Raw genomic sequence first — 115,343 nt, forward strand, 5'->3', positions numbered from 1 at the left:
GATTGCCGGAAATGTTCGAGACCGTGCGCATCGAGCGCGCCGATGCGGCCCTCGTGACAGCCGACATGCGCGACGTTTCCGGCATTGCCGTTTCGGGCAAGCTGCCGGTGCCGCTGATGGATGCATTCCCCAGCCTCGAGATCGTTGCGAATTTCGGCGTCGGCTACGACGGCGTCGATGTCTCGCGTGCAGCAGCCCGAGGGATTGTCGTCACCAATACGCCTGATGTCCTGACCGAGGAAGTCGCCGACACGGCCATCGGCCTCCTCCTCAACACGCTGCGCCTCCTGCCGCAGGCCGAGCAATGGCTGCGCCAGGGCCGCTGGGTGCGCGAGGGGGCCTTCCCGCTATCCCCGCTTTCGCTCCGCGGCCGTACGGTCGGGCTGTTCGGCCTCGGCCGGATCGGCCTCGCGATCGCACGGCGGCTCGAAGCCTTCGGCGTCTCGATCGCCTACCACACGCGCACGCCGCGCGAAGGCCTCGGCTTCACCTATCATCCGACCCTCGTGGGTATGGCCGAGGCCGTCGACACGCTCGTCGTCATCGTGCCCGGAACAGCGAGCACGCTGAAAGCGGTCAATGCCGATGTCCTTTCGGCGCTCGGCCCGAAGGGCGTGCTGATCAATGTGGGTCGCGGCTCGACGGTGGACGAGGCGGCGCTCGTCACCGCACTTCAGAACGGCACCATTGCCGGCGCCGGCCTCGACGTCTTCGAGAACGAGCCCAATGTTCCCGAGGCGCTGCTCTCGTTTCCGAACGTCTCTCTGCTGCCGCACGTGGCGTCGGCCTCGGTCGTCACCCGCAACGCCATGTCCGATCTCGTCGTCGACAACCTGAAGGCATGGTTCTCGACCGGTGAAGCTTTGACACCGGTGGCCGAGACGCCGTTCCGGCGTAGAGCGATCCAAAACTAACGGGCCTTGCTCTCACGATAGGCGCGTGCGGCATCGCCGAAGGCCTTGAACAGGGCGGCCGACGGGGCGTCGGTCCGAACCCAGTATTCGGGATGCCACTGCACGCCGACGGCGAAGGCCTTGGCGCCGATGACCGAGACCGCCTCGATGGTCCCGTCGTCGGCCACGGCTTCGACCGCAAGGCGCGGAGCGGCGGCGCCGATCGCCTGGCGATGCAGCGAATTGACCCTTACGCGGCCGGTGCCGAGGACCGGGGCCAGACAGCTTCCTTCCTTCACGACCACATCCTGGCGAATGCCATAGGCGACATCGAGATCCGGAACCTCCGGCTTGCGGTGGTCCCAGATGCCGGGCTGCTCCTGGATCTCGCTCGCAAGCGTGCCGCCAAGCGCGACATTGAGCTCCTGTATGCCGCGGCAGATCGCGAACAGGGGGACGCCGCGGTCGAGTGCGCGGCGGATCAGCGGCAGGCTGGTCGCATCGCGGCCCGGGTCGAAAGGCCCGTCCGCTTCGCTCGCCTCGCTGCCATAGAGCGAAGGGTGGACGTTGGAGCGGGCGCCGCTGGCGAGCACGCCGTCGACGCGGTCGAGAATCTCGTCCACATCGTTCCCGGCCTCCAGAGCGGGAACGAGAAACACCATCAGCCCGGCGCCCTCGACCGCCGCGCGGACATATTGGTGGGCGGCAACATGCCAGACATTGCCGTCGAATTCGCGGAAATCGCAGGGGATGGCAACGACAGGTTTCGACATCGTCAGACTCCGGTTATTATCCGCAAAAGCCTTGCCGCCAGAACCCTCAAAAAGTCAACTGGGGGAGAGCTCGGACACCGTCGCCAGTCGGCGACTGTAACGTCGCGCATAGCACGGGGACACATATCCGAAACGCTGATACCGACAGGGGCCAATATCTGCCGGGGCAATCTTTCGTTAAGTCCTCGACCCTAACAATCCGGCAAACCGGAGCTTAGGTTCATGACCCGCAATGAACGGGGCGCTCTTCCGGCAGACATCTATCTGTCGTTCGTAAGCTCGCTCTACCAGAATCGAGGGACGTTGGTGATCGGCATGCTATCGCATGTCGTGACCTTCCTGCTTGTCTTTCTGAAGACCTCCGACACGCTCTATCTCGGCTGCACCGTCGCGATCGTCGTCCTGTGGATCGTGCGCAATCTCGACATGATGCGCTTCGACCAGCTGGATCTGTCCGGGGCGGACTACGCGGCCATCAGAATGTGGGAGAACCGCTACATCGTCGGCGGCGTCGCCGTTACGCTGACCTGCGGCATCGCCTGCGGATATGCGATAGCGGTCACCCGGGACGTGTTTTCCCAGGTTGCATGCGTGTCGGTGACGCTTGCCTCGATGATCTCACTGGTGGGCCGCAACTACGGTTCCGAGCGGGCGGTACTGCTTCTGTCGTCTTCGGCCTGCCTGCCGATGATGATCGGCGCCCTGTCGCTGGGCGATCCCTTCATGGCCGTCCTCGCGGTTCTGATCGTGCCCTTCATCCTGACGACCTGGATGATGGCGAATAATGTGCGCGGCTATCTTTTCGAAAAAATCCTCGCAGCCCGGGACGAGAACGTCCTTGCGGCACTGGAAACGAAGACGATCGCGGGGCAGTTCGACGCGGCACTCAACAACATGACTCACGGTCTTTTCATGCTGGACGACCGGCATCGCATCGTGGTGGCGAACGAGCGTGCCTGCGAACTTCTACACCTAGGCGACAAGGCGCAACTCAAAGGTTGGCTGCTCGGTGATGCCCTCGAGCGCGGGAGCGATGCGCTGGCGCTCGACCCGGAAAGAAGCGACAGCATAGCGCGGCAGCTGGACCTGCTGATCGAGGGAAAGCGTTCGCGCGCGCTCGTCACCATATCGGAGGAGCTCCTTCTCGAATTCTCGGCGAACCGCCGCGAGAACGGCGAAATCGTTCTTATCTTCGAAGACGTGACGGCGCGCGTTCAGGCAGAAAGGCAGGTTCTGCAGATGGTGCGCTTCGACACGCTCACCGGTCTGCCGAGCCGGGACTATTTCGCCGAGCTCACCCACAATGCGGTTGCGGCCGGCACGGCGCATGATCGCGACATCGGCCTCCTGCTCGTAGACATCGCCGAATTCAAGCACGTCAATGACACGAGAGGCCACGTCGTCGGCGACAAGCTTCTTCAGGCCATTGCCGATCGTCTCAAGGGTCTCGCAGGCAGTGAGGCGATCGCCGCCCGGCTGATGGGCGACGAGTTCGTCGTGTTCTTTCATAACAGGGTGGGCCGTTCCGGTCTGGAGGAACGGATTCGCGCCGTCCATGCGAAGCTGCACGGCACCTATATGGCCGACGGTTTCACCTTCAACATGGCGATGAATGCCGGGTTCGTCATTGTGAGGAAGAGCGAATTCCGGTTAGAGGAACTACAGATCAAGGCCGATCTGGCGCTATCCGAGGCCAAGGCCCGAAACAACGGCGGCTGCACCGCCTTCGAGGCCGAGATGGAAGGGCGCTACCTCGACCGCCAGAAGCTCAAGAGCGACCTGCGCGAAGCGATTGGGAGAGGCGATCTCAGCCTTGCCTACCAGCCGATGTTCACGCCGGATGGATCGCGTGTCGTAAGCTGCGAAGCGCTGGCGCGCTGGACTCATCCGGAGCGCGGCCCAGTCCCGCCCGACATTTTCATCCAGCTTGCCGAAGAGATGGGGCTTGTCACGGACATAACGCGCTTCGTTGTGCGGCATGCCTGCCGCGATTGTCTGACTTGGCCGGCCGAGGTGGCGGTTTCGGTCAATCTCTCAGTTCTCGACCTTCACGGGGACGAGATCGTCGCGATCGTGGCGGAAGCACTTGCAGAGAGCGGCCTCAACCCCGCCCGCTTGCATCTCGAAGTCACCGAAAGCTGCCTGATGGACGAGCCCGTCAAGGTCCAGGCCGTGCTTCGGGAGCTGCGCGAGCGCGGCATGGCGATCGCGATAGACGATTTCGGAACCGGTTATTCGAGCCTCAGCTACCTCGATGCGCTTCCGGTCAGCATCATCAAGGTCGACCGGTCCTTCGTGCGCGACATCCATGTGAATTCCCGGCGCTTCAAACTCCTGCTCGGCACGGTCAATCTTGCCCGCGCCCTGGAGCTCAAGGCGGTCGTCGAGGGGGTCGAGACGGCCGAACAGCTGCAGCTCATAAACGAGTACAATTGCGCCGATCTGATCCAGGGCTTTGTCTTCGCGGCCCCGATGCCCGCCTCTGCCGTGGCCGTCCTGTGCGGGCATGGCATGCCGGAACCGGTTGCCGAGCGGACCGCCTGACGCCTTTCGGCGCAATGTCGCCCCTGCGCCGGCCGCACTATCGATTATGCCGCAGGGCTCGCGGGGCGGTTTTCGTTGCGAAGGGGCGGCGCATTGTGTATGCGGAGCTAAAGGAACCGATTGCGCCTCGCGGGCAAGCGGTCATGGGTGGATAAGACAAGGCCGCCATCGGCGGTGCCGCAGAATTTTGGAGAATTGGACGATGGCAGAGCATCATTCGGGACCGGTCGAAACGGGCGCTCCGATGGACTATTCCGAGCATGAGAAGACATATGATTTCTTCATCAGCGCCACGAAATACGGCACTCTGTTTTGCGTCGCGCTGCTGATTGCGATGGCTGCTGCTTTCTTCACGACGATGGGCTTTTTCAGCTCGCTCGTTCTTTTCATTCTCATCAACGTTGCCGGTTACTTCTTTCTTCGCTGACCGGCGTCGCTGATCCGTCCCGCCGAAGATGGGGAGGGGGTCCCCATCTTTGTCGCGGGCCGATCGAGTTTTTCCCGCACCCACGTGGGAGTATCGTCTCGGCGGCGGATGTTTCCGCCCCGCAGGAGGAGTTCTGTCGCTACGACGATGCGCCCAGGGTGCACTAAGGTCGCTGTAGCGCATTGAGGTGCCGCATGGTTCTCTCCCGAAATCGGCTCGATTCGGGGACCGTGTGAGTGAAGAGGCGGCGTGCAATGCTGTCGCCTGGAGGACAACGTCCGCAACCCGGCCAGCCGGGGCGGACCGGGGAGGGGGATTTGTGAGCGAGATCGTCTTTATCGCCAAGGAATCGGATCCGAACGAGGGACGCGTTGCCGGTTCCGTCGAAAGCGTGAAAAAACTGAAGTCGCTTGGCTTCGACGTGGTTGTCGAAGCGGGTGCCGGCCTCGGTTCACGCATACCCGATCAGGAATACGAGAAGGCCGGTGCGCGTGTCGGTACGGCGGCGGATGCGAAAACCGCCGACGTGATCCTCAAGGTCCGTCGGCCGAGTGCGCACGAGATTTCCGGCTACCGGTCCGGCGCTGTCGTCATCGCCATCATGGACCCCTACGGTAACGAGGAAGCGATATCGGCCATGGCCGGCGCGGGCCTCACAACCTTCGCCATGGAGCTGATGCCGCGCATCACCCGCGCCCAATCCATGGACGTGCTTTCCAGCCAGGCAAACCTTGCCGGTTATCAGGCGGTGATCGACGCCGCTTACGAATATGACCGCGCGCTGCCGATGATGATGACCGCTGCCGGCACCGTGCCGGCGGCCAAGATCTTCGTCATGGGCGCGGGCGTTGCCGGCCTGCAGGCGATCGCTACCGCCCGCCGCCTGGGCGCGGTCGTCTCGGCGACGGACGTTCGCCCCGCCGCAAAGGAGCAGGTAGCCTCTCTCGGCGCCAAGTTCATCGCCGTGGAGGACGAGGAGTTCAAGGCGGCCGAGACCGCCGGCGGCTATGCCAAGGAAATGTCTCGGGAGTATCAGGCCAAGCAGGCGGCGCTCGTCGCCGAGCACATTGCCAAGCAGGACATCGTCATCACCACGGCGCTGATCCCCGGCCGCCCGGCGCCGCGGCTCGTGACCCGCGAAATGCTCGATTCCATGAAGCCCGGATCGGTCGTCGTCGACCTCGCGGTCGAGCGCGGCGGCAATATCGAGGGGGCCGAAGCCGGCAAGGTGACGGAGGTCGGGGGCGTCAGGATCGTCGGCCATCTGAACGTGGCGGGCCGCATCGCCGCTTCCGCCTCGCTGCTCTACGCCAAGAACCTCGTGACCTTCCTGGAGACGATGGTCTCGAAGGAGACGAAGGCGCTGGCATTGAACATGGAGGACGAGCTCGTCAAGGCCACGGCGCTGACCCATGGCGGGGCAGTCGTGCACCCGGCCTTCGGCGGTGCCATGAGGGGGGAGAAGTAAGATGGCAAACGAACTTCTGGACAAGGCACTGACCGATCTCGAGCGGGCGGTCGAGGCGGTGAAGACCGCCGCCGAATACGTGCCCGATGCGGCCGGAGCGGTGGCGCATGGCGCGACCGGCGGCGCGATCGATCCCTTCGTCTTCCGCCTCGCGATCTTCGTGCTGGCCATCTTCGTCGGCTACTACGTCGTCTGGTCGGTGACGCCGGCGCTGCATACGCCCCTGATGGCGGTGACCAATGCGATCTCGTCGGTGATCGTCGTCGGCGCCTTGCTCGCGGTCGGGATCTCCGCCTCGGGGCTTGCCACCGGCTTCGGCTTCGTCGCACTGGTACTTGCTTCGGTGAACATCTTCGGCGGTTTCCTGGTCACCCAGCGCATGCTCGCCATGTACAAGAAAAAAGAAAAGTGAGGCGGCCCGATGAACGCTAATTTCGCTGCCTTCCTCTATCTCGTCTCGGGCGTGCTCTTCATCATGGCGCTGCGCGGCCTGTCGCATCCGACCACCAGCCGCAAGGGCAATACCTACGGCATGGTCGGCATGGGCATCGCGATCGTTACGACGCTGTTCCTGGCGCAGCCGTCGATCGGCGGGTTTCTCCTGATCGTCGCCGGTCTCGCGGTCGGCGGCGGTGCCGGCGCCTATATCGCAAAGCGCATCCCGATGACGGCGATGCCGCAGCTCGTGGCCGGCTTCCACTCGCTCGTCGGTCTCGCCGCCGTTCTGGTGGCGGCCGCCGCACTCTATGCCCCGTCCTCCTTCGGCATCGGCGAGGTCGGCTCGATCCCCGCGCAGGCGCTGGTCGAAATGGCGCTCGGCGTGGCAATCGGCGCCATCACCTTCACGGGCTCGATCATCGCCTTCCTGAAGCTGGACGGCCGCATGTCCGGGAAGCCCATCCTTCTGCCCTACCGCCACGCGATCAACCTCGCGCTTGCCGTGCTCGTCGTCTTCTTCATCATCGGGCTGGCGCTCAGCGAAAGCCATTTCGACTTCTGGGCGATCGTCGCGCTGTCCCTGGCGCTCGGCGTGCTGATCATCGTTCCGATCGGCGGCGCGGACATGCCGGTCGTCGTGTCGATGCTGAACTCCTATTCCGGCTGGGCGGCGGCCGGCATCGGCTTCACGCTCGGCAACCTGGCGCTCATCATAACCGGGGCGCTCGTCGGCTCGTCGGGTGCGATCCTCTCCTACATCATGTGCAAGGGCATGAACCGGTCCTTCATCTCGGTGATCCTGGGCGGCTTCGGCGGCGAGACGGCGGCTGCCGGCGGCGACGACGGAGTCCAGAGGACGGTGAAACAGGGCTCGGCCGACGACGCCGCCTTCCTGATGCAGAACGCCTCGAAAGTGATCATCGTGCCGGGCTACGGCATGGCGGTCGCCCAGGCACAGCACGCGCTCCGGGAGCTTGCCGACAAGCTCAAGGAGAACGGCGTCGAGGTGAAATACGCGATCCACCCGGTCGCCGGCCGCATGCCCGGTCATATGAACGTGCTGCTCGCCGAAGCGAACGTCCCCTATGACGAGGTGTTCGAACTGGAGGACATCAATTCGGAATTCGCCCAGGCCGACGTCGCCTATGTCATAGGCGCCAACGACGTCACCAATCCGGCGGCGCGCGACGACAAGTCCTCGCCGATCTACGGCATGCCGATCCTCGACGTCGACAAGGCCAAGACCTGCCTCTTCGTCAAACGTTCGCTCGGCTCCGGCTATGCCGGCATCGACAACACGCTGTTCTACAAGGACGGCACGATGATGCTGCTCGGCGACGCCAAGAAGATGACCGAAGAGATCGTCAAGGCGATCAATCACTGAGGGGGAGCGAGGCCGGCCCCTCATCCGGCTGCCGCCACCCCCGCAGGCGGGGAGAAGGGATATGCCGCGCTGCCGAAGTCCCCTCTCCCCGCCTGCGGCAGGGCTGTCCGGGGAAAATTCATGCATAGTGGAAGACCATTTGGTTTGGGATGGTCCGGGGTTTTGGTCGGCTTGGATTGACCTGCGGCGGCTTGTGGATTTCGGCGATGCTTTTGCGCTGGAACAGGCACTGGGTGACGAGGTCGGTGAAGCGCAGGATCGGTAGAGGGACGCGGGCGAGGCGGGCGGCGATGCGCAACAGTGCATAGGCGATCATCGCCGCGAAGATCTGCAGGCGGATGGCGTTGTCGTTGTTGCCGAGGAACTTGCGGATCTTGAGGTGCTGTTTGATCCAGCGGAACAGAAGCTCGATCTGCCAGCGATCCTTATAGAGCTGGCCGATCTCGACGGCGGAGCGCTCGAGGTCGTTGGTCAGAAGCGTGATCGTATCGCCGTCCTGGCGCTTGACGATTACCCGGCGCAAGCCGATCGGCAGCTTGGAATCGCCCTTGCTGGCGAGGCTGACCTGGCTGTCTTCGAGGACCAGGAAGCCATCGCCTTGAGGTTGCTCAACGGGGCGTTCAGCGACCAAAGCCAGTCCCATGTTGGTCTTCGGCCGGGTGACGAAACTGGCGCCGGCTTCGGCGATCGCCGTCCACCAGCCGTAATGGCAGTAGCCCTTGTCGAAGACATAGGTTGCGCCCTTTTCGATGGTGATCGTGCGGCCGATCTGGGCGTCGTTGACGTTGGCGTCGGTGATGTCGAGGATGCCTGGACAATCGGCCTTGGGATCATAGACGACATGCAGCTTCATGCCGCGGATGCGGCCGTTCGACTTGGCCCAATCGTACAGCTTACCCAGCGGGATCGGGGTCGAATCGATCAGCCGCAGCATCTTGGTGCCCTCCCGGCGCGTCTGCCGGTCGAGCTGACCGGCCAGAAGCGCGAAGGTCTCGGCGAAGACGGCGACCGGGCGGCGGCGGTTGGCGTCCGACAGCGTCGAGCGCATCAGCCGGCCACTGCCGAGATGGTAATGATGCTGACTGTTGGCGTTGAAGCTCGCCTCCAACCCGCGCAGGCTGGTCGTGGCGCTCAACTGGGCATAGATCAGTGCCACCAGATGATCCCAGCTGGTAAAGCACTTGTCGTAGGCATCCCCGGCATGACGATCCACAATCGCCTGAAAGCTGCGGCGATCAATCGCTTTCAGCAGCTGGGCGAAAATGCTAGGGGTGAACCGCATGCTCCGTCTCCTTTTCTGAGTCTCGACAACCAGAAAATAGACGGAAAAACGCCGTCTGACGGGGCATGCGCCTGCGACATTTCGATTCACCCGGAACTTTCCCCGGACAGCCCTGCCGCCTGCGGGGAGAGGGTTAGGGTGAGGGGCTTTTGTGCCGTGAACCGGCTATCGTCACCGTATCTCGGCTCCGCTCAGCCGCCCGCGATCTCCGGATCCCAGGTGAAGAGTTCCTTCGCTTTGGCAATGCCGCGGAGCGCAAACCGGCCGAGCGAAACGGCATTCGCGCGATGCTCGACCGGGCAGGCCGCGATGAATTCCGAGGACATGATCACATGTCGCTCGACTGAGCGGCACATGGCGGAGATACGGCTCACCTCGTTGACCGCTGGTCCGACGACGGTGAAATCCAGCCGGTCCTGGCTGCCGATATTGCCATAGAAGACCTCGCCGATGTGCAGCCCGAGATAGACGTCGGTGGTCGGCTTTCCTTCATCTAGCCGCCGCGCGTTCAACTCCGAAAGCATGACCCGCAGTTGACGCTCGGCCGCGATGGCGGCGCCGCAGGCCTCGGCCGGTTTGCGGCCGTTGAAGATGGCAAGCACTCCGTCGCCGATAAGCTTCAATACGCTGCCGCCATGATCGTGGACGGCGGTGATCACCATGCCGGAATAGTCGTTCAGAAAGGGGATGACATCCTCCGGCGCGACGCTGTCGGCTATGCGCGTGTAGTTGCGCAGATCGGAGAACCACATGACCGCTTCGATCCGCTCGGCCGAGCCCCTTTCGATGCTGCCCTCGACGACGCGGCGGCCGGCATCCCGGCCGAGATAGACATCCGCAAGCGTCCCGATGATGCGCATGCACGAGGCCGTCTTCACGGCGAGCGCGAGGGTGGGCAACAGCACTCTCAGTGCCGCGATGTCCTCCTCACGGAAGCCGGCTTGCCTTTTTGTGGTCCAATAGGAGTACAGGCAGTCCATCTGCCCTATGCGGCCGCGATCGGTGAAGTGATGAATCATGCTGACGCAGTCGGTGTGGCCCTCTGCCTTTAGCGTGTCGAGCACGGTGAAGGGAATATGCTTCTCCCCGGCAAGGCGGGTGCGGCGCTCGGTTTCATTGTCCCTTAGCATATGGAAGAAGACGGAGCGCTGCCAGTTGGCCTGAGCCTCGCCGCCGCTGGTCGAGCCGTATTGCACGACCTCGGGAACCTCGTCGCTTTCGCTATTCCACTGGAAGGCGCGCCCTTCGAACTCCGGGTGCAGCGTGTCGATGATGCCGAGCGCGCGATCTATGGGCAGGCCCGCGGCGTGGCACCGGCCACAGAAGCCGGCAAGAAGGTCCTGCTCCTTCAGGCCTCGAATTCCCTCTTCCGACATCCACTGAACGATGTCGCGGATCAGCTGTTCCTTCATCCTGCATCCCGTCGTGCCGGCGTTACCGCGTCCGGCAACGATCATCACCATCACAGTGCCGCGCCTTGCAGCGGCGCGCAAGGTGGGCCGTACGGATCACGCAATGTGCCGCGGACGGGAGGAGGGGAGAGGAGCCGGCTTCATCGCTCGCGAAGCGATCAGCCGGCCGGCGCCAGGACCAGGTGATCCACGCCGAGGGCGACATTCAGGCCCTCCTGCACCTGGACATTGACCGGTTGCAGCATGAAGGCCCTGTTCGTGCCGCCGGCAATGACCTTCGCTCCGCCACCGACTGCGAAGCTCGCATCGGCGCCGACACCGACATATTCGCCAGCCAGCGCAAATTCGTTCAGCGGAGTGCCGGTTTTCGCCAGCACGTCCCAGATCATGACGGTTTTGCCGGTGGAGCCGATATCCAGGCCGATCTTGGTGATCTTGCCCGCATAAACCCCTCCAGGCGAGCCATCCGCCGGCGAGAAGGTGCACATCAGGTTCTTGGTCGAGGTGACGATAAGCCCGGTGCCGCCTTCCGAGCCGCATGTGAGACGCCCGAGCGTGACGTAATTCTGGGCGGCGGCAGCTCCGGAGAGCGCCGCAAAGGCGATTGCGGTAATGAGGGTCTGTCGAATCATGGCTCGGATCTCCGTGCTGGAGCGTTTCACTGCTCATTCAAACTGTGAAACGCTCGAACCCCTTTGAAACTGCGCGCTTCCGGACGGAAAACCGCTACGCTTCTCCTGGAAGTGCTCTAGGCCATGGTCAAACGGATTGAATTCAGGATGGTTCCGCAACCCTGATCGGCGCAGATGAAACGACAACGCCCGCGACAAGGCCGCGGGCGTATGATGTCCGACGGAGGATGGCGAAGTTTCAGGACATCGCCTTGGCGCGGGCAAGGCCGGCACGCGCCGGCTCGTATTTGGGATCGAGCGACAAGGCATGCGAATAGGACTTCGCCGCCTTGGCCTTGTCGCCGCGGCGCTCGTAGATCAGCGCCTGGTTCGCCCAGGACTCGGCCAGCTTGCCATTCAGGTTGATGGCAGTGTTGAAGTCGGAGAAGGCGTTGTCGTCGTCGCCCTGCGCCACATAGGAGATGCCGCGGCCGTTATAGGGTTCGGGTGAGCTCGGCGAGAGCGAGATTGCCTTGGAGAAATCTTCGATAGCCTGCGCGTGCTGATTGCGCGCCTGATAGATCAGGCCACGATTGTGGTAGGCGCGGGGGTCTGCCGTATCGAGTTCGATCGCCTTGTTGAAGTCGTTGAAGGCGGCGTCGAGCTGGTTCGCCTGACGGTAGAGATTGCCGCGGCCGATATAGGCGACATCGTAATTCGGATTGATCTGCAGTGCCGCATTGTAATCCGCAAGAGCGGCCTGCTGGTTGCCCAGGTTGCGCTGAACCAGCGCCCGATTGGCATAGGCCTGATAGAAGCGCGGGTTGAGCTGGATCGCCTGGTCGAAATCGGCGACCGCCCGGCGGAATTCGCCGGCGCGCCCGTAGGCCGAGCCGCGCACATTGTAGCCCTCGGGGTCGCTCGGATTGGAGGCAATGACGCTCGAGAGCGAGGCGATGTTTTCTTCCGAGCCCTGAGCCCGTTCGACGCGGAACATCGATTCGGGCTTGTCGGTCTGGCATCCTGCGATGAGCAGGGCCGAGCCGAGCACGAGAAAGGCGGCAAGCTTCGGCTTGCGCTGGTGGCGGCGGTTCGCCTCCTCGGTGGTGAGGCCGGAGACGTCCGCAGTCATGGCAGCAAGTGTCAAAGTCGATCCCTCAATGCGACAAGGCCCGAAAGCCATCGGCTTTCCGTTTACGGAGCACGCGAGTGCGGCGGCTGACCGTCGCCAGCTGTCACGCTAGACTGTCGACGGACTGGGTGTCCATACCAAAATGGCGGCGGCGATCCCTCGCCTCCGCCACTTGCATTGGAAAGCGTCGAAAAAAAGACGATCAGCGGGCCACGATGCCTTCGCGCTGCGCCCGCTTGCGGGCCAGCTTGCGAACGCGGCGGACGGCTTCTGCCTTTTCGCGCGCACGCTTCTGGGACGGCTTTTCGTAGAAGTCACGCATCTTCATTTCGCGGAAAATGCCTTCGCGCTGCATCTTTTTCTTAAGAGCGCGGAGCGCCTGATCGACATTGTTATCGCGGACAAGTACCTGCACGTGAATCCCGTTCCTTTGCTTCGAGTTGGTAAGCCTCACCATCAGGTTTGGAGAGGCAATAAATTTGCGTTCGCTGGGCGAGAACCCTACGATTAGAAGAGCGGATAACAGATCGCGTGCCGAAAGTCCAGCGGCGAGAGAGCGCGCGTGGGGAAAAAGCGCCGATGGCTCTGCGGCGGCGGCCGTCGATGTCGCAAGACCGCGCAAGTCCGCCGGATCGCGTCGCAAAAGAAACGTTGCGTGGTCCTCGGATTTGCGATTTCTAACGCCAACGAACGTTACCGGGTTCATGGAGTAGCAGGCGGATGCGCAAATATTCTGTTTTTGCCGTGGCGCGCGAGGCGCTGCGCGGCCACAAGGGGTGGGGCCCGCACTGGGCTTCGCCGGAGCCGCGCAAGCAATATGACGCAATCATCATAGGCGGCGGCGGTCATGGCCTCGGCGCCGCCTATTATCTGGCCAAAGAGCACGGCATCACCAATGTCGCCGTGCTCGAGAAGGGCTGGATCGGCGGCGGCAACACCGGCCGCAACACGACGATCATCCGGTCCAACTATCTCTATGAAGAGAGCATGGACATCTACGAGCATTCGCTGAAGCTCTGGGAAAACCTGTCGCAGGACCTGAACTACAACGTCATGTATTCGCCGCGCGGCGTGATGATGCTGTCGCACAACATCCATGACCAGCAGTCCTTCAAGCGTCACATCAATGCCAACCGGCTCTACGGCATCGACAATGAATGGCTGACGCCGGAACAGGCCAAGGCCTACTGCCCGCCGCTCGACATATCGAAGACTGCCCGCTACCCGATCAACGGCGCGGCACTGCAGCGCCGCGGCGGCACTGCGCGCCATGATGCGGTCGCCTGGGGCTATGCGCGGGCGGCTTCGGATCGCGGCGTGCACATCATCCAGAATTGCGAAGTGACCGGCATCCGCCGCGACGAAACCGGCCGCGTGACCGGCGTCGATACCAATCGCGGCTTCATCGGCGCGAAGAAGGTCGGCATCTCTGCTGCGGGCCACTCGTCGGTCCTGATGCAGATGGCGGATGTGCGCGTGCCGCTGCAGAGCCAGCCGCTGCAGGCGCTCGTCTCCGAGCCCTTGAAGCCGATCTTCCCCTGCGTTGTCATGTCGAACTCCGTGCATGCCTATATCTCGCAGTCGGACAAGGGCGAGTTCGTCATCGGCGCCGGCACAGACCAGTACAATTCCTACTCGCAGACCGGCGGCCTGCAGATCATCACGCATACGCTGGATGCGATCTGCGAGCTTTTCCCGATGTTCCGCCGCGTCAAGATGATGCGGCAATGGGGCGGCATCGTAGACGTCACTCAGGATCGTTCGCCGATCCAGGGCGTGACGCCGGTGCCCGGGCTCTACCTCAATGCCGGCTGGGGAACGGGCGGCTTCAAGGCGACGCCGGGTTCGGCCAATCTCTTTGCCCATCTCATCGCGCGCGGCGAGCCGCACCGGCTTGCTGCGGGGCTCACGCTCGAGCGCTTCCGCACCGGGCGGCTCATCGACGAGGCGGCCGCGGCCGCCGTTGCGCACTAAAGCATGATCCGACGGAGCGAAGCGAAGATCGATGATTACGCTTCAGAGAAAAGAACGTAGAGCGGCCTTGCGCCTTCCAAGAAAGGTGCGGCGCTCTGATCGAGGACATTCCAGATGCTTCTGATTTACTGCCCCTATTGCGAGGAAGAGCGCTCGGAGCTCGAATTCCGCAATGCCGGCGATGCCCATATCGTCAGACCGGCCAACATCGCCGAGATCAGCGACGAGGAGTTCGAGGAATACTTCTTCCTCCGTCAGAATCCGAAAGGGCTGATCTATGAAAGGTGGCGGCATATCCACGGCTGCGGCCGCTTCTTCAATGCGGCTCGCGATACCGTGAGCGACCGCTTCCACGTGACCTACAAGGCCGGTGAGCCGAAGCCCGATCTTAACGCCGAGCCGAAGACGAGCGAAACGGTCGAGACCTACGAGGCTCTGGAAGGAGTGGCAGAATGACCGGGGTCAACCGAATTTCGGGCGCCGGGCGCCTGACGCCGGCGCGCACCGCCCGCTTCACCTTCGACGGCCGGAGGCTGACGGCGCTCGAGGGCGACACGATCGCCTCGGCGCTCATCGCCAACGACATCCATCTCGTCGGCCGCTCGTTCAAATATCACCGCCCGCGCGGCATTCTTTCAGCAGGCGCCGAAGAGCCGAATGCGCTGCTCGACGTTTCGCGCGATGCCGCGCGCCGGCAGCCGAACGTCCGCGCCACCGTGCAGGAAGTCTTCGACGGCATGAAGGTGTTGTCGCAGAACCGTTGGCCGTCGCTCGCCTTCGACGTCGGCGGCTTCAACGATCTCCTGTCGCCCTTCTTCGCCGCGGGCTTCTACTACAAGACCTTCATGTGGCCGAAGGCCGCCTGGCACAAGCTCTACGAGCCTTTCATCCGCCGCGCCGCCGGTCTCGGCGTCGCGCCGGCGGAGCCCGATCCGGATCATTATTCAAGCCGCTACGTCCATTGCGACGTGCTGGTGGTCGGCGCCGGCGCTGCGGGACTTTCGGCCGCACTTGCGGCCGCGAATGCCGGTGCGAAGGTGATCCTGTGCGACGAGCAGCCGGCTGTCGGCGGCGCCCTGCATTACGACAGCGGCACCATGATCGACGGCAAGCCAGGCTATGACTGGGCGCTGGCGACGGGCAGGGCGCTTGCGGCGATGGACAATGTCACGCTGCTGACCCGCACGACGGCCTTCGGTTACTACAACCACAATTTCGTCGGCCTCGTCGAGCGAGTGACGGACCACCTCCCGGCTCCCGATAAGGGGCTTCCGCGCGAGCGTCTGTGGCAGGTGCGCGCGAAGAAGGTCATTCTCGCCAATGGCGCGATCGAGCGCCACATGGTCTTCGCCAACAACGACCGCCCCGGAATCATGCTGGCCTCGGCCGGCCGCACCTATCTCAACCATTTCGGCGTCGCAGTCGGCAAGAAGGTGGGCATCTATACGGCCCATGATTCCGCCTATGAGGCGGCCTTCGACCTGAGGAAGGCCGGCATCGACGTTCCCGTGATCGTCGACTGCCGCGACAAGCCGGGCGACATGGTGCTCGCGGAAGCCCGCAGCCTCGGCATCGAGGTGCTGAGCGGCCACTCGGTCGTCGATACCACCGGCAAGCTCAGGATCGCATCCATGAGTGTCGCTCGCAACGGCGGCGGAGCATCCCGCAAGATCGCGGTCGACGCACTGCTCGTCTCGGCCGGTTGGACCCCCTCGGTGCATCTCTTCTCCCAGTCGCGTGGCAAGGTGACCTTCGATGCGGCGACGGAGCGGTTCCTGCCGGGAACCTATGCACAGGAATGCCTGTCCGTCGGCGCCTGCAACGGCACGGACGACCTGCAGGCGACGATCGACGAGGCGCTTGCCGCCGGTGAACTGGCGGCCCGTGCCGCGGGTGCGGAAGGCGGCGCGCAGGTCGCGCTCTCCGGCCGCAACGCCTTCGAATGGACGGGCGGCATGATCGGCGCGGCGGAAGGCGCGGGTGCGGATAAGACGGTCAAGGCCTTCATCGACTTCCAGCACGACGTCTGCGCCAAGGACATCCGTCTCGCGGTGCGCGAAGGAATGCATTCGATCGAGCACATCAAGCGCTTCACCACCAACGGCATGGCTTCCGACCAGGGCAAGCTTTCCAACATGCACGGTCTCGCGATCGCGGCGGAAGCGCTCGGCAAGGAAATCCCCCAGGTGGGGCTCACGACCTTCCGCCAGCCCTATACGCCGGTGACCTTCGGGACGATCGTCAGCCACTCGCGCGGAAGCCTCTTCGATCCGGCGCGCAAGACGCCCATTCATGCCTGGGAGGAGGCGCATGGCGCCGAGTTCGAGGATGTCGGCAACTGGAAGCGCGCCTGGTTCTATCCGAAGGCGGGCGAGAATATGCATGAGGCGGTCGCGCGCGAGTGCAAGACCGTTCGCGAAGCGGCCGGCGTCTTCGACGCATCGACCCTCGGCAAGATCGAGGTGGTCGGCCCGGATGCCGCCGAGTTCCTGAACCTCATGTACACCAACGCCTGGGACAATCTGAAGCCCGGCCGCTGCCGCTACGGCATCATGCTGCGCGACGACGGCTTCGTCTACGACGACGGTGTCGTCGGCCGGCTTGCGGAAGATCGCTTCCATGTGACGACGACGACCGGCGGCGCGCCGCGCGTCCTCCACCACATGGAGGACTATCTCCAGACGGAGTTCCCGCATCTGAAGGTGTGGCTGACCTCGACGACCGAGCAATGGGCGGTCATCGCCGTGCAGGGTCCGAAGGCACGCGAGATCATCGCGCCGCTCGTCGAGGGCATCGATCTCTCGAACGAAGCCTTCCCCCATATGAGCGTTGCCGAAGGCCGCATTTGCGGTGTGCCGACCAGGCTCTTCCGCATGTCGTTCACCGGCGAGCTCGGCTTCGAGGTCAACGTACCGGCCGATTACGGCCAGGCCGTGTGGGAGGCGATCTGGGCACGGGCCGAGCCGATGGGCGCCTGCGCCTACGGCACCGAGACCATGCACGTGCTGCGCGCCGAAAAAGGCTACATCATCGTCGGCCAGGATACGGATGGAACCCTCACGCCGGACGATGCCGGCCTCTCCTGGGCGGTATCGAAGAAGAAGCAGGACTTCGTCGGCATTCGCGGCATGAAGCGCCCCGACCTCGTCAAGGAAGGCCGCAAGCAGCTCGTCGGCCTCCTCACGAAGGACCCGCAGGTGGTGCTGGAGGAGGGGGCGCAGATCGTTGCCGATCCGAACGAACCGAAGCCGATGACCATGCTCGGTCATGTGACCTCGTCCTACTGGTCGCCGAACTGCGGCCGCTCGATCGCGCTCGCGGTCGTCGCCGGCGGCCGCGCGCGCCTCGGCCAGACGCTCTACGTGCCGATGGCCGACCGGACGATCGCCGTCGAGGTGAGCGACATGGTGTTCTTTGACAAGGAAGGAGGTCGCCTCCATGGCTGACCAGGCAATCGCTACCCGCAAAGCCCCGCTTGCCGGCCGCCGTGGCGGCTCGCCGGCGGCAATCCTGACGCCGGCGGAGCCGGCCTCGCGCGTATCGCTGCGCGCCGGGGCCGACGCGGTTCCCGCACTCTCGGCCGCGCTCGGCGTGACCATTCCCGTGCGGCCCAAGACGTCCGCCTCGACCGGCCGGCGTCATGTTCTCTGGCTCGGTCCCGATGAGTGGCTGGTGATCGACGAGGACGGCGCCGACCTGATGGCGGCGGCGGCCTCGATCGGGACGGTGCACGCGGCCGTCGACGTTTCGCACCGGAACACGGCCGTCATCGTCAGCGGGCCGGGCGCGGAAGCGGCAATCAACAGCGGCTGCCCGCAGGACCTTTCGCTCTCCATTTTCCCCGTCGGAGCCTGCTCGCGCACGATCTTCGGCAAGGCGGAAATCGTTCTCTTCCGAGCCGCCGAGGATACGTTCCGTGTCGAGTGCTGGCGGTCGTTCTCGCCCTTCGTGTTCGGGCTGCTGGCCGAAGGCGCGGAAGACGCGGGGCACTGACGGGCAAATTCCGGCCCCTCATCCGGCCTGTCGGCCACCTTCTCCCCGCAAGCGGGGCGAAGGAGACTCGTAGCAAGCTCCAATTCCTTTCTCACCCGTAGTGGGGACGAGGCGGTGCAGCATCTCCCTTCTCCCCGTAAAGCGGGGAGAAGGTGGCGGCAGCCGGATGAGGGGCATTCCATCCTCACGAACGGATGGCTAAGTTCTGCCGGTCGAACCGGGATTCGGGAACGGGAGGAGCGAGCTTGAAGACGCGTGCGGCGGTGCTGAGGAAGTCACCGGTCGAGAGACCCTATGCCCATACGAGACCGCTCTCGATCGAAACGATAGATCTCGCCCCGCCGGGACCGGACGAGTTGCTCGTCAAGATCGGTGCGGCCGGGCTTTGCCACTCGGACCTGTCGGTCATAAACGGCGACCGGCCGCGGCCGGTGCCGATGGCGCTCGGCCACGAAGCCGCCGGCACGGTGGAGGCGGTCGGAAGCGGCGTTCGCGACATCTCCCCGGGAGACCGGGTGGTGATGAGCTTCATGCCGAGCTGCGGCCACTGCCTTCCCTGCGCGGAAGGGAGGCCGGCACTGTGCGTTCCTGGAGCGGAAGCGAACGGCAAGGGCACGCTGCTTTCCGGCGAGCGCCGGCTCTCATGCGGGGAAGTCCCCGTCAATCACCATCTCGGCGTCTCCGGATTCGCCGATTATGCGGTGGTTTCCCGCCACTCCGCGGTCAGGATCGAGGCGGATCTGCCGATGGTGGAGGCGGCTCTGTTCGGCTGTGCGGTGCTGACCGGCGTCGGTGCGGTCGTCAATACGTGCCGGGTGCGGCCGGGTGAATCCGTTGCCGTGGTCGGGTTGGGCGGGGTCGGGCTGGCAGCCCTTCTCGGGGCCGTCGCCGCCGGCGCCGAACGTATCGTCGCGATCGATCTCGCGGAGGACAAGCTGAAGCTCGCCCGCGCCCTCGGTGCGACCGACACCTTCCTCGCAGCCGATCCGGATGCGGCCGAGAATATCCGCCAGGCGACCCGCGGCGGCGTCGATCACGCGATCGAGGCGGCGGGCTCCGTCAGGGCCTTCGACCTTGCCTATCGCATCACGCGGCGAGGTGGGCTCACGGTTTCCGCGGGCCTTGCCCATCCATCGAGCCAGATCTCCATCCCCGCGGTGAGCCTCGTGGCCGAAGAGCGCAGCGTGCGCGGCAGTTACATGGGAAGCTGCGTTCCGGCTCGGGACATACCGCGCTTCATCGCCCTCTACGAGCGCGGCAGGCTCCCGGTCGACCGGCTGCTGTCGAGCACCGGGCCGCTGGAAGAAATCAACGAGGCCTTCGACCTTCTCGATCAGGGCCGTGTGATCCGCCACGTGATCACCTTCTGACGGCTCACATGAGCGATCAATTGCGGCTTTCCGGCCATCCTTTCCAATCGACCCATCGGCCGTGGAAATCCGCACGGCCGACGGCATGCGTCTCGCCGGCAGGCCATATCTGAAGCGATAGGGCTGCTCCGGGTGTCTGTCCGTCCGCCTCCATTTGCAGCCGGGCAATCGGCGCCTCCTGCGTCGCCGCCGCGCCGGCGGCAGCAATCAAGGCGTCTCCTTCTTTCCGGGCGGCTTCCGGCAGATACTGCCAGGCAATCGAATGGTAGACGACGTGGGCAGCGCCCGGATAGATGCGCGCCAGCCGCGTTTTCAGCCAGTCGATGGCATCCGCCCGTTCAACCGGATTGCTCCGTGATGCGGCAATTTTCAGCGCTTGCCTGGTGCGATCGATCCGATCCTGCTGGTCTGCCCAGATGTAGGAGAGAAGCCGCAGCCGATCGTCGCCGTCCGCCGGATTGAGCGGATGGAGGTCGCAGCCGGCTCGGTCGATGATTTCGACGGGCCGGAGGGGAGGAGGCCCGCCAGCCCATTCAGGGGCAATGACCACAGCAGCGGCTTCATCGCCCCAGCGGCCACTTGCCAGATCGTAACGGTAACGGTCCCAGTGCAGGTTCAAACCGGCGCTGGCGCCGATCTCCGAGATGACAAGCGGCTTCCCGAAAAGCTGCGCTACCGTAAGGAATCCGGGAAGCAGGGCGCCGGAGCGCCGCACTTCGTTCGTTTGCGGCGCTGAGGTGAGCCGGTCGAGAAGGAAGCCGGATTCCTGCCGGATGGCCAGATCGATCGCCTGCCAGAGGGTTTCGTCATCGGCGGAGTTCGGCGGGTAACTTGCTCCGAGGCTTTCGCTGCGGCCCAAGAGAACCAGGGCATGCAGGGCGCCGGCAAGGCGAAGGGCGACAGAATCGCCCTTGGAGGTCGGATCGCCGCGCCAGCCGAGAATCCGCTCCCCGACCGCCGAGCTCGCATCCAGCCGGTCGGCCACCAGACGGCAGAGCCGGGCGGTAAAAGGCGAACCCAGTTCGTCGCAGGATTTCGCCTGACCGCGGAAGGCGTCGCGTACGCACGTCTCGCCCGCCAGCGCTTCAGACATCGGCCGGACGGTCCTTCGGGTCGAATTGGATGATCGTCTGCCAGGTGGCGGTCAAGGCCGGTTTTCTTTCGCCCTCGATTTCGACCGTGACGTCATAGGTGATCATCAGCATTCCGGCCCCGCGGAAACGTGCATCTGCCATGGTGAAACGGCCGCGCACGCGCGCGCCGCTCTTGACCGGTGCCACGAAGCGCACCTTCTCGAATCCGTAATTGATGCCCATCGTCTGCTCGCGGATCTTGGGCAGGCAATTGTAGTTCATCGCCGAAAGCAGCGACAGCGAGAGGAAACCATGCGCAATGGTGCCGCCGAAAGGCGTCTCCGCCGCGGCGCGCACCGGGTCGGTATGGATGAACTGGAAGTCACTCGTCGCCTCGGCAAAACGGTCGATCGTCTGCTGCGTCACGGTGATCCAGTCGGAGACGCCGAGCTCCTTGCCGATCAGATCCTTGATATCGGAAAGTGAAATATCCTGCGGCATATGATTTTCCTGAAATGGGCCTCCCCGCTGATCTATAGGCCGGCTCGGCAAGGTCTAGCAAGTGGTCCTAAGTCTTGAGATGGTTTCACTGTTTTCATGAAACAGCGAAACCATCCAACTCACTGGAGCTGGGCACTTCCGGACAGAAATCGTTAGACGCGTTTCCTGGAAATGCTCTCGAAAACCTCGACGAGAAAGGTGACCGAACGGGCCGGTGCGAAGGATGGAACGGTAAGGTCCGAGAGTGCGTCGCGCCATTCGCCCTCGAGGCTTGAAGGCAGGCGGAACGGGTGCGGAGCGTGGCTGCGGTTGATGACCACCGCAAGTCGGGTCGGGCGCTTCTGACGGCGATCTTCGGTCGCGAGCATCACGACGAGATTGTCGGTTGCTGGGTGCTCCCAATCCTCCACCGTCAGCGGCTCCCCGTCGAGGCGCAGCCAGGCGACGTCGCCGTTGCCCGTGAAGAAACCGGTCTCGCCGAAGACCGAGAAGCGCCGGCGCATGGCGGAAAGCCTGGCGGTGTGCTCGACGAGCTTATCGTCGAGTTTGCTCCAGTCGAGCCAGGTCACGGCATTGTCCTGCGCATAGGCATTGTTGTTGCCGCCCTGGCTGCGCCCGCCTTCGTCGCCGGCCGTCAGCATGATTGCGCCGCGCGAGGTGAAGAGAGTGCCGAGGAGCGCCATGGCATCGCGTTGCCGGAAGGCGGCGATCTCCGGATCTCCGGTCGCGCCCTCGGCGCCGTTGTTCCAGGAAAAGTTCTCGTCGTGGCCGTCACGATTGCCTTCGCCGTTCGCCTCATTGTGCTTGCGGGCGTAGGAAACGAGATCCATCAGCGTGAAGCCGTCATGGGCGGCGATGAAGTTGACGCTGCGCGTGGCCGTCTCGCCCCAGCGGGAAAAGCTGTCCGAGGAGCCGGCAAGCGCGGTCGCAAGGACGCCGACCGCGTGCCGGTCGCCGCGCCAGTAGCGGCGGATGTCGTCGCGGGCCCGGTCGTTCCATTCGAGGAAGGAATGAGGGAAATTGCCGAGCTGGTAGCCGCCGGGGCCGGTGTCCCAGGGCTCGGCGATGAGCACGCGGCCGCAAAGGATGGGGTCGGCGGAGATGGCCGAGAAAAGCGCGGCATCGCGGCGGAAGCCGCCCATGTCGCGGCCGAGGATCGATGCGAGGTCGAAGCGGAAGCCGTCGACGCCGGCAGCAAGAACGAAATGGCGCAGGCTGTCGAGGATCAGACGCTGGACGACAGGATGGTCGCAGGCGATCGTGTTGCCGCAGCCGGTGTCGTTGATGAGCTCGCCCGGGCGGCCCGCCGCGTGGCGATAATAGGTCAGGTTGTCGAGCCCGCGCATCGAAAGCGTTGCACCGAAGCGGTCGCTCTCCCCGGAGTGGTTGAAAACGAGATCGAGGACGACGCCGATACCGGCCTGGTGCAGGACCTCCACGGTCCTGCGCAGTTCCTCGATGCCGCCGGGCACCAGGCGTGGATCGAGCGCCATAGGCGCGATCGGATTGTAACCCCAGCCGTTGTGGAGACCGAGCGGAGGCAAGTGCCGCTCATCGATCCAGGCCACGACCGGCATGAGTTCGACCGCGGAAACGCCGAGGCTTGTGAGGTGATCGATGATGACGGGTTCGGCGAGAGCAGCCACCGTGCCACGCTTCCTTTCGGGCACGCCCGGATGAAGGATGGTGAACGGTTTGACTGCAATCTCGTAGATCAGCCCCCCGGCCTGAAATAGCGGCGGCCTCGGCTCTAGCGGTTTCACCTCGGTCACGATGGCCTTCGGCACGAGGTCCGCCGTCTCCTCGCCGAAGACCGTCAGCCGCTGGTCGTGACGAAAGGGCCGGTCGAGTTGCGCCGCGTAGGGGTCGACCAGAAGTTTCGACGGATCGAACCAAAGCCCGTGGTCCGGCGAGTAGACCCCATCGGCGCGCAAGCCGTAGCGGGTGCCGGCAGCTATGTCAGGCAGCTCGATGCTGTGGACATCGCCGTCGCGCAGCATCGGCAGGCGGCTGAGTTCGGTGTTGCCCGCTTCGTCGAACAGGCAGAGATCGATGCGGGCGGCATTGTGCGACCAGACCGCGAAGCGCGTCCCGTCGGGTGTGCGCGTCACGCCGAGAGGTGGAATTCCGGTCGTCGGCATGGGGTGCTTCCCTTCTTGACACTGAGTTGAAGACAGTGGTCCGCTTTACCCCCTCTGGCCTGCCGGCCATCTCCCCCACAAGGGGGGAGAATACAAGCGGCTGCCTCGCGCTCGACAGACAGGTCGCTGAACGCGGAATGCTTGGTCAGAGCGAGAAGCGTGCCACATCCTTTCTCCCTCCTTGTGGGGGAGATGGCCGGCAGGCCAGAGGGGGTAAAGCGGCGTGCACCCTCAGGTGATGACGCTCGGTTCATCGCGGCCGGTGCGCGCCTTGATCTCGGCGATCTCGTCGGCAACAGCGATCAGATCGGCAAGCGCTTCCTGGGTGTCGAGATCGTGGCGGGCCGGATCCGGCTCGTAGCGCTCGATATAGACGCGCAGCGTCGCACCCGACGTCCCCGTGCCCGACAGGCGGAAGACGACGCGGGATCCGCCCTTGAAGAGGATGCGGATGCCCTGGTTCTTGCTGACCGATTTGTCGACCGGATCGTGGTAGGAGAAATCGTCGGCCGTCTCGACCGTGAGCGCGCCGAAGCTCTTGCCGGGCAGCGCGGGGAGCTTGTCGCGGAGCGCGGCAATCAGGCCGTTCGCCGCATCGGTGTCGACCTCTTCGTAGTCGTGGCGGGAATAATAGTTGCGGCCGTAGGTTGCCCAGTGCTTGCGGGCGATTTCGAGTGCGCTTTCCTTGCGCGCGGCGAGGATGTTGAGCCAGAGCAGCACGGCCCAGAGCCCGTCCTTCTCGCGTACATGGTTCGACCCGGTGCCGGCGCTTTCCTCGCCACAGATCGTCGCCAAGCCCTCGTCGAGCAGGTTGCCGAAGAACTTCCACCCGGTCGGCGTTTCATAGATGCCGATGCCGAGCTTTTCGGCGACACGGTCGGCCGCGCCGCTCGTCGGCATGGAGCGAGCGATCCCGGCAAGTCCCTTGGCATAGCCCGGCGCCAGATGCGCATTGGCGGCAAGCATGGCGAGGCTGTCGGACGGCGTGACGAAGATTCCCTTGCCGATGATCAGATTCCGGTCGCCGTCGCCATCGGAGGCGGCGCCGAAATCGGGCGCATCCGGCGCCATCATCGTCTCGTAGAGCGCTCGGGCGTGGACGAGGTTCGGGTCCGGATGATGGCCGCCGAAGTCGGGCAGCGGTATGAAGTTCATGACCGAGCCCTTCGGCGCGCCGAGCCGTTTTTCGATGATCTCCTTGGCATAGGGCCCGGTCACCGCGCTCATCGCGTCGAACACGACCCGGAAGCCGCCGGCGATCAGCTTGCGGATCGCATCGAAGTCGAACAGGCTCTCCATCAGTTCCGCATAGTCGGCGACGGGATCGATGACCGTCACCGTCATATCCTCGACCTGCTGGCTGCCTTCGACGTCGAGATTGACGTCGGGCGCGTCGGCGATCTTGTAGCTGTCGATCGCCTTGCTGCGGGAGTAGATCGCGTCCGTGACCTTTTCGGGAGCCGGGCCGCCGTTGCCGACATTGTACTTGATGCCGAAGTCCTCGGTCGGTCCGCCGGGATTGTGGCTCGCCGAGAGCACGATGCCGCCGAAGGCCTTGTATTTGCGGATGACATTGGAGGCGGCAGGCGTCGAGAGGATGCCGCCGCGGCCGACGAGCACGCGGCCGAAGCCGTTCGCCGCCGCCATCTTGACGGCTTTCTGGATCACCTCGCGGTTGTAGTAGCGGCCGTCGCCGCCGATCACCAGCGTCTGGCCTTCGAAGCCCTCGAGCGAGTCGAAAATCGACTGGATGAAGTTCTCGGCATAGTTCTTCTGCTGGAAGACCGGGACTTTCTTGCGCAGGCCCGAGGTGCCGGGTTTCTGGTCCCCATAGGGGTTGGTCGAGAGGGTTCTTATCATCTGTTTAGCCTTTCGCGAGAAGAGCGGAGTAAAGCGAGACGTAGCGTTCCGCGCTTTTGGCCCAGGAAACGTCGGATTTCATGCCCTGGTTCTGCAGGCGTGCCCAGAGCTTGGGTTCATTGTATGCGCGCAGGACGCGCAGGATCGCAAGCCTTAGCCCGTCGGTCGTCACCGGCAGGAAATGAAAGCCGGTGGCGCACTTCGCCGACAGCGCCGCCTCGTTGGCGTCGATGATGGTGTCGGTGAGACCGCCGGTGCGGGCCACGACCGGAACGCAACCATAGCGCAGGCCATAGAGCTGCGTCAGGCCGCAGGGTTCGAAACGCGACGGAATGAGGATCGCATCGGCGCCTGCCTGCATGAGATGCGACAGCGGCTCGTCATAACCGGTCACCATGCCGATATGCCCGCGGTGGCGCGACGCGGCCGCCATAAGCGCGCTTTCGAGCGCCGGATCGCCCGAGCCGAGCACGACGAGCTTGCCGCCGAGTGCCACGATATCGTCGGCGGCTTCGGCGACGAGGTCCATGCCTTTCTGCCAGGTGAGGCGGCTGATGACGCAGAAGATCGGCCCCGGACCTTTTTCGAGGCCGAAACGCTCTTCCAGCGCCTTGCGGTTGCCGGCGCGCCGTTTGAGCGTTCCCGGCCCGTAATGCGCCGGAATGTGCGGGTCCGTCTGCGGGTCCCACGTGTCTCCGTCGATGCCGTTGACGATGCCCGTCAGGTCCGCGACACGGCTCGACAGGAGCCCATCAAGGCCCATGCCGAATTCGGGCGTCAGGATTTCCTGCGCATATGAAGGGCTGACCGTGGTGATTGCGCTTGCCGTCTGCAGGCCGCCTTTGAGGAAGCCGACATCGCCGTAATATTCGACGAATTGCGTGGAGAAGGCATCCGGAGGCAGCGCCAGTTCCGGGAACACCGAGGCGCCGAACTGACCCTGGAAGGCGATGTTGTGGATCGTCATCACCGTCGGCAGGTCCGGCGCCGGGCCGAAGCGCATATAGACGGGGGTGAGCGCCGTCTGCCAGTCGTGGACGTGAACGATGTCCGGCTTCCAGTTGGGGATGATGCCGTTCCCCGCGATCTCCGCAGCTGCCAGCGAGAGTGCGGCGAAGCGCCGGAAATTATCGGTATAATCGCGCCCGGTCGAATCGAGATAAGGGCCGCCGTCCCGTGCATAGAGTGCAGGCTGGTCGAGGACGAGCAGGTCCACTCCGTTGACCTCGGCGGCAAGCACCGTGGCTGGATGGCCGAAGAGATTGTCGAATCGGCCGACCGGTTTTTTCTTCTTCAGCTTCTTCAGCACCGAGGGATAGCCGGGCACCAGCGTGCGCGTCCGCACACCATGCGGGAGAAGTGCGGAGGGCAGCGCGCCGACGACATCGGCGAGGCCCCCCGTCTTCACCAGCGGGTAGACTTCGGACGCAACTGACAGGATGTTCATACTCGGCTACATTCCCAGCTTGTCGATCATCGTTTGCGTGATCAGGCAAACGCCGCTTTCCGTGCGGCGGAAGCGTTTCGCGTCGAGCTCCGGATCGTCACCGACGACCAGGCCCTCCGGAATGACGACGCGGCTGTCGATGACGACATTGCGCAGAATCGAATGCCGCCCGATCGTCACGTCGGGGAGAACTACGGCATTTTCGAGTCTGGAGTATGAATTCACCCGGACCCCGGTGAAGAGCAGGCTCCTGTTGAGCGCGGCACCCGAGATGATGCAATCGCCCGAGACGAGCGAGGACGTGGCCGAGCCGCGGCGGTTCTCGTCGTCATGGACGAATTTGGCCGGCGGCTTGATTTCAGAGAAGGTCCAGATCGGCCAGGTGCTGTCGTAGATGTCGAGCTCGGGCGTGATATGGGTGAGATCGATATTGGCCTGCCAGTAGGCGTCGATGGTGCCGACGTCGCGCCAATAGGCCTCGCGCTCGAAGTCGGACCGGACGCAGGAATGGGTGAAGCGGTGGGCCACCGCTTTGCCGTGTTCGACGATATAGGGAATGATGTCCTTGCCGAAGTCGCGGCTCGATTTGGGATCGGCGGCATCCCGACGCAACATGTCCATCAGGAATTTCGTGTGGAACACGTAGATGCCCATGGACGCGAGTGCCATGTCCGGATTGCCGGGGATGCCCGGCGGATCCGCCGGCTTTTCGACGAAGGCGATGATGCGGTCCGCGTTGTCGACATGCATGACGCCGAAGCCCGTCGCCTCCATGCGCGGCACTTCCAGGCAGCCGACGGTCACGTCGGCGCCCGAATCGACGTGCTGCTGCAGCATCAGTTCGTAGTCCATCTTGTAGACGTGATCGCCGGCGAGAATCACCATGTATTCGACGCCATGGTCCTCGATGATATCGATGTTCTGATAGACCGCGTCGGCGGTGCCCTCGTACCACTGCGTTTCGGAAACGCGCTGGCTCGCCGGCAGGATATCGAAGCTCTCGTTACGCTCCGGCCGGAAGAAGTTCCAGCCGCGCTGGAGATGCCGGATCAGCGAGTGGGCCTTGTACTGCGTGGCGACGCCGATTCGACGGATGCCGGAATTCAGCGCATTGGAAAGCGCGAAATCGATGATCCGCGCCTTTCCGCCGAAGTAGACGGCAGGTTTCGCACGCCGGTCGGTGAGTTCCTTGAGCCGGCTGCCGCGGCCGCCGGCGAGCACATAGGCCATGGCATCACGGGCCAGGGGTTGCGTACGTTTTTCCACCATTTATCCTCCCCAAAATCATTTCGGGGGACTGCTTGGCGCCTCTTCGGCGCCTCGAGCCCAAACGATTTCCTCCTGTTCCGCCCGTCGAGCCAGTCCCCGTCGGGCGGGACGCTCTAATCCTGCTCCAGCATCAGCGTCGCCAGAGGCGGCAGCGTGATGGTGGCGATCGTCTCTCCGTTCGCTCTCTTCTCTGCATGGACGGCGCCGCCGTTGCCCTTGCCACTTCCTCCATAGATTTCCGCGTCGGTATTGAGGACTTCCTTCCAGCGCCCTGCCACCGGAAGCGGTATGTCGTAATGCTCCCGGTAAACCGGAGTGAAGTTGGTGACGACCGCGACCAGCTTCTCTCCGGGCGCTTTCCTCAGCCAGGCGAAGACGGAATTCTCACGATCGTCGGCAATCAGCCATTCGAAACCGTCGCCCTCGCAGTCGCGCGCATGCAGCGCCGGCTTCGAGCGATAGGTGCCGTTCAGGTCGCGCACCAGACGGCGCGTCCCCTCATGCAGATTGTATTCGAGCAGGTTCCAGTCGAGACCGCGGTCCTCCGACCATTCGCGCCATTGGGCGAATTCCTGTCCCATGAAAAGGAGCTTCTTGCCGGGATAGCCCCACATGAAGCCGTAATAGGCGCGGAGATTGGCGAACTTCTGCCAGTCGTCGCCGGCCATCTTGGCGATCAGCGACCCCTTGCCGTGGACGACCTCGTCATGGGACAGCGGCAGCACGAAATTCTCGCTGAAGGCGTAGAGCAGCCCGAAGGTCATGTCGTTGTGGTGGAACTTTCGGTGCACGGGCTCGCGCGAGAGATATTGCAGCGTGTCGTGCATGAAGCCCATGTTCCACTTGAAGCCGAAGCCGAGCCCGCCGGCATGCACCGGGTGCGAGACCTTCGGCCAGGACGTCGATTCCTCGGCGATGGTCAGCACGCCCTGGTGGATGCCGTAGATGCGGGTGTTCATCGTCTGTAGGAAACGCACGGCCTCGAGATTTTCGTTGCCGCCATATTCGTTCGGCACCCATTCGCCATGCTTGCGCGAATAGTCGAGATAGAGCATCGAGGCGACCGCATCGACGCGCAGGCCGTCGACATGGAATTTCTCCGCCCAGTAGAGAGCGTTGTTGACCAGAAAGGCGACGACCTCCTGACGGCCGAAATTGTAGATCGCCGTGTTCCAGTCGGGATGGAACCCCTGGCGCGGATCCGCATGCTCGTAAAGCGCGGTGCCGTCGAACCAGCGAAGCCCGTGTTCGTCGGTCGGAAAATGCGCCGGCACCCAGTCGAGGATGACGCCGATGCCCACCTTATGGCAGCCGTTGACGAAACGGGCAAAGCCCTCCGGCTCGCCGAAGCGTGCGGTCGGCGCATAGAGGCCGGTGGTCTGATAGCCCCAGGACGGATCATAGGGATATTCCGAAATGGGCAGGAACTCGATGTGCGTGAAGCCCATATCGACGCAATAGGGGATCAGCCTTTCCGCCAGTTCGTCCCAGGTGAGCATGTCGCCATTGTCGCGGCGCTGCCATGAGGCCGCATGGACCTCGTAGATCGAGATCGGCTGCCGGCGCGGATCGATCTCGGCCCAGTGACGCCGATGCGCCTCGTCCTCCCAGTTCTGGGCGATCTCGTCCGCGGTCATCGAAGCGGTGTCGGGCCTGAGCTCCGAGCGCCGGGCAAAGGGGTCGGCCTTCAACGGCAGCAGCGTGCCGTTGCTGTCGACGATTTCGTATTTATAGGGCGTACCCACGGGCACGCCGGGGATGAAGATCTCCCAGATACCGGTGTCGACACGCAGGCGCATGACATGCCGGCGTCCGTCCCAGTCGTTGAAACTCCCGACCACGGACACACGGCGGGCGTTCGGCGCCCAGACGGCGAAGTGAAAACCCTCGGCGCCGTCATGCCGGATCGGATGCGCGCCCATCTTGTCGAAGAGGCGAAGGTGCGAGCCCTCGCGGATATAGTAGTCGTCCATCGGCCCGAGCACGGGGCCGAAGCTGTAGGGATCGATGACGGTCCACTCGCCGCCGTAGTTACGGGCGCGGTAGCGGATGGGCTGCTCTTTGCGGAGCGCCACCGGACCCTCGAAGAAGCCGGCCTCGTCGCGTCGCTCGAGCGTGCCGAGTTCCTTGCCGCTGAGCGTTTCGGCAATCACCGTTTCCGCACCCGGCACGAAGCACCGGGCGACATAGGTCTTGCCCGCGGCATGCACTCCAAGGACGGCGAAGGGGTTGCTGTGGGTACCGGAAAGTATTGCCGCGATTTCCGGCGCTGGCAGCATGCCTGGCGGGGCGGGGGCTGGATCCTTGCCGGGCGGAACCGTCATCCGGCTCTCCAGATCTCTCCGGCATATTGCCGGATCGTGCGATCGGACGAGAACCAGCCCATCCGGGCGGTGTTGCGGACCGCCTTCGAATACCAGGCGGACGGGGTGGTCCAGAGCTGGTCGATCTCGCGCTGCGCCTTGGCATAGGCCTCGAAATCGGCTGCAACCATGAACCAGTCGTGGTTGTAGAGCCCGTCCACGAGGCCGGAGAAGCGATTGCGGTCGTCGGGCGAGAAGACGCCGGAAGCGATCGCATCGAGCGCCTGCGAGAGTTCGCGCGAATTTTCGATGACGGCGCGCGGATTGTGTCCTTCCGCTCGCGCCTTGCCCACCTCCTCGGCGGTCATGCCGAAGATTTTGATGTTTTCCTCGCCGACCCAGTCGCGCATCTCGACATTGGCGCCATCGAGCGTGCCGATGGTCAGCGCTCCGTTGAGCGCGAACTTCATGTTGCCGGTACCCGAGGCTTCCATGCCCGCCGTCGAGATCTGCTCGGAGAGGTCGGCCGCCGGTACCATCACTTCCGCAAGCGACACATTGTAGTTGGGGACGAAGACGACCTTCAGAAGCCCGCGGACGGCCGGATCGTTGTTGATGACGCGGGCGATGTCATTGGCAAGTTTAATGATCAGCTTGGCGTTATGATAGCTCGGTGCCGCCTTGCCGGCGAAGAGCTTGACGCGCGGTACCCAGTCGAGCTCGGGATGGGAGCGGATCTGGTCGTAAAGCGCCACCGCTTCGATGAGGTTCAGCAACTGCCGCTTATATTCGTGGATTCGCTTGATCTGGATGTCGAACATCGCCGACGGATCGATCCGGATGCCGAGATTCGCCTGGACCAGCTTTGCCAGCCGCACCTTGTTGGCGCGCTTTACGGCTGCGAAGTGCTCCTGGAAATCCGCCTTGTCGGCAAAGGCGTCGAGGGCCTGAAGCGCCTCGGTATTGTCCATGAACTCGTCGCCGATCGCCTCTCGGATCAGGCCGAAAAGACCCGGATTGCACTGCATCAGCCACCGGCGCGGCGTTATGCCGTTGGTCTTGTTGTTGATGCGGTCCGGATAAAGCGCGTGAAGGTCGGCGAAGACCGTTTCCTTCATCAGCTCGGTATGGAGAGCCGATACGCCGTTGATCGAGTGCGAGCCGACGAAGGCGAGATTGCCCATGCGCACGCGCCGGTCGCCGGTTTCGTCGATCAGCGAGATGTTGCGGATCGCCTCGTCCGTCGCGTGCCTCTCCCGGCGTGCCTCGATCAGGATCTTGGCGTTGATGGCGTAGACGATCTGCATGTGGCGCGGCAGCAGCCGCTCGAAGAGCGGAACCGGCCAGCTCTCGAGCGCTTCCGGCAGCAGGGTGTGGTTCGTATAGGAGAAGGTCCGCCGCGAAATGTCCCAGGCCTGTTCGAAATCGAGCCCGTGCACATCAGTCAAGAGACGCACCAGCTCGGCGACGGAGACCGCCGGATGCGTATCGTTAAGCTGGATGGCGACGGCGTCCGGCAATGACGTGAAGTCGGGATACTGCTGCAGATGCCGGCGCAGGATGTCCTGGAGCGAGGCGGAGGAGAAGAAATATTCCTGCCTGAGCCTGAGTTCCTGGCCGGCCGGCGTGGCGTCGGCCGGATAGAGCACGCGCGTCAGGCTTTCCGCCTTGTTGCTTTCGCGCAGCGCCCCGATATGGTCGCCGGCATTGAAGGCGTCGAGCAGGATCGGGTCGATCGGCTGCGCGGCCCAGAGGCGAAGCGTGTTGACGCGCGTTGCCCGCCAGCCGACGGCCGGTGTGTCGAAGGCGGTGGCGATAACGCGCTCGGCCGGCTTCCACACGTAACGCTGCACTTCCTCGTCGATATTGACCGTTTCGACGCTGCCGCCGAAGCCGATCTCGTAGGAGCTTTCGCGGCGCTCGAATTCCCAGGGGTTGCCATGAGCGAGCCAGGTCTCCGGCAGTTCCACCTGCCAGCCGTCGGCCATCTGCTGGCGGAAAAGACCGTGCATGTAGCGTATGCCATAGCCGTAGGCAGGCACGTCGACGGTCGCCATGGATTCCATGAAACAGGCGGCGAGGCGGCCGAGACCGCCATTGCCGAGCGCCGCATCCGGCTCGAGAGCGGCAACGACGTCGATATCGACGCCAAGCGAGGCAAGCGCATCGCGCATCTCGTCCATGAGGCCGAGATTCGTCATGGCGTCGCGCATCATACGGCCGATGAGGAACTCGAGCGACATGTAATAGACGCGCTTGGCGCCGGTCGAATAGGTCTTGCGGGTGGAGTCCATCCATTTGTCGGTGATGCGGTCACGCGCCACGAGGATGGCGGCCGTCAGCCAGTCGTGCGGCTTGGCGACTTTCGGGTCCTTGCCGATGCGGTATTTCAGACGCTCGAGAATCTCGACTGCAAGCTGGCTGGGTTCCGAGGATCTGAGGGCGGGTTGCGGCAGTTCGGTGGTTGAGAGCCGAGTCATCATGAGAACTGTCATACCCTTATTGCATTCCGGAAAGCCCCAGGTCGGAACCGACCAGGTACAAGGGCAATTTATGCATCGATCCGAAGCGCTTGCAACAGGTGTTTTTAAAAGGATTAAAACAGCAGATGCTTGACAGCGCCCACTTCCGGTAGCAGTTGAGCTTTAGGCCGCCCGGCAAGACCGGGCGGCACTTCAGCCGGACTCCCGGTTCATTTCGTCAGGCGGGAAGCCAGTGCGGCGGCGCGTTCGCCGATCGCCTTGAAGGCCGCGACCAGATCGGATGCCTCGTCTGCTTCGAAATAATGCGAGGAGGACGAGGCGCAGTATTTCAGCAGCTTCTGGCCGCGGTCCGGCGCCATGAAAGCTACGCTGTATATCTGAACCTTGCTCGCTTTGGCCGTGTCGCACCATTGCTTGGTTACGGTATCGTCATTGGCGTAGTTGTTTTCGCCGTCGGTCATGAAGACGATGTATTTCGTCGGCACCTGTCCGTTCTTGGCGCCGTGCGCGCTGTCTTCCGTCAGGGCTGTCACCTTCTGGTAGGCGGTCTTGAAGGCGCTGCCGGAGGCAGTCCCACCCGTGGCCACCAGCGCGTTGACATAGCTGGCTGCACCATTCGTTCCCCAGGAGAGACTGCTCGCCATGTCCTGGGCGGAGTTGTAGGAAACCGCGCCGGTACGAACATAGATCGATTCCGGGTCCGCCGTCACAAGTTGCGCAAGGAGGTCGCCAACGGCCGCTTTCAAGGCGTCGACCTTGGTGACGTAGCAAGGGCTGGTCGCCTTCAGGTCCGGAAACTTGCTCCAGTTCGCTTCCGTGTAGTTTTGGCATTTCGCCTTTGCAGTGTTGACCGTGTTGGTCTTCCACGCCATCGAACCGGACCGGTCGAGCACCAGATACATGGACAGGGCGTTCTTGCTCTCCGTTGCGCTCTCGGCGATCGACTGCGTTTCGATCTCGATCGACTCCTGGCCGAGCAGACGCGTCATCGCATTGAACTGGAGGCGGTGTTTGTTGGCGACGGTAACCTGGAACGTCTTCCCCTTGGCGCCGTTCGCCGTCTCGGCGATATTGATCTCCGTCGTGTTGACGTCGTCCCATTGTGGTGCGGCGGCGGCCGATCCCTCGCCTCCAGCCTGGCGGCTCGCAACCTGCTGTTCCTCGCCCGGCATATCCGTCGCGGAGGCCACTGCCGTCTGGGTCTTCAGGAACTTGCGTGCGATCGCCTTCGCTTCTTCGATGTCCGGTCTCGCATCGGAAACGAGCGCGGAAGCCGCCGCGAGCGCTGCCGCGTCGGTTGCGTCCTGAAGTTGGTTCTTGGTCATCAGCATGTTGGCGACATCGACGGACACTCCGCCGACGGCCAGGAGCAGCGGCGCGATCAGCGCCGTCATCATTCCGAAATTGCCGCCCCGATCCCGCAGCATCGCCAAGAAGGATCGGCCTATGGTTGATCGTCTTCGCATCTGTGAACACCCCAGCAAATACATTGCAAGCCCGGGGCGACAATTAGCGGCGATACCTTGCTCTCATGTTCAGGAAATCGGTTCAATTTTAGCGAAGTTCCTGAAAAACCCATGGCTTCTAATGGGAATTTCGCCCGGTGCGCACGTGCAGAAGCGGGACATACGTGCCGTTTCGGATCAACCGACGGGGACGACGTCGACGGCCTGTTCCGTCGTGTGACGGCCGTAGCCTTTCAGCACGCCGATCACGGGCGCGACATCGCCGTAGTCGCGGCCATGGCCGACGACGATGTGGTCGGCGCCGGCCGGAATATTGTTGGTTGGATCGAGCTCCATCCAGCCGCCCGTGGTGCCGCACCAGAAGCGGACCCAGGCATGCATCGCGTCGGCGCCCTCCAGCCGTTCCTGACCCGGCGGCGGCAGGGTTCTCAGGAACCCGCTGACATAGCCGGCGGGAATCCCGAGACTGCGCAACGCCACGATCATCACATGGGCGAAGTCCTGGCAGACGCCGCGCTTCAGATCGAAGGCCTCGGCGGGGGTGGTGTTCACGGTGGTCGCTTCGGAGTCGTAGGCAAAGTCGCGGTGGATGCGATCGCAGACGGCGGCTCCGATCTGCTCGACCGTCATGGTATTGCGGGCGATCGCGCGGGCATAGGCGGCGATCTTCGGGACGGCGGGAAGGAGCGGGCTCGGACCGAGGAAATGATGCGGGGATTCGGCGTCGACCGACCAGCAGGCGGCAAGCTCGGGCGCAAGACCGCCGAGCGGAGGCGAAAGGTCGGCCGTGAGCGCCGGCGCCTCAGCCTGGACACGCGCCTGCATCCGGATGACGAGATGATCATGCACGGAGCGGAACAGGATGGACGTCGTGGGGTTGGCGAAGAAATCCCTGCCTTCCCGGCGTTCGAAGGGCACCGGCTGGCAGGTCACCGATCCGGCCACAAGACGTTGCCGTCCGGGAATGGACACCGGCAGCACACGTACGAGATGTCTTCCGCCGCTTACCGGAGCCTCGTAACCGTAGGTGATCTTCAGGCTGATGTCGTAGAGCACGGCAACCATCTCCTTCAGCCGAGATAGGTCTGCGCCAGCAGTTCGGACAGGTGTTCGAGATCCTGCATCAGGCGCCTGTAGACGGCCCTGTCCATCTGCTCCGGCGTCATGATCGCAAGGCCGGAATGGAGCCGCATCGTTTCCCGGTAGAAGGGTGACATCTGCCCGTTGACGAAGGCGTTCGGCAGGAGCTCGACCTCTTTCTTGATCTCGTTGAGCTGATAAAGGACCGAGCGCGGATTGAGCGGATCGAGCGCCAGAAGGTCGGTGACCGTCGGTGCCGCCGTGTTGACGTTGTAGCGCCGGCGGTGCGTCATGACGCTGTCGCCGATCTCCAGCAGCATGTCATAGGCGCCGTCTGGAGCCTCCGGTCCGGACATGTGGCCGAGCAGTCCCGTCATATGCAGGCCGCGTTCGAGATAGCGTCCGATCGACAGGAACCGCCATCCGGTGAAGCGGTACATGTTTTCGTGTACCAGGCCCGCGAAGCCGGCGAGCTTTCGCAGGAGGATCGTCATCGCGTGCGTGGCGTCGTCGCCCGCCTGAACGGTCGCGTGGAACTTCCGCGCCGTTCTGGAGAGGTCGTTGAGCGCGAGCCACCCGTCCGGCGAGAAGCGGTCGCGGATGTTTCCGGCGCTGAAAAGGGCGCTGTCGATACTGGAAAGCAGGCTATCCGGTACCGGCTCCCCGGTGCTGATGCCGAGCACGGCGAGGTAGTCGCTCACATCTTTCAGGAGCGGCATGTTCGGATCGGCGGATTCAGCGAAACGCCCGTGCCAGGCGCGCAGAACCCGAAGGGCGCCTTCCGCCCTTTCTATGTAGCGGCCGAGCCAGAAGAGGTTGTCCGCTGCCCGGCTGGGCAGGCTGCCGGGCAGGTTACGGGTGAAGCTCTCCTCCGCCGGCAGCAAGGTCGTGCGGTCGACGGGCTTGGCGCTGACGATCCAGACGTCGGCGGCAGTGCCGCCGGCCTGCATTGCTATCGCCGCCACGTCGTCGCCGGAGCCGATGCGGGCGAAGCCGCCCGGCATGATCTGCCAACCGTCGCGCGTGCGCGCGGCAAACACCCGGAGGCTCATCGGTCGAGGTGTGAGCCGGCCATGCACCCAGGCCGGCGTCGTCGACAGCGTAACGACCTCCTGGCCCACCAGCTTGCCGCCGTCCGCGGCGAGCCATTCGCCGATGGAGGTCCCGGCGCTTTCGCGGAAGGAGGCGCCGAGTACCGATTGGCCTTCGTCGTCGAAGAAGGGCCGCGTCGAATAGGCCGGGCCGATGACCATGCGCTCGATATTGCCGGCGACATGCCGTCGTTCGGCTTCCTGTCCGCACCACCAGGTGGCGATCGACGGCAGCTTCTGCTCCTCGCCGAGCAGATGACGGCAGATCGCCGGCAGGAAAGCCAGGAAGGCGCGCGTTTCCAGAATACCGGAGCCGAGTGCATTGACGATCGAGACGGAGCCGGCCCTCAGCGCCTCGACGATACCCGGGGTGCCGATATGCGAGGATTGGTTGAGCTCCAGCGGATCGGCAAAGGATGCGTCGAGGCGCCGCCAGAGCACGCCGACGGGTTTCAGGCCGGCCACCGTGCGCACCATGACCCGTCCGTCGACCACGGTCAGATCTTCGCCCTCGAGCAGCATGAAGCCGAGATAGCGGGCGATATAGGCATGCTCGAAATAGGTCTCGTTGGCGATGCCCGGTGAGAGCACGGCAATGCGGTCGTCCGCATGTTGCTTGTGCCCCTGCAGCGTGTCGCGGAAAGCACCGAAGAATCCCGCCAGCCGATGGACATGGCTTTCGGCATAGAGGTCGGAAAAGGCCCGCGTCGTCGCCACCCGGTTCTCGAGCGCAAAGCCTGCGCCGGAGGGGGCTTCGGTCCGGTCGGAGAGCACCCACCAGTTTCCGTCGGGGCCTCGTCCGATCTCGAAGGAGCAGAAGTGCAGGAAATGTCCGTTCGCCGGTTCGAGACCGACGATCGGGCGCAGGAACTCCGGATTGGAAGCGATGAGGGCGGGGGGCAGCAGGCCGGCCTTGACCAGCCGGTTCTCGCCATAGACGTCGGCAAGCACCCGCTCGAGCAGTTCGGCCCGCTGGACGAGGCCGGCGGAAACCGTGGCCCATTCCGCCTCGTCGATCAGCACGGGAATGTGCGAAAGCGGCCAGCTGCGCTCGGAATTCTCCTTGCCGTAGGCGCGATAGAAGACCCCGGCATCGCGCAGATACCGGTCTGCGCGTGCGAAGCGGTTGGCAAGATCCGTCTCGTCCATGCGGCCGAGCGTCGCAAGCAGCCGCTGCCATACCGGCCGGACGTTGCCGCGCGCGTCGAGCATTTCGTCGGCGACGCCCGGCAAGGCGCGATAGCCAAAGGCCGGGCCGCCCTCGATTCGGCTCATCTGTTCCGGCCCTGCGGCCTGCTTCTTCGCCATTCCAACCCCTGCCGGACGCCCCGCTCGCGCAACATCATCGGCTGAGCCGCCGATCCCGATTCGACCATGTATCACAAATCTGGAGTGTTTCGCTGGCGAAGCTTTAGGCAGACGGCCGGCAGCCCCGTTTTCGATGGAACTGCCGGCTTCGTCGCTTGCGTGCACGTCTCGTTTCTTCAGACGACCGGCGGGTTGATCCGCGCGAAGCCTTCCTGCCGGTAATAGGGGAAGTATGGGTAGGGGGCGGTCGTCGCACTCGCCGCGTCGAGCCGGGCGACCTCCTCGGGGGTGAGCGACCAGCCGGCGGCACCGAGGTTCTGTCTGAGCTGCTCTTCATTGCGCGCACCGATGATGACACTCGAAACGGTCGGGCGCTGGAGAAGCCAGTTGATGGCGATCTGCGGAACGGTCTTGCCGGTTTCCTGCGCGATGGCGTCGAGGACTTCGACGACGTCGTAGAGCTTTTCCTCGTCGACCGGCGGCCCGAAGGCGGCGGTGTCGTGCAGGCGGCTGCCCTCGGGCCAGGGCTCGCCGCGGCGGATCTTGCCGGTGAGCCGCCCCCAGCCGAGCGGGCTCCAGACGAGTGCGCCGACGCCCTGATCGAGACCGAGCGGCATCAGTTCCCATTCGTAATCGCGGCCGACAAGCGAATAATAGACCTGGTTGGCGACGTAGCGCGGATATCCCTGGCGGTCGGCGGCGGCGAGGGATTTCATCAGCTGCCAGCCGGAAAAGTTGGAAACGCCGACATAGCGCAGCTTGCCCGAGCGCACGAGCGTGTCGAGGGTCGACAGGACCTCTTCGACGGGCGTTCCGGCATCAAAGGCGTGCAGTTGCAGCAGGTCGATATGGTCGGTTCCGAGCCGTTTCAGCGCCTTTTCCACACCGCTGACCAGGCGCGAGCGCGACGATCCGGCGGCGTTCGGTCCTTCGCCGACAGGAAGCGACAGTTTCGTCGACAGAATGACGTCGTCGCGCCGGCCCTTGATCGCGGCACCAAGGACCTCTTCCGAAGCGCCGTCGGAATAGACATCCGCGGTGTCGAAAAGATTGACGCCCGCCTCGAGGCAGATGTCGACGAGGCGGCGCGCCTCGGCCGCATCCGTGCTGCCCCAGGCGCCGAAGAGCGGCCCCTTGCCGCCGAAGGTGCCCGCTCCGAAGCTGAGGACCGGTACTTTCAGTCCCGAGGAACCAAGCCGTCTATATTCCATAGCTGCAACTCCACTCTTGCTCATGAATCGGTAACATGAAGATGGAGCTGTACTCGCTTTGGATATAGACTGTCGCCGGGAATATTATCTGTGAGCTGAATTCATATGTCGAGACCCTCGGTCAACCGCTCGGGCGAAATGGAGATCTTTGCGAAGGCGGTGGAGCTGGGCGGATTTTCGGCTGCTGCCCGCCATCACCGCATGACGCCTTCGGCCGTCAGCAAGCTCGTGCTGCGTCTTGAGGAGCGGCTCGGCGTGAGGCTGGTGAACCGCTCGACGCGCAAGCTTCAGCTGACGCCGGAGGGACATGCATTCTACGAGCGTACGGTGCGCATCCTCGCCGATATCGACGAGGCGGAGCGCTCTGCATCGGCCGGCGAGAGCCCGGTCGGCCGGGTCCGGCTGAACGTCAACGCCTCGTTCGGCACCCACGTCCTGATGCCGCTGGTGCCCGAGTTCCGGGCGCATTTTCCTGCCGTCAGCCTCGACATCGTCATGACCGACGCCGTCGTGGACCTGATGGAGGCGCGCGCCGATGTGGCTATCCGCGCTGGACCGCTGAAGAGCTCGACGCTGATTGCGCGCAAGCTCGGGGCGACGCGGATGATGATCGTGGCGGCACCGTCCTACATAGAACGGTACGGAATGCCCTCGTCGCTCGAGGAGCTCAAGGGGCATGAGCGGCTCGGCTTCTGCTACGCGCGCGCCGTCGACGGCTGGCCGTTGAGGACGGATGGGGAAACGGTCGTGCTGCCGGCCTCGGGAGCGGTACAGGTGAGCGATGGCGAGGGGTTGCGCCAATTGGCGCTTGCCGGCGCCGGGCTGGCACGGCTTGCGGAGTTCACCGTAAGGGAAGACGTCAGCGCCCGGCGCCTCGTGCCGGTTCTGGAAGACCTCAATCCGGGCGATCTCGAGGAGGTTCACGCCGTCTATCTCGGCCAGGGCGGCGCGCTTCCCGCGCGCGTGCGCGCCGTCCTCGATTTCCTCGCCCGCCATGCCCGCATCACGCCGGGGCAGGACGCGGGCAGGCGCCGGACTTCACCCATACCGGCTCCGGCATGAGGATGATCGCCGAAGCAGGACAGCGGCGGAGATGTCCGCCGCGTTCCCGTTGAGAGGCGCCAACCCTCAGCGTTTCGGCGCGACCAGCGCGAAGAGCGCCCCTTGAGGGTCGGTGAACTGCGCGATCCACGCTCCGCCGGGCACTTCCATCGGACCCATCAACAGCTTCGCGCCGCCGGATTGCGCCCGATCGATTGCCGCGTCGATCGCCTCGACATTGAAGTAATAGAGCCAGAAAGGATTGGGAACCTCTCTCGGCCTGGTCATCATCCCGCCGATCGGCTGACCATTATGGGCGAAGATCTGGTAGACGCCCATCTCGCCCATATCCATCGCCTGGTCCTTGGTCCAGCCGAACAGCTTCGAATAGAAGCTGAAGGCCGTGTCGAGGTCGCCGGCCATCAGTTCGTGCCAGCCGATGTTGCCGGCAGCCATTTGCTCCATTGCCGGTGGCGGTTCGCCGTCGCCCCTGAAGAGGGCGAAGGCGGCGCCGTGCGGGTCGGTCACGATTGCGAAGCGGCCGATATTCGGAATGTCCTCCGGCGCGCGATGGACCGTTCCGCCCTCGGCGGCAAGCTTGGCGGCGGACTCGTCGACATCGTCGACGGCGATATAGCCGAGCCATGCCGGCGGTATCTGCATGTCGAGCGCACCTTCCGGCATCGTCATGAGACCCGCTACCTGGTGGTCTCCGGCGGAAAGGAGCTTGTAGTTCATGCCGGGCATTCCCGCGTCACGCGCGCTCCAGCCAACGATGTCCTTGTAGAAGGCTTCCGCCGCCTTCATGTCCGTCGTCATCAGTTCGTACCAGACGAATTTCCCATGCATTGTCGGTCCTCCGGTTTTTCTGGATGTGCCGTTGCGGTCGGCGACGACGGTCGCGTGGGGGAACGCGAACGCAATCGAAGGCTGCTTTCCGGTCCGTCCGCACGCGCTTCATGTCGGTGTGTCGACCTAAAATCGTGAACGTGATCGAATATAAGTTAAAGCGGAATGCGGGCGGAAAACCGCACGCACTTTTCTTAATCCCGCTCTAGCGGCGGCGGTATTCTGCGCTCATCATTTCTTTCCAGTCGCCGTTTTCGGTCTGGACGCGGGCCGTAAGGGTCCGGCGGTTCGCGTCGATGAGGGTTATTCTATCCTGATATCGGGCGGTCCTGCCGGGATTTTCGAAGTCGGGGCCTTCACAATTGAGGGCAAGCGTCTTCCCGTCGTCCTCTATAACGCCGTCATAGACCCACATATGCGTCATCATGGAGCCGACCCACGCCCCGAGATAACGCTTGGTCTCGGGATTGTAGCCGAGCGTCATCAAAGTCTGGCCGGGGCTGCCCCCCGGCATGATGCCCTCTCCCTCGCACACGACCCAGAGACCGTGCATCGAGCGGACGTTTTCGATCCAGGGCTGGCTGTCCTCGCCGCTTCCCGTCGAATCCTCGGACGTGACCGTCCACTCGCCGAGCAGCTGTTCCAGCCATCGGTGTTCTTCCTGCGGCTCTACTTTCATTGATTTCCCTCCCGGGGTCGTGCACAGCCATCCCCGTCGGGCGGGTGCGGCGCTGAAACGCCGCTCAGCGTCCGAAGGTTCCTGCCACGCTTCCTTTGCGCTCGCCTCATGCCGGCGCTTGACTAATTATGTTGATATCAACATTACTATTTTATGTCAAAGCCGCTGCCGATACCTTTTTCCACCACGCTCTTCGTCAGGGACACCTGCCTGTGCCTGCATGTCCAGCGCGCCGCCCGGGCGCTCGCCCGTCGGTTCGACGAGGCGCTGAGACCGCTCGAGATTACCAATGGTCAGTTCTCGCTGATGATGTCGCTCAACCGGCCGGACCCGCCGAGCATGAGCGCGGTGGCCGCCGTGCTCGCCATGGATCGCACCACGTTGACGGCGGCGCTGAAGCCGCTGGAGCGACGAGGCATTGTCGAGTCGTTCGCCGACCCTGGCGACAGGCGTCTGAAACGCGTGCGGCTGACGACGGAGGGCGGCCGGCTGCTCGCCGAGGCGCTGCCGATCTGGAAGGCAACCCATGAAGCGCTCGACGAACGTCTGGGGGAGGGCGGCGCGGAACGTCTGCGGGCGGATCTGATCGCGCTGACCTGATGGGACCGGCAAGCGCGCCGAGAAATCGCCAGCGGACGTAGCGCATCATGGAATAAGCGAGGCAGCTCGCTCGTCTCTACGCCGCGGAGGAAAAATGGAACGAACCGGAAGCTTCGAGGCGGGAACGCGTGCAGCCCTGATCGGGTGTCATGTCGGGTATCATGCGCTCGCGCGTTGAACGGAGACTGGAACCGCATTATGCGCGGCTTTTCGCTTATGCCGTCGCGCTTTCGCGCGATCGCGACGGAGCACAGGATATTTTCCAGGAGTGCATCGCCCGCGCCCTGGATGCGCGAAGCGTGCCCGAGACTGAGCCCGCATTTCGTGCATGGCTTTTCGCGATCCTTCGGAACATCTGGATCGACCAGTCGCGCCTGCGCCGCCGGCGTTCCGACCTGGAACAGGAGTTCGTCACGGACCTGGTGCCCGCGCCGGTCGCCCCGGAAACCGTGCTGGTCGATGCATTTTCGGTCCGCCAGGCGTTTACCCGCCTCAGCACCGAGCATCGCGAAATCCTCGCGCTGGTCGACATATCCGGTTTCAGCTACGAGGAGGTGGCAATGATGATCGCCGTGCCCAAGGGTACCGTCATGAGCCGGGTCAGCCGTGCAAGGCGGGCGCTGGCGTCTCACCTCGGCGATGCCAATGTCGTCGAACTCGCGCGGCATCGAGAAGGCCGAAAATGACAGAAAACGACCTGAATCCCGATATTTTGAGTGCCTATGTCGACGGCGAACTCGAGCCGGAGGAGGCGTCGCGCGTCGCCCGTCTGATTGCTTCCGACGAGGCGGTGGCGCGGCGCGCGGCCAAACTGTCCGAGATGAAGGCGGCAGTTGCGGGAATGGCTCCGGAGATCGTGGTGGTGACGGTGCCGCGTCCGCGGCCGGCCAGCCGATGGATGCTGTCGTTTGCTGCGGGTGCGTGTGCCAGCCTGCTGGTCTTTGCGGTGGCCTGGTTCGGCCTGGCAAGGGCCCCGGTGGGGGTGCCGGCGGGGCTGCCGGGGGACGCGGCGGTTCGCGATGCCCTGCTGGAGCATGCGGCCTGGGTCGGAGGTTCTTTCACGCCGCCAATGCTTCCGGCCTCCGCACCCGCTGATGTGTTTGTGCCGGAGATGAACGCGGCCGGATTAACGCCCGTCTTTGCGCGCGAAACCTCCGTGAATGGCGAAGCCGCGTTGCATACAGGCTACGTCGGCAGTTCCGGCTGTCGGCTGAGCCTGTTCCGGATCGCTCGCCCGGACGTTGAGCACGGTTTCGACATGTCAAGCGACGACGGCCTGCTTCATGCCTCCTGGTCGGGCGACGCCGCAAGCTTCCTGCTTGTAGCCCGGGGGATGGACGAAGCCCGCTTCGCCCTTCTCGCCGGCGCTCTGAAGCTGGCGAGCGAAGAGAATGGCCGGGGAAAGCAGAAAATAATCGCAAGCCTCGGCGCGATGCGTCAGCCGTGCATCGGCTGACGCATCGCCGGATCGGACGCGCGATGCTGCCGGTTCACAAAAATGATCGGCGCGAGGGAATTTTCTGGGGCGTCAGTCGTCTCTTCCAGTCATTTCGAGGACGATCGGATCGGCATGCTGCCATCCGGGAAAAGGAGACGCGACTTGACTGAGATGCTGACCATGAAGCGGCGGAGTTTTCTGACCGGGAGCGCCGGAGCTGTCGTTGCTGCCGGAGCCGGCGGACTCGCAGAGGCCAAGGAGACGAAGCCCCTGCCCGACTACGTCGCCTGGAAGGACGCCGATGCGCTGATCGTCCACAGCGACAAGACGCTGGAGACGAAGCGAAGCGAATTCGGTACCAGCATCATTACGCCGGAAGACAAACTTTACATCCGCAACAACGTCAACACGCCTCCGGAATCGATCCTCGACGACCGCGACGGATGGAAGGTGGAGATATCAGGCGTAAAGGAGCCCCGGACGCTCACTGTCGCCGAACTGAAGACTCTGGGTCTGGTAACGGCGGCGACTGTACTGCAATGTTCGGGCAATGGCCGCAAATACTTCAAGGATCAGCTGACGGGTGACCAGAAAATGAGCGGCACGCCCTGGACGGTCGGCGCTGCGGGTTGCGTCATCTGGAGCGGCGTACCTCTCAAGGCGGTTGTCGATGCCCTGGGCGGGCCTGCCGAAGGCGCCCGGTTCATCACGGGAACGGGCGGTGAGGAGCTTCCGGCCGGGCTCGACCCCAAGCTTCTGGTGGTCGAGCGCTCGGTCCCGATCTCGAACCTCGACAATGTGATTCTTGCATGGGAAATGAACGGGAGGCCTCTTTCCCTTGCCCATGGGGGCCCGCTGCGCATGGTCGTCCCCGGCTATTCCGGCGTCAACAATATCAAATATGTCAAGGCCGTCGCCATGACCGAGGCCGAGACGGACGCGAAGATCCAGAAGACCAGCTATCGCGTGCACGCGCTCGGAGAAAAAGGCTCTCCCGACCAGCCATCGGTATGGGAACAGCCCGTCAAGTCGTGGATCACCACGCCGCACGAGGCTGCAAAGGCGGGGCAGGTGCAGATTGCCGGCGTCGCCTTCGGCGGCATGAATGCCTGCAAGAGCGTAGAGGTCTCGGTGGACGGCGGTCAGACGTGGCAGGAAGCCGAGTTCATCGGGCCCGATCTCGGCCGTTTCGCCTGGCGCGTTTTTGCCCTGTCGGCCGATCTGGCGCGGGGGACCTACACGCTCGTCAGCCGCGCGACCGATACCGAGGGCAACGTGCAGCCCGAGGAGACCGAGATGAATGGAGCCGGCTACGGCCACAACGGCTGGCGTGCGCCCGCCGTCAAGCTCACCGTTGCCTGACCGCAACCGAAGGGTTCCGCATGTTGCGGAACCCTGTTTCACGATCTTCTCCTATCAGTTTCGGATCAGAACATGACCCATGCTTCAAGCGGCCGGATCGCGGCCGTGCTCACCTGTGTAACCATCGGCCTGTCGCCGAGCATGGCATCCGCCGAAGAAGACAAGCTTGCGCTCGGCAGAGAGATATTCCTCGAACGGTCGGAACCGCAATGCGCGCTCTGTCATACGCTGGCGGATGCCGAGGCCGTCGGGGAGGTTGGACCCAATCTCGACGAACTCAAACCCGACGCGGAAAGGGTCAATACGGCTGTCACCAACGGCATCGGGCCGATGCCGGCCAACGAGATCCTTACGGACGAAGAAATCGAGGCCGTCGCGCTTTATGTCTCGACGGTCGCCGGAAAAGCCGAGTGATCGGCGTCATGCGGGCGTTGACGCCCGCCAAGGAGAGGAAAGTACGTTGAAGACAAAGATGATGCTTTTGGCGATGTTGTGCGCGACCTCTGCAGGCCAGGCAAACGCCGAGGAATATCGTGTCGAAATGCTGAACAAAGCCGCTGACGGCCGCGTGATGGCATTCGAGCCCGCCGTCATCCGCGCCCAGCCCGGAGACACCGTCACCTTCGTCGCAAAAGACAAGGGGCACAACTCCGCGCTGATGAAGGGCGGCGCACCGGAAGGTGCGGAGACCTGGAAGGGCAAGATCAACGAGGAAATCACCGTGACCCTGAGCAAGCCCGGCGTCTACATGTATCAATGCGCCCCGCATGTCGGCATGGGCATGATCGGCGCAATCGTGGTTGGAGAACCGGCGAACCTCGAAGCCGTCAAGGGCATCAAGTATCCCGGAAAATCGAAGGCGGCCGCGGAGAAGATCTTCGCGGAAATCGAGAGCGGCGGCTGACGGACCGGTTGCTGCTGCTCCTTCCTCACCCCGGTGCTCGTCACTAGGGCATATACATATCTGCTCCTCTGGTGGGAGCCGTTGCCATGGCGAGAAACCGGCTGGCTTCCAGTTATGCGGTCTGCTGCCGGATAGGTGAAGGTCAAGCCGCTTGTCGTCTCCCCCCTTGTGGGGGAGATGGCCGGCAGGCCAGAGGGGGTTAAACGCCAAACCCTGCATGCTGCCGAAGACGATTTGCCGCGAGGATACCCTGCGGCATTCCGAAGACGCGGTCATACGACTGCGTCGTGTAGTCCTGATGGGCGAGCGGGAGAGCAGACCCCCTCTGGCCTGCCGGCCATCTCCCCCACAAGGGGGGAGAATATATGCGGCGGGCTCTCGCTTCCGCTTCTGCGTTCTGTCCGTGGCATCGTTTTGGCATGTGAAGTCAAAACCGCTTATCCGCCCCAAGGCAATTGTCCTGCGAGAGGATCAGATGTGTAAATGCCCTAGTGTGCTCGTCACAGGGATGAGGAGTGCAAACAAGCCGCTGCGGGTTGCCCGAATCTCAACGGGCCTTGGAGCGGAATGAGGAAAAGTGTGTGCGGTTTTCCGCCCGCATCCCGCTCTTACTTATTAGAATGGATCACGTTCATGATTTACGTCGACCGACCTAAATCATGAACGTGATCCAGATCTCGAAAATCTAGATTCAAGCGGGGAGAAACGAGGATGAAAAAGACCCATAAGGGTAGCTGCCACTGTGGACGGATCCGCTTCGAGGTCGATATCGATCTCGAAGCGGGAACCAGCCGCTGCAATTGCTCATACTGCTCGAAACTGCGTTATTGGGGCGCAAGCGTGAAGCCGGAGGATTTCCGGCTCATGTGCGAGGAGGCAGGCATCGGCGACTACCAGTTCGGCACGATGAGCGGTCATCACCGGTTCTGCACGGCGTGCGGCGTGACGCCCTATGGCCACGGCTATGTCGAAGAGATCGGCGGTGCCTTCGTCTCCATCAATGTCGCATGCCTCGACGGTGTCGATCCGGCCGAGTTTGCGGCCCTGCCGATCCAATATATGGACGGGCTCCACAACAATTGGTGGAACGCACCGGCCGAGACGCGGCACATGTGAATTCACAGCTCCGAAACGAAAAGGCTCCCGTTGCGGCGGGAGCCTTTTGGGACAGCTGCAATGCTGTTGAGAGCACTTCCAGGAAAAGTGTGTAACGGTTTTCCGTCCGGAAGTGCGTTGGGTCAAACGGTAGAGCATTTCAGTGTTTCCATGAAACAGTGAAATGCTCGACTTAACGGTCGCCCAGATCTCTCACGGCGCCGCGGTCGGCCGATGTCGCGAAGGCCGCATAGGCCTTGAGCGCGGTCGTCACCCGGCGCTTGCGCTGCTCGACCGGCTTCCAGCCCTTGGCATCCTGTTCGGTGCGGCGTGCGGCAAGCTCGGCCTCGTCCACCCGCAGACTGATGGTGCGGTTCGGAATGTCGATATCGATCATGTCGCCTTCGCGCACCAGCCCGATCGTTCCGCCATTCGCCGCTTCGGGCGAGACGTGGCCGATCGAAAGACCGGAGGTGCCGCCGGAGAAGCGTCCGTCGGTGATCAGCGCACAGGCTTTGCCGAGACCCTTCGACTTCAGGTAGCTCGTCGGGTAGAGCATTTCCTGCATGCCCGGTCCGCCCTTCGGCCCCTCGTAGCGGATGACGACGACGTCGCCGGCCTTGATCTCGTTGGCGAGGATGCCCTTCACGGCTGCGTCCTGGCTCTCGAAGACGCGCGCCGGGCCGGAGAATTTCAGGATGCTCTCGTCCACGCCCGCGGTTTTCACGATGCAGCCGTCGAGCGCGATGTTGCCCTTGAGTACTGCGAGGCCGCCATCCTTGGAGAAGGGATGTTCGACCGAGCGGATGACACCGTTTTCGCGGTCTGTATCGAGCTCGTCCCAGCGTGCCTCCTGGCTGAAGGCGACCTGCGTCGGAATGCCTCCGGGAGCGGCGCGGAAGAATTTTCGGACAGTGTCGCTCGACGTGCGGGTGATGTCCCAGCGGTCGATCGCGTCGCCGAGCGTCTCGGCGTGGACTGTCGGGCAGTCGCGGTTGATGAGGCCGCCCTTGTCCAGCTCGCCGAGGATCGACATGATGCCGCCGGCTCGGTGTACGTCTTCCATGTGCACGTCGGCTTTCGCCGGAGCGACCTTCGACAGGCACGGGACCTTGCGCGACAGCCGGTCGATATCGTCCATGGTGAAGTCGATCTCGCCCTCATAGGCGGCGGCAAGGATGTGGAGCACCGTATTCGTCGAGCCGCCCATGGCGATGTCGAGCGCCATGGCGTTCTCGAAGGCCTGCTTGGTGGCGATGTTGCGGGGCAGCACCCGCTCGTCCTCCTGCTCGTAATAGCGGCGCGCCAGGTCGACGATGAGGTGGCCGGCCTCGACGAACAGGCGTTTGCGGTCGGCATGGGTCGCGAGCGTCGAGCCGTTGCCGGGCAGCGACAGACCGAGCGCCTCGGTCAGACAGTTCATCGAATTGGCCGTGAACATGCCGGAGCAGGAGCCGCAGGTCGGGCAGGCGGAGCGCTCGATGATCTGGACGTCCTCGTCGGAGACTTTGTCGTCGGCGGCCGCGACCATAGCGTCGACGAGGTCGAGCGCATGCGTCTTGCCGTGCAGCACCACCTTGCCGGCCTCCATCGGCCCGCCGGAGACGAAGACGGCCGGAATGTTGAGGCGCAATGCCGCCATCAGCATGCCGGGGGTGATCTTGTCGCAATTGGAGATGCAGACCATGGCGTCGGCGCAATGGGCGTTCACCATATATTCGACGCTGTCGGCGATGATCTCGCGCGAGGGCAGCGAATAGAGCATGCCGTCATGGCCCATGGCGATGCCGTCGTCGACCGCGATCGTATTGAATTCCTTGGCGACGCCGCCGGCCGCCTCGATCTCGCGCGCGACGAGCTGGCCGAGGTCCTTCAGATGCACATGGCCCGGCACGAACTGCGTGAACGAGTTCACCACCGCGATAATAGGCTTGCCGAAGTCGCTGTCCTTCATGCCCGTCGCGCGCCAGAGGCCGCGGGCGCCGGCCATGTTGCGGCCGTGGGTGGTGGTGCGGGAGCGATAGGCAGGCATGAACGTGTTCCTTCACGGACGAATGTCATTAGGCGGATGTGGCGATCGCAGAGCGCCGTTGCAGGGGGTAGTAGCGCAAAATTGCGCGCGCGTCATCTTCCGCGCCAGATTATTTCCGGGCGGCGCGCGCCAGCGCCGGCGCGGCTCCACGCAAGAAAAAAGGCCGGGTTGAACCCGACCTTCCTCAACACCTTCAGCCAATGCCAGTACATCCGTGGTCAATGGCGAGGTAGGTATCTCTTAACAGGCGAACATGAAGAACGCGTGACAACTCTTCGGAAAACCCGCGCGCTTTCGACAGGCTAGCAGAATCGCCGCCGTTCAAAGTTCCGGTCTCGGCTTCAGTTGCTTGTGTCGGCCGGCGCGTGCAGTGGAGGTTGGGGGAATTGAAAAAGGGCTTGCGGTTTCCCGTAAGCCCTTTTGAAACTTGGATGGTGGGCGTGACAAGGATCGAACTTGTGACCCCTACGATGTCAACGTAGTGCTCTCCCGCTGAGCTACACGCCCATCCGATGCGGCGCATAGACCACAAAACCGGCGCCCGCGTCAATAGGCTTTTCGAAGGTTTTTTGGCAGAAATTGCGCAGGGTCTGAGCGGCGTGATTTCAGGGGTATCGGCGTTCCTTTCGGACATCCCGACGTTCCGGCGAGAGCGCTAAGGCATTGAAATAAGAAGCCGCCCTCGATGCTGGTGATCGAGGGCGGCTTCGAGGCAATGCTTGCGCGGAACGAGTCTTTGGCCTTCGGCGAAGGGTGCGCCGGAAAGCTGCGGCGCACATATGTTCGCTGCTCAGGCGGCCAGCATCTTGTTGACCTCGTTGACGAGGTCGCGCAGGTGGAAGGGCTTGGAAAGGACCTTGGCGTCTTTCGGCGCCTTGGAATCCGGGTTCAGCGCAACGGCGGCGAAGCCGGTGATGAACATCACTTTCAGGTCGGGATCGAGTTCGGTCGCGCGGCGCGCGAGTTCGATGCCGTCCATCTCCGGCATGACGATGTCGGTCAGGAGAAGCGAAAAGGGTTCTTCGCGAAGCCGGTCATAGGCGCTGGCGCCGTTGTCATAGGAAAGAACCTTGTAGCCGGCTTTTTCCAGCGCCTTCACAAGAAACCGGCGCATGTCGTTGTCGTCTTCGGCAAGGAGGATTTTCGCAGTCATATCTGGCCGTGGCTACTTCTTCTGGGTGCTGGTGGATTGCGGCAGCTCAGCAAACCGCAACATGGTAAATATCTGGTGAACGGGCGCGATCAAGTCCCTTGAACCAGCGGGCGGCCACTATGGACACAGAGGCGACCAACTGGCAACATGATCTGAATAGCAAGAACCGGACATGGTAAAAAGGGTTCCGATGGGGGAAGCGGTTGAGTGGGAGTTTTTCGAGGTTCTGGAACCCGCAAGCCAGAGGATACCTTTCGTTTTCAACTCCCCGCACAGCGGCCGGCATTATCCCCAGTTCTTTCTCGACCAGTCGCGCCTTGATCCGCATTCCATCCGCCGTTCCGAAGACCATTTTGTCGATGAACTGTTCCGCAGCGTCACGTTTCTGGGGGCGCCCTTGCTCCGGGCGCATTTCCCGCGTGCCTTCCTGGACGTAAACCGCGAACCCTACGAACTCGACCCGCGCATGTTCGACGGCGCCTTGCCGCCGCACGCCAATATCAGTTCTATGCGCGTCGCCGGCGGCCTCGGCACCGTGCCGCGCCTCGTCGCCGAGAATATGGAAATATATCGTGGCCGTTTTCCGGTCGAGCAGGCGCTCGAGCGCATCGAGACGATCTACAAGCCCTATCATGCGACGCTCAGAAAGCTGATCGCCCGCACCCATGTCGAGTTCGGGATGTCGATCCTCATCGACTGCCACTCGATGCCCGGCAACGTGCATCTGCCGGGAAGCGGCCATCGCCCGGACTTCATTATCGGCGATCGCTACGGAACGAGCGCGGCGGCGGAACTGTCCCGGGTGGCGGTGGAGCTTCTGGAGCAGCTCGGCTATGCGGTCGCGCGCAACAAGCCCTATGCCGGCGGCTTCATCACGGAACATTATGGCCGCCCGACGCGCGGACTGCATGCGTTGCAGATCGAAATCAACCGCGGCCTCTATGTCGACGAAGCAACCCTGATCAAAAAACCGGGATTCGCAGCTCTCGAGGCCGACCTCGCAACCTTCATCGCGGCGCTCGCGCGGCACGTCGAGGATTTCGGCGCCTATCTGCCGCTGGCCGCGGAATGACAATTCGAAAAGGCTTTTGAGCGCCCGGCGGCGGAACGCTGCTCAAAAAGAACCGCGCCAGCGGCGCGGTCAAGTCTAGGGAGGAAACACCCAAGGAGGGTATTTGCAGCCACGAGTGACTGCAGAAAAACTGTAATGCTGCGGTGCACAATTGTCAAGATTCGAAGATGCAGACTTTCGTATCGGTGCAGGGTGCGCTCTTTCGACATGCCCATTCAGCGACTGCCGGCGCCGGTCCGGTCGTTGCCTTTCCCTGAATTTCGTCTATTCAGATCGAACCTCCTCCCTCGCAGAGAGCGACATGCTGCCCGACCGTACTTTCTTCGACCGTCTCGCCGACGCCGCCAAGGCCGAAACCATGCCGCGCTTTCGGGTTGGCACGAGTGTTCTCAACAAGCTCGAAGGCGGCTTCGACCCGGTGACGGAAGCCGACAGGTCGGCTGAGGCGTCGATCCGCGCGCTGATCGAGAGCAGCTTTCCGGAACACGGCATTCTCGGCGAAGAGCACGGCAATATCGGTCTCGACCGCGAACTCGTCTGGGTCATCGACCCGATCGACGGGACCCGTGCATTCATCTCCGGCCTGCCGGTGTGGGGCACGCTGATCGGCCTCTACCGGAACGGCAAGGCCGTCATGGGGCTGATGGACCAGCCCTTCACCGGCGAGCGTTTTTTCGCCGACGGCGAGAAGGCGCTCTATCGGGGACCTGACGGAGAGAGGGTGCTCGCCACGCGGCCCTGCCATGCGCTTTCGGATGCCGTTCTGTTCACGACATCCCCGCACCTCTACACGGGCGAGCTCAAGGAGCGCTTCGAGGCATTGCAGGAGAAGGTGCGGCTCTTCCGCTACGGCTGCGACTGCTATGCCTTCGCGCTGCTTGCAGCCGGCCATGTCGATCTCGTCGTCGAATGCGGCCTGAAGCCCTACGACGTCGGCGGGCTCATTCCGCTGATCGAGCAGGCGGGCGGGTTCATCACCGACTGGCAGGGCGGGCCGGCGGAAATGGGCGGCGAAATCATCGCTGCCGGCAGCCGCGAATTGCATGCGCAGGCGCTTGAGGCGCTCAAGGGTCGGGTTTAAGCCTCTTCCAACTGTCGCGGCAGGGACGCGGGGTCCTCCGCATCGGCGCCCGGCAGAAAGGCCAGGATCGCGGCCATCGCCTGGGCGCGATAGCGGTCGGCCTCCTGCAGGAGTTCGTGCCGCGCGCCGTCGATCGGGATCAGATGCCCTGCACGGAAATTGCTGGCCAACCGCTCGACCGGGAGATACGGCACGAGCTTATCGGCCGTCGGGGCGAGTATGACGGCCGGTATGGTGATCCTCGTCAGATGTTCGTGCTTGAGGACGCGCCGGATCGTTCGGAAGGCTTCGCTCAGCCAGCGGGCCGTCGGCGGTCCGACCCGCAGTTGCGGACGCGCATCGATGAGCGCCAGGTTGCGGGCGTAGCGCCGGTCGTCCGCGGTCAGAACATTGCCCCTAAAAGGGGTACCGTTGCCTTTGTCGGAACTCAGCGCCAGCCTACCGAGGCCGATCCAGCGCATGACCGTCGCGATCGCTGCGATACCCCGTTCGCCGATCGCCTGGCCCCCCAGACCGACGAAGGGGGCAAGCAGCACCATCCGGTCGATGCGGCTTGCGAGCATGGGAGCGAGCGACAGGGCGACGAGCGCCCCCATCGAATGGGCGACGATCGAGAAGGGCAGGCGGGTGTCGGGAAGGACGATCTCATCGAGAAAAATCGTCAGGTCGCGCTCGTAATCGGTGAAATCCTCCACATGGCCGTGGGTCCATTGCGGCGACAGCCGCTCGGAGCCGCCCTGTCCGCGCCAGTCGAAGGTCGCGACCCAGAAACCGGCCGCCATGAGATCGCCGATCGTTTCGAAGTATTTCTCGATCGACTCGTTGCGACCCTGCAGCAGGACGATGGTGCCGCGAATGACCGGGGCCTTCGACCTGAACACCGCGTAGCGGATCTTGCGGTTGCGGGCTCCGTCGAAAAAGCCAACCACCGGATCGCCCGGCATCGGATTTTCCGGCATGGAATGAAGGAGCGTGGTCATGGGGCGTGGGCCAGAAGGAACATGCAAGTAGGGATAGGCGGCGGCCCGCCACCCGTCAAAGAAAAAAGCCGGAAACGGTGGATGAAATCCGGACGATCACCGTTTCCGGCCGCTGAAGGGAGAAGGGACATGTCACTTCAGCCCTGGGAAGACCCAGTGTCTCCTTTCTAGCCCACGGCGGCTGAACGACGACCGAACCCCTCGTTCATCTATTGTTCAGGATGCGCTGGCGGCATTCCTCTTGAACTCGTGCGCGGGCATTCCCATGTCTTCTCCGCGGGCGCCGAAGAAGGGTCCGTTCACCGGTCGAGCCACAGCCGGAACGGGGTGGCAGGCCAGATATCGCAACCGTTGCTCTTATGGAGGACGACATCATGCGTCATTTTGATTTTTCTCCCCTCTACCGCTCCACTGTCGGCTTCGACCGCCTGTTCACCATGCTCGATAGCCTTGGTCAGCCGGATCAGTCGCAGACCTATCCGCCCTACAACATCGAACGCACCGGCGAAAACGCCTATCGCATCACCATGGCCGTTGCCGGTTTCGACGAAAGCGAGCTTTCGGTCGAAGCGCGCGAAAACACGCTGACGATCAAGGGCGAAAAGAGCGAAGAGAAGGGTGAGGAAACCCAGTTTCTTCATCGCGGCATAGCCAAGCGCGCCTTCGAGCGCCGCTTCCAGCTTGCCGACCACGTCGAGATCAAGTCCGCTTCGCTGAAGAACGGCCTGCTCCACGTCGATCTTCTGCGCAATATCCCGGAAACGGCCAAGCCGCGCCGGATCGAGATCACCGCGGCGGCTTCGCAGCCGAAGCAGATCGAGGCGCAGACCGCCTGAGTCCGGAAACAGGATCGAAAGAAAGACGGCGCCCGAAAGGGCGCCGTTTTTGCTGCAGGAAAACCCCTGGCGTTTTCCGGGAATGCCTGTGACCGGCTAGCTAACCGTCAGTTCTTCACCGTGTCTTCCAGGAAGAATCGGCCGAGCGGGTTCTGGTAGAAGTTCTCGATGTTCTTGCGCGATACGTTCAGATAAGGGCTGTAGTATAGGTCGATCCAGTGGACGTCATCCTTCGCCGTCTTCTGAATATCGACGTACATGGCCTCACGCTTTGCCGGATCGAGTTCCAGACGTGCCGCTGCGACAAGCTCCTTCACCTTTTCGCTGTTGTAGCGGGTCATGTAGTTCATATTGGTGTCATGGCCGAGCACGAAGGTGGTCTTCTGGTCCGGATCGAGGACGTCGTTTGTCCAGTACATGACCGAGATATCGTAGTCGCCGGCGACCAGCATGTCCCAGCTCTGGCTCGCGTCGACCTTCTGCAGATTGACCGTGACGCCCGCCTTGGCAAACTGCTGCTGCAGCAGCACCGCGATCTGCTCGTCGACCTCGTTGCCCGCGTTTACGACATAGTTGAGCGTCAGGTCGGATGCCCCCGCCTCGGCCAGCATCGCCTTGGCCTTCTCCGGATCGTAAGGATACTGGTAGTTGGCGTCGTAGTGATAGAGCGAGCCCTTTGGGATGTAGGAATTTGCGACCGTGCCGATGCCGAACGTGACCGTGTCGACGATCGCCTTCTTGTCGATCGCCATATCCAGGGCCTGGCGCACTTCCTTTTTGGCAAGCATGCCGTGCTCATGGTTGATGAGCAGATGGTCTTCGCGGGTCGAGGTGTCGATGTGGACCGTGAGGTTCGGGTCCTTCTTCAGCTCCTCGACGCGCGAGAACGGGACGAAGATCGCTGTGTCGAGCTGGCCGGCCTGCACGTTCAGCATGCGCGTGTTGTCGTCCGGAACGGAAATCCATTCGACGCCGTCTAGTTTCACACGATCCGCCTGCCAGAAGTTCGGATTCTTTTCGAGGATCACCCGATCGCCGCGCCGCCATTCCTTGACGGTGAACGCGCCGGACGATGCCGTCGGCAGTTCGGCGAAAGCGTCCTCGCCAGCCTCGACGGCTTTCTTGGAAAGCACCGAGACGTTCGGAAGGGCAAGCGTCGACAGGAAGGGTGCGGAGGGCGTCGTCAACTTGACGACCAGAGTCTTTGGATCGGCCGCCTGGGCGGTTTCGATGATCTTGTAGCTGTCGCTCCACAGAGAGCCTTCGTGGTCGCGTATGCGCAGCAAGCTGAAGGCGGCATCCTCGGCCGTTATCGGCGAGCCGTCCGAGAACTTCGCGTCGCGGATCTTGAACGTGTAGGTCAGGCCGTCATCGGAAAGGGTCCAGCTTTCGGCGAGCCCAGGCTCCAGCTTGGTGCCGGTCTTGTCCACGCGGACAAGCACGTCGAAGACGTTGGAGAACACCCAGTTGTCGACGTTCTGGGCCGACTTGATCGGATCGAAAGTCGTTGAATCTTCGCGGCGGCCGATGGAGAGGATACCGGCGGCCTCCGCGTAACCGGCACTCAGCATCAGGGCGGCTGCGAAAGCGGCCCGGCCGATTTTGTTCCACCTTTTGGTCATCGTTCGTTCCCTTCGTTATTATGGCAGGCGTTTGACGGACTGGATCGGCTCCACCGGCGGCGCATCGGTATGGCCGAGTAATGACCTGTCGGGATCGATGTCGGGGATCGCGGCGATCAATGCGGCGGTGTAGGGATGTTTCGGCCGGGAGAAGACGTCCTCGGAGCGGCCCTCCTCGATGATCTCTCCGCGATGCATCACCACGGTGCGTTCGCACAGGTTGCGCACGATCGCGAGGTCATGGGCGATGAAGATCAGCGTGAGGTTAAGGTCGCGGGCGAGCTTGCGGAAGAGGTCGACGATCTGCGCCTGGATCGTGACATCGAGTGCTGCGACGCATTCGTCGGCGATAATCAGTCTCGGGTCGACGGCAAGGGCACGGGCGATGCCCGCCCTCTGGCACTGGCCGCCGCTCATGCTGCGCGGTTTGCGATGGGCGAATTCGCGCTCGAGGCCGACAAGGTCCAGCAGCTCGCCGATGCGTGCCGGAATGTCGGCTCCGCCGATCTTTTTCTGCACTTTCAGAACTTCAGCAAGAGTCTGGCCGATGGTCAGGCGCGGGTTCAATGCATTGAACGGATCCTGAAAGACCATGGCGGACTCGTGTCGCAGCCTGGTGAGACCCGCACCCCTCTGCTGAGAAAGATCGATACCGTCGAAGCTGACGTGACCGCCGGAAATCGGCGTCAGGCTCAGCATGGCGCGGGCAAGCGTACTTTTGCCGCTGCCGGATTCGCCGACGATACCGACCGTTTCGCCGGGCATGATCCGCAGGCTGATCCCCGAAACGGCGCTGACGGTCCTGGCGTTCTTTCCCCTGAAAAGGCTGCCGCCCGACGGGAAGCGCACATGCAAGTCATCGATCTCCAGAAGCGGCCTTGTCGCTCCATGTGAGGGCGCTGGGAGACTGGTGGCGGGGAGCACCGCCTCGGGCATGGATGGATGGCTGTGGATGAGGCGAACTGTATACGGGTCCTGCGGTGCGGACAGGATCGTCCGTTTAGGACCCTGTTCCAGCAGCTTTCCGCCGCGCATCACGGCAATGCGGTCGCAGGTCTGCGCCACGATGCCGAGATCATGGGTAATGAGGATGATCGACAGGCCGCGCCTGTCGCGGATGTCCATCAGGAGTTTCAGGATCTGCGCCTGGATCGTCACGTCGAGGGCGGTGGTCGGTTCGTCGGCTATGAGGATTTGCGGACTGCAGGACAGTGCCACGCCGATCATGGCCCGCTGACGCATGCCGCCGGAAAGCTCGTGCGGGTAGCTGTCGTACTGGCGGACGGGTTCAGGGAACCCGATCTGCCCCAGTATCTCGACCGCTGCCGCCCGCGCATCGCGGCCGCCGAGGCCCTGATGGTAGCGGATGCCCTCGGCGATCTGGTCGCCGATGCGCATGACCGGGTCGAGGTGGCTGGTCGGGTTCTGGAAGATCATGCCGATCTCGGCGCCGCGCACCTCCAGCATCTCGGCGTCGGTGACGGCCGTGAGGTCGCGCCCTCCGAGGAGAACCGCACCGCCTTCGATCTTCAGCAGGGATGATGGCAGGAGGCGAACCAGCGCGCGGCAGAACAGGCTCTTGCCCGATCCGCTTTCGCCGACGAGGCCGAGGATCTCGCCCTTGGCGAGGTCGAGCGAGATGCCATCCAGCAGCGTGCGCGTCTCTCCCTGGAGATGCGCCTTCACGGTCAGGGCGCGGACAGACAGGACGGCGGCGCTCATTCGTGCACTCCGAGCAATTCGCCGAGCGCGTCGCCCAGCATGCTGAAGCCGAAGGCAAGGCTGACGATCGACAGCCCGGGAAACAGCGTGATCCACCAGGCGGTGGTGATGAAGCTCTGGCCCTCCGCGACCATGACGCCCCATTCGGCAACCGGCGGCTGGACGCCGAGACCGAGATAGCTGACGGCGGCCCCGCTCAGCAGCACCAGGACGGCATCCGACATGGAAAAGACGATCGAGCCGGCAATGGCATTGGGTAGCAAGTGCCGGAACATGATGCGGAAGCGGCCGAAACCGAGGCTGACGGCGGCGACGGCATAGTCGCTGTTCTTCAGAACGAGAATCTGTGCCCGGATCAACCGGGCATATGAAACCCATCCGACCAGCGCCATGGCGATATAGAAGCTGCCGAGGCCCGGACCGAGAATGGCGATGATCGACAGCATCAATACGAGGAATGGAAAGGCGAGGATGATGTCGACGAGGCGCATGAACAGCGCGTCTACAATGCCGCCGAAGAAGCCGGCGATGGTGCCGACGATCGTTCCTATGACGAAGGGGAAGGCGACGCCGATCAAGGCGATCTGCAGGTCGATGCGTGTGCCCCAGATGACGCGTGAAAGGAGGTCGCGGCCGAAGTTGTCGGTGCCGAACGGATGCAGAAGCGACGGCGGCTGCAAGCGGGCTGCGCCGTTCTGCAGGATCGGGTCATAGGGGGCGACGACGGGTGCGCCGATCGCCAGCAGCAGGAAAAACAGCAGGATGCCCGCGCCAATGACGAGGGCCAGCCGCCGGCCGAAGAGCAACCGCCAGCCGGCCGGCGACGAGGACACCGTACCGGCGCTCATAGTTTCACCCTCGGATCGACGGCGACGGTGACGATGTCGGCGATGAAGTTGACGAGCACAGTGGCGCAGGCAAACACCATGGCGACACCCTGCACGACCATGTAGTCGCGCGAGAAGATGGCGCGTACCAGCAACTGTCCCATGCCCGGCAGGGCAAAGACGCTTTCGACCACGACCGTGCCGCCGATCAGCCAGCCGATGTTGACCGCCAGAAGGTTGATGGTCGGCACCAGCGAATTCGGAACGACATGCCGCCAGAAGACGATGCGCTCAGGCATGCCGCGCGCGCGGGCGGCCGTCGCCACGTCTGATTTCAGGGACTCGATCATTGCCGCGCGCAGGCTGCGAACCAGCACCGTCGACAGGGAAAGAGCGACCGTCAGGCTCGGCAGGATCAGATGGGCGAGCTTGTCGCCGAAGGTCGCCCCGTAGCCGGACACCGGCAGCACGTCCAGTTTGACGCTGAAAAGGATCATCAGCATCAGGCCGAGCCAGAACGGCGGAAACCCGATGCCGAATGTGGAAACAACCCGGACGATATGGTCCGGCGCCTTGCCGGAATTACGCGCTGCAAGCGCCGCCATGGGCACGGCGATGAGAACCGCCAGAACGACGCTCGACAGCACGAGCGCGATGGTCGGCTCGACACGTGTGGCGATAAGCTTCAGGACATCGATCTTGTAGAGGATCGACTTGCCCATCTCGCCATCGGCAAGATTCTTCAGAAAGTAGAAATATTGCTGCCACATCGGCTCGTCGAGGCCGTACTGGGCGCGGATCTTGGCGATGGCCGACGGGGTGGCGCGGGCTCCGAGCAGGTTGCGCGCCGGATCGCCGGGGATGAGCCGCACCAGAATGAAGGTTATGATGCTGATCCCGAAGATGACCGGCAGGAACTGCAAAGGTCGAGTGAGAACGAACCTATAGCGATGCATGGCGATGCCCGCGCCTCCGTCTTGTTCGGATGTCTCTCGCCATGTTTTGCATCAGTTCGGCCTGTGCCGCGACAGGAAATCGATCAGCGCAGGATAATAGTCCGCGGGGTTCTCGTAGAACGGCATGTGGCTTGCATTGGCAAAAACCCTGAGCTCGGCATCCGGGATGGCCAGCTTCATCTTCAGCGCGCAGGCCGGCGTGAGCTCGTCGTGTTCTCCCGTGGTGATCAGCGTCGGCACCTTAATGCCGGGGAGGTCGGGAATGCGGTTCCAGTCCTTGAGATTGCCGATGTAGAGAAACTCGTTCGGGCCTTGCATCGTGCCGTAGGGACCCATGTTCCAGTCGTCCAGGGACCGGCGTACCGGTGCGGGCCATTCCGGCAGGCGGCACACATGGCGATAGTTCAGGATGGTGATGGCAGCCATATATTCGGGATGATCGTATGTGCCCTGCGCCTCGTGCTTCTGCATCATGGCGACGGTCTCCGGACCGAGCGCGGCGCGCAGCCGCTCAAGCTCGGTGACGAGGTGCGGCATGTCGGCGACCGTATCCTCCAGGATCAGCGTCTGCAGGTTTTCCGGGTATGTCAGCGCGTAGTCGATCGCCAGCCAGCCACCCCAGGAATGGCCGAGCATGTGCACCTTGCCGAGCCCCAGCGCCTTGCGAACAGTTTCGGTTTCCTCGACATACCGGCCGATCGTCCAGAGCGAAGCATCGGTCGGGCGGTCGGAGGCGCCGGTGCCGAGCTGATCGAAGGCGACGACGCGATAGCCCTCGTCGATGAGGCACGAATGGGCTTCGCGCAGATAGTCACAGGGTAGCCCCGGCCCGCCATTCAGGCAGAACAAGGTCTCCGGGCCCGAACCGAAGCTGTAGGCCACCACCTTGTAGCCATCGACTTCGATTTCGTGTCGCGCCTCCGGCTCGATATCACGCCACATTGACCGCCCCGGCAAAGAAACTGCTTGCTCAATAATTGAGCACGGCTAAATTTTATCCGAAACGCCAGTCGGCGCCCAGCTATAAGAAGTGATAGGTTGGCCAGTGACCGGACCGGAGACAAGGATGTTTGACGAACTCGGGACGATCAGGAACCAGTTCACCGCGCACGACACGCTGGATGGCCGTATCGACCAGGTGTTCGAGGCGATGAAGTCGATCGGCTTCGAGGCTCTGATCTACGACTATACGCCGGTGCCCCGCGATCTCGACGGCACGATCATGGTCCCGTCGCTGCTGAAACTTCGCAACATCTCGGAGGACATGCACGACTACTGGTTCGATCGCGGCTATTTCCGCATCGATCCCGTGCAGCAGGTGGCGCTGCGCACGTCGACGCCGTTCTTTTGGAACTATGATCCCGCTGCGGACACGCTGATCAGGCGCTTCATGAGCGATGATACGGCGCCTGTCGCCCGTTACCTGAGCGAACGGGACATGTCGACCGGCGTCACCGTTCCGGTCCACATGCCGCGCGGCGACTATGCGACCGTCACGGGTGTGCGTTTCGGCGGCAACCGCGCATTCGAGGGGCATGCGCTGCGGTACATCGCCGATTTCAACCTGCTCGCCCATGTGTTTCACGAGGCGGCCTATTCGCTGTTCGACGCGCAGGCCTTCAGTGCCGGCACCGCGAGGCTGACGGAGCGGGAGCGCGAATGCCTTCGCTATTCCGCCGAGGGCCACTCGGCCAAGGAAATTTCCCGTATCATCCACCGCTCTGTGCCGACTGTCGTCATGCACCTCAACGCCGCGGCCAAGAAACTCGGTGCGAAGAACCGAACCCAGGCGGTTGTGCGCGCCACGCACTACCGCCTGCTCGAAGAGCGCCCATCCTATAACTTGTGATAGCTGCCACGGCTTGAAACCCCGCGTTATGTTGCCTCCGTTGTCCGTCAGACATGGAGATGCACGTGGCCGCCGTCGCGTCGAAGGAAGCCTTCCTGCCCTTTCGCGAATACCAGACCTGGTATCGCATCACCGGTTCGCTCGGCAGCGGCAAGCTGCCGCTCGTCGTTGCCCATGGCGGACCGGGCTGCACCCATGACTACGTGGATTCCTTCAAGGGGATCAGCGAGATCGACGGACGCGCCGTCATTCACTACGACCAGCTCGGCAACGGCAACTCCACGCGCCTTCCGGACAAGGGCCCGGATTTCTGGACGCCCGCCCTGTTCCTCGGGGAACTCGACGCGCTGCTGAAGCATCTGGGCATCCAGGATCGCTATGCCTTTCTCGGACAGTCCTGGGGCGGCATGCTGGGTGCGGAACATGCGGTTTTAAAGCCTGCGGGGCTGAAGGCGCTGGTCATCGCCAATTCGCCAGCCAACATGCATACCTGGGTGGCGGAAGCCAATCGCCTGCGCGAGGAACTGCCGCAGGCGGTTCAGAATACGCTGCTCAGGCATGAGCAGGCCGGCACGATTACCGATCCGGAATACATCGCCGCCTCTCGCGTCTTCTACGACCGCCATGTCTGCCGCGTCACGCCGTGGCCGGCGGAAGTCGCGCGCACCTTTGCGATCATGGACGAAGATAATACGGTCTATCGCAACATGAACGGCCCGACCGAGTTCCACGTAATAGGTACGATGAAGGACTGGACGATCGAGGACCGGCTGATGCGGATCGAAGCGCCGACCCTCTTGATTTCCGGAAAATACGACGAAGCCACGCCGCTCGTCGTCAAGCCGTATGTGGATCGCGTGAAGGGCTGCGAATGGGTGCTGTTCGAGCATTCCAGCCACATGCCGCATGTGGAGGAGAAGGCCTTGTGCCTGGAAACGGTCTCTCGATTCCTGTCATCCCACGATACCGAGGCTTGATAAGGAGACGCGCCGTTTCGTTTGTGCTCTTCAGGTGAGGGTAGCCGGGACAGCGGTTCCTTCGAGCTCTGCCGCCTTGGCGGCATAGCGCTGGGCAATGACCGCACAGGCCATCAACTGAATCTGATGGAACAGCATGACCGGCAGAACGATCATGCCGATGTTCTGCCCGGCGAAGATCGCGCTTGCCATCGGAATGCCGCTCGCCAGGCTCTTCTTCGATCCGCAGAAGGTGATGGCGATTTCGTCCGCGCGGTCGAACCCGAGCAGCCGGCTACCGAATGTGGTGGCCGCCAGAATAAGCGCGAGGAGGACGATCTCGATAGCGATGAGGATCGTAAGGTCGCTCAGCGTGAAGGCGTGCCAGAGGCCGGCCGTGACGGCCTGGCTGAAAGCCAGGTAGACGACCATCAGGATCGAACCGCGGTCGACCGGCGCGAGCAGTTTCTTGCGGGCGCGAATCCAGTCGCCGATCCAGGGCTGCAGGATCTGGCCTGCGACGAAGGGGGCAAGCAGCTGCAGGAGGATCTGTTCGATCGCGTCGAGCGATACGCCGCCATGTCCGCCGGCCGAGAAGATGATGCCGACGAGAAGCGGCGTCAGGAACACGCCCAAGATGTTGGAGGCCGATGCGGCGCAGACGGCTGCCGGAACATTGCCGCCGGCCATCGACGTGAATGCGATCGACGACTGTACCGTCGAGGGCAGAACGCAGAGGAAAAGGATGCCGGTATAGAGCGACGGCGGCAGGATCCATGGCGGGACGAAACCGATGAGGAGTCCGATGAGCGGGAAAAGGGCGAAAGTCGAAAAGAGAATCGCAAGGTGCAGCCGCCAATGCAGGAAGCCGGCAATGACGACCTCGCGCGAAAGCCGTGCGCCATGAAGAAAGAAGATCAGGCCGACACCCAGCTTTGTCGCGATTGCGAACCAGGCCGCGGCGGTACCGTCGATGGGCAAAACCGCTGCGAGAGCGACTGTCAGCATCAGGAGGATGGTAAAGGTGTCGGGGAGATAACGGCGCATGGTGCTTGCCGTGTAAGCCCATCCGGAAGCCGGATGCAAGCCCTAGATCATGTTCATGTTTTTAGGTCGGGTCGACCTAAAAACATGAACATGATCGATTCCAGGAAAGTTGAGACGCCGGATGCGGGCGGAAAACTGCACACATTTTTCCTCATCCCGCTCTATCGGCCGCGATACGCGGCGCATTCGAACGATTTCATGCGGCGCGCTTCGATATCTGCCGTGCGGCCCGCATCAGCAGGCGGCGACGAAACGGTCGACGTCCTCGGCGCGGGTGGCGAAGCTGGTAACCAGGCGATAGAGCCCTTCGTCTTCCGCGAGGCTGCCTTCGAGGTCGTGCGGCACTTCCCAATCGTAGAAAAGCGCGCCCTGCCGCTGCAGCCGGCCCGCGGCCTCCCGTTTCAGCACGACGAAGACCTCGTTGGCATCGGGCGCCCAGGCAAGCCGGCTCCCGGCCGAAGCGGTGATGCCGTCGGCGAGGCGCTGTGCCATCGCGTTGGCGTGGCGCGCAAGATCGAGCCAGAGATCGCCGGCAAGATAGGCGTCGAACTGGGCGGCGACGAAGCGCGACTTGGAGAAGAGTTGAGCCGAGCGCTTGCGCAGGAAGTGCATCTCCTGCGCCTTCGGAAGGTCGAAGAGCACCAGCGCCTCGGCGCACCAGCAGCCGTTCTTGGTTCCGCCGAACGAAAGCAGATCTACGCCACGCTTCCAGGTCATCTCGGCCGGTGTCGCACCAAGGCTGACCAGGGCATTGGCGAAACGGGCGCCATCCATGTGCAGCGGCAGTTTATGGGAGCGGGCGATCGAGCCGATCGTTTCGATCTGGTCGAGCGAATAGACGGTGCCGCTCTCGGTCGCCTGCGTCAGCGTCACCGCCATCGGCTGACCGCCATGGACGTTCTCCCTCGGGAACCGCCGAATTTCGGCCTCGAGCTTCGCCGGCTCCATCCTGCCGCGGGCGCCCTCGACCGGGCACAGCCTCGCGCCGTGCGAGAAGAACTCCGGCGCGCCGCACTCGTCGACGTTCACATGCGCTTCGCGATGGCAGAAAGCGATTCCGCCCGCCCGATTGGCGCTCGAAAGCGCAAGGGAGTTTGCGGCGGTTCCGGTGCCCACGAAGAATACCGCGACGTCCCTCTCGAAAATCTCCGAAAATCTCTGTTCCACCCTCCGGTCGAGTTCGCTCGTGCCGTAGGCGGAAGCATAGCCCTGCGCATTCGTGACCAGACTTTCGGCAATCGCCGGATGGGCGCCGGCCCAGTTGTCGGAGGAGAAGATCATCTGAAGCTTACCCTGTTTACATCGAGCCACGCGGCGCGGAGAGGCGCGCCGGCGCGACCATAGCCGAGTCCCGTCGGCAAGCAAGCGGCTGCGCTTAACTGTGCCTGCCTTGAGTGCCAACCGGAGACCAGTTTGAAACCAAAGTAAAGAAAGTGCCCGGTACCGGTAATTAAATTTCAAAACCGCGCAATTTCCGGCAATGTTCGGCAAAATCTCTCGCATTATTTGCGGCCGAGGCCCTTGCGAAGGGGGGCGGTTTCTGGCATAGAGCGCATGAAATAGGACAGGTTTGCTGTCCTATTTCGGTCTAGGGGCCGGAACAATCGCCGGAAGCACCGTGAAAAGCGGCAGCCGGCGTGAAGCGCGAGGGGGTTTCGCCGGATTTCATCCGGTCGTTATTCCTTGGCGTCAGTATGGTCGCGGACATCAGTGCCTGACGCGGCCGCGCTTCATTTGCGACCTGATCAGGATCATGCGACGATAATGCCCGGTTTGCCGCCGTGCGAAAAGCGCCATGCGGCAACAGCGTGCGGGCCGCGTTATGCCCGGAATTCCCGGGTTCAACAGGAGGGAAAAGATGACGGATCATTCGCCATCACGACAGATTGGGCTCAACCTCGCACAAGACGCTGCGACGGCTGTGAAAACGCCCGCATTCCCCTCCGGGCTGCCGCGAAAACAGGGGCTCTACGATCCACGGAACGAACATGATGCCTGCGGCGTCGGCTTCGTCGCCCATCTCAAGGGCGAGAAGTCGCATCAGATCGTGCGCGATGGCCTCTTCATGCTGGAAAACCTCACCCATCGCGGCGCGGTCGGTGCCGACCCGCTGATGGGCGACGGCGCGGGCATTCTCGTCCAGATCCCCGACCGCTTCTTCCGCGAGGAGATGGCGAAGCAGGGCGTGACCCTGCCGAAGGCGGGCGAATATGCCGTCGGCTATCTCTTCATGCCACGCGACGAGGCGCTTATCGCCCACTTCAAGGAGGTGATCAGCGAGGTCGTGGCCGAGGAGGGCCAGATCGTGCTCGGCTTCCGCGACGTGCCGGTCGACAATTCGTCTCTCTCCAAAGCGCCCGACATCGCCGCGACCGAGCCGCACCATGTCCAGGTGTTCATCGGCGCTGGCCGGGAGGCCGCGAGCAGCGACGAATTCGAACGGCGGCTGTTCACGCTTCGCAAGGTGATCTCCAACCGCATCTATGCGGAAGCCGATGGTGGCGATCTCGGCTTCTATATCGTGTCGCTGTCGACCACCACCATCGTCTACAAGGGCATGTTCCTCGCCTATCAGGTGGGTGCCTATTACAAGGACCTCGCCGACGAGCGCTTCCAGTCGGCCGTCGCACTCGTGCACCAGCGCTTCTCGACCAACACCTTCCCGTCCTGGAAGCTCGCGCATCCGTATCGCATGGTTGCGCATAACGGCGAGATCAACACGCTGCGCGGCAACGTCAACTGGATGGCCGCACGGCAGGCTTCCGTTTCCTCGCCGCTCTTCGGCGACGACATTTCCAAGCTCTGGCCGATCTCCTATGAAGGTCAGTCGGACACGGCCTGTTTCGACAATGCGCTCGAATTCCTCGTGCGCGGCGGTTATTCGCTCTCGCATGCCGTCATGATGCTGATCCCCGAGGCCTGGGCCGGCAACCAGCTCATGTCGCCGGAGCGCAAGGCCTTCTACGAATATCATGCGGCGCTGATGGAGCCGTGGGACGGACCGGCGGCGGTCGCCTTCACCGATGGGCGCCAGATAGGCGCCACGCTCGACCGCAACGGCCTGCGCCCGGCGCGCTACATCGTCACCAGCGACGACCGCGTCATCATGGCGTCGGAGGCCGGCGTGCTGCCGGTCGCCGAGGACAAGATCGTCAAGAAATGGCGGCTGCAGCCCGGCAAGATGCTGCTGATCGACATGGAAGAGGGCCGCATCATCTCCGACGAGGAGGTGAAGTCGTCGCTCGCCGGCAAGCATCCCTACCGCCAATGGCTCGACAACACCCAGCTGATCCTCGAAGAGCTGAAGCCGGTCGAGCCGCGGGCGCTGCGCCGCGACGTGTCGCTGATCGACCGCCAGCAGGCCTTCGGTTATACCCATGAGGACACGAAGCTCCTGATGTCGCCGATGGCGACGACCGGTCAGGAGGCGATCGGCTCGATGGGCACCGACACGCCGATCTCGGCGATGTCCGACAAGCCGAAGCTGCTCTATACCTATTTCAAGCAGAACTTCGCGCAGGTCACCAACCCGCCGATCGATCCGATCCGCGAGGAACTGGTGATGAGCCTCGTCTCGTTCATCGGTCCCCGCCCGAACATCCTCGACCATGAGGGGATGGCGCATGCGAAGCGGCTGGAAGTCCGCCAGCCGATCCTGACCAATGGCGACCTCGAGAAGATCCGCTCGATCGGCCATACCGAGGACCGCTTCGACACGAAGACGCTCGATTTCACCTACGACATTTCCCGCGGTGCCGAAGGCATGCTGGAAATGCTCGATCGTCTTTGTGAAAGGGCGGAAGCGGCAGTCAAGGGCGGCTACAACATCATCGTGCTTTCCGACCGGCAGATCGGTCCGGATCGCGTGGCGATCCCGGCGCTGCTCGCGACCGCAGCCGTCCATCACCACCTGATCCGCAAGGGTCTGCGCACGTCGGTCGGCCTCGTCGTCGAGTCGGGCGAACCGCGCGAGATTCATCATTTCTGCCTGCTCGCCGGCTACGGCGCGGAAGCGATCAACCCCTATCTCGCCTTCGACACGCTCGTCGACATGCACAAGCGCGGCGAGTTTCCGAAGGAAGTCGACGAGAAGGAAGTCGTCTACCGCTACATCAAGGCGGTCGGCAAAGGCATCCTCAAGGTCATGTCCAAGATGGGCATCTCCACCTACCAGTCCTATTGCGGCGCGCAGATCTTCGACGCCGTCGGCCTTTCGTCCGCGCTGGTCGGCAAGTACTTCTTCGGTACTGCAACGACGATCGAAGGCATCGGCCTCGAGGAGATCGCTGCCGAAACCGTGGCGCGTCACAAGGCTGCCTTCGGAAGCGATCCGGTGCTTGCCAATACGCTCGACATCGGCGGCGAATATGCCTTCCGGATGCGCGGCGAAAGCCATGCCTGGACGCCGGACGCCATCGCGTCGCTGCAGCATGCCGTGCGCGGCAATGCCGAGGACCGCTATCGCGAATTTTCCGCGATGATGAACGAGTCTGCGAGCCGCATGAACACGATCCGCGGGCTATTCACGATCAAGGGAGCCGAGGAGGTTGGCCGCAAGCCGATCCCGATCGAAGAGGTCGAGCCGGCTGCGGAGATCGTCAAGCGCTTCTCGACCGGTGCCATGTCCTTCGGCTCGATCAGCCGCGAGGCGCATACGACGCTCGCCGTCGCGATGAACCGGATCGGCGGCAAGTCCAACACCGGCGAAGGCGGCGAGGAGAGCGATCGCTACCTGCCGCTGCCGGACGGCTCGACGAACCCCGAGCGGTCGGCGATCAAGCAGATCGCCTCCGGCCGCTTCGGCGTCACCACCGAATATCTGGTCAATGCCGACGTTCTGCAGATCAAGGTGGCGCAGGGCGCGAAGCCCGGCGAAGGCGGCCAGCTGCCGGGTCACAAGGTCGATGCGACCGTCGCCAAGACGCGGCACTCGACGCCGGGCGTCGGTCTCATCTCGCCGCCGCCGCATCATGACATCTATTCGATCGAAGATCTGGCGCAGCTGATCTACGATCTGAAGAACGTCAACCCGGAGGCCGATGTCTCGGTCAAGCTGGTATCGGAAGTGGGTGTCGGCACCGTTGCGGCCGGCGTCGCCAAGGCGCGCGCCGATCACATCACCATTGCCGGCTTCGACGGCGGCACCGGTGCTTCGCCGCTGACCTCGCTGAAGCATGCGGGTAGCCCGTGGGAGATCGGCCTTGCCGAAACACAGCAGACGCTGGTGCTCAACGGTCTGCGCTCCCGCATCGCGCTGCAGGTCGATGGCGGCCTGAAGACCGGCCGTGACGTCGTCATCGGAGCGCTGCTCGGCGCCGACGAATTCGGCTTCGCGACCGCGCCGCTGATCGCGGCCGGCTGCATCATGATGCGCAAGTGCCATCTGAATACCTGTCCTGTCGGCGTCGCCACCCAGGATCCGGTGCTCCGGAAGCGTTTCAAGGGGACGCCGGAGCATGTCGTCAATTACTTCTTCTTCGTTGCAGAGGAAGTGCGCGAGATTCTCGCATCGCTTGGCGCCAGACGGCTCGACGACATCATCGGGTCCTCGGATATGCTGGACCGCGACCGGATGATCGAGCACTGGAAGGCGAGGGGCCTCGACTTCTCGAGGATCTTCCACAAGGTGGAGGCTCCGAAGGAAGCGACGTATTGGACGGAGCGCCAGAACCATCCGATCGACGACATTCTCGACCGCAGGCTGATCGAGAAGGCGAAGCTCGCCCTCGAGACCAAGGTGCCGGTCGCCTTCGAGGCCGCGATCAAAAACGTCGACCGCTCGGCCGGCGCCATGCTTTCGGGCGCGCTTGCCAAGCGCTGGGGCCACAAGGGGCTGAAGGACGATACGATCCACGTGACCCTCAAGGGCACGGCGGGCCAGTCCTTCGGCGCGTTCCTCGCCCGCGGCATCACGTTCGATCTCGTCGGCGACGGAAACGACTATGTCGGCAAGGGGCTTTCGGGCGGGCGCATCATCGTCCGGCCGCCGGAGAACGCGCGGATCGTGCCGCACCAGTCGATCATCGTCGGCAATACCGTGCTTTACGGCGCGATTTCCGGAGAGTGCTACTTCAACGGCGTCGCCGGTGAACGCTTTGCCGTGCGCAACTCCGGTGCGATCGCGGTCGTGGAAGGCGTCGGCGATCACGGCTGCGAATACATGACCGGCGGTGTCGTCGTCGTTCTCGGCGGCACGGGCCGCAACTTCGCCGCCGGCATGTCGGGCGGTGTCGCTTACGTGCTCGATGAGGAGGGCGACTTCGCCCGGCGCTGCAACATGGCCATGGTCGAGCTGCAGCCGGTTCCGGAGGAGGACGACATGCTGGAGAAGCTGCATCACCACGGCGGCGACCTCATGCACAAGGGCATGGTGGACGTCTCGGGCGACATGACGCGCCACGACGAGGAACGCCTCTACCAGCTCATCTCGAACCACCTGCACTATACGGGTTCGGTCCGCGCCAAGGAGATCCTCGATCACTGGGCGGATTACCGGCCGAAGTTCCGCAAGGTGATGCCGGTAGAATACCGCCGCGCGCTCGAGGATATGGAGCGCATGAAGATGGCTGAAGCGGCCGAGTAACCGGCCCTCGTGAAAACGGCTCCCGGCCCGATCGGGTTCAGGGGGCCATCACGCGCGCTCGAGGCGCGCCTGTTGAGATTGAAGATGTCAGGATCATAAGATGGGCAAGGTTACTGGGTTTTTGGAGATCGACCGGCAGGTGGCGAAGTACCAGCCGGCATCCGACCGCATCCGCCATTTCCGCGAATTCACCATTCCAATGTCCGATCAGGAAGTGCAGAAGCAGTCCGCTCGCTGCATGGACTGCGGCATCCCCTATTGCCATGGGCCGACCGGGTGCCCGGTGCACAACCAGATCCCCGACTGGAACGACCTCGTCTATAACGGCAATTGGGACGAGGCGATCCGCAACCTGCACTCCACCAACAACTTCCCGGAATTCACCGGCCGCGTCTGCCCGGCGCCCTGCGAGGAAGCCTGCACGCTGAACCTCGAGGACGTGCCGGTGGCGATCAAGACGGTCGAGCAGGCGATCGCCGACAAGGCCTATGAGATGGGCTATATCGTGCCGCAGCCCGCCGTGACCAAGACCGGCAAGAAGGTCGCGGTCATCGGCTCCGGGCCGGCCGGCATGGCGGCTGCCCAGCAGCTGGCGCGCGCCGGCCACGAGGTGCATGTCTACGAACGCGAGTCCAAGCCCGGCGGGCTGCTGCGCTACGGAATCCCGGACTTCAAGATGGAGAAGAACTTCATCGACCGGCGTGTCGAGCAGATGCGGGGCGAGGGCGTGACCTTCCATTGCGGCGTCAATGTCGGTGTCGATGTCGCGGTGCAAAAGCTCGTCGATGAAAACGACGCCGTGCTCTATTGCGGCGGCTCCGAGACGCCGCGCGACGCCGGCATTCCCGGCGTGGAGTTCTTCGGCGTGCACGACGCCATGCCTTATCTGGTACAGCAGAACCGTCGCATCGGCCGCGAGAACATCGACAGCGTGGGCTGGCCGTCCGAGCCGATCCTCGCCGGCGGCAAGCACGTCGTCGTCGTCGGCGGCGGCGACACGGCATCCGATTGTGTCGGTACCGCCTTCCGCCAGGGCGCCGTCAAGGTGACGCAGCTCGACATTCGTCCGCAACCGCCCGAGAAGGAAGACAAGCTTGCGGTCTGGCCCTTCTGGGCAACGAAGATGCGCACCTCCTCCAGCCAGGCCGAGGGCGCTGTCCGCGAGTTCCAGGTCGCGACGCTCGAGTTTGTCGGCGACGAGGACGGCAATCTCACCGGCGTCAAATGCTGTCAGGTCGACGAGCGCCGCAAGCCGATCGCCGGTACCGAGTTCATCATCAAGGCCGATCTCGCCTTCATCGCGATCGGTTTCCGTGGTCCCTTCGCAGACAGCGTGCTAAAGGATCTCGGCGAGAAGCTGACGGTCAACACCGACCGCCGCGGTTCGACCAATGTCGTCGCCAACGAGCGCGACTACAGGACTTCGGTCGACAAATTGTGGGCGGCAGGCGACATTCGCCGCGGCCAGTCGCTCGTCGTATGGGCGATCCGCGAAGGCCGGCAGGCGGCACGCGCGATCGACGAGGCGCTGATGGGCTCGACGGTGCTGCCGCGGTAGGGCTGCCTAGGGCACAGCCCCCGCCTCCCGCAAGCGGGAGGCAGCCTGTGGCACGGGCGCCCCTCATCCGCCTGCCGGCACCTTCTCCCCGTTTGACGGGGAGAAGGGACTCGCGGCACACTCTCAAGTCCCCCTCTCCTCTTGTGGACCGCAGCGGGTGAGAGGGAGCGAGCGTGCACCGCTTGCCCCTTCGCCCCGCCTGCGGGGAGAAGGTGCCGGCAGGCGGATGAGGGGCAGAGGCGGTGTTCCCGGCGAGCCCCATTTCCGCATTAGAGCGGGATGAGGAAAAGTGTGCGCGGTTTTCCGCCCGCATCCCGCGTCACATCGTGATCTAGCGTGTGGTGCTGCCGGCTTGCCCCTGCTTCGTCAGCCGGAAATCGTCGATACGCCCGGGCGGCGCAACGACCACCTCGCCCTTTTCGATGAGCCGGTCGCGCGGGCTCTTGCCCGTGCTCTTGAGGGGCGTGTCGCCGCCGAGAAGGGCGGTCGCTCCGTCGAGTTCGGGATCGATGAGGCTGATCGGCTGCGTCTTGATGATATCTTCGTTGGCAAGCGGCTTGCTGACGACCAGGTCCTTCAGGCCTTCCGCACCCGGAACGTCCGTCGTCGCGGCCGCTTCGCCCAATAGCTTGCGGATATCCTTTTCGACGTAGAAGGCCAGTTTGCGCTTGCCGGCCTTCGTCAGGTTGATGCCGTCAGACCCCCTGAGGCGGACCTGCTGGCCGTTGATATCGGAGCCGGTCAGAACGAACTTCCCCCCTTCATCGACGAAGCCGTCCCAGATGTCGATGAACTGGCCGCCGACCTTCTCCACTTCTTCGCGATAGATGCCGTTGAACGTCACCATGTCGGCGGTCATGGACGTCGATTGGAAGGACGGCATTCCGACCCAGAGGACCGGAAGATTATCCTTGCGCGCGAGCGTCGCCAGTGCGTTGACGCGCTTGCGGTATTCTTCCGTCCAGGCGTCGGTCCGGAACTTCTCCTGCACGTCGCCGATCCGCATCATCTGGCGATCATTGGCGCCGAGGCTCACGACGATGACGGCGGGCTTGAGTTCCGCGATGGCGTCCGGCAGCGCCTTGGGCCAGTCGAAATAGTCGTCGCGGACGATACCCGAGGAGCCGTTGGCGCGCGTCTCGATCACGATGCCGGGCGTCGTTTCGAACGCAACTTTCAAACCGTCACCAAGGCTGCCGGCAACGAAGTCTCCGACGACCAGGACCTTCTTGGCGTCCGGAGATTTCTCCACGACGACCGGCGCGGGCGGCGGTGCTGCGGCTGGCCGCGGCTTGGCCCGGCTCGGGCGAGACTGCCTTGGCTCCGAAGGTTGCGCCCGGCGCTTCTGTATGCGCTGCGGCCGCGGCTGGCGCCGAAGATCGTATTGATCCTCGTAATAGACGCGCCTTTGCGGCGTGAAGACGCCGAAGAGTCTTTGCAGCACGTTGCGCCGCGGCACCCGCTCCTGCGCCTCGGCCACAGTGGCAAAGAAGCCGGCGGCGACCATCGCCGCGGCGCCGAGCAAGACGGGAGCCAGCCGAAGCAAACGCGAAAACAGTCCCTTTCCCCGGGATAGGATCGTCAGCATGATCATTTCACCGTCGAATGGCAGACACTCCCGCAAGCATACGCCAGATCACGGCGATTGGCACCGTTTGATCGGAATCGCCGTGACCGGAGAAAGCGACGGGTGTATTTACCTGCGCAGGGCGCGCAACAGATGCTGCGTAGGCTCCCCGTCCGGCGCCAGGCCGTTCTGGTTCTGGAACGCCTGGATTGCGGCTTTCGAGCCCGAGCCGAAATTGCCGTCGACTTCGCCGTCGTAATAGCCGAGTTCCTTCAACCGGTTCTGCAGCTCGAATTTTTCGCTGATGTCGAGCGAACCGTCCGGACGCGGCCAGCGTTGCTGCATGCCGGCATAGCCTGCGATCTGATCGGCAAGAAGCCCGACCCCGAGCGCGTAGGAATCGGAGGCGTTATAGCGCTTGATGACGAAGAAGTTCTTCGTCATCAGGAAGCCGGGACCGTTACCGCCCCCGGGCAGCTTCAGTTCGGCCCGCATCTTCGGATTGCTGAAGCCCTTGCCGCCCGGGCGGGCGAAGCCGAGGGCCGCCCACTGACCGAGCGTCTTCGTCTGGCCCGAATATTTTGCCCCATTGGCCGGCGGGACGACCTCGTAACCCCATGTTTCGCCGGGTCGCCAGCCGTTCTTCCGCAAGAGATTGGCGGCCGTTGCAAGTGCGTCGGGCACCGAGTTCCAGATATCCCGATGGCCGTTGCCGTCGGCATCGACCGCATAGAGCAGATAGCTCGTCGGAATGAACTGGGTGTGTCCCATTGCGCCCGCCCAGGAACCTGTCAGCTCCCGCGGGGTGATGTCGCCGCTCTGCAGGATCTTCAGTGCCGCGATGAGCTGGGTCTTGGCAAATTTGGACCGTCTCGAATCGGCATAGGCAAGGGTCGCCAGCGCGCGCGGCACGTAGTGCAGCCGGTCGTCTTTCTGGAGAATCGCGCCGTAGTTCGATTCCATCGACCAGATGGCGAGCAGGATGGATTTGTCGACGCCGTAGTGCCGTTCGAGGGCGTTGAGCGTGCGGGCATGCTTCGCCGCCATTTCCTGTCCTATCCGCTTGGTGTACGGATTGACACGCGCGTCGACATACTCCCAGATCTTGTGCTTGAATTCGGGCTGATAGGCCGCCTTCTCCAGCACGGCCGGGTCAGGCGTCTTCACGCCGGCGAAGGCCTTGCGATAGGTCGCCTGGCTGATGCCGTTCTTGGCAGCCGTTGCATAGAAGTTATTGATCCAGTTTTGAAAACCTTGATCCGCACGCGCGGGCGACGACCCAAAAGCGGCGGCAACAACGAGAGCGGCGGCGATATGTCGGAAGAACGTCCTGCGGTTTCTCATCATCTGCTGTCGGTTCCGTTTCTCGGTGGAGCGTTCAGCCGGCGTTCATGCCGGACCGACTACTCCGAGGTTCGCAATTTGCCCGCACCAGGCCACTGGAAAGGGCAGTATGCGGTTCTTCTAGTGACCGGACGGCAAAAAACCGTACCTGGTCGAGGGAGAAGCCTACAGAAACGAAGTCAACAAAGTCTTTACCATGAAAAAACCGAGTCGTCTTCCTTCGCAAAAAATTGGCAATCGGCGACTAAATCCAATTCAATTTTCCTGTTTCAGGCTAGACTGAGATGCACTGCAAGGAGGTGCCAATGACCGACAAGCGCAAAGTCCGCAAAGCCGTTTTCCCCGTTGCAGGTCTCGGGACCCGTTTCCTTCCCGCGACCAAGGCGGTTCCGAAGGAGATGCTGACGGTGGTGGACAAGCCGGTCATCCAATATGTTGTCGATGAGGCGCTCGAAGCCGGGATCGAGCATCTGATTTTCGTGACCGGCCGCAGCAAGGCGGTCATCGAGGACTATTTCGACATCCAGGTCGAATTGGACCAGACGCTGCGCGAGCGCAACAAGAAGGCGGAGATCGAGCTCCTCGAAGCCATGCTGCCGAAGGCCGGCACCACGAGCTTCACCCGCCAGCAGGCACCCCTGGGCCTCGGCCATGCCGTCTGGTGCGCCCGCGATCTCGTCGGCAATGAGCCCTTCGCGCTGCTCCTGCCCGATATGATCATGAAGGGCGAGAAGGGTTGCCTCAAGGGCATGGTCGAGCTCTACGAAGAGTCCGGCGGCAACGTCGTCGCGGTGGAGGAATGCGCGCCCGACCAGGCGCATAAATACGGGATCGTCGGAGTGGGCGAGACGGTCGGCGACGGTTTCAGGATCACCAGGATGGTCGAGAAGCCGGCCAAGGGGACGGCTCCGTCGAACTTCTTCATCAATGGCCGCTACATCCTGCAGCCGGAGATTTTCCCGATCCTGGAAACGCAGGAACGCGGCGCCGGCAACGAGATCCAGCTGACCGACGGCATGGTGAAGCTTGCCGAGGCCCAGGCCTTCGCCGCCTATCACTTCCGCGGCGATACGTATGACTGCGGCGCCAAGGACGGCTTCATCCTGGCGAACGTCGCCTTCGCTCTCGAGCGCGGCGACATCCGCCCCATCGTGGAAGGACCGCTCAAGACGCTCCTGCAGGGTCTTAAGTAATCTCGCTTGTATAGCCGGGAAAGCCGCGCAACGCGGCCTTCCCGCTCAGCGTCGCAGCGTCAGGCCGAGGCCAACCCGCGTGGTATCGGTCGAGGTGCCTTCGTCCCTGTCCGTGCGCTCGTAGCTCACGTCTCCGGTGAGCGCGAGATAGCGGCTCATGTCCCAGGTGAGCCCGGCGCCGGTTCGCCAGGTGGTCTCGTCGGAGGCGGTGGCATCCGAAGGAAAATCGCGCAGGGTGAGACTGTTCGAAAGCCGGCCGACGAGGGTCGAACGCAACTGATGCGTGACCACGTTCGTCAGTTCGTAATTGATCGATCCAGCCTCGCCCGGAGTGGTCGACGGATCGACATAGGTCAGCACGCTGAAAAGGACGTCGGTGCCGCGGTGCGGCGACCAGTTGACGCGGCCGTCGAGCGAGAGCCCGCTCAGGTCTGCGAGCCGTGCATCGTCGAAGCGGAAGGTCTCGTAACCGAGCGCCAGTTCTCCGTTGAGCTTCTCGCCGAGATCGACCTCCATGCCGGCGCGGCCCGCATAGCTCTCATAGGAGCGCTCGAAGCCGAACGTATCCCGACGCAGATCATAGATCGATTTGCCGACGGAGGCCTCGAGGAAGGGGATGAGGGCCGGCGAAAGCTCGTAGCCGATCCGCCCGGTGAGCGTGCCGAGATTGCGGTCGCGGTCCTCCTGCGAGAGCGTCGTGCCATTGTCGAGCTCGACATCGCCATAGGTGCGGCGCTCGAAATCCACGCCGAGCGAGCCGCGAATGAGACCGAGGTCGCGCTCGACCGCGGCGCCCAGCCGATAGCTGTCGACGCCGGATTGGCTGTCCGCATTGGCGATGGCATTCGGGTCGTTCGCATCTTCGCGTTCGAAACTGTAGCCTGCCCTCAGCCGCGCAATGGTCTGCGCGCCGAGGTCGAGGCGCAGTTCTGCGTCGATGTCGGCGCGCGGCTCCTCCTGGCCTTCGCCGGATATGTTGTCCTGGATCACGCCTTCGCCGGTCACGCTGAGCTGATGGCGGGACCAGTCGGAAGTGAGCGAACCCTTGAGCCCGGTCTCCATGAAGCTCCGGCTCTGGCTGCTGCCGCCGTTCTTCTGCCGTTCGTGGTTGAAGGTCTCGCTGAGCGCCGGCTTCAGAACGAAGGTACCGATGCGAATGCCGGGTGCCTGGCCATCATCGGGATCGATCCGCCTGCGCAGCCCGTTGATCGTCTCCTCGCGCCGGTTCAGGCGGTTGAAGTCCTCGTCCAGAGCCGGCGAAAGGTCGGTGCCGGCAACGGCGCCGGTCGACTGCGGGTCGATCGTGGCGGGAAGCGGCTGACCTGCAGGGATGGCGACGGTGGCGCTCGCGGGCGGTGGATTGCCGAGGCTTTGCGCGCTCGCCGGCGCACAGGCGAGAAAAGCGCAGCCCGCCAGCAGCCATGCCGGCGGCTTCACACGCAAGGCGCCCGCCATCATCGAGCGTGAGATATTGGGCACCATGCGCCGTCTGTCCGCAATTGATTGCAATCGTTTCGCAATCGTAAAGGCGCGTGGTTAATCAATCGTTTCTCTGCCGCACTTTCCGAACGCGGTTTTCCGATGTGCTCAGATTTGCTCGACCGTCAGGTGGCGGCCGCTGCTCGCGACGATGCGAACGCGTGTGCCGACCGGAAGGTCGGGGCCTTCGACGGACCAGGTCGTGTCGTCGAGCCGGACGCGTCCTCGGCCTTCCGCGATCGGCTGCTCGAGCACTGCCGTCCGTCCGACCAGGCTTTCGCCGCGCCTGTTGAGCAGCGGCTCGTCGCTCTCGGCGGAAGAGGAGACGAAGCGCCGCCCGATAAGGACGGAGGCGACCGAAAGCAAGGCGAAGGCGACGAACTGCACCTGCCAGCTCCAGAACGGCGCCTCCCAGAAGAAAAGCGAGAGGGCCCCGGTGACGAGCGCGGCGAGCGCGGTCCACACGAGGAAGACGCCGGGCAGGATCAGCTCCGCCGCCAGCAGCAGGAGACCGAGGACCCACCAGCTCCAGGGGCCGAGTTCGAGGATGATGCGCGTGATCATGGGCGATCCTCAAGGCGTTTCCGAGGGAACGGAAGGACCGGTTCGGGGCGTGGACTGGCGCTGGCGCGGGGAGGACGCGGTGCCTTCACCGAAGACCTCCTTCGCGATCGCGCCTATGCCGCCGAGTGATCCGATGAGCGACGAGGCTTCCATCGGCATCAGGACGACCTTCTGGTTATTCGCCGTCCCGATCGCGGCAAGGGCCTCGGTGTATTTCTGCGCGACGAAATAGTTGATCGCCTGCACGTCGCCGGCGGCGATCGCCTCGGAGACCATCCGGGTCGCCTTGGCCTCCGCCTCGGCCAGGCGCTCGCGCGCCTCCGCCTCGCGATAGGCGGCCTCGCGCTGGCCTTCGGCCTGGAGGATCGCCGATTGCTTCGCGCCTTCGGCACGCAGGATCTGCGCATTTCTCGAGCCCTCGGCTTCGAGCACCTGCGCGCGCTTCTCGCGCTCCGCCTTCATCTGCCGGGCCATGGCGTCGACCAGGTCTTTCGGCGGCGCGATGTCCTTGATCTCGATGCGGGTGATCTTGATGCCCCAGGGATTGGCGGCCTCGTCTACGACGTGGAGCAATCGATCGTTGATCGTGTCGCGGTTCGACAGGAGTTCGTCGAGGTCCATCGAGCCCATGACGGAGCGGATATTGGTCATCGTCAGGTTGAGGAGCGCGTTTTCCAGGTTGGCGACCTGGTAGGCCGCCTGTGCGGCGTTCAATACCTGGTAAAAGGCGACCGCATCCGCGGAGACGCTCGCATTGTCCTTGGTGATGACCTCCTGCGTCGGAACGTCGAGCACCTGCTCCATTACGCTCAGCTTGGAACCGATGCGATCGATGAAGGGGACGATGAGATTCAGCCCCGGCTCCATCGTCCTCGTGTAACGGCCGAAACGTTCGACCGTATATCGGTAGCCCTGCGGCACCGTCTTGATCCCGGCAAAGAGCACGAGGATCACGACAACGACGAATGCGACGACTGCTATATCCATACCGCCCATGACAGCCCCTTCCTTTTGCAACTCCAGCGTTTGGAGTCGCGCCCGAGTGATCAGGTGGCGATTCGCCGGGATAATTCAAGCGTGTCGGGAAGGTCCGCGCGTTTCTGCGATGCCTCACGGCCGAATGCCGTCAAGACAAATGGGTCAGGTCCCGTTATCGGCATGATCGAGGTGGCGGATTGCGCGGTAGAGGTTCGCCTGCCGGCGGGACAGCGCCGCCCATGCTTCCGCGGTAGCAGGGCGAGGTTCAACCTGTTCGGCGAGGCGCGACATGGCGTCGGCGGCCTCGCTGAAATGCCCGTACCAGCCGGCGCCGACGGCGGCGGACATGCCGGCGCCGAGCGCGGAGGCCTCGTTGGAATGGCTGCGAATGACAGGCAGGCCGCTGGCATCGGCGACCATCTGTCGCCACAGAGGGCTGCCGGCGCCGCCGCCGATGACGAAGATGCGGTCGGCGGCCACTCCCATCGATTTCATCTCGAGAAGGGATCGGACGAATTCCAGCGTAATCGCCTCCATTGAGGCACGGTAGAGATGGCCTATGCCTGTCTCCGGACCCATGCCGGTGAAGGTGGCACGGGCATTCGCGTCCCAGTGCGGGTCCATGCAGCCCATCAGATAGGAGCACACGGTAACGCCGCCCGAGCCGACATCCAGCCTGCTGGCTTCCGATTCGAGCCGGTCGAAAATGGCAGGGTCCGAACGGCCGCCGGCAAAGGCGTCCAGCAGCCAGTTGACGAAATAAGCGCCAGCGCGCTGGCAGCTTTCGAGCAGGTAGCCTTCGCCGCTTGGCGAGACCAACGTGCGCCAGTAGCGGCTGAGCTTGCGAGTGGGCGACCAGCAGCCGCCGACCGCGGCCGTTCCGAGATTGAGATAGACGACCCCCGGCTTGATCACGTTGACCCCGAGGCCGGCGCAATGGCCATCGCCGCCGCCGGCATAGACCGGCAGCCCTGCCGCAAGGCCCGTCGCCATCGCGGCATGCGCGGTGACCCGGCCGATCAGGATGCCGGGGCGGTAAAGCGGCGGCAGCTTGGTGACTGGAATGCCGAGGTGATCGAGAATCGCGCGGGACCATTGCTTCGTCTCGATATCCAGGAGGCCGAAGGGATCGCCGCTGGTCCAGCTCGCCGCGGCTTCATCCGTCAGCTTTTGAGTCAGGAAATCGTGAACGCTCAGGATCTGCGCCGCGCGGTCCAGAAGTTCCGGCTCGTGTTGGCGATAATAGCGAAGGCGATAGACGCAGGGAATGACGTCGACCGGCTTGCCCGAAATCGCATGCAGCCGCTCGCCGCCGAATTCATCGGCCAGCGACTGCACCACATCCTGTGCGCGGCGGTCGAGCCAGACGGTTGCCGGGGCGAGCGGTTTTCGGTCCTCGCCGAGCAGGACCATCGTTTCGCGCTGGTTTGAAATCGCGATGCCGTCGACGCGGTCGGCATCGATCTGGCTCATGAGCGATGACAGCGCCTGGCAGGCGGCCGACCACCAGTCCTCGGCGTCCTGCTCCGCCTTGTGCGGATGCGGCGTCGAAATGCGGTGCGGTGCGCGGCCCTCGGCCCGCGGTGTGCCGTCGGCCGTCCAGGCGACTGCCTTGACGGACTGGGTCGATGAATCCATGCCGATGACATAGCGTTCGTCAGGCTGCATGCGCATCTCCTCCACGACGAAAGGCCACGCGGTCCTTCCGTCCTCCTCAGGCCGCAGCAGATGCAGCAGCCTTTCCTCCCTATCGGCCCTGACGCCGGTCCTGCCTACCGGCCGGGCAGCCGGCTCATGCCGCCAGCAACGCCTCTCCCGTGGCGATGTCGGTAACGAAATGGGTGGCGTAGCCGGCTTCGAGAGTGGCGGTGATCGCAGCGATCTTGACCGCGCCGCCCGCCACGCAGATACGGCTCGCCACCTGCTTCAGCTCGTCGAGCGAGATGCCGACCATCCGTTCGTCATGGTCGCCGCCGATGGCGGCGCCGTGCGAATCGATGAAGCGCCCGATAATCACGGCTGCGGCGCCGCGCGCCACGTAGTCATCGATCTCCTCCTTGCTGGCGATGCCGGAGGCCCGCACCGTGCTCTTCGGCCCGATGTCGCCGACGCCGAAGAGAATGCGGTTGGTCGAATGCACCAGTTCCATCTGCTTCTTGAGCACGGGCTCGTTGAGCAGCGCCGCCTTCAGTTCTCGCGTCGACAGCACGGCCGGCGCCAGAAGGTTGACGCAGCGCGCGTGGATACGGTTCGAAAGCAGAGACGTGCAGAGTTCGGGCGAGAAATTCGGCTCCCCAGTCGAGCTGCCGGAGACTTGCACCACAGTCAGGTTGCCGACCGGGCGCGCCAGCGAAATGCGGTCGGCGACCGCAAGCACGGTGCGACCCCAGGCGACGCCGATCGTATCGCCATCCTCGATCTGGTCGGCCAGTACGCGTGCGCCGGCGTCGCCGAGCCGCTGCGACAGGCTGTCCTCGTCTCCGCTCGGGATGACGAAGGCGCCCTGGAGGCCGAACTTCTCCATCAGAGCGCGGGCGACGCTGGTGCGGCCTCCGGCCTTGGGATTGATGTTGACGGAGACGATGCCGCGCTCTCGCGCCTCCTGCAGGTAATTGACGATGGTTGCGCGTGATACGTTTAGCTGCTTGGCGATCTCGCTCTGCGTCATCTGGTCCGCATAGTAGAGCCATGCGGCCCACATGACGGCGTCGTCGAATTCGGTGGGCACACCCGCCGGGGGCTCCTCGCCAGTTCTGCCTGAAGTCTTTTCCCTTGCCATGCCGTTATTTGGCAGAGGCTGGTGGCATTTGTCAATCATCTCTGTCATGTGTATTGACATATGCCAACGTGTGTTGTCATATGCTATCCAACTTAAAAGCGGATCGAGGAATGGAAACGGCAAGCCAGCAGAATATCGCCGCAGATGCACCCGAAGGAGGCTGGACGGCCCTCATCGACGACATTCTCACCGGTGACTGGATCAATCCTGAGACCGGCAGCCGGGCGACCGTTCCCTATGAGAAAATCGTCATCAAAGAGAGCCTCGACGGCGCGGAGGCCGATCTTGTTGCCAGTCTCGGATTAGGCGAGCGCTACACGGTGGTCGCGGACGAGGCTACCTGGGATGCGATGGGCGGGCGCATCGCAGCCGCGCTGAAGAGCCTCGGGCCGGTCGACACGGTCATCCTCGACCATCCGCATGCAGACATGGGTGCCGTGAACGACCTGACCGAAAGGCTTGCGAATGCCGACGCCGTGGTGGCGGTCGGCTCCGGCACGATCAACGACCTCTGCAAGTTCGTCACCGGCCGCACCAACCGCCGTTATGCCGTTTTCGCGACGGCCGCCTCGATGAACGGCTACACCTCCACCACGGCCTCCATCACTTTGCAAAACGGCCTCAAGGTCTCGCTACCGTCGCATGCGCCGGCTGGCTTCTTCGTCGATCTGGCGGTTACCGCCGCGGCTCCTCGCTATCTCTCGGCGGCGGGTTTTGCCGATTGCCTCGTGCGCTCCGTCGCTCAGATCGACTGGTGGATGTCCCACCGGCTGATCGGCAGCCTCTATTCGAGCGTGCCCTATATCATCCAGGATGCCGACGAACGCGCGTTGAACGCGCGTGCGGCCGGTATCGCCCAGGGTAGCATCAGTGCGAATGGCTATCTTCACCGCGTCCTTACGCTTTGTGGCTTCGGTGTCTCCTTCACCGGCATGTCGAACCACGGTTCGATGGGCGAGCATCAGGTCTCGCACTATATCGACTGCTTTGCCGGCGAGGATCATCCGGGCACGCTGCACGGCCAGCAGGTGGGCGTGGCGACGCTGACCATGGCGCGGCTGCAGCGCATCTTCCTCGACAGCGACAAGCCGCCGGTCATCCGCCCCACAAGGATCGACCCTGCGGATATGGCCCGGCGCATGGGCGGCGACATCGCCGCCCAATGCTACGCCGAAATTCAGCCGAAGGTTTTCGATGAGCGGTCCGCCGCCGAGATCAACGAAAAGCTCGCCGAGCTCTGGCCGACGCTCCGCCGGGAACTGGAGGCTTTCGCGCTGCCGGTCGCCGAAATGAAACAGCTCTTGCGGGATGCCGGCGGCCCGATGACGGCAGCCGATCTCGGTCTGTCGGCCGATTTCTACCGCGAGGCGGTGCTGCACTGCCGCGAAATGCGCAACCGTTACACTTTCCTCGATATTGCCGCCGATGCCGGCCTCCTCGAGGATTTCGTCGGCGGGGAGACGTGAGACGATGCGCGCGGTTACCGAGATGCCGATCGATGTCGCCGCCCGGATCACGGTGCTCTTCGCCGACATCGACGATACGCTGACCAACGAGGGGCTGCTGCCGGCCGCAGCCTATGACGCGGTCGAGCGCCTGACGGAAGCAGGGGTGGCGGTAGCTCCTATTACCGGCCGGCCGGCAGGATGGTGCGACATGATCGCCCGCATGTGGCCGGTCGCGGGCGTCGTCGGCGAAAACGGCGCCTTCTATTTCGCCTATGACCGAACGAGACGCCGCATGCGCCGCAGCTTCGCCATCGCCGATGCCCAGCGCGCCGCCGACCGGGAGAAGCTCGCCCGGGTGCGCGCCCGCATCCTCGCCGAGGTGCAGGGGGCGGCAGTCTCCGCGGACCAGCTCTATCGCGAGGCCGACCTCGCAATCGATTTTTGCGAGGATGTGCCAACGCTTCCGGTCTCGGACGTCGACCGAATCAAGCGCATCTTCGAAGAGGAAGGCGCCGTCGCCAAGGTCTCCTCCATCCATGTCAATGGCTGGTATGGAGCCTATGACAAGTTGACCATGACGCGCCGGTTTGCCGACGACATCCTCGGCGTCGACATCGACGCCGAGCGCGACAGGATCGTCTTCGTCGGCGACAGCCCGAACGACGCGCCGATGTTCGGCTTCTTTCCCAACGCCTGCGGCGTTGCGAACGTGCTGGCCTTCCAGGGCCGCATCGATGCGGAGCCGGCTTATGTGGCCGAGCGCGAGGGCGGCCATGGCTTCGTCGAAGTTGCGAACCGCATTCTCGACGCCCGGTCGGGAAGGAGTGCGGCATGAGGAGCGCGGTGTACGACATCGCCATTGTCGGCGGCGGCATCAATGGCGCAGGCGTCGCCCGCGACGCGGCCGGTCGAGGCCTGAAGGTACTGCTGGCCGAACAATCCGATCTCGGCTCGGCCACCTCCTCGGCCTCGACCAAGCTCATTCATGGCGGCCTGCGCTATCTCGAACACCACGAATTTCGGCTGGTTCGCCACGCTCTGGAAGAGCGTGAACGGCTCTGGGCGATTGCGCCGCACATTATTTGGCCGCTGCGCTTCGTGTTGCCGCACCGCAAGGGCCTGCGTCCCGCCTGGCTGCTGCGGCTCGGCCTGTTTCTCTACGATCATCTCGGGGGGCGCAAGCTCCTGCCGGGGACGAAGACGCTGCGGCTAAGGACCCATCCGGCGGGCGAGGCGCTGCGCGACGTTTCGGCGATCGGCTTCGAATATTCCGATTGCTGGGTGCAGGACAACCGGCTTGTCGTGCTCAATGCGCGCGATGCGGCGATGAGAGGGGCTGATATCAGGGTACGCACCCGTTGCGTCGCTGCACGCCGCGACGGCGCTCTCTGGCGGCTGACGCTCGAAGACGCCGAAACCGGTCGCAAGAGCGAGGCCACGGCCCGCGCACTGGTCAATGCCGCAGGCCCTTGGGCCGACAAGGTGGTGTCCGATGTCGCCGGCATCGGGGCGCGAGGCTACGTTCGTCTCGTGCAGGGCAGCCATATCGTCGTCAGAAAACTCTATGAGCACGATCGCTGCTACATCTTCCAGAATCCGGACGGCCGCATCTTCTTCGCCATTCCCTATGAAGAGGACTTCACCCTCATCGGCACGACGGACCGTGATTACAAGGGCGCTCCCGAGGCGGTCGCAGCCTCGGCGGAGGAAGTCGACTATCTGCTTGCCGCAGCATCGTCCTATTTCCGCACGGAGCTTTCGACAGCCGATGTCGTCTGGACCTATTCCGGCGTGCGCGCCCTTTTCGACGACGGCGCCGCCAACGCGCAGGAGACGACGCGCGACTATGTGCTGCAACTGGACCGGCCGGGGGCGCAGGCGCCGATGCTTTCCGTATTCGGCGGCAAGATCACCACCTATCGCTGCCTTGCGGGTGACGTTCTGGACAAGCTCGCCACAGTCTTTCCGGATTGGAGCAGGCAGCGAGGCTGGACGGCGACGCAGCCGCTGCCCGGCGGCGCCTTTCCGGCCGGAACGGCCGATGATCTCGCAAGAGCCATTCTCGATGAGCATCCCTACCTCACCGAGCGGGAGGCGCGCCGGCTCGTACGCCATTACGGGCTGGAGGCGCGGGACATTCTCGGCAAGGCGCAGGACCGCCTCGATCTCGGCCGCGATTTCGGCGGCTCGATGACCGAGGCGGAAATCACCTTCCTTATGGAACGCGAATTTGCACTGACGGCTGCCGATGCCGTCTGGCGGCGCACGAAGTCCGGATTGCGGATGACGAGCGAGGAGATCGAGGCGCTGGACCGATACATGCGGGAGCGGCGCGGCGCCGGTGCGACTTCGCGCGCAGCCGGATAGGCCTGCCGCTTCCTGAAAAGGGCGGTGGGGTCCGAAGGAGGAGACGACGGTTTTATCCATGCCGTCGCGGAATGGTTGGAGGGGACGGGCAAGGGGCGGGAGACCGCCGCCCGTGATGTCCGTGGGAGGAGAAGGCAATGTCCATTGCACAGGTTAAGCGCATCGCGATCTCGGATTCGCCGTGGCCATGGCTCCTGCCGCTGATCGCGCTGCTCGTCGTCTTCACCATCTATCCGTTTTTCTACAATATATGGCTCAGCTTCCACGAGTTCGTACCGAAGAGCCGCGGCCTCAAGTTCGTCGGCGTGGACAACTGGATTCAGCTTTGGAACGACAGCCGCTTCTGGGGCGCGCTTGGCGTCACCTTCCTCTATTTCGCCGTGGCCCTGATCATCGAGATCACCCTCGGCATGGCGATCGCGCTTCTGCTCGACGCGGAACTGCCCGGTTTCGGGATGCTGCGCGCGGTGCTTTCGATGACGCTGGTCATCCCGCCGGCTATCGCCGGCATGATGTTTCTCCTGATGGAGGATTCGCAGTTCGGTGCGCTCTCCTATCTCCTCGGCCTCGTCGGCCTGCTCGACAAAGCGACGCCGATGCTTGCCACGTCCTCGCTGGCGCTGATCGGCGTGCTGATCGCGGAGGTCTGGCAATGGACGCCGTTCATGGTGCTGATCTTCCTGGCCGGGCTGCGATCGCTGCCGGCTGAACCGTATGAGGCGGCGATGATCGACGGAGCATCCTCCTTGCAGATGTTCCGCCGGCTGACGCTGCCGATGATGTCGCGCGTCATCGCCGTGGCGGTGCTCCTGCGCGGCATCGATCTCTTCCGCGTCTTCGACTACGTCTTCGTCATGACTTCGGGCGGCCCCGGCACCGCGACGTATACGGTCAGCCTCTATGCGTGGCAGCAAACCTTCTCCTTCCTGAAATGGGGCTACGGCGCAACGCTGAGCCTGACGAGCCTGATCATCGTCATGGTCATGGCCAACATATTCATCCGCGTTGCAAAGGTGAGGTGGTAACATGCATCAGAGCGCTTTCACCCGCACGCTGCGCACCATTGCCGGCTGGCTCGTCGTCGGGGCTTTCTTTTTCCCGATCTATTTCTGGACCTCGGTCGCGTTCCGTGACGCCAAGGACATTTTCAACTGGCCGCCGATCTTCTTCGGCTTTCAGCCGACCGTAAGGAATTTCGAACAGGTCTTCGGCATCTCGCTGGGCTTCGGTTTCGGCAGCCAGGAAACCGTGACCCCGGGCGGGGGCAACTTCTACATGGGCCCCCGCCTCTGGGACTCTATCGTCGTGGCATCCTTCTCGACGGTGCTGGCGATCGTGGTCGCGACGCTTGCTTCTTATGCGCTGTCGCGCATGCACTTCCGCGGCCGCCACGAATTCGTCAACTGGGTGCTGTCGACCCGCATGATGCCGCCCGTTGCGGTGGCGATCCCGATGTTCTTCATCTTCAAGCAGTTCAACCTGCTCGACACCTATACGGGCGTCATTCTGGTTCATGGTCTGATGAACCTGCCGCTGGCGGTGTTGCTCCTGAAGAGCTTCTTCGACGACATCCCCGCGGAAATCGACGAGAGCGCGCTGCTCGACGGCGCGTCGCGCTGGACGATCTTCCGCCGCATCGTGCTGCCGATGGCCAAGGGCGGCATCGCCGCCACCGCCGTGCTCTGCTTCATCTTCTCGTGGACGGAGTTCCTCTTCGTCCTGACCTTGACGCAGACGGGCCTGAAGACCGTGCCGGTCGTGTCGTCGACCTTCGTGACATCGATCGGAACCGCCTGGGGCAATATGGCGGCCCTCGGCGCGGCGGCGATCGTGCCCGCCTTCATCGTGATCCTGCTCGTTCAGCGCCACCTGGTGCGTGGTCTGACGATGGGTTCGCTGAAGCAGTGAGAATGCGGCGCGCGCGCCGACAACAGGAGATATCGGAGCCACTTCCGGCACCCGATAGAGGAGGAGAGACATGAAAGAGAAAGACAGAAAGTTTTATCTCGCATCCGTGACCGACCGCTTCGTCCGCGGCCAGATGGACCGCCGCAGCTTCCTGCGCACGGCCGGCACGCTCGGCCTCGGCGCGACTGCGCTCGGGATGGGCTTCGGCAGCCGGCCCTTCGGGGTGACGAGGGCGCTTGCCCAGGAACAACTCCAGCCGTCCGCCGAAGTGCTCTCCTGGCTCAAGGAGGTGGCCAAGCCCTTTGCGGGAACGACGCTGAAGCTCGCGACGGAATCGACGCCGCCGTCGAATGCCATCAACTCGCAACTGAAGAAATACTTCGAAGAAGCGACCGGCATCAGGGTCGAGATCGAGGTTCTGCCGCTCGAGCAGGTTCTACAGAAGCTCACGCTGGATGTCGCCTCCTCGCTCGGTAGCTACGACCTCTACTACATCGACCAGAGCTGGTCGGCATCCTTCAGCGAAGACGTATTCGATCCGCGCGAGCAGCTTCAGGAGAAGCCCGACCTCGCCATGCCGAACTACAATATCGACGACTTCATGCCGGCGCTCGTCGACGGCATCGCCAAATACGGGGACCGCTGGGTCGGCGTGCCCTATGATATCCCCATCTTCATCATGATCTACCGCAAGGATATCTACGAGAAACTCGGGCTCAAGGCGCCGGCAACGTTCGAGGATCTGCTGAACAATTCCGCCGCCATCACCAAGGAAATGGGGCCTAACCTCTACGGCTATGCCGGCCAGATGAAGTCCGGCCATTATGCGCTGGAATGCGAATGGACCTCCATGCTCTGGGGGAATGGCGGCTCGATCTTCAACGCCGACAAGAAGTTCGTCGGCAATGATGAGCGGGGCATCGCCGCGCTCGACTATTATACCAGGCTCAAGGAAGCCATGCCGCCGGGCGTGGACCAGTGGACCTGGGACGGCCAGGGCCAGGCGATTGCTCAAGGCGTTGCCGCCTCGATGCTCTCCTGGGGCGAGTTCTTCCCCTATTTCGACGATGCCAGCCAGACCAAGGTTTCCGGCCTCTGCGAGGCGATCGTCCCGCCGCAGCCGGTCGCGCTCAGGAAGCCCGAAGAGTGCGGCTATGGCGAAATCCCAGGCGTCGGCCACCAGGGCGGCTCCTCGCTGGCAGTGTCCAGATATTCGAAGAGCCCGGATGCGGCGTGGATATTCATGCAATGGGCGACCTGCGCCGATACGCAGGCCCTCATCACCACGCTCGGCGGCGGCACCGGCCCCACCCGCGCCTCGGTCTATGACGACCCACGCGTCAAGGCCAATGCCCGCGTCGGCGCGGGCACGACTCGCCACCTGTCGGTCGTTCGCGAGACGATCGACAAGTACATGGGCTCGGAACCGGATCTGCCGGAATGGGCGCAGCTGTCGAGCGACACGATCCCCGTCGGCCTCGGCAAGTATTTCGCAGGCAGCTACGGTTCCTCCAAGGAAGCGATGGACGACATCGCCTCTCAGGTCGAAACCGTGCTGAAAGGTTGACGAATATGGGCGGGGGCGCCGCTGCGTCGGCGCCCTTTCCGGCCGGGATAAGACGAAAGACAGGGGAACACGATGTCTGAAAAACCGCTGATCGCGATTACGGGCGCCAGCTCCGGTATAGGCGAGGCCGTTGCGCGGGCCTTCTCCAAGGCCGGCCATCCGCTTCTGCTGATCGCCCGCCGACTCGACCGGCTCGAGGCGCTCGGCCTGCCGAACGCCGTGCTGAAGAAGGCCGACGTGCGCGACCGTGCTGCACTTGCCGGCGCAGTCGGCGAAGCCGAGGCGAAATTCGGCCCGGTCGACATGATGTTTGCTAATGCCGGCATTGCGCGGCTCGGCGACATCGCCCGCCAGGCGCCCGAGGAATGGGACGAAATGATCGACATCAACACCAAGGGCGTGATGAACAGCGTGCATGCGGTGCTCACAGGCATGATCTCGCGGAAGCATGGAACGCTGGTGATGATGAGCTCGATTGCCGGACGCAAGGTTTATCCGGACCATACGGTCTATTGCGGCACGAAGTTCTTCGTCCACGCGGTCTCGGAAAGTTTGCGGGAGTATCTGGCGCCACACGATCTGCGCGTCATCGTCGTCTCCCCCGGCATCATCGATACGGAGGTGCTGGATCACGTGAAGGACGAAACGACCCTTGCCAATTACAAGGCGAACAAGGCGGCGATCGGCGGCGGCATTTCGGCTGACGTGGTCGCGGACCTCATCCTCGACGCCTATCAGCTGCCGCAACGCGCGATCGTCCAGGAAATCGTCATCACGCCGACCCGCCAGAAATACTGACGCAGCAAAGACATCGCCCGCGACAGGGGCGGACAAACGGATAATGGAGTACGACCGATGGCGACCGTGGAATATCAACGAATTGGCAAGTCCTTCGGCGCCGTCACGATCATGCGCGACATCTCCTTCCGGATCGAGGACCACGAATTCGTGGTCCTGCTCGGACCATCGGGCTGCGGCAAGACGACCTTGCTCAGAATGACGGCCGGCCTCGAATCCGTCAGCGAAGGCGACCTCATGATCGGCGGCAAGCGCGTCAACGACGTGCATCCGCGTGACCGTTCGATCGCGATGGTCTTCCAGAACTACGCGCTCTATCCGACGATGAAGGTCTATGACAACATCGCCTTCAGCCTGGAAGTGGCGAAGATTCCGGTCGCGGACATAAAGAAGCGGGTGGAATGGGCCGCTGCGACCCTCAATCTCACCGCTTATCTCGACCGCTACCCGAAGGAGCTCTCCGGCGGCCAGCGGCAACGCGTCGCCATGGGCCGTGCCATGGTGCGCGAGGCGGAGGTGTTCCTGTTCGACGAGCCGCTTTCGAATCTCGATGCCAAGCTGCGCGCCCATATGCGAACGGAGATCCGCCAGCTGCACAACCGGCTGAAGACCACCACCATCTACGTGACACACGACCAGATCGAGGCCATGACCATGGCCGACAAGATCGTCGTCATGCGCGCCGGCAAGATCGAGCAGATCGGCTCGCCCGACGACGTCTATGACCGGCCGGCCAGCAAATATGTCGCCGATTTCATCGGATCCTCTTCCATCAACTTTCTCCCCGGAACCGTGGTCGTCGGCAATGGCGCTCCTGCCGTCGATACGGCGACCGGTCGCGTGACGGTCGAGGAGTCTTCCGCTCTAAAGCCGGGCCAGAAGGTCGTGCTGGGCCTGCGCCCGACAGACGTGGTTGTCGATGCCGATGGTCCGCTTGTAGCCAAGGCGATCCTCACCGAGCGGCTCGGCCACGACGCGCAGCTCTTCTGCGAGGGCCCTGAGGGGAGTTTTGTCGCCGTCGTCGACAAGGCGGCGCGTTTCTCGGAAGGCGCCGAGATCCGCTTCGCGATCCCACCTTCCAAGGTGCACGTTTTCGATGCCGAAACCGAGATCCGCATCTGACTGCTGCGGACCGGACTTCACGCTACTGATTGACTGGAGCCGGCCGCTGCGCGCGGTGCCGGCAAGGAAAGGAACTGCCATGAAATCGCGCTGGTCGGACTCCGAGTTCACCTCAATCATCGAGGCCTATGTTGCCAAGGGCGTCAATCGCGACCTCGCCATCCGCACCTATACGACCCGGCTGCTCGGCTCAGATCCGGAACTGGTGCTGCACGGCGGCGGAAACACCTCGGTCAAGACCACGTTCAAAGAAATGGATGGCACCGAGGTGAGCGTGCTCTGCGTCAAAGGCAGCGGATGGGATATGGGGACGATCGAGCCGCAGGGTCTGCCGGCCGTACGCTTGCAGCCTCTGCAGGCCATGATCGATTTCGAGACGCTCTCCGACGACGACATGGTGATGCTTCAACGCCGCCTGCTTGTCGATCCCGGCGCGCCCAATCCGTCGGTCGAGGCCATTCTGCACGCAATCCTGCCCTTCCGGCACATCGACCATACCCATGCGAACGCGATCGTCTCGCTCACGAATCAGCCGCATGGCGAAGATCTCATCCGTGAGCTCTTTCCCGAATCGATCATCGTTCCCTATGTGATGCCGGGCTTCGATCTGGCAAAGGCTTGTGACGCCGCCTTCAAGGCAAATCCGACGGGCGACGGCATGATCCTGTTGAAGCACGGCATCTTCACCTGGTCGGATGACCCGCGTGAGGCCTATGAGGACATGATAGCCAAGATCGACAAGGCCGAGCGGCACCTGTCCCGAGGCAGGCTGAAGCCCTTCAAGGGCATCGCCGTTCCCGGAGCCCTTGCCTCCGCCGCGGATATCGCGCCGATTCTGCGCGGCTCGCTGGCGATCGACACCGGTATCGAAGGCGCCCCGCGGCGCTTCGTCCTCGAACACCGTACGAGCGAGAAGATACTCGACTTCTGCAACGCCGAAAATATCGAGAGCCTGGTGCGCCGCGGCAATGCGACGCCGGAACACGTGATCCATATCAAGCGCTTCGGCGTGGCTCTGCCCGCGCCCGAGAAGAACAGGCTCGGCGAATGGGCGGAGAAGGCAAGGGAGGCGGTCGCCGCCTATGAGGCCGACTACAAGGCGTATTTCGAGCGCAACAATGCCCGCGTCGGCGGCGGCAAGCACATGCTCGACCCGAAGCCGCGCGTGTTCTATGTCGCCGGCATCGGCCTCTTCGCCGCCGGCGCGGCGCGAAAGAACGCGCTGGTCGGAGCCGACGTGGCGGAGGCGACCGTCGATGTCATCACCAAGGCGGAAGGCATCGAGGCTTTCGAGGCGCTCTCGGAGGCCGATCTCTTCGATATCGAATACTGGTCGCTCGAGCAGGTGAAGCTGTCAAAGGTGCAGGAAAAGCCTTTGACGCGGCAGGTGGCGATCGTCACCGGCGCCGCAAGCGGGCTCGGTCTTGCCGTGGCCGAGGCCCTGAAGGCAGAGGGTGCCGAACTGGCACTGTTCGACATTTCCGAGGGCGCGTTGAATGCGGCGGCAAAAAAGCTGGACGCGCTGCCTGTCCTCTGCGACGTGACCAGCCCGGAAGCTGTCGACGCGGCGGTCACCAAGGTCGCGCAGCACTATGGTGGCGTCGATATCCTGATCTCGAATGCGGGTGCCGCCTTTCAGGGCAAGCTGCTCGGCGTCGAGGAGGCGACCTTCCGAAGGGCCTTCGATCTCAATTTCTGGAGCCATCATTATGTAGCGCGCGCGGTAGTGCGCGTCATGGAACAGCAGAAGACGGGCGGCGCGCTGGTCTTCAACGTCTCCAAACAGGCGGTGAATCCTGGGGCCGACTTCGGCCCCTATGGGACCTCCAAGGCGGCACTGATGGCGCTGATGCGGCAGTATGCGATCGAGCACGGCGGTTCCGGCATAACCTCCAACGCCGTCAATGCAGACCGTATCCGGACCGGCCTGATGACCGACAAAATGGTCGAGGAACGCTCGAAGGCGCGCGGCCTGACACCGGAGGACTATATGCGCGGCAACATGCTCCGCCGCGAAGTGACCGGCGCCGATGTGGCAGCGGCCTTCGTGCATCTTGCCAAGGCTCGCACCTCAACCGGAGCGGTCGTCACCGTCGACGGCGGCAATGTCGCCGCGATGATGCGCTGAGGGAACGGAGGAGGACGAAGATGGCAATGATCCTCATTCTCGGAGCTGGCGTGATGGGCACTGCCTTGGCCGTGCCGGCAAGCGACAATGGCCATAAGGTGCTGCTGGCCGGCACGCCGCTCGATGCAGTGCCGGTTGCCCGGATGAAAGCGGGCGGAACCCATCCGAAGCTCGACGCACCGCTTTCCGAAAAGGTGACGATCCTCGCTGACGAGGAACTCGGTGCGGAACATGCCGAGGCGGCCGATCTTGTCGTCGTCGGCGTCAGCAGCCCGGGCATCGCCTGGGCGGTTAACCGGCTGAATGGCCTGCTGCGCTCGAAAAAGGCGGTCGCCTTCGTCACGAAGGGCCTCGACCGCGAGGGCGAACGGATCGTCACCTATGCCGAGACGCTGCTGGCGCAGATCGCCAATATGGAAAGCTTCATCGGCATCGGCGGCCCCTGCATCGCGCGCGAGCTTGCCAACCGCTACCCGACATCCAGCATCTATGCCAGCCGCGACCGGGCGGCGGCCGCCTTTGCCGCGGGCCTGATGCGGGCGCCCTTTTACCGTCTTGCGCTCAGCGAGGATGTAACCGGCGTCGAGGCCTGCGCGGCGCTCAAGAACTTCTTCGCGATCGGCGTGAGCGCCATGCAAACGCGATATCCGGACAGGCTGCGCGCCGATTGCCAGTCGAGGAACCCGACGGCGGCAGCCTTCAACCAGGCAGCGCAGGAAATGGCGCTGCTCTGCGAACGGATTGGCGGCAGCCGTGCTTCCGCCTTCGACCTCGCCGGGATCGGCGATCTGCATGTGACGGTCGGCGGCGGGCGCAATAGCCGGCTGGGTCACGGCCTCGGCCTTGGCCACACCGTTTCTGAGGTTATGGCGGGCGAGCTCGGCGGCGAAACGGTCGAGGGTATCGACACCGCACGGATCGTCGGCTCGCTGCTCCGGCAAATCGACAATGCCGCTACCCTCTTGCCTCTCGCAACTGCCATCACGACGGCCGTACTGGACGGTGGTGCATTCTCCTTCGACTTCCAAAGGATTTAGAGCAATCGCCGGAAAGCGTTAACGGTTCCGTGCGCAAGTGCGTCACCTCGAACGGCTGGAGCGTTTCAGCGTTTCAATGAGACTCTGAAACGCTTTGGGCTACAGCCAGCCCTCAAGCTCGCGGCGCACCACATGGTTGAGCACGGCCATGCCTTCGGGACTGTCGTTCAGGCAAGGTATATGGGCGAATTTCTCGCCGCCGTTATGGTGGAAGCTCTCGGCGGCCTGGCCGGCGATCTCTTCGAGCGTCTCCAGACAGTCGGAAACGAAGCCCGGATTGATGACGGCGATCCGCTTCACGCCTTCCTTGGCCAGTCTTTCCACGGTGGCGTCCGTATAGGGCTGCAGCCACTCTTCCGGGCCGAAGCGCGACTGGAAGGTGACCTGAAGTCTGTCCTGCGGCCAGCCGAGTTTTTCGCGGAGCAGCCGCGCAGTCTTCTGGCATTGGCAATAATAGGGGTCGCCTTTTTCGAAATAACTCTTCGGGATGCCGTGGAAGGAGGCGAGCACGAGTTCCGGCTCCCAATCGAGAGTCGCGAGATGCTTGTTTATCGAGGTGGCCAGGGCATCGATATAGACCGGGTCGTCGTGATAGGGCGGCACGGTTCTGAGCGCCGGCTGCCAGCGCATCTTGAGCAGGGCCTCGAAGGCCTTGTCGTTGACGGTGGCGGTGGTGGCTGCGGCATATTGCGGATAGAGCGGGAAAACGAGAATCCGCTCGCATCCGGCCTTCTGCAGCGCCTTGACGCGCGACGCGATCGAGGGCTGGCCATAGCGCATCGCCCAGTCGACGACGACCTGCGGCTGGCCGCCAAAGGCCTCGGCCATCAGTGCCGCCTGGTTGCGCGTGTAGGTCCTGAGCCAGCTTTCGTTCAGGTCCTTGTTCCAGATGAGCTCGTAGGCCTTGCCGACCTTGCGCGGCCGGGTGTTGAGCACGATGCCGTAGAGGATCGGATACCAGAAAAGACGCGACCATTCGATCACGCGCCTGTCGCTCAGGAACTCCCTGAGATAGCGGCGCATGGAGGTCACGTCGGTGCCGTCCGGCGTGCCGAGATTTACCAGGAGCACGCCCAGCTTCCCGTAGCCGACGGCGGGGTGTTCGGTGTTCGCATCCATGGCTGTCATCCCGGTTCTCGTGAGGCGGCCGCGCTTCTGCGTGGCTGCGCGGCAGTTTCAAAACCTTCTAAAAAGAAATACCGGCGCGGGAAAGCCCGCGCCGGTCGCAAATGTCGAGGCAAATTGTCTTACTCGGCCGGAATGTCCAGCTCGCGGCCGATTTCGAGCGCCCGCGGCGCCGGATCGCCATTGGCCGACGATATCCGCCTCCATTCGGTGCCGCTGCCGTAGAAGGACTGGGCGAGGTCCCACAGCGTGTCGCCCCGGACGATGACGTGCTTGCGCGGACCTTCGGCTGCGGCCGCTGCCTCGGCCGAAGGCTCCGGGGCTGGGGCGGCCGTTCCGCCTTCGGCCGGCTTTGCGGCGGCTTCCGGATCCGGTGCGGCGCTCGGCGACGCTTCCGGCGCGGCAGCCACTTCTGTTATGCGGCCGTCGGTGTAGGGCTTGAACGGCTGATGCGCCGCAAGATAGTCCGCAAGCACGGTTTCGAGGCCCGGGCCGTAGTCATAGGCGTTCTCGCCCTTGTCCTTGAAGACCGCATACCCATCGCCGCCGCCGCGCATGAAATTGTTGCTGACCAGCGAATAGGTCTTTTCCGGATCGAGTGCTGCGAAGGCGTCGCCCTCCTTGACCTCGACGCTGACGAGGCGGCTGCCGGCGGGCTTCGAACGATCGAAGGAATATTTGAGGCCCGCGACCTGCGGGAAGCGCCCGCCGCCTTCTTCGACCTGGCTGAGCCCGTTTTCCAGGGCTGCGCGGATGTCGGAGCCCTTCAGCTGGAAGGTGGAAAGCGTGTTCTGGAAGGGCAGCACGGTGATGACTTCGCCCATCGTCACGTCGCCGCCGTCGATCGAAGCGCGCAAGCCGCCGCCGTTGGTGATGGCGACCGTCACACCCTGGCCCTTGACGCGATCGAGCATCGCGTCGGCCACGAGGCTGCCCATCTCGCACTCCTTGGCGCGGCAGGTCTCGCGCGATCCGTCGATCGGCGCCTCGGTTTTGGCAATCACTTTCGACCGCAACTCTTCGATGGGCTTGGCGAGTTCCTTGACGCGCGCGACCACGGCCTCGTCCGGCTTTACGGAGGAATCGACGAGGATCGGGTCGCCCTTGGCGGCCTTGACCACGCCGCTGTCGTCGAACGTCACCACGAGATCGCCGAGATATTTACTGTAGGAGCCGGCCTGTACCACCGGCACCTTGTAGCCGCCGGGATTGTCGACCATCGTCGGGTAGGGGCCTTCGGCCTTTTCGTCGGTGTTGGAAAGCAGGCTGTGGGAGTGCCCGCCGACCACCACGTCGACGTCCGGGATCTTGGCGATCGCCGCGAGGTCGCGCGGGTAGCCGACATGGGTGAGCGCGATGATCTTGTTGACGCCCTGCTTTTTGACCTCTTCGATCGCGCTGGTGATCGTCGCCACGTCCTCGCCGATGAGGATGTCCGGCCCGACCGACGAGAGCTCCGGCGTGTCGTTGGCCACTGCGCCGACGATGCCGATCTTCTGCCCGCCGACATCGAGCACGATCGACGGCTTGATCCGGTCGCCGATCTTCGACTTGTGGCTCGGCAGCACATTGGCGGTGACGACCGGGAAAGCGACCTTGTCGAGGAAGCTGGCAAGGCCGTCTTCGGCTTCGTCGAACTCGTGGTTGCCGACGGTCATCGCGTCGAACTTCATCAGGTTGAGGAATTCCGCTTCGGTGGCGCCCTTATAGGTGGTGAAGAAGAGCGAGCCCTGGAAGTTGTCGCCGGCGTTGAGCAGAAGCACGTTCTTGCCCGTCAGTTCCTGGCGCTTCTGGTCTATCAGCGTCTTGAGGCGGGCGACGCCTCCGAAGCACTCGTTCTTGCCCTCTTCCTCGGCCGAGCAGGTCGAATCGAATTTGTTGATCGATTCGATGCGCGAATGAAGGTCGTTGATGTGCAGGATGTTCAATTCATAATCGGCAAAAGCTGCGCCCGACGAGAGCGCGAGAAGGGAAGCGGCAAAGAGGCCCGTCCGCATGTGTCTGATCATGGTCTGCTCCTGTGTGCTGTCGGCCGAGTTCCAGGTAAGACGCGCCGCGCTGTAGCGGATGTTTTCACCAGTCGAGATCGACTTCAAGCCGCAAACGCATGCCTTCTTTGCCGGATTTCAGATAAGGTTAAGCCCACTCGAAGAGAAAAAAGGCCCCGCTGGAGAGCGGGATGAGGAAAAGTGTGCGCGGTTTTCCGCCCGCATCCCGCGTCTCAACTTCTAGGAATCGATCACGTTCATGTTTTTAGGCCGACCCGACCTAAAAACATCGTGATCTAGGGGCCTTGCTCGTGGGGCCGGAGGCCTCAGCCGCGGCGCGCCAGCGAGAACTGTGCGCCGGAGTCCGTCGTACAGTTCAGCTGCGCCGGCGTTGCCAGCGCACAGTTGACCTTGGACTGGGTGTTGCGCACCAGCGACGTCATGTTGATTTCCACCAGCGTCGGGCTGACGTTTACATAGTTGCCGGAGGCGAGAAGCTGGTTCGTGTCGGTCGTGCGCGTCGAGAAGGTACCGCCTGCGAAAGTGGAGACGATGCCGTTCGGATCGACCCAGGAACCCTCGACACCCGTCGCCTGCGGCGCCGAAGACATTGGCCGGAGTTCCCGAGGCTGAGACTGACAGGATGCCAGCGCGGCGGCAGTTGCCAGGAGGGTGAGGATGGCGAATGGCTTCATCGGCGTTTCTCCCGCGTCACGAGTTGAGCGGGATGCGAACGCAAAACCGCTTCATACTTTCCTGTCCCCGCTCTACCGCATAATTGCGCGGATCGGAACCGATCCAGGGGCAATTGTGCGGCGTTTCAAAGCACCGCAGCGACCGTTGTGCGTCTTTTGAGACACGCGGTGCTGCAGTGCGCGAAACATGCCGCGATCATGAGTTGAAAGCAAGAGCGGGCATGCGCGCGGCGCGCTCGACATTCGCAAAAGAAAAGGCCCGGAGCAGGACTGCTCCGGGCCGACAGGGCGTGCTTCGTCGCGTGAACCTCAGCGGACGAGAATGTTCCTGAACTGCCAGGGGTCCTTCGAGTCGATGTCTTCCGGGAAAAGGCCCGGGCGCCCATCGAGCGGTGTCCAGTCGGTGTAGTGCCCCTCGACGGGGCCGAGATAAGGCATCTGCACTTCCAGGCAGCGTTTGTAGTCCATCTCGTCGGCTTCGACGATGCCGGCCTTAGGGTTCTCAAGAGCCCAGACCATGCCGGCAAGAACGGCGCTCGTGACCTGCAGGCCGGTGGCGTTCTGGTAGGGCGCGATGCGGCGGGTTTCCTCCAGGGAGAGACGCGAGCCGTACCAGTAGGCATTCTTGGCATGGCCGTAGAGCAGCACGCCGAGCTCGTCGACCCCGTCTACGAGCTCATGCTCGTCCAGGACGTGCAGTTCCGGCTGCGCCTTGCCGCCGTTGCCGAACATCTCGTGCAGCGAGAGAACGGCATCGTTGGCCGGATGATAGGCGTAGTGGCAGGTCGGGCGGTAGGAGACCTCGCCGTCCTTGTCGCGGACGGTGAAGAAGTCGGCGATCGAGATCGATTCGTTGTGGGTGACGAGGAAGCCGTATTGCGGGCCGGGCGTCGGGCACCAGCTGCGCACGCGGGTGTTGGCACCGGGCTGCTCCAGGTAGATCGCCGCCTTGCAGCCCTTCTTGTGCTTCTTGGCGTTCTTCGGCATCCAGTTCTCGTGGGTGCCCCAGCCGAGTTCGGCCGGCTGCAACCCTTCGGAAATGAAGCCTTCGACCGACCAGGTGTTCCAAAATACATTGAGCGGCTTCGGGTGCTTCGCGCGCTGGGTATCGCGCTCGGCGATGTGGACGCCCTTGACGCCCGCTTTCTTCATCAGCTTCGCCCAGCCTTCACGGTCGTCCTGGTGCGGTTCCTCGTATTTCAGTCCGAGATCGTCGGCGAGGTTGAGGAGGGCCTTCTTGACGAACCAGGAAACCATGCCGGGATTGGCGCCGCAGGTCGAAACGGCGGTCGTGCCGCCCGGGTTCTTTTCCTTTTCGCGGCGAACGGTTTCGCGCAGCGCGTAGTTCGTGCGCGCGGCATTGTCCATTTCCGCGTCGAAGTAGAAGCCGAGCCAGGGCTCGATGACCGTGTCGACGTAGAGCACGTCGAGCTTGCGGCAGAGTTTGATGATGTCGAGCGAAGAGGTGTCGACCGAGAGATTGACGCAGAAGCCCTGGCCGCCGCCTTCGGTCAAAAGCGGCTTCAGCAGTTCCTTGTAGTTGTCCCTGGTGACGGCCGCGCGCACGTGACGCACGCCGTGGCGCACGAAGATCTCCGTGTCCTTGGCATCCTCACGGGGCTCCACCACGATCAACCGGTTCTTGTCGTATTTGAAGTGGCGCTCGATCAGCGGCAGGGTGCCGTGACCGATCGAACCGAAGCCGATCATCACGATCGGGCCGGTGATCTCACCGTAAACCGGGTAGGTGGTGTCTGCCATTTTTGTCTTTCTCCTGAGAAAACGTCCCTGAGCGATGCTTGCATGCGCGCAAAGCGAGCCTCGAATTCCTGGCGGGGCCTGCATGGTCGGGCAGATTCACGCAGGCAACAAGAAGCGCTGCAGCGGCTTTGCACGTCTGGATAGATGCGCGGCGCTGTAGAGCACAGTTTCCTGTCACAATAAAGAGCCGGCCCGTCAACCCGGCACTTGAGACTTTGCTTAACCGGCTGTCTTCGACAGGGTCGCGATGACGGACCGATATGGTCATGATTTCAGGTCGATTCGATCAGAAAACCACGATCCGGGCAGTTTGCCACAAGCACCTCGTGCTATAGTTTCGCGTGCTGATTGATATTTTCCTGGAGCAGCCCGACCGTGACTGGTGATCACCTCAAGGCCCTGATGGGCCTGCAAGCCGCAACACCGGTGTTGATCGCGCTCTATGACCCGCATGATCGACTGCGCTACGCCAATGAAGCCTTTCGGTCCGCCTATCACGTCGGGGAAGACGAGGCGCCGACCTGGGCGGAGATCATGCGTCGCAACCATGCCGCGGGCAGGGGCACCGTCCTCAAGACCGACGACCTCGAAGCCTGGATCGCCGCTACGGTCCACAGGCGCGGCAAGGTGCCGTTCCGCACCGTCGAGACCGATCTCCACGACGGCCGCTGGCTTTGGATGACGGAGACCGTGGACCAGAAAGGCTGGATGCTCTGCATCGCCGTTGACATGACGGACGTACGCGCAGGGGAGCGCAAGCTTCGCCAGGACCGCGATTTCGCCCTGCGTGCCTCGCAGGTGGACGAACTCACCAGCGTGCCCAACCGGCGTTATACGATGGAGAGACTCAATGAGTTCATCCGGAACTGCGCCGAGAACCCGCACATGTGGGGATGCGTGGCGATCATCGACATCGACTATTTCAAGGCGATCAACGATCGCTACGGCCATCACCGGGGCGACGAAGTGCTGCTCGACTTCGCCCGCCAGATGCAGGAGTTCGTCCGGCGCTCCGATTGCTTCGGTCGTATCGGCGGCGAGGAATTCATGCTGATCCTGCCGGACACCACCGTGGGCGAAGCGAATCTCATCCTCGACAGGCTGCTGGACAAGATCCGCAACGCCAGGCCGCTCTCGAACATACCGGAGTTCTTCTACACCTGTTCGGTGGGGCTTGCTGAGTATCGCGAGGGCGACAGCGTCGGCGACATCTATTCACGCGCGGACGAGGCGCTTTACATCGCCAAGCGTGAAGGGCGCGATCGCGTCAAGCGTCATACGCTGCCCGGATCAGACCGTGAGTTCAGCCCGGATCAGACCCCTTAGGGAATTGCCGATGTAAAGACGGCCGCTTGCGAGGTCGGCGGGAGCCAACCGCTCCACCCGTGCCCGCCGCTGGCAGATGAGCTCCGTGCGCAGAACGCCGGCGAGAAGGCCGCAGGCGATCGGCGGCGTCTTCAAGTAACCGCTGCCGTCATCGAGAAAGACCGAAGTTATCGTGCCCTCGCAGACTTCCCCCTTTTCGTTGAGCAGGATCACCTCGTCGGCCTCCGCCGCGGAAAACTCGCTGCGTGCCGCCTCGTAGCGGCTCCGACGCGTGGTCTTCATCCGGAGCAGCCGGTCGTGAGAGTCGAGCCGCGTCGAGGCGATCCGCACCCGCCACGCCGCGCCTTCGGCAAGCGGCACGAATGGTGCCGTCGTCAGGTCGATGCTGCCGTCGCGGTCGAGCGTGAGGCGCACGCGCAGCGGCGCCCGCGCGCCCGAAACGGCTCGCCCCAGCGCCGACTCGGCTGCGGCCGCACCCGTAAAGCCGAGACGCCTGGCGGAGCGCGTCAGCCGCGCCAGGTGCAGCCGCAGCCTCGTGAAGCCATGCTCCGGTTCGTAGCGCAGCGTCTCGATCAGGGAAAAACCGGTCATCGGGCGATCTCGGCATCGCCGACGGCAAAGCGGGCCTTCAACAGGCATTCCTCGTACTCTGCCTCGGCCTTGGAATCGAAGACGATGCCGCCGCCGACATTGAACACAGCCCGGCCCCCGGTAAAGAGGGATATGGTGCGGATCGCGACATTGAAGCGCATCGTGCGGTTCGGGGCGATGTAACCGATCGCGCCGCAATAGGCGTCACGCGGCCCGGACTCCAGATCGTGCAGTATTTCCATCGCCCGCATCTTCGGCGCGCCGGTAACGGAGCCGCAGGGAAAGAGCGCAGCGAATATGTCGGCGATGCCGATATCGGGCAGAAGCTTCGCCCTGACGTGGCTGACCATCTGGTGGACCGTCGGATAGGTCTCGATGTCGAAGAGCTTAGGCACGTCGAGTGTGCCGACTTCGGTGACGCGGGAGATGTCGTTGCGCAGAAGGTCGACGATCATGCGGTTTTCGGCCTGCGTCTTCTCGTCGGCACGCATCGCTGCGATGATCGCGTCATCCTCATCAGGGCTCGAGCCGCGCCGCGCTGTGCCCTTCATCGGATGCGTCTCTATCCAGCCGTCGGCGTCGACCCGGAAGAAAAGCTCGGGCGAGCGCGACAGCAGGACCGGACCGTCGAGGGCGACGAGTGCGCCGTATTTGACCGGCTGACGCTCGATCAGCGACCAGAAGGCGGCGAGCGGATCGCCGGACCAGCGCGCGTGGATCGGCATGGTCAGGTTCGCCTGGTAGCAATCGCCCTGGCGCAGGTGCCGGTGCAGCTTTTCGAAGCGCTGGCGATAAGCAGGAAAATCCCAGCCGGCGCGAGGCTCCAGGAGGAAGGGTTCGTTTTCGGTGCGCCGCTGCGGCACCGCAAGCGGATGGTCCTCCGCCGGCGCGTCGAAGACGCCGAAGGACATCAGCGGTGTTTCCCGGTTCTCCGGCGCGAAGGAGGCCAGTTTCTTCTCGAAAAGATGGCCCGCTTCGTAGGCCATGAAGCCCGCGATCCATTTGCCGGCACGATGGGCCGCGTCGATTTCGCCAAGACCGCGGTGGAACTCAGCCCTCGTCCGTGCCGTGATGACGCGTAAAGGCTCGGCGAAAACCGTCGTGCGGTTCTCGCTGTCGTCCCGGAAGAGGACATAGGGCGCGTGTTCGATCATCGAGGTCGGTCGCTGTCAATTCGGTCCGACGGGGCCACCAAGGCCCGAGCGGGTCACGCCTTATCAAGCGCCTCCAGTTCGTCGATGAGCCCTTCAATCATCGACAGGCCCTGTGCCCAGAACGACGGATCGGTGGCGTCGAGCCCGAAGGGCGCCAGAAGTTCGGAATGATGCTTCGTGCCGCCCGCCTTCAGCATCTCGAAATACTTCTCCTGGAAGCCGCGCTCGGCGTTCTGATAGACGGCATAGAGGGAGTTCACCAGGCAATCGCCGAAGGCATAGGCATAGACGTAGAAGGGCGAATGGATGAAGTGGGGGATATAGGCCCAGTAGGTCTCGTAGCTCTCAGAAAGCCGGATCGCCGGGCCGAGGCTTTCGCTCTGCACCGACAGCCATATCCGCCCCAGGTCCTCGGCCGTCAGTTCGCCTTCCTTGCGAGCCGTATGCACCTTGCGCTCGAAATCGTAGAAGGCGATCTGCCGGACGACCGTGTTGATCATGTCCTCGACCTTCTGCGCAAGCATCGCCTTGCGCTCGCGCTTGTCCTTCGTCCGGTCGAGGAGCGCGCGGAAGGTGAGCATCTCGCCGAACACGGATGCGGTTTCCGCAAGCGTCAGCGGCGTCGAGGCCATCAGCGCGCCCTGCGCGCCCGCAAGGACCTGATGGACGCCGTGCCCGAGTTCGTGAGCGAGCGTCATCACGTCGCGCGGCTTGCCCATGTAGTTGACCAGAACATAGGGGTGCACGGAAGGGACGGTCGGATGCGCGAAAGCGCCCGGCGCCTTGCCGGGTCGCACCGGCGCGTCGATCCAGCCATCGTCGAAGAAGCGCCGCGCGATCGCCGCCATTTCCGGGGCGAAGGCGTGATAGGCGGAAAGGACCGTGTCCCTGGCTTCGTTCCAGGGAATAAGCGCGTTCGGCGTTTCCGGCAGAGGCGCGTTCCGGTCCCAGAAATCCATCTGCTCCATGCCGAGCCACTTGGCCTTCATCGCATAGTAGCGGTGCGAGAGCCGGGGGTAGGCGGCCTTTACCGATGCGGCCAGAGCATCCACGACCTCACGCTCCACCCGGTTGGCGAGATGGCGGCTGTCGGCGATATCCTCGAAACCGCGCCAGCGGTCGGAGATTTCCTTGTCCTTTGCAAGCGTATTGGTGACGAGGGTAAAGGTGCGGATATTCGCCTTGAAGGTCTCCGCAAGCGCGAGCGCGGCCTTCTTGCGCACCTCGACCGAAGGGTCCTGCAGAAGGTTGAGCGTCACTTCCAGCGGCTGCTCCTTGCCGTCCACCGAAAAGGTCAGCGATGCGATCGTCTCGTCGAAGAGCCGGTTGAAGGCGTTTGCGCCGGTCATCGACTTTTCGAGGAAAAGCTGCTCCAGCCTGTCGTCGAGCTGATAGGGCTTGTCCTTGCGCAGGTCCAGAATCCAGGGCCGATAGTGGGCGGCAAGGCTGTCGGTCGTGAGGGCGTCGTCGATCACCTTGTCGTCGATGCGGTTGAGTTCCAGCGAGAAGAACAGGAGATGCGCCGATATGTCGGTAAGCTTCGACTGGACGTCGCCGTAGAGCTTTCCGTTCGCCGGATTGGACGTATCGGAAAAATAGGTAAGTCCGGCAAAGGAGGCGATGCGGCCCATGAGGTCGTCCAGCGCCTCGAATTCCTTCACGGCCGCGCCGATGCCCTGATCACCGGTTCGGCCGGCAGCCTCCTTCAGCTTGCCCTTCCACTTCGCTTCGAAGGCGATCGCGTCGGCATCCGCCTTCGCGAGGTCCGAGCGGAATTCCTCGGAAGAGGGTGAGAGGTAGAGGTCCGTGAGCCGCCAGGACGGCAGCTCGCCGAGCTCGGCCGGCGCCGCGGTAGCCTGATCGGCCCCCGAGTTGACCAGCGTGGCGCGCAGGAGGGATTGCCCGGAGGCGGCGAGACGTGGCGAGGCAAAATTCATCGTCGGTTCTCTCGTTTTGAACAGGCCTTAACCCTGAAGCGAGGCAACGGCATGGCGCCCATTGCTACCGCCCGCGATGGATAAAATGCAAGCATTTCTCAAAACAGGATGTTCAGCCGTTTGTGGGACGAATGGCCGGTATGATTTGGCACATGATGCTGGCCAAAAGTACCCCGCGTGTCCCAAGCAGGAGGCTTTCGTGACATCCCATATTCTTGTCATCGACGACGATCCGGTGCAGCGGCGGCTGCTGACGAACATGATCGAGCGGCTGGGCCATGTCGCGCATCTCGCCGACAACGGGCGCAGCGGGCTCGAACTCCTGCAGCGCAAAGGCGGCATCATCAACGTCATCCTGCTCGATCTTCTGATGCCGGAAATGAACGGGCACGGCCTTCTCGAGGCGCTCGCCGAGCGTGGCATCGACATCCCGGTCATCGTCCAGACAGGGCAGGGCGGCATCGAGACGGTGGTCCAGGCGATGCAGGCCGGCGCCTTCGATTTCCTCGTCAAGCCGGTTTCGCCGGAGCGGCTGTCGATCGCCTTGGGCAACGCACTGAAGATGGCGAGTCGTGACGGCAAGGTCAAAACCGCGCGGCGTCCGCGTGGCGGGGCCGTCGGTTTCGACGATATCGTCTCGGCGAGCCCGGCGATGATCCGCGTCATCGATCTCGCGCGCCGCGCTGCTCAGTCGAACATCCCGATCGTGCTCGAGGGCGAGTCGGGCGTCGGCAAGGAAATGGTGGCCCGCGCCATCCAGGCGGCGAGCGACCGGGCGGCGAAGCCTTTCGTCACCGTCAATTGCGGCGCGATCCCCCACAATCTCGTCGAGAGCATTCTCTTCGGCCATGAGAAGGGAGCGTTTACGGGCGCGAGCGAAAAGCACAGCGGCAAGTTCGTCGATGCCGACGGCGGCACCCTCTTTCTGGACGAAATCGGCGATCTTCCGCTCGACGTACAGGTCAAGCTGCTGCGCGCCGTCCAGCAGGGCGAGATCGAGACGATCGGGGCGCGTCAGCCGCAGAAGGTGAATGTGCGCCTCATCTCGGCCACCAATAAGGACCTTATCACCGAGGTTCGCGAGGGCCGGTTCCGCGAAGATCTCTACTATCGGCTGAACGTCTTCCCGATCACCATTCCGGCGCTGCGCCGGCGCAAGGAGGATATCCCCGTTCTGGTACGCGCCTTCGTCGAGCGCTTCTCCGCCGAGCAGAGACTCGATCAGCGGCTGACGGTATCGAGCGGTGCCATGGCGCTGCTGACGTCCTATGACTGGCCGGGCAATATCCGCCAGCTCGAAAACGCGATCTTCCGCGCCGTCGTGCTTGCTGACGGCCACGAACTCACGGTCAGGGATTTTCCGCAGGTCGCCACCCAGATACCGGGCTACATCGTTGCCGACCGCTCCGGTCTCTCCTGGGGGGAAGCCGGCCCGGAACGTCGTCCCGCCTCCGGTCAGCTCGCCGCCGCCCAGGCCGATGCCGGCGCGCGGGAACAACCGGCGCATTCCGAGCAGACCCCGGAAGGCCGTCTGGAGAACGCCATCGCCAGCCTCAGCGAAGGCGGCGAGGTCAGGAAGCTCGCCGAGGTCGAGGAGGAACTGATTCGGTTTGCCCTGAAATTCTACCGCGGCCAGATGAGCCAAGTGGCGCGCAAATTGGGAATCGGGCGCTCGACTCTCTATCGCAAACTCAAGGATTACGGCATCGATCCCGACAATCCCCTGCGTGAAGCGGCATAAAATCGACGCATTCACACCTCATTTGCCGTGCAAATCGTTCACCGCCGTTTAGACCTTGTTAGCAAACTGTTCACTATATTATAAGGGGCGGTGAACACTGTGGCATAATTGCCATGCTGTCACCTTATTTGACAGTCATCTGAGACAGCAAAGCACGGTTGTCCGTCGGACGGGGATTGAATGCCAAATTTGTTCGGTTTGGAGGAACCAGTCGGTTCCTTTGCGCGCAGACTCTGCTCGGCGGTCGCTCGAAAGGCGCCCCAGGTCCTGGCGTCCATCGCGCTGGTTTGCTCCCTTGTCACACCCGGCATGGCGCCTCCGGTCGAGGCCGCCGGCCAGACACGCACCCTCAAGCTCTATTTCATCCACACCAAGGAAAAGGCGCAGATCACCTACAAGCGCAACGGTCGCTACGATCAGAAGGGTCTGCAGCAGATCAATCGCTTCCTGCGCGACTGGCGGCGAAACGAGCCGACCAAAATGGACCCGCGCCTGCTCGATCTCGTCTGGGAAGTTTACCAGAAGAGCGGTTCGCGCGACTACATCCATGTCGTTTCCGCCTATCGCTCCCCCGCCACGAACGGCATGCTGAGGTCGCGGTCGAAGGGCGTCGCGAAGAAGAGCCAGCACATGCTCGGCAAGGCGATGGACTTCTATATACCGGACGTGAAGCTCAAGACGCTGCGCGAGGTCGGCATGAAGTTCCAGGTGGGCGGCGTCGGCTATTATCCGACTTCCGGTTCGCCCTTCGTCCATATGGACGTCGGTGGCGTGCGAGCCTGGCCGCGCATGACGCGCAACGAACTCGCGCGGCTCTTCCCGGACGGCAAGACCATGCATATTCCCTCCGACGGCAGGCCGCTGCCGGGCTATGAGCAGGCGGTGGCCGATTACAAGCGCCGCGTCGGCGCATCGGCGATCGAGGTCGCAGGCGGCGGCGCCAAGGGTCCGGGCGATACCGGCAAGCGCCGCAACCTGTTCGCTGCGCTCTTCGGCGGAGGCGGCGACGAGGATGAAGAACCCGCGGCAATCGCTGCCGGCGGCGCCGAAGAGGAAGCTCCGGCCAAGGTTCAGACCGCATCCGCGCCGGCGGCCCGGGATGCGCTTCCCGGCGTTGCCGGTTCCACCGCGGCGCCTGCCGAACAGGATATCAACGCACCGGTGCCGGCCGTGCGACCGGCATTCAAGGAAACCCCGGCTGATGGCGGCGTAGCGGTTGCACTCGTCGCGCCGGAGAAGAACAGTGCCCAGGAGGCGCTGGCAGCCGCCATGCAGCCGACGACGGCCGTGCCTTCGGAATTCGCGGATCTGAGCGCGCTCAAGGTTCCGGTTCCGCAAATGCTCGACCGTCGCGACATGAACGCTCTGATCGCCAACGAGACGCTCGTCGCCTCCGCCGACGGCCAGGCTCAGGAGTTCGGCTTCGTGCCGGTGCCTGGAATGCGTCCGGCCGGCGAAGAGGCACTCGCGGCCGTGGCTCACGCCGAGGTCACTATTCCCGCTTCCGCGGATCGGCCTGCGCTCGCTTCCGCGGCACAGCCGCCGGCAGCCGGCACACGCGTGGCCCTCGCCGCGCCGACCAGCGAGGATCGGACGCCTGCATTTTCTCCGGCGATCGAGGTCGCCGCCTATGCGCCGCAGCCGGGTTCCGCTTCACGTGAGGCGATCTTCGACAGCGTCTTCGACACGGAGGCCGACGCTCCCTCGAAGGGCGCACGTCCCAAGAGGCAGGATGCCGAGGCGAAGAGCCGGTCTTCTGTCCGCACGGAACCTAAACTGACGAAGAAGATCATTTCCGAGTGGGCACTTTCGGCGGGCCGTGTGGCGACCCTGTCGAAGCCGGTCAAGGCGCCGCGCTTCGTCAGCAAGTCGCTCCGCGTCGCTCCGACGACCGTTTATGCGGCCGGCTTTACCAGCAATAGCGGAGCGGTCGATACGGCGCGCTTCAGCGGCAGCGCCGTCAACTTCATGGAAGTGAAGAAGTTCAGCACAAACTGAACCTTCGCTTGCCGCCTAAACATAAAAAGCCCGCCAGGTCAGTCCGCCGGCGGGCTTTTTGCTGAGTCGTCAGGCTGCGTCCTCGGCTTCGACGGCAGGGATCATGCCCAGCGCCTGCAGATAGGTGTCGAGAATCGCTTCCTGTTCCATGCGCTCGTCGGCGTCCTGCTTGCGGATCGATATCACCTTGCGCAGGATCTTGGCATCGAAGCCCATCGATTTTGCCTCGCCATAGACATCCTTGATGTCGTCGGCGATGGTCTTCTTCTCTTCTTCCAGCCGTTCGATCCGTTCGATGAAAGCGCGAAGCTGGTCGCGGGCAATGCCGTGAGCATCCGACATGGTCGTCTCCTTGTGGGGATGAATTTTCCGGGTGGTGTGAACTGCCGTGAACGGCCGCCGAGGTCAAGGGCGATTGCGCAACAACACAGGCATTTCCCGCGCAGGTCCTACTCCTTCGGGCGATTGCGCTCGAACGCGGCTTTCTGCTCGGGCGAGGCCTCACCCTGATTCTGCGTCCGCCATTCCTCATAGGGCATGCCGTAGACGATCTCCCGGGACTCCTCCTTGCTCATCGGCACGCCGGAAGCCTCCGCCGCCTCGCGATACCAATTCGACAGGCAATTGCGGCAGAAGCCGGCGAGGTTCATCAGGTCGATGTTCTGGACGTCGCTGCGTTCGCGCAGATGCTCGAGCAGCCGGCGGAAGGCCGCGGCCTCGAAAGCGGTGCGCTGTTCCGGGCTGATTTCGCTCATCGGTGTGGCCTCCTCTTCTTCAGTCGCTGTAAGCACCCGTACGGGACGGGTGGCGATGGTAGGCATGAAGCTCCGGCAGACCGTTGAGCGCCGCAAGGATGGGCGTCAGACGTTCCGCCCAGGCGGCGGCGCCCGCGGCATCGGCGATCAGGTCCTGGCGGACCTCTATCAGCGCATGCGCAATCCCGGGAGCCATGCAGTGCCGGTACATGGTATCGCCACGCAGCGCACCGTCATAGGGCTCGTTGTTGCCGACGACGATGTCGCCGGCCGCCTCCAGCCGTTCGATCAGCGGAAACACGGCGCGAGGGTCGTTGTCCCAGAGAACCGAGGCATGCCAGGGGCGTGCCACGCCCTTCCAGAAGGGCGTGAAGGAATGCAGGGAGATGACGAGAGGCGCTCTTCCGCCGGCGGCGGCGGACCGGGCGATGGTCTCGGATACGGCCTCGTGATAGGGGCGGTGAAAGCGCCTTATGCGGTTCTGCCACTCCTCGTCCGAGATCGGGTGGTTGCCCGGAACGATCGCGCCATCGGAAATCTTCATGATCAGGGTGGGGTCGTCTTCGCCGCGATTCGGATCGATCAGGAGGCGCGAGAAACAGCCGAGCACGGCCGGCGCGTCAAGTGCGGCCGACAATTGCCGCGTCAGCGGTTCGATGCCAATATCGTAGGCGATGTGACGCTCGAAGGCGCTTTCGGGCAGGCCAAGCCGGCCATATTCCGGCGGCAGCCGGTTCATTGCATGGTCGGCAACCAGCACGAGACCCTTTGCCGGATCGCCCCCGGTGATCTCGTAAGGAGAGTAGTGCTGCATTCCGCTCCTGCCAGGCTGAAGGTACCCACCTGATTGCACGCAAAGCCGCCATTCGCAAGAAAAACGCGAAGCTCTTATGCCGTTCCGTCACAGGAATGACGATTATAATCGATTAGAGTTGCGTTGACTTTCGGGGCTGGGCGTCGCAAGAAAGTGCCACGCAAATCAAAACGGAGTTCCGTAGGAAGCCGTGTCTAGATATCCTTTTTCCAGAGTGAAGCCGGGGTCGATGACGTTTGGATCCATCCTCCTGTTTTCCTTGGCAATTTCCGCTTCATTTCTCTCTGCCGGCGATGCCCGCGCCGATTTTCGAGTCTGCAACGGGACGCAGACTCTGGTCGGCGTGGCAATCGGTTATCGGGCCAAGGAAGGCTGGGTGACGGAAGGCTGGTGGCAGGTTCCGGCGACGACCTGCGCCACGCTGATCGAGGGCGAACTTCAGTCCCGATATTATTATCTCTACGCGGAAGATGCGGCCAAGGGCGGCCGTTGGACCGGCGATGTCAACATGTGCGTGGCCGAGAACGAGTTCAAGATCGTCGGCGTGCAGGACTGCTTCGCCCGCGGCTTCCAGCGCATGGGATTCAAGGAATACGACACGGGGCGGCAGGGAAGCTGGATGGTTCAGCTTTCCGACACGCCCGGCACGCAGGAAAGCCAGAATTGATGAGACGGAACAGGAAAGTCAAAATCCTCGCGACGCTCGGGCCGGCATCGGCCGACGAGCAGATGATTCAGAAGCTGCACGAGGCGGGGGCCGATCTGTTCCGTATCAACATGAGCCATGCAAGCCATGAGGTCATGCGCACGCTGATCGAGCGGATCCGTGTGGTCGAGGCGCGCTGCGGCCGTCCGATCGGCATCCTCGCCGATCTGCAGGGGCCGAAGCTGCGCGTCGGAAAGTTTGCCGAAGGCAAGGTCGAGCTCAAGATCGGCCAGACCTTCACGCTCGACAACCGCGACGTGCCCGGCGACAGCCGCCGCGTCTATCTTCCGCATCCGGAGATCCTCGAAGCGGTGAAGCCCGGCCATCGCCTGCTCATCGACGATGGCAAGCTGCATCTGCGCGCCGAAAAGACCGACGGCAAGAGCATCGTCACCACGGTCGTTTCCGGCACGCGGATTTCGGATCGCAAGGGCGTCAGCCTGCCCGATACCCTGCTTGGCGTCGGCGCGCTGACGGACAAGGACCGCGTCGACCTCGACGCCGTGCTGGCGACGGGAGAGGTCGATTGGGTGGCGCTTTCCTTCATCCAGCGCCCTGAGGACCTTGCCGAGGTTCGCAAGATCGCCCGCGGCCGCGTTGGACTGATGTCGAAGATCGAGAAGCCGCAGGCGATCGAGCGGATAGACGAGATCATCGAGCTTTCGGATGCGCTGATGGTGGCACGCGGCGACCTGGGCGTCGAAATGCCGCTCGAATCCGTACCGGGACTTCAGAAGCAACTGACGCGTGCCTGCCGGCGAGCCGGCAAGCCGGTCGTCGTCGCCACGCAGATGCTCGAATCGATGATCTCCTCGCCTGTGCCGACGCGCGCAGAAGTGTCGGACGTGGCTACCGCCGTGTTCGAGGGTGCCGATGCGGTGATGCTTTCGGCCGAATCCGCCTCCGGCGAGTACCCCGTCGAGGCGGTTTCGACCATGGCGTCGATCGCCAGCAACGTCGAGCGCGATCCGCATTATCCGGGGATCATCTACGCTCAGCGCACGCCGCCGGAGGCAACGGGCGCGGACGCCATTTCGCTTGCCGCTCACCAGATCGCCGAGACGCTCAAGCTTGCCGCAATCGTGACCTACACCTCCTCTGGCACCACCGGCCTGCGCGCGGCGCGCGAGCGCCCCCAGGTGCCTGTCATCGCGCTTTCGCCGATCGTCCAGACGGCCCGCCGCCTTTCCGTGGTCTGGGGGCTGCACTGTGTCGTCACAGAGGACGCGACCGACCTCGACGATATGGTCAACCGCGCCTGTCGAATCGTCTCGACGGAAGGCTTCGGCAAGCCGGGAGACCGCATCATCGTTACCGCCGGCGTGCCGCTCGGTACCCCCGGCGCCACCAACATGCTGCGCATCGCCTATATCGGCTCGGACGGCCAATCGGGCATCTGAGCCGCCGCGGTTCGAGCGAGCGCATTTCGAAACTGCCCCTCATCCGCCTGCCGGCACCTTCTCCCCGCAAGCGGGGCGAAGGGACTCGCGGCGCCAACTTCGTCCCCTCCCTACGTTCCTTGCGCCATTGTCAACGGCCGAGGAGGGATGGGAGCCTGCCGCTCGTTCCCTTCGCCCCGCTTGCGGGGAGAAGGTGGCCGGCAGGCCGGATGAGGGGCATTTTTTAACGAGTGCCGGTCACGTGCGGCTGCCGGCAAGCTTTTCCGCGAGCTCGCCGAGTTGCTCCTGCGCCTTCCGGTCGGAGGGGTAGATGTCGAGGAATTGCTGCCATGCGCGCATGGCAAGTTCATCCTTCCCGGCGGCCTCGAGCATGGTGGCCATGCCGGCGAGCGCACCGAAATGGCGGGGCTCCAGGGCAAGGACATGATTTATGTCGGACATCGACTTGCGGAAGTTGCCCATCTGGTAGTGCAGCGTGGCGCGGCGGTTCCAGCCTTCGACATAGTCGGGGGCGAGAGCGATCGCCTGGTCGAGAAGGTCGAGCGCCGCCGTCTGCTTCTCATCGGCAATCGCCTTGCTGGCCCATTGCATCAGGAGATTCACGGTCGCGCTGCCGGAATCCTGCCATTCGAGGCGGATGCGTTCGGCTACCTGCCGGGCCTTGTCCTCATCGCCTTCCTTCTTGAGATCGGCGAAGAGGGCGTCGACACGCTCTTTGGGAGTGGTGAGGGCAGCGACCTCGGCCTGAGGCGCGGGCTCTGCCGCGCTGAGCGGCGCGGCGGCCGCCACCGCGGCGGCTGTCATGGCAAGAGATGCCAGAATCAAGTTCACAAAAACACGCATGGCGGACATCGTAGCCCGCCATGAAACAAGATCAAATCAATTTTGGGAAATCGGCGAGCAAGCCGCCGTATTCCAGTTTTCCTCGGATCGCTGCCGCTTCGGGAAACGTGCAGTCACCCAAGTGGTACGATCTTTGCGCATCCGCCAAGACGCGCGGCGCTGCAGGCACGGCCTGCAGCAAGCATCAGCCCTGGCGTGCCTTGAAGCGCGGGTTCAGCTTGTTGATGATGTAGACGCGGCCCTTGCGACGAACCAGGCGGTTTTCGCGGTGACGGGTCTTCAGGGACTTGAGCGAATTCTTGATCTTCATTTTTCCTGATCCGCAGGTTTCGGGGAACGAAAATTCGCCCGGTAATTCCAACAATCAAAAGCGCGCCGTTCAGCGCGCTGTTCAAGTAGGCAGGCACATACCGTGTCGACCCAATCGTGTCAACCGCGTGCCGGGGATTTTGCCGCCTGTCCCCGCCTTCCGTGGCGTCCCCGTCAGAGCAGGCGGGTGAAGTGCCCCATTTTGCGGCCGGGCCGCGCCTCGGCCTTGCCGTAGAGATGAAGGAACACATTGCGCTCGGCAAGCAAGTCCGGAACGCGGGCGATGTCGTCGCCGACCAGGTTCTGCATCACGCAATCCGAATGGCGCGACGGGTCGCCGAGGGGCAGGCCTGCAATCGCGCGGATATGCTGCTCGAACTGCGAAACGACGCAGGCGGCCTCCGTCCAGTGGCCGGAATTGTGTACGCGCGGCGCGATCTCGTTTGCGACGACGCCGCCGTCGGCCAGAACGAAGAACTCGACACCGATGACGCCGACATAGCCGAGCGCGTCGAGGATGGCGGTTGCCGCCTTGCGGGCGGCCTCCGTGGCTGACGGACCGACGGATGCGGGCACGGTCGAGGTGTGGAGAATGCCGTTGCGATGCACATTCTCGGCAGGATCGAAACAGGCGGTCGTGCCGTCGGCCGCGCGTGCGGCGATGACCGAGATCTCCCGGTCGAACGGCACGAAGCTTTCGAGGATCAGCGGTACCTGTCCGAGCGCGACATAGGCGCCGGCCGGATCGTCGGCAGCGGAACGAAAGACGCGCTGGCCCTTGCCGTCGTAGCCGAGCCGGCGGGTCTTGAGCACGCCGGCGCCGCCGAAGTCCGCAAGGGCGGCCTCGAGGTCGGTCTGGCTGTCGACGGGTTGGAACCCGGCGGTGGCGATGCCGCAGCCGTTGATGAAGCGCTTCTCGGCGAGGCGGTCCTGTGCCACTTCCAGCGCCTTCGGCGGCGGAAAGACCGGCCGCGAACGGGCGAGTTGCTCGGCGGCCGAGACCGGGACGTTCTCGAATTCGTAAGTGATGAGATCCGCCACCCGCGCAAGCTCGTCCAACGCGCGCGGATCGTCATAGGCGGCGACGATCTGGTCGTTCGCCACCTGCGCCGCCGGGCAGTCCGGCTGCGGCTCGAGCACCACGGTGCGGAAGTTCAGGCGGGCAGCGGCCATGGCCAGCATGCGGCCAAGCTGGCCGCCACCGATGATGCCGATGGTCTTCATGCCTCGTCTACCGGATATTCCGCGACCGATACGGTCTGCTGTTCGCGCCAGTCGTCGAGACGGTCGGCAAGATCCTCGTCACCGAGCGCGAGCACGGCGGCGGCCAGAAGTGCCGCATTGATGGCCCCCGCCTTGCCGATCGCAAGCGTGCCGACCGGAATGCCGGCCGGCATCTGCACGATCGACAGCAGGCTGTCCTGGCCGGAAAGCGCTTTCGACTGGACCGGAACGCCGAAGACCGGAAGCGGCGTCATGGCCGCGCACATGCCGGGAAGATGCGCAGCACCGCCTGCGCCGGCGATGATCACCTGGAACCCCTCGTCGCGCGCGCCCTTGGCGAAGCGGACCAGGCGGTCGGGCGTGCGATGGGCGGAAACGATCCGGGCTTCGTAGGCGATGTCGAGCGCCTCGAGCGTGTCGGCCGCGTTCTTCATCGTCTCCCAGTCCGACTGGCTTCCCATGATGATGGCAACGGGCGGGGGCGTAGTATCGGTCACGTCTCGGTCCATTTCAGGCGATGATGTCGGGAATGATCTGGTCTTCGATCTTGGTGATCTTGTCCTTGATGGCCAGCTTCTTCTTCTTCATGCGCTGGACGCGCAAGGCGTCGCAGCCCGTCTGGATCATCGCGTTGATTGCCGCGTCGTAGTCTTCGTGTTCCTGCCTCAGGCGCGCGATAGTCAGTCTGAGTTCGGCCTGGTCCTGGTCCGGCATGCAAAGCGATCCCCATAAGCCCGGCTTCGCCGATCCGCGATCCGGAAATTCCTGCGTCGCTCTACCACATCTTGGTTAGCGACGGGAAGTTACCCGGCGTCATCATTTCGCCTTCGACAAATGAAAAATGGCATGGCACAGTAAAAAGGTTTCAACCATGGAACATCCGGCATTTGCGTGCCGGATGCAAGCTAAAGGGAAGGGACTGCCAATGACCATTGAGGCTCATCTTGCAACGCTTGAGAAAAAACATGGCGTCCTTGAAGAGGAGCTACACGAGGCTCTGAACTCTCCGTCCTGCGAGGACGAACTGATCAGCGAACTCAAGCGACGGAAGCTGCGCATCAAGGACGAAATCGAAAGACTCCGTTCCTCGACGCACTGAGCGTGAACGGTATTCCCGATTGCATCGGGACGCATCGCCGCGCGGAGCTGCAGAGGCGATGCGACGATAGGGTCAAAACAATCCCGAAAAGATAGATTGCATTGCTTGACCGGGCCAAGGTCCGGTCGGCTTTGCACGGCCGAGCGGAGTGCATCAGGACCAGAATTGGTCCAGCCACAGGTTGAGCCGGTCGAAGCCCGGCCTGTTGATCGCGTAGATCCGCCGTGTGCCGCTGGTCGATACCGATACCAGTTTGCAGTCGAGCAGGGCTTTGAGATGCTGGGAGACGGCGGGCCGGCTGATCGGCAGACCTTCGGCGAGCTCGTTGACGGTCCTTGGCGCGCGCCTGAGTTCCTCCAGCAGATGGCGCCGGTTCGGATCCGCAATGGCATCGAATGGGTCCGCGATCGTCATGAGCGGAC

Annotated in this window: 96 protein-coding genes and 1 tRNA gene (1 of these 97 only partly in view); 43 read left to right on the forward strand and 54 right to left on the reverse strand. The window is 63.4% G+C overall.

Going from position 1 to position 115,343, the window contains the following annotated elements; translation table 11 throughout:
* Positions 1-914 carry the 3' portion of a 2-hydroxyacid dehydrogenase gene (locus tag M1D34_RS00575; RefSeq protein ID WP_498780172.1) on the forward strand. Its footprint begins 55 nt before the window's first position, so 914 of the gene's 969 nt are visible here — the last part of the coding sequence; its start codon lies off the left edge, out of view; it ends in the stop codon at positions 912-914.
* On the opposite strand, the gene M1D34_RS00580 is transcribed toward M1D34_RS00575, so the two are convergent.
* Positions 911-1,666, reverse strand: a complete 756-nt coding sequence (locus M1D34_RS00580; protein ID WP_498780174.1) for a gamma-glutamyl-gamma-aminobutyrate hydrolase family protein — start codon at positions 1,664-1,666, stop codon at positions 911-913. The two genes, M1D34_RS00575 and M1D34_RS00580, sit on opposite strands and share 4 nt — an antisense overlap.
* Before the next feature lie 222 nt (positions 1,667-1,888).
* Between M1D34_RS00580 and M1D34_RS00585 the strand changes: the two genes are divergently transcribed.
* The 5 genes from M1D34_RS00585 to M1D34_RS00605 all read left to right on the forward strand — a co-directional run bounded on the left by M1D34_RS00585 (position 1,889) and on the right by M1D34_RS00605 (position 7,927).
* Positions 1,889-4,210: a putative bifunctional diguanylate cyclase/phosphodiesterase gene (locus M1D34_RS00585; protein WP_498780176.1), complete on the forward strand. Its 2,322-nt coding sequence runs from the start codon at positions 1,889-1,891 to the stop codon at positions 4,208-4,210.
* A gap of 202 nt (positions 4,211-4,412) precedes the next feature.
* Entirely contained in the window at positions 4,413-4,637 is a 225-nt protein-coding gene (locus tag M1D34_RS00590) for an aa3-type cytochrome c oxidase subunit IV (protein WP_003528928.1), read from the forward strand.
* Between the two features lie 319 nt (positions 4,638-4,956).
* Entirely contained in the window at positions 4,957-6,105 is a 1,149-nt protein-coding gene (locus tag M1D34_RS00595; protein ID WP_498780178.1) for a Re/Si-specific NAD(P)(+) transhydrogenase subunit alpha, read from the forward strand.
* A 1-nt stretch (position 6,106) separates the two neighbouring features.
* The gene (locus M1D34_RS00600) at positions 6,107-6,517 is read left to right on the forward strand and encodes an NAD(P) transhydrogenase subunit alpha part 2 (RefSeq protein WP_003528932.1); all 411 of its coding nucleotides are present in this window, start codon (positions 6,107-6,109) and stop codon (positions 6,515-6,517) included.
* A 9-nt stretch (positions 6,518-6,526) separates the two neighbouring features.
* Positions 6,527-7,927, forward strand: coding sequence for an NAD(P)(+) transhydrogenase (Re/Si-specific) subunit beta (locus M1D34_RS00605; RefSeq protein ID WP_028009841.1), 1,401 nt, complete (start codon positions 6,527-6,529; stop codon positions 7,925-7,927).
* Positions 7,928-8,045: 118 nt separating this feature from the next.
* Here the strand turns inward: M1D34_RS00605 and M1D34_RS00610 are convergent, their stop codons facing one another.
* The 5 genes from M1D34_RS00610 to rpsU form a co-directional block, all read right to left on the reverse strand.
* Positions 8,046-9,209, reverse strand: coding sequence for an IS4-like element ISRm16 family transposase (locus M1D34_RS00610; protein WP_498779691.1), 1,164 nt, complete (start codon positions 9,207-9,209; stop codon positions 8,046-8,048).
* A gap of 191 nt (positions 9,210-9,400) precedes the next feature.
* The gene (locus M1D34_RS00615) at positions 9,401-10,672 is read right to left on the reverse strand and encodes an adenylate/guanylate cyclase domain-containing protein (RefSeq protein ID WP_498780181.1); all 1,272 of its coding nucleotides are present in this window, start codon (positions 10,670-10,672) and stop codon (positions 9,401-9,403) included.
* A 107-nt stretch (positions 10,673-10,779) separates the two neighbouring features.
* Positions 10,780-11,253: a DUF992 domain-containing protein gene (locus M1D34_RS00620; RefSeq protein ID WP_003533879.1), complete on the reverse strand. Its 474-nt coding sequence runs from the start codon at positions 11,251-11,253 to the stop codon at positions 10,780-10,782.
* Between the two features lie 238 nt (positions 11,254-11,491).
* Positions 11,492-12,415 (reverse strand): tetratricopeptide repeat protein, encoded by a 924-nt coding sequence (locus M1D34_RS00625; RefSeq protein WP_050543923.1) that lies wholly within the window; start codon positions 12,413-12,415, stop codon positions 11,492-11,494.
* Between the two features lie 151 nt (positions 12,416-12,566).
* Complete coding sequence (rpsU, locus tag M1D34_RS00630) at positions 12,567-12,779, reverse strand: 30S ribosomal protein S21 (RefSeq protein ID WP_003533884.1); 213 nt, start codon at positions 12,777-12,779, stop codon at positions 12,567-12,569.
* Between the two features lie 305 nt (positions 12,780-13,084).
* On the opposite strand from rpsU, the gene M1D34_RS00635 reads away from it, so the two are divergent.
* The 5 genes from M1D34_RS00635 to M1D34_RS00655 all read left to right on the forward strand — a co-directional run bounded on the left by M1D34_RS00635 (position 13,085) and on the right by M1D34_RS00655 (position 19,701).
* Complete coding sequence (locus tag M1D34_RS00635; RefSeq protein WP_010970244.1) at positions 13,085-14,338, forward strand: sarcosine oxidase subunit beta family protein; 1,254 nt, start codon at positions 13,085-13,087, stop codon at positions 14,336-14,338.
* A gap of 114 nt (positions 14,339-14,452) precedes the next feature.
* Positions 14,453-14,794, forward strand: coding sequence for a sarcosine oxidase subunit delta (locus tag M1D34_RS00640; protein WP_003533888.1), 342 nt, complete (start codon positions 14,453-14,455; stop codon positions 14,792-14,794).
* Entirely contained in the window at positions 14,791-17,784 is a 2,994-nt protein-coding gene (locus M1D34_RS00645) for a sarcosine oxidase subunit alpha (RefSeq protein ID WP_498780185.1), read from the forward strand. The genes M1D34_RS00640 and M1D34_RS00645 overlap by 4 nt, the downstream gene beginning before the upstream one ends.
* The gene (locus tag M1D34_RS00650; protein WP_498780187.1) at positions 17,777-18,331 is read left to right on the forward strand and encodes a sarcosine oxidase subunit gamma; all 555 of its coding nucleotides are present in this window, start codon (positions 17,777-17,779) and stop codon (positions 18,329-18,331) included. The genes M1D34_RS00645 and M1D34_RS00650 overlap by 8 nt, the downstream gene beginning before the upstream one ends.
* A gap of 245 nt (positions 18,332-18,576) precedes the next feature.
* Positions 18,577-19,701 carry a zinc-dependent alcohol dehydrogenase family protein gene (locus tag M1D34_RS00655; protein WP_498780189.1) on the forward strand — a complete coding sequence of 375 codons (1,125 nt, stop codon included), beginning with the start codon at positions 18,577-18,579 and terminating at the stop codon, positions 19,699-19,701.
* Between the two features lie 16 nt (positions 19,702-19,717).
* On the opposite strand, the gene M1D34_RS00660 is transcribed toward M1D34_RS00655, so the two are convergent.
* The 12 genes from M1D34_RS00660 to M1D34_RS00715 form a co-directional block, all read right to left on the reverse strand.
* Complete coding sequence (locus M1D34_RS00660; protein ID WP_498780191.1) at positions 19,718-20,794, reverse strand: DUF2332 domain-containing protein; 1,077 nt, start codon at positions 20,792-20,794, stop codon at positions 19,718-19,720.
* Positions 20,787-21,275, reverse strand: coding sequence for a MaoC family dehydratase (locus M1D34_RS00665; protein WP_003533898.1), 489 nt, complete (start codon positions 21,273-21,275; stop codon positions 20,787-20,789). The genes M1D34_RS00660 and M1D34_RS00665 overlap by 8 nt, the downstream gene beginning before the upstream one ends.
* Before the next feature lie 152 nt (positions 21,276-21,427).
* Positions 21,428-23,416, reverse strand: coding sequence for a glycogen debranching protein GlgX (gene glgX / locus M1D34_RS00670; protein WP_498780194.1), 1,989 nt, complete (start codon positions 23,414-23,416; stop codon positions 21,428-21,430).
* 231 nt (positions 23,417-23,647) lie between these two features.
* Positions 23,648-25,276 (reverse strand): alpha-D-glucose phosphate-specific phosphoglucomutase, encoded by a 1,629-nt coding sequence (locus tag M1D34_RS00675; RefSeq protein WP_498780196.1) that lies wholly within the window; start codon positions 25,274-25,276, stop codon positions 23,648-23,650.
* Positions 25,277-25,280: 4 nt separating this feature from the next.
* On the reverse strand, positions 25,281-26,723 hold the full coding sequence (glgA, locus tag M1D34_RS00680) for a glycogen synthase GlgA (RefSeq protein WP_498780198.1): 1,443 nt from the start codon (positions 26,721-26,723) through the stop codon (positions 25,281-25,283).
* Positions 26,724-26,729: 6 nt separating this feature from the next.
* The gene (glgC, locus tag M1D34_RS00685) at positions 26,730-27,992 is read right to left on the reverse strand and encodes a glucose-1-phosphate adenylyltransferase (RefSeq protein ID WP_003533906.1); all 1,263 of its coding nucleotides are present in this window, start codon (positions 27,990-27,992) and stop codon (positions 26,730-26,732) included.
* Between the two features lie 113 nt (positions 27,993-28,105).
* Entirely contained in the window at positions 28,106-30,271 is a 2,166-nt protein-coding gene (glgB, locus tag M1D34_RS00690; protein WP_498781681.1) for a 1,4-alpha-glucan branching protein GlgB, read from the reverse strand.
* Positions 30,272-30,312: 41 nt separating this feature from the next.
* Positions 30,313-32,790: a glycogen/starch/alpha-glucan phosphorylase gene (locus M1D34_RS00695; protein ID WP_017263123.1), complete on the reverse strand. Its 2,478-nt coding sequence runs from the start codon at positions 32,788-32,790 to the stop codon at positions 30,313-30,315.
* Between the two features lie 197 nt (positions 32,791-32,987).
* Positions 32,988-34,244, reverse strand: a complete 1,257-nt coding sequence (locus tag M1D34_RS00700; protein WP_050543924.1) for a vWA domain-containing protein — start codon at positions 34,242-34,244, stop codon at positions 32,988-32,990.
* Positions 34,245-34,421: 177 nt separating this feature from the next.
* Positions 34,422-35,309, reverse strand: a complete 888-nt coding sequence (locus tag M1D34_RS00705) for a transglutaminase family protein (RefSeq protein WP_033049082.1) — start codon at positions 35,307-35,309, stop codon at positions 34,422-34,424.
* Positions 35,310-35,314: 5 nt separating this feature from the next.
* Positions 35,315-37,723, reverse strand: a complete 2,409-nt coding sequence (locus tag M1D34_RS00710) for a circularly permuted type 2 ATP-grasp protein (RefSeq protein ID WP_153315169.1) — start codon at positions 37,721-37,723, stop codon at positions 35,315-35,317.
* Positions 37,724-37,899: 176 nt separating this feature from the next.
* The gene (locus M1D34_RS00715) at positions 37,900-38,934 is read right to left on the reverse strand and encodes an aldo/keto reductase (protein ID WP_498780202.1); all 1,035 of its coding nucleotides are present in this window, start codon (positions 38,932-38,934) and stop codon (positions 37,900-37,902) included.
* 105 nt (positions 38,935-39,039) lie between these two features.
* Here M1D34_RS00715 and M1D34_RS00720 point away from each other — a divergent pair, with 105 nt between their 5' ends.
* Positions 39,040-39,996: a LysR family transcriptional regulator gene (locus M1D34_RS00720; RefSeq protein ID WP_107608392.1), complete on the forward strand. Its 957-nt coding sequence runs from the start codon at positions 39,040-39,042 to the stop codon at positions 39,994-39,996.
* Positions 39,997-40,062: 66 nt separating this feature from the next.
* Here the strand turns inward: M1D34_RS00720 and M1D34_RS00725 are convergent, their stop codons facing one another.
* Both M1D34_RS00725 and M1D34_RS00730 read right to left on the reverse strand, forming a co-directional pair.
* Positions 40,063-40,824, reverse strand: coding sequence for a VOC family protein (locus M1D34_RS00725; RefSeq protein WP_498780205.1), 762 nt, complete (start codon positions 40,822-40,824; stop codon positions 40,063-40,065).
* A gap of 205 nt (positions 40,825-41,029) precedes the next feature.
* On the reverse strand, positions 41,030-41,503 hold the full coding sequence (locus M1D34_RS00730; protein WP_498780207.1) for a DUF1579 domain-containing protein: 474 nt from the start codon (positions 41,501-41,503) through the stop codon (positions 41,030-41,032).
* Positions 41,504-41,656: 153 nt separating this feature from the next.
* On the opposite strand from M1D34_RS00730, the gene M1D34_RS00735 reads away from it, so the two are divergent.
* From M1D34_RS00735 to M1D34_RS00765, 7 genes are all read left to right on the forward strand, one after another.
* Positions 41,657-42,103 (forward strand): MarR family winged helix-turn-helix transcriptional regulator, encoded by a 447-nt coding sequence (locus M1D34_RS00735; RefSeq protein ID WP_003533927.1) that lies wholly within the window; start codon positions 41,657-41,659, stop codon positions 42,101-42,103.
* 149 nt (positions 42,104-42,252) lie between these two features.
* Complete coding sequence (locus M1D34_RS00740; protein WP_027992149.1) at positions 42,253-42,789, forward strand: RNA polymerase sigma factor; 537 nt, start codon at positions 42,253-42,255, stop codon at positions 42,787-42,789.
* Complete coding sequence (locus M1D34_RS00745; protein WP_498780210.1) at positions 42,786-43,559, forward strand: anti-sigma factor family protein; 774 nt, start codon at positions 42,786-42,788, stop codon at positions 43,557-43,559. The genes M1D34_RS00740 and M1D34_RS00745 overlap by 4 nt, the downstream gene beginning before the upstream one ends.
* 144 nt (positions 43,560-43,703) lie before the next feature.
* Entirely contained in the window at positions 43,704-44,903 is a 1,200-nt protein-coding gene (gene sorT / locus M1D34_RS00750; RefSeq protein ID WP_028009825.1) for a SorT family sulfite dehydrogenase catalytic subunit, read from the forward strand.
* Positions 44,904-44,975: 72 nt separating this feature from the next.
* The gene (gene sorU / locus M1D34_RS00755) at positions 44,976-45,317 is read left to right on the forward strand and encodes a SorU family sulfite dehydrogenase c-type cytochrome subunit (protein ID WP_498780212.1); all 342 of its coding nucleotides are present in this window, start codon (positions 44,976-44,978) and stop codon (positions 45,315-45,317) included.
* 46 nt (positions 45,318-45,363) lie between these two features.
* The gene (locus tag M1D34_RS00760; RefSeq protein ID WP_010970223.1) at positions 45,364-45,807 is read left to right on the forward strand and encodes a pseudoazurin; all 444 of its coding nucleotides are present in this window, start codon (positions 45,364-45,366) and stop codon (positions 45,805-45,807) included.
* Positions 45,808-46,518: 711 nt separating this feature from the next.
* Positions 46,519-46,923, forward strand: coding sequence for a GFA family protein (locus tag M1D34_RS00765; protein ID WP_010970222.1), 405 nt, complete (start codon positions 46,519-46,521; stop codon positions 46,921-46,923).
* A gap of 172 nt (positions 46,924-47,095) precedes the next feature.
* Here M1D34_RS00765 and ilvD read toward each other — a convergent pair whose 3' ends face one another.
* The 3 genes from ilvD to cpdR1 form a co-directional block, all read right to left on the reverse strand.
* Complete coding sequence (gene ilvD / locus M1D34_RS00770) at positions 47,096-48,934, reverse strand: dihydroxy-acid dehydratase (protein ID WP_010970221.1); 1,839 nt, start codon at positions 48,932-48,934, stop codon at positions 47,096-47,098.
* A gap of 432 nt (positions 48,935-49,366) precedes the next feature.
* Positions 49,367-49,441 (reverse strand) — tRNA-Val (locus tag M1D34_RS00775).
* A 283-nt stretch (positions 49,442-49,724) separates the two neighbouring features.
* Positions 49,725-50,087, reverse strand: coding sequence for a response regulator CpdR1 (cpdR1, locus tag M1D34_RS00780; RefSeq protein WP_003531148.1), 363 nt, complete (start codon positions 50,085-50,087; stop codon positions 49,725-49,727).
* Positions 50,088-50,277: 190 nt separating this feature from the next.
* Between cpdR1 and M1D34_RS00785 the strand changes: the two genes are divergently transcribed.
* Positions 50,278-51,159, forward strand: a complete 882-nt coding sequence (locus M1D34_RS00785) for an N-formylglutamate amidohydrolase (protein ID WP_003531144.1) — start codon at positions 50,278-50,280, stop codon at positions 51,157-51,159.
* A 301-nt stretch (positions 51,160-51,460) separates the two neighbouring features.
* Positions 51,461-52,240, forward strand: a complete 780-nt coding sequence (gene hisN, locus M1D34_RS00790) for a histidinol-phosphatase (protein ID WP_498780218.1) — start codon at positions 51,461-51,463, stop codon at positions 52,238-52,240.
* On the opposite strand, the gene M1D34_RS00795 is transcribed toward hisN, so the two are convergent.
* Positions 52,237-53,220 carry an alpha/beta fold hydrolase gene (locus tag M1D34_RS00795; protein WP_003531142.1) on the reverse strand — a complete coding sequence of 328 codons (984 nt, stop codon included), beginning with the start codon at positions 53,218-53,220 and terminating at the stop codon, positions 52,237-52,239. The two genes, hisN and M1D34_RS00795, sit on opposite strands and share 4 nt — an antisense overlap.
* A gap of 374 nt (positions 53,221-53,594) precedes the next feature.
* Between M1D34_RS00795 and M1D34_RS00800 the strand changes: the two genes are divergently transcribed.
* A complete protein-coding gene (locus M1D34_RS00800) occupies positions 53,595-54,056 on the forward strand; it encodes an Hsp20 family protein (RefSeq protein WP_003531141.1) in 462 nt (153 codons plus the stop codon).
* Positions 54,057-54,163: 107 nt separating this feature from the next.
* Here M1D34_RS00800 and M1D34_RS00805 read toward each other — a convergent pair whose 3' ends face one another.
* From M1D34_RS00805 to M1D34_RS00825, 5 genes are read right to left on the reverse strand one after another with little or no spacing between them, the layout of a single operon-like run.
* Positions 54,164-55,678 (reverse strand): ABC transporter substrate-binding protein, encoded by a 1,515-nt coding sequence (locus tag M1D34_RS00805; protein ID WP_498780221.1) that lies wholly within the window; start codon positions 55,676-55,678, stop codon positions 54,164-54,166.
* An 18-nt stretch (positions 55,679-55,696) separates the two neighbouring features.
* Positions 55,697-57,400 carry a dipeptide ABC transporter ATP-binding protein gene (locus M1D34_RS00810; RefSeq protein WP_498780223.1) on the reverse strand — a complete coding sequence of 568 codons (1,704 nt, stop codon included), beginning with the start codon at positions 57,398-57,400 and terminating at the stop codon, positions 55,697-55,699.
* Positions 57,397-58,248 (reverse strand): ABC transporter permease, encoded by an 852-nt coding sequence (locus M1D34_RS00815; RefSeq protein ID WP_107608384.1) that lies wholly within the window; start codon positions 58,246-58,248, stop codon positions 57,397-57,399. The genes M1D34_RS00810 and M1D34_RS00815 overlap by 4 nt, the downstream gene beginning before the upstream one ends.
* On the reverse strand, positions 58,245-59,183 hold the full coding sequence (locus M1D34_RS00820; RefSeq protein ID WP_010970213.1) for an ABC transporter permease: 939 nt from the start codon (positions 59,181-59,183) through the stop codon (positions 58,245-58,247). Before M1D34_RS00820 ends, M1D34_RS00815 begins: the two co-directional genes overlap by 4 nt.
* Positions 59,184-59,234: 51 nt before the next feature.
* Positions 59,235-60,125 (reverse strand): proline iminopeptidase-family hydrolase, encoded by an 891-nt coding sequence (locus tag M1D34_RS00825; protein WP_498780226.1) that lies wholly within the window; start codon positions 60,123-60,125, stop codon positions 59,235-59,237.
* 124 nt (positions 60,126-60,249) lie between these two features.
* Here M1D34_RS00825 and M1D34_RS00830 point away from each other — a divergent pair, with 124 nt between their 5' ends.
* Positions 60,250-61,032 (forward strand): LuxR family transcriptional regulator, encoded by a 783-nt coding sequence (locus M1D34_RS00830; RefSeq protein WP_028009818.1) that lies wholly within the window; start codon positions 60,250-60,252, stop codon positions 61,030-61,032.
* 53 nt (positions 61,033-61,085) lie between these two features.
* Positions 61,086-62,009 carry a proline iminopeptidase-family hydrolase gene (locus tag M1D34_RS00835; protein ID WP_027992141.1) on the forward strand — a complete coding sequence of 308 codons (924 nt, stop codon included), beginning with the start codon at positions 61,086-61,088 and terminating at the stop codon, positions 62,007-62,009.
* A 30-nt stretch (positions 62,010-62,039) separates the two neighbouring features.
* On the opposite strand, the gene M1D34_RS00840 is transcribed toward M1D34_RS00835, so the two are convergent.
* Together M1D34_RS00840 and M1D34_RS00845 are read right to left on the reverse strand one after the other, a co-directional pair.
* Entirely contained in the window at positions 62,040-63,035 is a 996-nt protein-coding gene (locus tag M1D34_RS00840) for a bile acid:sodium symporter family protein (protein ID WP_027992140.1), read from the reverse strand.
* Between the two features lie 234 nt (positions 63,036-63,269).
* Complete coding sequence (locus M1D34_RS00845; RefSeq protein WP_153314358.1) at positions 63,270-64,316, reverse strand: threonine aldolase family protein; 1,047 nt, start codon at positions 64,314-64,316, stop codon at positions 63,270-63,272.
* Between the two features lie 577 nt (positions 64,317-64,893).
* Here M1D34_RS00845 and gltB point away from each other — a divergent pair.
* Positions 64,894-69,618, forward strand: a complete 4,725-nt coding sequence (gene gltB / locus M1D34_RS00850; RefSeq protein ID WP_498780229.1) for a glutamate synthase large subunit — start codon at positions 64,894-64,896, stop codon at positions 69,616-69,618.
* 100 nt (positions 69,619-69,718) lie between these two features.
* Positions 69,719-71,176 carry a glutamate synthase subunit beta gene (locus M1D34_RS00855; protein ID WP_498780231.1) on the forward strand — a complete coding sequence of 486 codons (1,458 nt, stop codon included), beginning with the start codon at positions 69,719-69,721 and terminating at the stop codon, positions 71,174-71,176.
* A gap of 331 nt (positions 71,177-71,507) precedes the next feature.
* Here the strand turns inward: M1D34_RS00855 and M1D34_RS00860 are convergent, their stop codons facing one another.
* Complete coding sequence (locus M1D34_RS00860) at positions 71,508-72,770, reverse strand: SGNH/GDSL hydrolase family protein (protein WP_003531124.1); 1,263 nt, start codon at positions 72,768-72,770, stop codon at positions 71,508-71,510.
* 102 nt (positions 72,771-72,872) lie between these two features.
* Entirely contained in the window at positions 72,873-74,090 is a 1,218-nt protein-coding gene (locus M1D34_RS00865; protein ID WP_003531122.1) for a lytic murein transglycosylase, read from the reverse strand.
* 302 nt (positions 74,091-74,392) lie between these two features.
* Between M1D34_RS00865 and galU the strand changes: the two genes are divergently transcribed.
* Positions 74,393-75,280 carry a UTP--glucose-1-phosphate uridylyltransferase GalU gene (galU, locus tag M1D34_RS00870; protein WP_003531120.1) on the forward strand — a complete coding sequence of 296 codons (888 nt, stop codon included), beginning with the start codon at positions 74,393-74,395 and terminating at the stop codon, positions 75,278-75,280.
* Positions 75,281-75,325: 45 nt separating this feature from the next.
* Here galU and M1D34_RS00875 read toward each other — a convergent pair whose 3' ends face one another.
* From M1D34_RS00875 to M1D34_RS00895, 5 genes are all read right to left on the reverse strand, one after another.
* Positions 75,326-76,762: an outer membrane beta-barrel protein gene (locus M1D34_RS00875; RefSeq protein WP_498780234.1), complete on the reverse strand. Its 1,437-nt coding sequence runs from the start codon at positions 76,760-76,762 to the stop codon at positions 75,326-75,328.
* Between the two features lie 105 nt (positions 76,763-76,867).
* A complete protein-coding gene (locus M1D34_RS00880) occupies positions 76,868-77,323 on the reverse strand; it encodes an NfeD family protein (RefSeq protein WP_498780236.1) in 456 nt (151 codons plus the stop codon).
* A gap of 9 nt (positions 77,324-77,332) precedes the next feature.
* Positions 77,333-78,319 (reverse strand): SPFH domain-containing protein, encoded by a 987-nt coding sequence (locus M1D34_RS00885; protein ID WP_498780238.1) that lies wholly within the window; start codon positions 78,317-78,319, stop codon positions 77,333-77,335.
* 144 nt (positions 78,320-78,463) lie between these two features.
* Positions 78,464-79,969 carry a xylulokinase gene (locus M1D34_RS00890; RefSeq protein WP_498780240.1) on the reverse strand — a complete coding sequence of 502 codons (1,506 nt, stop codon included), beginning with the start codon at positions 79,967-79,969 and terminating at the stop codon, positions 78,464-78,466.
* Between the two features lie 124 nt (positions 79,970-80,093).
* Positions 80,094-81,080, reverse strand: coding sequence for a sugar-binding transcriptional regulator (locus M1D34_RS00895; protein ID WP_033048848.1), 987 nt, complete (start codon positions 81,078-81,080; stop codon positions 80,094-80,096).
* A gap of 110 nt (positions 81,081-81,190) precedes the next feature.
* Here M1D34_RS00895 and M1D34_RS00900 point away from each other — a divergent pair, with 110 nt between their 5' ends.
* The 10 genes from M1D34_RS00900 (at position 81,191) to M1D34_RS00945 (ending at position 93,455) form a co-directional block, all read left to right on the forward strand.
* Positions 81,191-82,546, forward strand: coding sequence for a sn-glycerol-1-phosphate dehydrogenase (locus tag M1D34_RS00900; protein WP_498780242.1), 1,356 nt, complete (start codon positions 81,191-81,193; stop codon positions 82,544-82,546).
* A gap of 4 nt (positions 82,547-82,550) precedes the next feature.
* On the forward strand, positions 82,551-83,363 hold the full coding sequence (locus tag M1D34_RS00905; protein WP_003531108.1) for an HAD-IIB family hydrolase: 813 nt from the start codon (positions 82,551-82,553) through the stop codon (positions 83,361-83,363).
* Positions 83,360-84,895: a glycerol-3-phosphate dehydrogenase gene (glpD, locus tag M1D34_RS00910; RefSeq protein ID WP_153315402.1), complete on the forward strand. Its 1,536-nt coding sequence runs from the start codon at positions 83,360-83,362 to the stop codon at positions 84,893-84,895. Before M1D34_RS00905 ends, glpD begins: the two co-directional genes overlap by 4 nt.
* A 137-nt stretch (positions 84,896-85,032) precedes the next feature.
* A complete protein-coding gene (locus M1D34_RS00915; RefSeq protein WP_003531104.1) occupies positions 85,033-85,920 on the forward strand; it encodes a carbohydrate ABC transporter permease in 888 nt (295 codons plus the stop codon).
* Between the two features lies 1 nt (position 85,921).
* The gene (locus tag M1D34_RS00920; protein ID WP_003531102.1) at positions 85,922-86,803 is read left to right on the forward strand and encodes a carbohydrate ABC transporter permease; all 882 of its coding nucleotides are present in this window, start codon (positions 85,922-85,924) and stop codon (positions 86,801-86,803) included.
* A gap of 70 nt (positions 86,804-86,873) precedes the next feature.
* Positions 86,874-88,370 carry an ABC transporter substrate-binding protein gene (locus tag M1D34_RS00925; protein WP_498780246.1) on the forward strand — a complete coding sequence of 499 codons (1,497 nt, stop codon included), beginning with the start codon at positions 86,874-86,876 and terminating at the stop codon, positions 88,368-88,370.
* Between the two features lie 72 nt (positions 88,371-88,442).
* Positions 88,443-89,168, forward strand: coding sequence for an SDR family oxidoreductase (locus tag M1D34_RS00930; RefSeq protein ID WP_498780248.1), 726 nt, complete (start codon positions 88,443-88,445; stop codon positions 89,166-89,168).
* A gap of 57 nt (positions 89,169-89,225) precedes the next feature.
* Entirely contained in the window at positions 89,226-90,290 is a 1,065-nt protein-coding gene (locus M1D34_RS00935; RefSeq protein WP_498780250.1) for an ABC transporter ATP-binding protein, read from the forward strand.
* A gap of 79 nt (positions 90,291-90,369) precedes the next feature.
* A complete protein-coding gene (locus tag M1D34_RS00940; protein ID WP_498780252.1) occupies positions 90,370-92,418 on the forward strand; it encodes a bifunctional aldolase/short-chain dehydrogenase in 2,049 nt (682 codons plus the stop codon).
* 20 nt (positions 92,419-92,438) lie between these two features.
* Complete coding sequence (locus M1D34_RS00945; protein WP_498780254.1) at positions 92,439-93,455, forward strand: 2-dehydropantoate 2-reductase N-terminal domain-containing protein; 1,017 nt, start codon at positions 92,439-92,441, stop codon at positions 93,453-93,455.
* Positions 93,456-93,554: 99 nt separating this feature from the next.
* Here M1D34_RS00945 and hemH read toward each other — a convergent pair whose 3' ends face one another.
* From hemH to M1D34_RS00965, 4 genes are all read right to left on the reverse strand, one after another.
* Entirely contained in the window at positions 93,555-94,574 is a 1,020-nt protein-coding gene (gene hemH / locus M1D34_RS00950) for a ferrochelatase (RefSeq protein ID WP_498780256.1), read from the reverse strand.
* A 128-nt stretch (positions 94,575-94,702) separates the two neighbouring features.
* Positions 94,703-96,589, reverse strand: coding sequence for a 5'-nucleotidase C-terminal domain-containing protein (locus M1D34_RS00955; protein WP_498780258.1), 1,887 nt, complete (start codon positions 96,587-96,589; stop codon positions 94,703-94,705).
* Between the two features lie 305 nt (positions 96,590-96,894).
* On the reverse strand, positions 96,895-97,263 hold the full coding sequence (gene omp10, locus M1D34_RS00960) for an outer membrane lipoprotein Omp10 (protein ID WP_003531074.1): 369 nt from the start codon (positions 97,261-97,263) through the stop codon (positions 96,895-96,897).
* Positions 97,264-97,572: 309 nt separating this feature from the next.
* Positions 97,573-99,024, reverse strand: coding sequence for a homospermidine synthase (locus M1D34_RS00965; RefSeq protein ID WP_028009801.1), 1,452 nt, complete (start codon positions 99,022-99,024; stop codon positions 97,573-97,575).
* Positions 99,025-99,399: 375 nt separating this feature from the next.
* Between M1D34_RS00965 and M1D34_RS00970 the strand changes: the two genes are divergently transcribed.
* Complete coding sequence (locus M1D34_RS00970) at positions 99,400-100,350, forward strand: sensor domain-containing diguanylate cyclase (protein ID WP_164835193.1); 951 nt, start codon at positions 99,400-99,402, stop codon at positions 100,348-100,350.
* On the opposite strand, the gene M1D34_RS00975 is transcribed toward M1D34_RS00970, so the two are convergent.
* From M1D34_RS00975 to M1D34_RS00985, 3 genes are read right to left on the reverse strand one after another with little or no spacing between them, the layout of a single operon-like run.
* Positions 100,315-100,941 carry an aminotransferase class IV family protein gene (locus tag M1D34_RS00975; RefSeq protein ID WP_498780261.1) on the reverse strand — a complete coding sequence of 209 codons (627 nt, stop codon included), beginning with the start codon at positions 100,939-100,941 and terminating at the stop codon, positions 100,315-100,317. The two genes, M1D34_RS00970 and M1D34_RS00975, sit on opposite strands and share 36 nt — an antisense overlap.
* The gene (locus M1D34_RS00980; protein WP_498780263.1) at positions 100,938-102,095 is read right to left on the reverse strand and encodes an aminodeoxychorismate synthase component I; all 1,158 of its coding nucleotides are present in this window, start codon (positions 102,093-102,095) and stop codon (positions 100,938-100,940) included. Before M1D34_RS00980 ends, M1D34_RS00975 begins: the two co-directional genes overlap by 4 nt.
* Before the next feature lie 53 nt (positions 102,096-102,148).
* Complete coding sequence (locus M1D34_RS00985; protein ID WP_498780265.1) at positions 102,149-104,032, reverse strand: M3 family oligoendopeptidase; 1,884 nt, start codon at positions 104,030-104,032, stop codon at positions 102,149-102,151.
* Between the two features lie 199 nt (positions 104,033-104,231).
* Here M1D34_RS00985 and M1D34_RS00990 point away from each other — a divergent pair, with 199 nt between their 5' ends.
* Both M1D34_RS00990 and M1D34_RS00995 read left to right on the forward strand, forming a co-directional pair.
* Positions 104,232-105,773, forward strand: a complete 1,542-nt coding sequence (locus M1D34_RS00990) for a sigma-54-dependent transcriptional regulator (protein WP_003531053.1) — start codon at positions 104,232-104,234, stop codon at positions 105,771-105,773.
* Between the two features lie 180 nt (positions 105,774-105,953).
* Positions 105,954-107,771, forward strand: coding sequence for a peptidoglycan L,D-endopeptidase MepK (locus M1D34_RS00995; protein WP_003531050.1), 1,818 nt, complete (start codon positions 105,954-105,956; stop codon positions 107,769-107,771).
* A 69-nt stretch (positions 107,772-107,840) separates the two neighbouring features.
* Here the strand turns inward: M1D34_RS00995 and M1D34_RS01000 are convergent, their stop codons facing one another.
* The 3 genes from M1D34_RS01000 to M1D34_RS01010 form a co-directional block, all read right to left on the reverse strand.
* Positions 107,841-108,113: a DUF2312 domain-containing protein gene (locus tag M1D34_RS01000; protein WP_010970195.1), complete on the reverse strand. Its 273-nt coding sequence runs from the start codon at positions 108,111-108,113 to the stop codon at positions 107,841-107,843.
* A gap of 107 nt (positions 108,114-108,220) precedes the next feature.
* Complete coding sequence (locus M1D34_RS01005; protein WP_010970194.1) at positions 108,221-108,526, reverse strand: DUF1244 domain-containing protein; 306 nt, start codon at positions 108,524-108,526, stop codon at positions 108,221-108,223.
* A gap of 19 nt (positions 108,527-108,545) precedes the next feature.
* Positions 108,546-109,340 carry an N-formylglutamate amidohydrolase gene (locus M1D34_RS01010; protein ID WP_010970193.1) on the reverse strand — a complete coding sequence of 265 codons (795 nt, stop codon included), beginning with the start codon at positions 109,338-109,340 and terminating at the stop codon, positions 108,546-108,548.
* Between the two features lie 229 nt (positions 109,341-109,569).
* Between M1D34_RS01010 and M1D34_RS01015 the strand changes: the two genes are divergently transcribed.
* On the forward strand, positions 109,570-110,007 hold the full coding sequence (locus M1D34_RS01015) for a DUF1036 domain-containing protein (protein ID WP_003531042.1): 438 nt from the start codon (positions 109,570-109,572) through the stop codon (positions 110,005-110,007).
* Positions 110,007-111,446 (forward strand): pyruvate kinase, encoded by a 1,440-nt coding sequence (pyk, locus tag M1D34_RS01020; RefSeq protein ID WP_003531041.1) that lies wholly within the window; start codon positions 110,007-110,009, stop codon positions 111,444-111,446. Before M1D34_RS01015 ends, pyk begins: the two co-directional genes overlap by 1 nt.
* A gap of 237 nt (positions 111,447-111,683) precedes the next feature.
* Here the strand turns inward: pyk and M1D34_RS01025 are convergent, their stop codons facing one another.
* From M1D34_RS01025 to M1D34_RS01045, 5 genes are all read right to left on the reverse strand, one after another.
* A complete protein-coding gene (locus M1D34_RS01025) occupies positions 111,684-112,298 on the reverse strand; it encodes a tetratricopeptide repeat protein (RefSeq protein WP_003536033.1) in 615 nt (204 codons plus the stop codon).
* A gap of 175 nt (positions 112,299-112,473) precedes the next feature.
* The gene (ykgO, locus tag M1D34_RS01030) at positions 112,474-112,599 is read right to left on the reverse strand and encodes a type B 50S ribosomal protein L36 (RefSeq protein WP_010970191.1); all 126 of its coding nucleotides are present in this window, start codon (positions 112,597-112,599) and stop codon (positions 112,474-112,476) included.
* Positions 112,600-112,772: 173 nt separating this feature from the next.
* The gene (locus M1D34_RS01035) at positions 112,773-113,822 is read right to left on the reverse strand and encodes a 5-(carboxyamino)imidazole ribonucleotide synthase (protein ID WP_127597893.1); all 1,050 of its coding nucleotides are present in this window, start codon (positions 113,820-113,822) and stop codon (positions 112,773-112,775) included.
* The gene (gene purE, locus M1D34_RS01040; protein WP_003536030.1) at positions 113,819-114,331 is read right to left on the reverse strand and encodes a 5-(carboxyamino)imidazole ribonucleotide mutase; all 513 of its coding nucleotides are present in this window, start codon (positions 114,329-114,331) and stop codon (positions 113,819-113,821) included. The genes M1D34_RS01035 and purE overlap by 4 nt, the downstream gene beginning before the upstream one ends.
* Before the next feature lies 1 nt (position 114,332).
* A complete protein-coding gene (locus tag M1D34_RS01045) occupies positions 114,333-114,536 on the reverse strand; it encodes a YdcH family protein (RefSeq protein ID WP_003536028.1) in 204 nt (67 codons plus the stop codon).
* 211 nt (positions 114,537-114,747) lie between these two features.
* Here M1D34_RS01045 and M1D34_RS01050 point away from each other — a divergent pair, with 211 nt between their 5' ends.
* Complete coding sequence (locus tag M1D34_RS01050) at positions 114,748-114,921, forward strand: YdcH family protein (RefSeq protein WP_003536026.1); 174 nt, start codon at positions 114,748-114,750, stop codon at positions 114,919-114,921.
* Between the two features lie 153 nt (positions 114,922-115,074).
* On the opposite strand, the gene M1D34_RS01055 is transcribed toward M1D34_RS01050, so the two are convergent.
* Positions 115,075-115,335, reverse strand: coding sequence for an ArsR/SmtB family transcription factor (locus tag M1D34_RS01055; protein WP_027992118.1), 261 nt, complete (start codon positions 115,333-115,335; stop codon positions 115,075-115,077).
* Between the last annotated feature and the right edge of the window lie 8 nt (positions 115,336-115,343).

It is taken from the genome of Ensifer sp. D2-11 (genome assembly GCF_054161295.1).

Bases quoted from the DNA above. Each gene is read 5' to 3' on its own strand.
- M1D34_RS00580 (WP_498780174.1), bottom strand. From the start codon at position 1,666: ATGTCGAAACCTGTCGTTGCCATCCCCTGCGATTTCCGCGAATTCGAC.
- M1D34_RS00585 (WP_498780176.1), top strand. From the start codon at position 1,889: ATGACCCGCAATGAACGGGGCGCTCTTCCGGCAGACATCTATCTGTCG.
- M1D34_RS00590 (WP_003528928.1), top strand. From the start codon at position 4,413: ATGGCAGAGCATCATTCGGGACCGGTCGAAACGGGCGCTCCGATGGAC.
- M1D34_RS00600 (WP_003528932.1), top strand. From the start codon at position 6,107: ATGGCAAACGAACTTCTGGACAAGGCACTGACCGATCTCGAGCGGGCG.
- M1D34_RS00605 (WP_028009841.1), top strand. From the start codon at position 6,527: ATGAACGCTAATTTCGCTGCCTTCCTCTATCTCGTCTCGGGCGTGCTC.
- M1D34_RS00610 (WP_498779691.1), bottom strand. From the start codon at position 9,209: ATGCGGTTCACCCCTAGCATTTTCGCCCAGCTGCTGAAAGCGATTGAT.
- M1D34_RS00615 (WP_498780181.1), bottom strand. From the start codon at position 10,672: ATGGTGATGATCGTTGCCGGACGCGGTAACGCCGGCACGACGGGATGC.
- M1D34_RS00620 (WP_003533879.1), bottom strand. From the start codon at position 11,253: ATGATTCGACAGACCCTCATTACCGCAATCGCCTTTGCGGCGCTCTCC.
- M1D34_RS00625 (WP_050543923.1), bottom strand. From the start codon at position 12,415: ATGGCTTTCGGGCCTTGTCGCATTGAGGGATCGACTTTGACACTTGCT.
- M1D34_RS00635 (WP_010970244.1), top strand. From the start codon at position 13,085: ATGCGCAAATATTCTGTTTTTGCCGTGGCGCGCGAGGCGCTGCGCGGC.
- M1D34_RS00640 (WP_003533888.1), top strand. From the start codon at position 14,453: ATGCTTCTGATTTACTGCCCCTATTGCGAGGAAGAGCGCTCGGAGCTC.
- M1D34_RS00645 (WP_498780185.1), top strand. From the start codon at position 14,791: ATGACCGGGGTCAACCGAATTTCGGGCGCCGGGCGCCTGACGCCGGCG.
- M1D34_RS00650 (WP_498780187.1), top strand. From the start codon at position 17,777: ATGGCTGACCAGGCAATCGCTACCCGCAAAGCCCCGCTTGCCGGCCGC.
- M1D34_RS00660 (WP_498780191.1), bottom strand. From the start codon at position 20,794: ATGTCTGAAGCGCTGGCGGGCGAGACGTGCGTACGCGACGCCTTCCGC.
- M1D34_RS00665 (WP_003533898.1), bottom strand. From the start codon at position 21,275: ATGCCGCAGGATATTTCACTTTCCGATATCAAGGATCTGATCGGCAAG.
- glgX (WP_498780194.1), bottom strand. From the start codon at position 23,416: ATGCCGACGACCGGAATTCCACCTCTCGGCGTGACGCGCACACCCGAC.
- M1D34_RS00675 (WP_498780196.1), bottom strand. From the start codon at position 25,276: ATGATAAGAACCCTCTCGACCAACCCCTATGGGGACCAGAAACCCGGC.
- glgA (WP_498780198.1), bottom strand. From the start codon at position 26,723: ATGAACATCCTGTCAGTTGCGTCCGAAGTCTACCCGCTGGTGAAGACG.
- glgC (WP_003533906.1), bottom strand. From the start codon at position 27,992: ATGGTGGAAAAACGTACGCAACCCCTGGCCCGTGATGCCATGGCCTAT.
- glgB (WP_498781681.1), bottom strand. From the start codon at position 30,271: ATGCTGCCAGCGCCGGAAATCGCGGCAATACTTTCCGGTACCCACAGC.
- M1D34_RS00695 (WP_017263123.1), bottom strand. From the start codon at position 32,790: ATGACAGTTCTCATGATGACTCGGCTCTCAACCACCGAACTGCCGCAA.
- M1D34_RS00700 (WP_050543924.1), bottom strand. From the start codon at position 34,244: ATGCGAAGACGATCAACCATAGGCCGATCCTTCTTGGCGATGCTGCGG.
- M1D34_RS00705 (WP_033049082.1), bottom strand. From the start codon at position 35,309: ATGGTTGCCGTGCTCTACGACATCAGCCTGAAGATCACCTACGGTTAC.
- M1D34_RS00710 (WP_153315169.1), bottom strand. From the start codon at position 37,723: ATGGCGAAGAAGCAGGCCGCAGGGCCGGAACAGATGAGCCGAATCGAG.
- M1D34_RS00715 (WP_498780202.1), bottom strand. From the start codon at position 38,934: ATGGAATATAGACGGCTTGGTTCCTCGGGACTGAAAGTACCGGTCCTC.
- M1D34_RS00720 (WP_107608392.1), top strand. From the start codon at position 39,040: ATGTCGAGACCCTCGGTCAACCGCTCGGGCGAAATGGAGATCTTTGCG.
- M1D34_RS00725 (WP_498780205.1), bottom strand. From the start codon at position 40,824: ATGCATGGGAAATTCGTCTGGTACGAACTGATGACGACGGACATGAAG.
- M1D34_RS00730 (WP_498780207.1), bottom strand. From the start codon at position 41,503: ATGAAAGTAGAGCCGCAGGAAGAACACCGATGGCTGGAACAGCTGCTC.
- M1D34_RS00735 (WP_003533927.1), top strand. From the start codon at position 41,657: ATGTCAAAGCCGCTGCCGATACCTTTTTCCACCACGCTCTTCGTCAGG.
- M1D34_RS00740 (WP_027992149.1), top strand. From the start codon at position 42,253: ATGTCGGGTATCATGCGCTCGCGCGTTGAACGGAGACTGGAACCGCAT.
- M1D34_RS00745 (WP_498780210.1), top strand. From the start codon at position 42,786: ATGACAGAAAACGACCTGAATCCCGATATTTTGAGTGCCTATGTCGAC.
- sorU (WP_498780212.1), top strand. From the start codon at position 44,976: ATGACCCATGCTTCAAGCGGCCGGATCGCGGCCGTGCTCACCTGTGTA.
- M1D34_RS00765 (WP_010970222.1), top strand. From the start codon at position 46,519: ATGAAAAAGACCCATAAGGGTAGCTGCCACTGTGGACGGATCCGCTTC.
- ilvD (WP_010970221.1), bottom strand. From the start codon at position 48,934: ATGCCTGCCTATCGCTCCCGCACCACCACCCACGGCCGCAACATGGCC.
- cpdR1 (WP_003531148.1), bottom strand. From the start codon at position 50,087: ATGACTGCGAAAATCCTCCTTGCCGAAGACGACAACGACATGCGCCGG.
- M1D34_RS00785 (WP_003531144.1), top strand. From the start codon at position 50,278: ATGGGGGAAGCGGTTGAGTGGGAGTTTTTCGAGGTTCTGGAACCCGCA.
- hisN (WP_498780218.1), top strand. From the start codon at position 51,461: ATGCTGCCCGACCGTACTTTCTTCGACCGTCTCGCCGACGCCGCCAAG.
- M1D34_RS00795 (WP_003531142.1), bottom strand. From the start codon at position 53,220: ATGACCACGCTCCTTCATTCCATGCCGGAAAATCCGATGCCGGGCGAT.
- M1D34_RS00800 (WP_003531141.1), top strand. From the start codon at position 53,595: ATGCGTCATTTTGATTTTTCTCCCCTCTACCGCTCCACTGTCGGCTTC.
- M1D34_RS00805 (WP_498780221.1), bottom strand. From the start codon at position 55,678: ATGACCAAAAGGTGGAACAAAATCGGCCGGGCCGCTTTCGCAGCCGCC.
- M1D34_RS00810 (WP_498780223.1), bottom strand. From the start codon at position 57,400: ATGAGCGCCGCCGTCCTGTCTGTCCGCGCCCTGACCGTGAAGGCGCAT.
- M1D34_RS00815 (WP_107608384.1), bottom strand. From the start codon at position 58,248: ATGAGCGCCGGTACGGTGTCCTCGTCGCCGGCCGGCTGGCGGTTGCTC.
- M1D34_RS00820 (WP_010970213.1), bottom strand. From the start codon at position 59,183: ATGCATCGCTATAGGTTCGTTCTCACTCGACCTTTGCAGTTCCTGCCG.
- M1D34_RS00825 (WP_498780226.1), bottom strand. From the start codon at position 60,125: ATGTGGCGTGATATCGAGCCGGAGGCGCGACACGAAATCGAAGTCGAT.
- M1D34_RS00830 (WP_028009818.1), top strand. From the start codon at position 60,250: ATGTTTGACGAACTCGGGACGATCAGGAACCAGTTCACCGCGCACGAC.
- M1D34_RS00835 (WP_027992141.1), top strand. From the start codon at position 61,086: ATGGAGATGCACGTGGCCGCCGTCGCGTCGAAGGAAGCCTTCCTGCCC.
- M1D34_RS00840 (WP_027992140.1), bottom strand. From the start codon at position 63,035: ATGCGCCGTTATCTCCCCGACACCTTTACCATCCTCCTGATGCTGACA.
- M1D34_RS00845 (WP_153314358.1), bottom strand. From the start codon at position 64,316: ATGATCTTCTCCTCCGACAACTGGGCCGGCGCCCATCCGGCGATTGCC.
- gltB (WP_498780229.1), top strand. From the start codon at position 64,894: ATGACGGATCATTCGCCATCACGACAGATTGGGCTCAACCTCGCACAA.
- M1D34_RS00855 (WP_498780231.1), top strand. From the start codon at position 69,719: ATGGGCAAGGTTACTGGGTTTTTGGAGATCGACCGGCAGGTGGCGAAG.
- M1D34_RS00860 (WP_003531124.1), bottom strand. From the start codon at position 72,770: ATGATCATGCTGACGATCCTATCCCGGGGAAAGGGACTGTTTTCGCGT.
- M1D34_RS00865 (WP_003531122.1), bottom strand. From the start codon at position 74,090: ATGATGAGAAACCGCAGGACGTTCTTCCGACATATCGCCGCCGCTCTC.
- galU (WP_003531120.1), top strand. From the start codon at position 74,393: ATGACCGACAAGCGCAAAGTCCGCAAAGCCGTTTTCCCCGTTGCAGGT.
- M1D34_RS00875 (WP_498780234.1), bottom strand. From the start codon at position 76,762: ATGGTGCCCAATATCTCACGCTCGATGATGGCGGGCGCCTTGCGTGTG.
- M1D34_RS00880 (WP_498780236.1), bottom strand. From the start codon at position 77,323: ATGATCACGCGCATCATCCTCGAACTCGGCCCCTGGAGCTGGTGGGTC.
- M1D34_RS00885 (WP_498780238.1), bottom strand. From the start codon at position 78,319: ATGGGCGGTATGGATATAGCAGTCGTCGCATTCGTCGTTGTCGTGATC.
- M1D34_RS00890 (WP_498780240.1), bottom strand. From the start codon at position 79,969: ATGCAGCCTGACGAACGCTATGTCATCGGCATGGATTCATCGACCCAG.
- M1D34_RS00895 (WP_033048848.1), bottom strand. From the start codon at position 81,080: ATGGCAAGGGAAAAGACTTCAGGCAGAACTGGCGAGGAGCCCCCGGCG.
- M1D34_RS00900 (WP_498780242.1), top strand. From the start codon at position 81,191: ATGGAAACGGCAAGCCAGCAGAATATCGCCGCAGATGCACCCGAAGGA.
- M1D34_RS00905 (WP_003531108.1), top strand. From the start codon at position 82,551: ATGCGCGCGGTTACCGAGATGCCGATCGATGTCGCCGCCCGGATCACG.
- glpD (WP_153315402.1), top strand. From the start codon at position 83,360: ATGAGGAGCGCGGTGTACGACATCGCCATTGTCGGCGGCGGCATCAAT.
- M1D34_RS00915 (WP_003531104.1), top strand. From the start codon at position 85,033: ATGTCCATTGCACAGGTTAAGCGCATCGCGATCTCGGATTCGCCGTGG.
- M1D34_RS00920 (WP_003531102.1), top strand. From the start codon at position 85,922: ATGCATCAGAGCGCTTTCACCCGCACGCTGCGCACCATTGCCGGCTGG.
- M1D34_RS00925 (WP_498780246.1), top strand. From the start codon at position 86,874: ATGAAAGAGAAAGACAGAAAGTTTTATCTCGCATCCGTGACCGACCGC.
- M1D34_RS00930 (WP_498780248.1), top strand. From the start codon at position 88,443: ATGTCTGAAAAACCGCTGATCGCGATTACGGGCGCCAGCTCCGGTATA.
- M1D34_RS00935 (WP_498780250.1), top strand. From the start codon at position 89,226: ATGGCGACCGTGGAATATCAACGAATTGGCAAGTCCTTCGGCGCCGTC.
- M1D34_RS00940 (WP_498780252.1), top strand. From the start codon at position 90,370: ATGAAATCGCGCTGGTCGGACTCCGAGTTCACCTCAATCATCGAGGCC.
- M1D34_RS00945 (WP_498780254.1), top strand. From the start codon at position 92,439: ATGGCAATGATCCTCATTCTCGGAGCTGGCGTGATGGGCACTGCCTTG.
- hemH (WP_498780256.1), bottom strand. From the start codon at position 94,574: ATGGATGCGAACACCGAACACCCCGCCGTCGGCTACGGGAAGCTGGGC.
- M1D34_RS00955 (WP_498780258.1), bottom strand. From the start codon at position 96,589: ATGATCAGACACATGCGGACGGGCCTCTTTGCCGCTTCCCTTCTCGCG.
- omp10 (WP_003531074.1), bottom strand. From the start codon at position 97,263: ATGAAGCCATTCGCCATCCTCACCCTCCTGGCAACTGCCGCCGCGCTG.
- M1D34_RS00965 (WP_028009801.1), bottom strand. From the start codon at position 99,024: ATGGCAGACACCACCTACCCGGTTTACGGTGAGATCACCGGCCCGATC.
- M1D34_RS00975 (WP_498780261.1), bottom strand. From the start codon at position 100,941: ATGACCGGTTTTTCCCTGATCGAGACGCTGCGCTACGAACCGGAGCAT.
- M1D34_RS00980 (WP_498780263.1), bottom strand. From the start codon at position 102,095: ATGATCGAACACGCGCCCTATGTCCTCTTCCGGGACGACAGCGAGAAC.
- M1D34_RS00985 (WP_498780265.1), bottom strand. From the start codon at position 104,032: ATGAATTTTGCCTCGCCACGTCTCGCCGCCTCCGGGCAATCCCTCCTG.
- M1D34_RS00995 (WP_003531050.1), top strand. From the start codon at position 105,954: ATGCCAAATTTGTTCGGTTTGGAGGAACCAGTCGGTTCCTTTGCGCGC.
- M1D34_RS01000 (WP_010970195.1), bottom strand. From the start codon at position 108,113: ATGTCGGATGCTCACGGCATTGCCCGCGACCAGCTTCGCGCTTTCATC.
- M1D34_RS01005 (WP_010970194.1), bottom strand. From the start codon at position 108,526: ATGAGCGAAATCAGCCCGGAACAGCGCACCGCTTTCGAGGCCGCGGCC.
- M1D34_RS01010 (WP_010970193.1), bottom strand. From the start codon at position 109,340: ATGCAGCACTACTCTCCTTACGAGATCACCGGGGGCGATCCGGCAAAG.
- M1D34_RS01015 (WP_003531042.1), top strand. From the start codon at position 109,570: ATGACGTTTGGATCCATCCTCCTGTTTTCCTTGGCAATTTCCGCTTCA.
- pyk (WP_003531041.1), top strand. From the start codon at position 110,007: ATGAGACGGAACAGGAAAGTCAAAATCCTCGCGACGCTCGGGCCGGCA.
- M1D34_RS01025 (WP_003536033.1), bottom strand. From the start codon at position 112,298: ATGTCCGCCATGCGTGTTTTTGTGAACTTGATTCTGGCATCTCTTGCC.
- ykgO (WP_010970191.1), bottom strand. From the start codon at position 112,599: ATGAAGATCAAGAATTCGCTCAAGTCCCTGAAGACCCGTCACCGCGAA.
- M1D34_RS01035 (WP_127597893.1), bottom strand. From the start codon at position 113,822: ATGAAGACCATCGGCATCATCGGTGGCGGCCAGCTTGGCCGCATGCTG.
- purE (WP_003536030.1), bottom strand. From the start codon at position 114,331: ATGGACCGAGACGTGACCGATACTACGCCCCCGCCCGTTGCCATCATC.
- M1D34_RS01045 (WP_003536028.1), bottom strand. From the start codon at position 114,536: ATGCCGGACCAGGACCAGGCCGAACTCAGACTGACTATCGCGCGCCTG.
- M1D34_RS01050 (WP_003536026.1), top strand. From the start codon at position 114,748: ATGACCATTGAGGCTCATCTTGCAACGCTTGAGAAAAAACATGGCGTC.
- M1D34_RS01055 (WP_027992118.1), bottom strand. From the start codon at position 115,335: ATGACGATCGCGGACCCATTCGATGCCATTGCGGATCCGAACCGGCGC.